Raw genomic sequence first — 115343 nt, 5'->3', positions numbered from 1 at the left:
ACTTTGCGCACCATGACATTGCACTAACGCATAATCTGGACTCACTCTATAATGTGTAATATTTCGCAAAGTACCATTAGTTGGTCTTGTAACTTCCCAACCTTCTACTTCTTCTGTTGTGTTTGTTTTAATAGGTGTAAATGTCATGGCTGAATAAGTGGTATTATTATCTTTAATCACCATATCCTGAATAAGAAAATTCTTAACCATTTTAGCGATAATAACACGTTGCTTATCTCCTATTTTTTGATCATATAAATCAACCGTAAAAGTACCTCCATCAGCTCTTAAACTAACATTTTCAATGAATTTATCACTTAAAACTTCTCTTCCTTTACTGTTTAATTCAATATGAAAAAATGTAAAAACAATACCAGTATCAATTTTAGGCCTAATAATAGTTCCTGACTCTATTATTACATGCACATTAGATTTCATTAGAATATTATTAAAACAATAAATTCCCTTTGGAATATAAACAATCCCTCCACCTTGTGCCTCTACAAAATCAATAGCTGCATTTACATTATCTGCCTGTTGAATTTCGGCATTATCATCAACTAAATTAAAATCATCCTTTGCATTTACTTTTAAACCATTTAAATCTATAGTTTCTGTGTATTGAGCATTTACCGTTTCGAAAAACAAAAACAGCATTAATACAAGTAATCTAAGAAAATGAATTGTTTTAATAAACATAGAAATTAGTATTGAATATTAGTTACTTCTAAAATGAATAAGCTTTGGCTTCATAATCTTTTACAACAACACCTTTATCTGAAATGAATTCATCTCCAGGGTGAGCTTTCTTCCATAATTTTTTCTCTGTACCCCAATTTTCTTCTCTCTTATCAGCACGTGTAATAATTGGCTTATCATTATGATGTGGAAATCCTTCCATTTTAATATTCTTTCCTATATTAATTGAATACGTAGTTGGCCCATAATGTACAGCTGTCACAGATGGCCCTTCATAAAACTTCCCATCAGAAAATACTTTTAAATATTCGAAATAATCCGATACTTTCGGAAACTCTAATAATGTAGGTCCTTTAACTTGGGCCGATTTTCCGTAAATAGCAAGAATATTATCAATTGAAGAATCTTTATGGAAATAACCAGGTGTTTGGTCTGGTGCATCTTTTTTCACACCACCATCACCAATAGTTACAGCAAATGTTGAGCCAATAGAAACTACTCCGTCAACTTTAATAATTCCATTTTTTGCTGAATGTGGTCCTAACATTACAGCACATCTTCCGTTTTTATTGATAATATTTTTAGCTGTTAAATCATAAACACCAACATTCTTATTATTAGCACCTACTTCTAATCTAAAAGAGACACCACCTTCAGCATATAAATTTTCAAAATGAACCGATTGTGCACCATGACACTGCACTAAACCATAACCAGGACTTGCGTTATAATGAGATATATTTTTTATTGTTCCTTTTGTAGGTCGAGATACTTCCCAATCTTTTACATCTTTTACTTTTTCATTAGAAGGGGCTAAAGTTATACCACAATAAACAGAATAATTATCTTTCACAATCATATCCTGAATTAGAAAGTTTTTAACCATTTTAGCAATTATTGCGCGTTGTCTGTCTTTATATTTAAGTGTATGATAATCTACAATAAAAGCTCCTCCGTTTCCACGAACACTAACATTCTCTATAAAAGACTTGGCATCGTTTTTTTCTGTTTTTTTGTCTACTGAAAAATTAAAAACAACGCCTGATGTAGGTTTAATAACTGTACCTTCTTCAATTAATAGATGTACATTAGATTTTAAATATATGCCTGAAAAACTATAAACTCCTTTTGAAATTTTAATAATACCGCCTCCTCTATTACTTACATCCTCAATAGCTTTATTTAATTTTTCGCTTTGATCACTCTTCGCGTTATCATCTTTTAGATTGTAATCTTTATTTAAATACTTTGTAAACCCTTTTTGGTTCATCACTTCTTTGTATTGCGCATTAACTGAAGTTACAGTTAATAACAACAAAACAGAAAAACTTAAAATTTTAACTATTTTTGAAATCATAATTTCACTATTTATAGATTCTTATTTTTTTTTAAAATTATATGCCTCAGCTTTATAATCATTAGCAAGAACACCTTTGTCTGATAAAAATTCTTTGCTAGTGTGCGCATCTTCCCAAGTTTTCTTTTCAGCTGACCAATTTATATTTCTAATATCTTCATGATGCATAATTGGTTTATCATTATTATAAGGAAAACCTTCCATTGTTACATTTTTAATTTTTAAACTAAAAGTTGTAGGGTAATATTCCACTGCGCCTATTGAAGGTCCTTCAAAAAACTTATAATCAGAAAATATTTTAAAAGAATCAAAATAAGCTTCAGCATTTGGATAACTTGGTATAGCCATACCTTTTACTTGTGCATTTGTACCATAAATAGCACGAACATTGGTAATTGAGGAATCATTATGAAAATATCCAGGAGTTTGATCTGGTGCATTTTTTTTAACATGGCTTTTTCCAACTTTTACAGCGAAAGTAGAACTTATTGAAGTTACGTTTTTAATAGTTACAATTCCATTTTTAGCAGAATGTGGCCCCATCATTAAGGCACATCGTCCATTTTTATTAATAATATTTTCAGCAGTTAAATCGTAAACACCTACATTTTTATTATCTGCACCTACTTCTAATCTAAGAGATACACCACCTTCAGCATATAAATTTTCAAAATGTATATTTTGCGCTCCGTGACACTGTACTAACCCATAACCTGGACTTGCCTGGTAATGTGAAATATTACGTAGTGTTCCATTTGTTGCACGAGAAACTTCCCAACCTTTAACATCTTTCTTTTTTTCTCCTGAAGGTGCCAAAGTAATTCCACAAAAAACAGTATAATTATCTTTTACAATCATATCCTGAATTAGGAAATTTTTCACCATTGAAGCAACAATTACTCGCTGTCTATCTCTACTTTTCAGATTATGATAATCAACTGTAAACGCTCCATTAATTCCTCTAATGCTTACATTTTCTATATAATCCGTACCGCCCTTTTCTGAATCTAGTTTAAAAAATACACCCGTTATAATATCTTTTTTTTGTATAACTTCTCCCTTAGTATTAACTATTTCCCTAGTCTGTCCTTTAGGTCCTCTTGGTATTTGAGCTCCCATTTGAGAATCCCTACCTAATTTTAAAATCGTTCCTGCCTCAATTAATAAATGAACATTAGATTTTAATACAATTTCAGAAATATCATAAATTCCCTTTGGGATATAAATATTACCTCCATTTTTTCTACTAGAAATCTCATCAATTGCTTTTTGCAACTTATAGCCTTGTGGGGTTGCAGCATTATCATTTTTTAGACCGTAATCCTTTTTTAAATCTACCTGAATCCCTTTAGGGTTCATAGTTTCAACATATTGAGCATTTGCTGTTAAAAAGAACAGAAAAAACATTGGCAAACCAATTAACTTTGAAATTTTTGAAATCATTTTTATTTTTTTTAGTGAAATTTTAATTCATTTATTTTGTTCTTTAGGAATTGAGTTAAACAATTTAACTCTAACTATAAACAATACGCTAAATTAGTTTCACATTGTACTAAATCTGTCTTTAATGGACTTTTGTATGTTTCCGTAAGTCCTAACTAAGATTGTTTTTTGACAGTATAACTTATTTCCAATTAATTTAAAATCACCAATTCAAATGGCTATTGTTTTCTCTACATTTTACTTCTTAAAACAACAACACCATAAGGTCTCACTTTAGCACTTACCTTGGTCTTATATTTCCCTATATCCTGTTGTCTCCATACATCTCGCATTATTTTTGTTCCTTTTAAGCCTAAAGTCTCCCAATCTAAAGTAGCAACGCTAGCATCTTTATTGAAATTAAAAATACCTATTGCTTTTTCTCCATCTGCTAGTTCTTTAACCAATACTTCAATACCATCCTTTGCATACACACACTTAGCAGGTAAAGCCAATTTATCTTGATTAATATCCAATATTTCAACATTTGTAAGCAGACCTTCCTCAAAATCACTTAAACTTCCCAAGTCTGTACTTAATAATAGTGGTCCACCCCATAAAGCAAAAGAAGACATATGGTGGTATAATTGATCAGCTGTTAAACTTTCTTTACTGCCATACTTTTGTAAACCTACCATCAAGAAATCTGGATCAGGAATATGTCCGGGACTACCTTCAAAACCTTTCTCCAACCATTTATTATGATTATCCCAATTTTCTCTCAGATTAAGATGATTTCCATCTCCATCCCATCGAGCTCGAATATCTCCCCCTGTTCGGAATACCTGTACGTAATCTTTGCAACGAATTGCTTCATAAATAGGACAAGAGTTTGAAATAGCAAATACAATATCTCTACCACTGTTTTTAAGTGCTATGGCCATGTTCATGATACTAGTTGAATCATTTGGATTCCAATCGTATTTCATGTAGTCAAATTCCCAAGCAGCCCATTGAGCAGCATCATTTTTATCAAATTTGTATTTCCCTAACAAAGAAGCACGTCCTTCTATTTTTGCTTGTTTAAAAGCTAAACGCATAGACGGATCCCATTTTCCTTCTTTATTATTACTGCTTCCTCCAATATATCCTGCATAAGAAGTAACCCAAGGAGTTGAATAAATACCTGCTTTTAGACCTAATGCATGAATGTCATCAACCATTTTTTTAATGTCTGGAAATTTAACCGAATCTGGCATAATCGCATTGTATTCACCACCACGAACAGCTCCTTGCCAACAGTCATCAATATTTACATAGCTGTATCCATAATTATTTAAACCACGGTCCAAAAGATTCTTTACATTGTCCATTACTTTCTCTTGTGAAAGCGTCTTTTTAGTAGCAATCCAGCTACTCCAACCTAATGGAGGCGTTAAACAAATTTCATTACCTACTTTAATTTCAAAATTCTTAACATCCTTACCTTTATCATTTTCTGCCAAAAATTTAACCTTATAATTTTGGTGAGATTTGTTCTTTATTGTTCCGGTAATAATACCTTTATTATCCATACTTAAACCCTCTGGAAGTCCTTCAACAGTAATTCTAATCGGTTTAATTCCGCTAACTGGAACAGCATATATAAAAGGATTACCTGAACGAACACCAAATACATCTGGACCATTAATTCTAGGTATTTCTGAAACTTCTGGAGTTAAAATATAGAAGCCATCTTCACAAACTGGATCATATATTTTGTTGTCGTTTAAACAAGATGAAACGCCTATAAATACGGCCATCATAAAACATATTTTGACACTACTAATTCTCATAATTATTTAATTTTTTTTATTGTATTTTGAAGTCATTTCACAAACAATAATCTTATTATCCATTTAATCAATGCAAAAAACATTCATTACAATAGTAGAATGTTTAAAACATAGACCAAATATGTTTCTTTACCGTCTAAAAAATATGTTTCTCCGTACGTTTCTTGTATCTATAAGTACATTTTCTATGTAAACAAAGATTTAACGCTAATCCATTTGATTTGAAAGATAATTATTCTAGCTAATTGGGTTTGTTTATGAGGAATTTCAAAAGATTAAAACACTATTGCCTTATTAAGAAATAAAAAAATCAACATTAAATAAATTTGTTCAAAGACATCACAGCAATATCTTTTCTAATTTATCAATTATTTTTGAATTTTGGCATACCCAAAAATTAATTCGCCAGTCTTTTTTTTACCGATTAACTTTGCTTTATAATCATGCTTATTTATACCAGTATTTTTGACTTCAAAAATTACAATTAAATCATTACCTTCTTTTTTATAACCAACAGAAATGGCTCCTCTCCCTCTATTAACTTCGAAAGAAGCACCAAACCTTAACGAGGTTAAATCGATATCAATTAAAGGGTCAAATCCATTCTCTGCTAAAATTTTCACGAGTATTCTTTCTGCTCCTTTTTTAAATTCAACTTTATTTAAAATTTCTAATTTTTTTTGAACTAAAAGCGGTAATACAATATTTTTTGAACTGTGATTATCATTTGCTAAATCAAAACTTTTTAAAGTATCAATTGCGGCAAAATTTATATGTGTTGCTCTACCGTATTTATCTTGTCTAATCTTTGGTCTTTCTAGTTTCCACCAATTTCCAAGAGTTCCACCTACTCGTTGCAATATAGTTGGATCAAATGCAATTCCTTCTTCATATGTCCAATTATGAATACCATCTTCTGAAGTAAGATGATATGCCTTTCTTCCAAAAGCATCATTCATTATTAAATTATACTGAACTTCATCTTTCCAAATTACGGGGTCTTCTTCATGAGAACCATTTTTTCTAAAAAAAGCAGGTGCTACGTTTTTAATTTCTACAAAATGCTCATCTCCCTTTCCTCCTTCAAATAGATGACCTTCTTTATTCATCATTAAAACTGTTCCATCTGTTCTTACAACATAAGTTCTGTTAGAAGAATTTAATTCTTTATCAACAAATTCAAAAGTAGTTTCAATTAATGCCCAAGGCCCTTCTAATTTGGGAGCTTTATACGCTTTGTAACCCATAACACCTATTATGTAACTACCATTTTTTAATCTATAAATTTCCGAATTGTGACCTTTTCCTATAACATCAACAACCTTAAAAGGTCCCATAAGATTATCACTCACAGCATGTACAACTTCTGAATCCCACCATATATTATGACCACTTTTTCCATTTCGCTTAGAAATATCTTCTCGCCAACGAGCAACAAACAAATGCTCTTTTCCATCATCTCCATGAATAATATTCCCTCCCCAATATGAATAATCAGGATCTTCAATTCCATTAGATACATTTCTTGGAATCACATTTTTTGCACCCCAAACATTTGAACTAATGTTTTCATTTTCTATAGTTTTAAATCTATCAATAAATGAGGCTCCATAAATTAATGAATCCTTTTTTATTACTTGAGCAGAAGAAATCAATCCAACAAGTAGAAGAGATAAAAAAAGTAATTTTCTATTCATAATTTTCAAGACTTTTCTTGTGATATTTGTTTATCAATATAATTACCATCAGGATATATAATTGTAGTTTTTACATCTTCCCCAAACATATGCTTGTTCTTCAGACATTAGATTGCGATAGCAACCTAATGTTCTAAAGTTATGTTCATCTGTATGAATAATTATTAAATTGGGCTTCAAATTTAAAAGAAGCAATTATTAAAGTTAATACTTAAATTTTTTTCTTTTAATAATTATTGTTTTCATATTATTTCTTAACTATTTCTAAATAATAAGCTCCACATATTATGTTTCCATTTTTATCTAAGAAATCTCCTCTTAATTTTGTTGAACCTTTATCAAATTCAACTTCAAAAGAGATTGATTTATTTGTAGAATTAATGTTTTTAACCTCTTCACCTTTATTTGAATTTAACTTTATTGAAGTTATTGGAAGTGCTACTCCTGCAGGTAACACACCACCATTTGGAACAACAGATTTCCAATTCACATAATCTTCAGCTAAAGGCACTTTTGTCACTCCAATTTGTTTTGAAAATTCACTAAAATATGGTGGACAACCAGCAGTGATTTCAGTATCCAATTCTTTTGGCCATCTTCTAAATGTTAATTCATAGTTACCTTTTTCTTCAACAAATACATTCCAAGAACCATTCATTGGTTTTCCTACTCTAACATCTACTTGCTGAGATGGATTTCCATCCTCTTCAATTTTAAGCCAGTCGAAAGACGTTAATTCTATATTTTTAAACCCTTTATAACCAATTCTAATTTTACTGCTTTTTTGAAGTGAAGGTTCTACAGATGTTCTCCAATTAGCATAATATGCTTGCATTTCTCTTAAAACTTTTGGATTTCCTTCAGCAATATTCTTTTTTTGCCCTGGATCTTTTTCAACATTAAAAAGTTTATCTCCATCAATTAATCTCCATTTATTCCAAAGCACACTATAACCATTCAACCCTTCTCTTTTAGTTGAAAATTGAACTACTGACATTCGTTTTGACATGTCTTGTTTTTCTCCTTTAATTAAATTTGAAAGACTTACACCATCAAATTTCTGCTCCCAAGGCATTTTTAACTCACAAAGATCAATAAGTGTTGGTAACATATCTTGAACTACAGTTAAATCATTAATATCTCTATCTGTTGAAGGAATCCCATCTGGCCAACGCAGAAAACAAGGAACTCGGTGACCTCCATCATAAACTGAACATTTTTTCCCTTTCATACCTGCATTGTATTCTGGTGTACCACAAGTTCCTCCATTATCACTTAAATAAAGAACAATGGTATTATCTTTTATATTCATCTTTTCTAAAGCAGTATCTAGTAATCCCAAATTTTCATCAAAATTGGCAATCATTGCATAAAACTGAGCCACTATTGGAGCTAAATGTTTGTATGGTTCCAAATACTTTGCTGGAGCATATTGTGGTGTATGCATAGCACTTGTTGGTATATATACAAAAAATGGCTCGTTGTCATTCACAGCCTTTTCAATAAAATTTATAGATTCAGAAAACCAAACATCTGTATTGTAACCTTTTGTTTTAGTTGGTTTTCCATTTTTAACGTATACATCATCAAAACAGTCATTATTCCAATGACTTGGAGTTTGCCAAACAGAAGCACCTGGAAATGTAAATGTTTCATCAAAACCACGATCACTTGAACGATATGGGTAAAAATCTCCTAAATGCCATTTTCCAAAATGACCTGTTTTATAACCGTTAGCTTTAAAAAAATCTGACATTAAATGAATTTCATTTTCATTTCCTTCAGTATCTGGAAATGATGTAAAAATATTAGTTTTCCCAAAACCATAATTATAGGCTCCATTTCTAACTGCATCAATTCCAGTCATTAATTGAGATCTTGAAGGCGTACAAATAGCTGATGTGTGAAAATCTGTAAACCTAATTGACTCTTTTGCTAGTTTATCTAAGTTAGGTGTTTTTAAATGTGGATTTCCAAGAAAAGCAATATCTCCATAACCTTGATCGTCAGAAACCAATACAATTACATTTGGTTGAGTTTTCTTGTTACAACTAATTACTAAAAAAGCGATTAAACAAATTGCGAATACTTTTTTTAAATTTATATTTTTCATTACTCTTTTATATTTTTTATATAGGTATAATATGCAGCTGTTGTAGTTTTATCATCTAACAAGAACCACGTTTGTATTTTTTGAACTCCTTTTATTAATTCTACTTCAAATTTAATTTCTGAATCTTCTTTGTGTACTATTTTTATAGCATCAAAATCTGCAACTTTTAATCTAGCTTTTTGTGCTTTTATTGCTAAGGCGGGCTGCTTATCTCGTTTCATAACATGTGTTGATGGATCCATAGGCATATAATCTAAATCTGCTGAACGAATAGATTTATCTAGTTCATTTGGCCAACGCCGTAAAGTTATTAAGTACTTCCCAGGAACCTCAACATCTATATAAGTATAACCATTTGTATGTAAAGCTTGTCTTATCATTTTTTGAGAATACAATACACTATTATCTTCAACCATTAAATTTTGAGACGTAATTTTAACCTCTTTTTGTTTTGAAGGATTGATAACAAACGGACAGTATTCGTCAGATTTTTTACTTACTTTTTTCCACCATTTTTCATATTCTCGGCTCAATTCTTTAACAACTTTTGGATATTTAGAAGCTAGATTTGTTCTTTGACCAATATCCTTTTTAATATCATACAGTTCTAGCGCTTTATCTAAATCTCCATTCAATCTCCAATTATTCTGCATTACAGAATATTCTTTATATTTAATCAAATTTCCTTCTCTTGTTGGTGCTCCAAATCTAGATTGGTTATGAACAACTACTGTTCTATTATTTAAATATTTAGAATTTTTATTTTGAATAGCTTCCTTTAAAGAAACTCCATCAAATCGTTTTTTTTCTTTATATTTTAAATCACATAAGTCTATAAAAGTTGGTAACAAATCTATATGAGAAGTAACTCCATTAATATCTTTACCTCCTATTAAACCTCCATCAGGCCAATACATAAAACAAAAAGCTTTATGACCTCCTTCATAATGAGAACCTTTACGGCCACGCATACCAGCATTAAAACCTGATTTTGCCCAACCATCATGATTCGGTTTTCCTTTAATTGCATTACTTACTCCACCAGCAGTACCGTTGTCATTAAAAACAACTACAATAGTTTTTCTATCTAATGAAAGTTCTTTTAGTTTCCTTCTCAATTTCCCTACATTCTCATCTACACAACTTATAGAACCATAAAAAGCTTGTCTTTGGTCATATGGCTTTCTGTAGCTTTCTGGCACATGAGCATAGCTGTGAGGAGCATTGGTTGGTAAGTAAACAAAAAATGGTTGATCTTTGTTTTTCTCAACAAAATCTATTGTTTCGTTAAACCATACATCTGTACAATAACCTTCAACCTTATCAGGTTTTCCATTTCTAAAATAAATATCATCATAGTAATTATTATCCCAATAATCTGGTGCCTCTCCAATAATACCTCCACCATGAATAAGGGATTCATCAAAACCTCTATCCATAGGTCTAAATGGGTAATTATCTCCTAAATGCCATTTTCCAAATACTCCTGTTTTATAGCCATTTTGTTGAAATACATCTGCCATTGTAACCTCATCACGTCTTAAATGATGACGGCTAGAATACGTTAACCACACGCCTACTTTTGCTGAATACCTTCCCGTCATAATTGCAGCTCTTGTTGGTGCGCAAGTTGGGTCTACATGAAAATCTGTTAATCTCACTCCTTCTTCACCTAACTTATCCATTTCAGGTGTTTTAATCCAAGGATTTTTGTGACTAGACAAATCTCCATAACCTTGATCATCTGTTAAGATTACAATTACATTTGGTTTCTTTTTTGTTTGTGCAACAGATAAGAACCCTATTAGGAAAAATATTGATATTATTATATTAATTTTTTTCATCTATTTATAATTTTCTTTTTTCTCTCTCTTTCAAGTATTTTGCCTCAGCCTTATCTAAATCCTTAAAACTCTGTAAATTCATTGACGGCTCAACATTTGGTGTATTATTACATTTATACTTTTTTTCTTTAACTAATATCGCTTTAGGTTGAAATTCAAATCCTTCTTGGGTAATATTAATAAATTGAACTTCAGGATTTTTATTAATAGAAGCTACTATTGAAGGTCCATTGTAGCTCATTAAATCTGGATTTACTTTTACCGAAATCAACGGATGTAATTCACAAGGTAGAATCTTGAAATTTTTATGCTTTAATTGTGCTTTTATTCCAAATACTGCGTGTACATTTTTTACAATAGACGTTCCTGAAAAACCTCCTGGAGTATGTCCTTTTTTCTTTTCTGTTGAAGTAGTAAATCCAGTTCCCATTGATGCTGCAAATGTAGAACTCATGGCCATAACTCCATCAATATTAACATAACCATTTTGTCTTGTATGAGCCCCCATTAAAACACCTCCATGTCCATTCTTGATAGATATATTTCTTCCATAAATACTATCTAAATTCATTGTTTGAGGGGCATCAACTAAAAAGCTTGAACCCGTTTCCAATCTAAGTGTAACCCCACCTTCACCTGAAAGATCTTTAAATAAAATATGAATACCTGCATGAGCTTGAATTAAACCATAACCATAATGCCCTCCCGTTGTATGACCATTTTTTATTACCCCGTTCACAGGTCTAAAAAATTGACCATTATGCTTAGATATATTAAATAACATACTAGATAATACTGAATAATTATCCTTTATATTGAAGTCTGAAACCAAAAAATTTTTCACATTTTGACAACTAACAAAAGCTATTTTATTTCTATAACTACCTGCAGTCATATCTACTAAATATTTCTTTCCATTAGTACTCCTTATACTAACATTTTTAATAGTTTCTAATGCTAATTTTCCTTTTGCGGCAAGTCCTAAATGAAAAATTGTTCCTGAACCCGTTGTGGGTTTTATAATGGCTTTTGGACTTATTTCAATATGAACATTAGACTTAAGTTTAATATTCGTTAACATAAAAACTCCTTTTGGAATTATTATTTTTCCTCCATTTTTTTGCTTAGACATATCATCAATTGCTTTTTGCAATTTTTCAGAATCGTCCTTTCCATCATTAGGTTTAGCTTTATAATCTTTAACTAAGTCAACCGTTTTAGACACTAAATGATTTGTTTCTTTATAAAAATCACTTTCTTTCTGTCCAAAACACAATGTGGAAACAAGTCCAACAACTACTAATATTTTCTTCATTTTATTTATTACTTTAATTTGGAGTTAAACTTATATGTTTTTCCTTTTTTAGTTTTAAATTCTATTTGCTTACCATTATACATTAATTTACAAATCTCACCATTCAATGATTTTATAACAATCTCTTCAACTTTAGAATTAGACCAATTTATATCAACTTCAAAACCACCACGAGCTCTTAAACCTTTAACATTACCACTAGGCAAATCTTTTGGTAAAGCTGGTAGAATATGAATAAAACCAGCGTGACTTTGCACTAACATTTCTGCTATTGCTGAAGTAACACCAAAATTCACATCTGTTTCAAACATTTTTCTTGCTCTTCCTCTTTCACCAACAGCAAATAAATTATCCCAAGAACTTTTACTTAAAATATCAGATAAATGTTTATAGGTTTTTTCACCATCTAACAATCTTGCGTATGAACATGTAACCCAAGCCGCTATTCCTTGGTATTCAGGTGAAATCGCAGACCCGTTTTCTACACGAACATCTAATGATTTACGTGCGGCTTCAAATAATTTAGGTGTTTTGTTTTGTGTAATTTGATTTCCAGGACACAACCCCCATAAATGAGAAATATGTCTATGCCCTTTATTTTGTTCTTTAAACTCTTCAGACCATTCCAATAATCTTCCATCACTACCAATCTTCATCGGTGTTATTCTCGCACGTAATTTTTCTAATTGTGATCTAAAATCTGTATCAATATTTAATACTTTACTAGCCTCAATTGTATTGCTAAACAAATCATACATTAATTGGTTATCCATTGTTGGGGCCATTGATAATGAAACGGTTTTTCCATTAGGAGTGATAAATCTATTTTCTGGAGATGTTGAAGGTCCAGAAACCATATATCCTGTTTTAGGATGTTCAACTAAATAGTCTAAAAAGAATTCTGAAGCTTCCTTCATTATTGGGTAACTCTTGTTTTTTAAATATTCTTTGTCTTTTCCAAACAGATAATGTTCCCATAAATGCTGACAACTCCAAGCTGGAGCCATTGGCCACATTCCATAAGGAGGATTTCCTACTGCAGCTGTAAACCACCAAGCATCGGTTGCGTGATGCGCTACAAATCCTCTTGCTCCGTAAGTTGTTTTTGCTGTAACTCTTCCTCTAGGTCTTAAATTATCAACCATATCAATAAACGGTTCTTGACATTCGCCCAAATTGGTCATTTCTGCCAGCCAATAATTCATTTGAATATTAATATTTATATGATAATCGGCATTGTAAGCAGGTTCTAAACCACTTACCCATTTACCCCATAAATTAATTGCCATAGAACCTGGACGAGAACTACTCATTAACAAGTATCGTCCATATTGAAAGTACAGCGCTACTAAATTTGGATCTTTCTCCCCATTTTTAAAAGCAAGTAATCTTTTATCTGTTGGCAGTAAACTGTTTTCTGTTTCTTTAAAATTAAGTTCAACTCTATCAAATAAACTTTTATAATCAGCTACATGACTTTCTCTTAATTTTTGAAAACTTTTATTTTTAATTTTCTCTATTTTTTTTACACAAGCTTCAAAAGGTTTTTCACCTCTATAATCTGTGTCAGCAACTAAACGTAACGTAACACTATCTGCATTATCTATTCGAATACCTTGTTTTGATTGACTTATTTTACCGTTTTGAGACGAAACTTGTAAATGAGATTCAAACTCAACACCAGACCATCCGGACCTTACGGCAGGAAAAGCAACTCCTCTTAATGCTAAATGATCGTTTGAGATTCTCTTTATTTCACTTCCTTTACGAGTTAATTTTGTTTCCAAAGAAAGTGCTCCAGGCTTACTTGATGTTAATTTTACAATTATAGATTGATCTACAAAACTTGAAAATATTTCGCGAGTGTACTTCACTCCATTTTTTATATAACTAACCTTTACAATTCCTTCTTCAAGGTTTAACTCCCTTCTATAATCTGTAACTTCATCTGATACTTTTGATTTATCAAAAATTAACTCTAAATCACCTAAAGTTTGATAGGTGTGCATACCGAAACCTAATCTAAGACCTAACAATTTTTCTTTTGTTAATTGTTCGGCTTCAAAATATTTACCATCAAACATTAACTGCCTAATCTCTGATAAATATTTTGCTCCATTTGGTTTATCTCTGGGCGTTGGAGCACCTGTCCAAACACTTTCTTCGTTTAACTGAATTATTTCATGGTTAATTTTTCCTTGTACCATTCCCATTAATCTTCCATTACCAATTGGTAGTCCACCTGTCCATTCTTCCGCAGGGGCATCATACCAAAGTTTTAAATTTTGACTAAAACTTATGTTTGTAGTACAAATTAGTAATAGAATTATTATTGTTTTTTTAACAACTTTTATTTTCATAATTGTATGTGCTAGTGTTTTTTATAACTTTTTAAAGGATCTGAATTAGCTTCCGTTTTAGGCAGTGATTCCTTCATTTTTTCTATTATTTTTTTATATTGAATTTGCCCTGCTAAATTCACAAAGTTTTTAGGATCCTTTTTCTGATTGTATAATTCTTCAGATCCATCTTGGTAACGTATGTATCTCCAATTGTCAGATCTTACTGCATGATTATTTTTTCTTTGCGTAGTAACAATAGAACGATTAGTTTTTAATGTTGGTTTTTTTAATAAAGGAACCAAGCTTTCACCATCTAAATTATCGTTTAATGGAATTCCACACAATTCATTTAGCGTAGGATAAATATCTAGTAAACTAACAGCTTCACAACTTTTTTCCCCTTTTTTGAATTTACCTGGAGCAGCTAAAATTAAAGGAACTCGCGTAGTTTGTTCCCAAAGCGCAAATTTTTCCCAATGTTCTTTTTGACCTAAATGATATCCGTGATCAGACCATAAAATAATTACAGTGTTTTTTGCAAGAGGCCCATTGTTTAGAGCTTTTAATAATCGCCCTACCATATCATCTGCAAAACTTACAGATGCACTATAAGCTTGAACTGCTTCTTTCCATTTATTGTTATCTTTTATCCATTTATGCCAAGCTGTGTTTGCCATTTTTTTACCTGCTAGTGGTAAATCTCCTAAATCATTTTCAACAATTTCTGGTAGCTCAACTTTATCAATTGGGTGCATGTCGTAATATTTTTTTGGTGTCCACCAAGGAATATGAGGTCGATAAATACCTACTGCCAAAAACAATGGTTTATCATGCGATTTAGAAAGTTGCTGTTCTGCCCAAGAAACTACTTTAGCATCTGCCATTTCTTCTGTTGGAATATCTAACTTCGCCCAATCAAAATATCCATTATACATTTTTCCATTTGTATTTACAGGAAATTTATCAGGCTTTACTTCTAAAGGCATTTGACGCATTTTTGATGGAAAATACGAATCCCATGGTTTAGCATCTATCAAACCTGTATGTTTATCAGCACTTAACGAAGAAGCATGATATAATTTACCTCCGCCTAAGGTTTCATAACCATTGTTTTTAAAATGCTGAGGAAGTGTAGTTCTCTTCTTTAAAAATTTATTTTCTCGCCAATCTTGTTGGTTCGTATATACTCCTGTTGTAGTTGGAGCCAAACCAGTCATTACACTTACTCTAGATGGGTTGCATGCTGGAGCTGCACAATGGGCATTTGTAAAAAGAACCCCTTCTTTTGTTAACTTATTTATGTTAGGTGTTGAAACTGAAATTTCTCCATCCATTCCATCAATACAACTATTCAAATCATCAATAGCGATGAACAAAACGTTCATTTTTTGATGCTGAGAATTAACACTTAATGAAATAAAAAGGATTAAACTTATTAAAATGTGTTTTATCATAATTTACTCTATATTTATTTTATAGAATTTGACTCGTCTTCAATTATTTAGTTATCTTCAACTTGTAACTATGAAAAACAGCATCAAATTCTTCTAGCAAGGTATAAACCTTTACACTTTTTTAAGTTTCTAAGAATCCAACAAATGTTCTTCTAGGTATTTTATTGATTAATAATAACCATACAAAATATATACCTTTTACTTATAAAATATAACACACTAAACAAAATCATTAAGCCTGATAATGGCCAATTGCTAACTTATATATTTTTAAAGAAAATTATATAAATTATGAAAAAAGCGTTTTCCTACTATAGTTTTAATAGGTTTAAGAATTCTTTAAAAAAAAAACTTAAATGGGTAAAGGGCTCCAATTCGGAATTCCTTGAGTTGCTTTTTGATTTTTAAAACGTGTTACTAATGGTGGCTCAATACCGTCATACTCTCTGTCTTCATTAATCATTAATGGTAACGTTTCATCCCACCAAATAGAATAAGCCTTTTCCATGTTTTCAAAAACTTTAGGATAATCTTTAACAACATTAACCTTTTCTTTCGGGTCATTTTCTATATCATACAATTTACCTTGAACCAATCTCCATTTTTGAGAACGTACACCCCACCTACCTTCTTTAACTGGTTTTTCCCCTTTTTCCCAACGGCCCGAATTGATAAATAACAACCTATCATCTTGCCACATAACTTCTGGATTCTTTAAAATTGGCAACAAAGATCTTCCATCTAAGTTTTGAATCTTATTAGGAATCGTAACACCAGCCAAATCACAAAAAGTTTTATATAAATCTATATGTGCTGTAAGTGCTTTCACATCTTTATTTTCTTGTAATTTACCCTTCCAGTACCAAAAACAAGGAACGTGAGTGCCTCCTTCTCCTGGAGATCCTTTTCCTGTTTTAAAGTTATTATTCCATGGTGATTTTTCTTTACCATCCTTCACTTGTGCTCCATTATCTGTGGTAAAAATAATTAACGTATTCTCTAAAGCTCCCCACAATTCAAGTTTAGCCATCAATCGTCCAAAATTATCATCAATATTTTCAATCATTCCAAAACGATTTATAATTGGTTTTGCTAAATCTGGAAACTTATTTTTAAGTTCTTTAACCTTTTCGTCAGGTGCTATTAATGGTGAATGTGGTGTATTGGTAGACAAATAAGTAAAAAATGGTTTCTTTTCTTGAATGTTTTTTTTCATCCATCCTAAAGCTGCATCAAAAAACAAATCTGTACAATATCCTTTTGTTTGAACAATTGTTTTATTGTGCAATAAAACATTATCAAAATACCTGTTTTTAGAAGATGAATTTGGTGGAAAATCAGCACAACTACCAGGATATAATTGCCCAATACCTCCTGCACCATGTGTTAATGTTTCACTAAAACCTCTATTTCCAGGCAAATATTCTTCAATATCTCCTAAATGCCATTTTCCAAAAATTCCAGTTTCATAACCGGCTGTTCTTAGTAATTGAGGAAATGTTGTTGTAGATAACGCCATTAATTCACGCTCATGAATAGTATGAGTTACACCGTTTTTAAATTCATGACGACCACTCATTATTGCCGCTCTTGTAGGTGCACAAGTTGGACTTACATGAAACTCTTTAAGGCGAAGTGCTTTTTTTGCAAATGCATCAATATAAGGTGTTTTAACATACGGATGCCCCAAATAAGATAAATTTGACCCTTGATCATCGGTCATAACTAATATAATATTAGGCTTACTACCTTCTAAGTTTTGAGCTTTACTTCCTAAAAAACTTAATAAAAATATAGAAATTATTGATATTTCTTTCATATTGAAATAAAATTTATTCTTCATTTTCTACTAATTCTTTCATGTATTTGTCAAAAGCAACTCCATCAAAAGGAACAACAACAATTTTACTTCCATGATTATCATCTCCTCTATCTTTTCCTTTATGCACATCTATCACTGAAAACAAAAAATGTGTTGGATGTCCATTTTCAACATAAACTGTCATACGCTGTACCATAGCCCATTCATTTACAACCCCATTTGTATATTTAAATATTCCTGCATCTTTTTTAAAAGCTACACCTCTATTTTTCCAATTATGAATACCGTCAGGTGATGTGAAATGATAAGAAGTATCTACACCATGATGATTTACAATCATATGATACATACCTGCACTATACCAAATTGTTGGGTCTTCCATTTTTTCTTGTGGAACTCCCTCCATACCCTTATAAATCTTATCTGCCATAATTTTATAGGGCCCAAGAATACCAGATTCACTAATCATTGGAGCTGCAAATCTTGGAATCAATAAATATTTCCCATCATTACATAACATAATTTGTACGTTAGACATATGACCTACAACTCCTGCTTTTACAGCTCCTTTGTTGTTTGTATCATAGCGTGCTAAACCTGGATCAAAACCGTTTGCATCTGTTTTTATTTCTCCCAATAATTTAAACGGTCCTTCTGGCTTGTCTGCTATAAAAATTTCTCCACGAGTAACTTCACTTATTACCACTGCATATTTTCCATCATGTGTTCTTAAAGCAACAACATTATGCGCCAAACCATCTTTCCAGTCTGGAAAAATTAATCCTTGATCTTTATATGGGCCCATTACATTTTCACTTACTGCATGAACTGCCTTTGTATGAATATGCCACCCTTTACTATGTGAAGCAGCCTGAGTCCATCTACTTGCATACATATGATATAAGCCTGAATCATCTTTAACAATACTTCCGTCCCAATAACACCATTTTTTTAGTTTAGTATCCTCCAAACCATTCATAGTATCTCTTGGTAAAACATTTGACTCTCCCCATGTCCCTTTTGAAACTAATGCTCCTTGTGGTTTCATTGGTAAGAAAAAATCAATAGCTTCTTTATTCTTTTCAAAATTATTATTTATTTGTTTTTTTACTTCTTCCTTGCAGCTAATCATCAACAAAAGCAATAAAACTACAGTACTTATTTTTTTAATTGAACTTATCTTCATTTCTATAATTATTTTAATAATTCATAAAAAAACGTATCGTAATTATAAAACATGTTTAAAAAAACAGACACCCTTTATTTTCTTCTTTTTGATTCAATGAAGAAACTTAAATTATCAGTACATTCTGTCTTTCTAAGTAAAGAATATGTAACTCAGGGTGTGCATTACTCTTTATTCGACAAAACATATCTATCTTACCTTGATATTCTATATATCAAATAGAGAATTACTAAATTTTCTTTTTGAAAGTCTACTTCACATTTGTAAAACTAGAATTACAATTGGTTTCCCATTTTGTAAAATCACTAGTCATATAGTTTACTTTCTCTGGCTTTTTATTAGCCCCGCTAATTGTTTCTGTTCAGTCTACTTTCATATAATAGATTTTAGTAAGAAACATTCATCTTTTTAAAATTTTTATTTCAACAATTTAAACTCAGTCTCAATTACATCATTTGAATTTCCTCCAACAAACACTTTAAAATCTCCAGGCTCAGCAACAAAATTCATATCTATATTATGAAATCTTAAATCATCACTTGTCAATTTAAAAGTAATTATTTTCTCTTCTCCTGATTTTAACATCACTTTTTCAAAGCCTTTTAATTCTTTTACTGGACGTGTTACACTACCAAATAAATCTCTTACATACAACTGAACCACTTCTGCTCCATCATATTTCCCAATATTTTTAAGTGTAACTGAAATTTCTAATTCTTCATTAAAATTCACTTCTTTTTTGTTTACTACTAAATTTGAATATTCAAAATTGGTATAACTAAGTCCGTAACCAAAAGGATACAATGGTTTATTAGGAACGTCTAAATACTTTGTTTGCCATTTAAAATCATCTTTTCTAATTGGACGTCCTGTGTTTTTGTAGTTGTAGTAAATTGGACATTGACCAACAACTATTGGAAATGACGCTGGCAATTTTCCTGAAGGATTGTATTCTCCAAAAATAACTTCAGCTAAGGCATTACCTCCCTCAGTACCTGGGAACCATGCTTCTAAAACTGAAGGCATATTATCTGCTATCCATTTCATAGTAATTGGTCTACCGTTAAAAAGAATAGTAGTAACATTTTTATTAGCCTTTAAAATTTCTTTAGCCAACTCTATTTGTATGCTTGGTATTCCAATACTAGCAGCCTTACTTCTATTTCCCCCAGTTTCAGAAGCACTTTCACCTATGGCAAGAATTACAACATCTGCTTGTTTTGCAAGTTCTACAGCTTTATTAAAATTACTTTTATCACTTCCTGTTTTTTCACAACCTTTCTCGTACAATACTCTTGTAGTTGATGAAACTGCATTTTGAATACCAGCTAATAGAGTAATTACATCTTTAGTATCACCTTTAGCTCTCCAAGATCCATTCATATCACCTGCAGAATCTGCAAGCGGTCCAATAACAGCAATAGTTTTAGTTTTTTTATTTAGTGGAAGTATATTATTCTCATTTTTTAATAAAACAAAAGATTTACGAGCAGATTCTCTTGCTATTGCTCTGTGTTCTTTGGTTAGAATTCTATTTATTTCTCTTTTATTATTACAATATTTATAAGGATCATCAAACAGACCCAATCTAAATTTCACTCTTAAAATTCTTCTTACTGAAGCATTTACTTTATCTTCTTTTACATCTCCCGCTTTTACTGCTTTTACTAATTCCGTTTAATATGCTTGAGAACTCATATCCATATCACAACCTGTATTTGCCCCTAGAATTGTAGCTGCATATTCATTTTCAGCAAAACCATGTTTTATCATTTCAGTAACAGCTCCGTGATCAGAAACTACAAAACCATCAAATCCCCATTCTTTACGTAGTACCTGATCTAATAAAAATTTATTTCCAGTTGCTGGCACACCTGATATTTCGTTAAAAGCAGTCATAAAAGTTTGTGCTCCTGCATCTAAAGCAGCTTTAAACGGTGGTAAATATATATCTCTTAACGTACGTTCAGACATATCAACAGTATTATAATCTCTTGCACCTTCTGCAGCTCCATAAGCAGCAAAATGTTTTACACAAGCTGCAATAGTATTGTCTGCAGATAAATTATCTCCTTGTAAACCTCTAACTCTAGCTGCTGCAATTTTAGAACCTAAAAATGTATCTTCTCCTGAACCTTCTGTTATTCTTCCCCAACGAGGATCTCTAGCAATGTCTACCATAGGAGCAAATGTCCAATGTTGACCAGCTGCTGCTGCCTTTATAGCTGTTATTATGGATCCTTTTTTTATCACTTCTAAATCCCAAGATGCAGCTTCTCCAAGTGGAATAGGTAATATTGTTTTCCAACCATGTATTACATCAAACCCAAAAATTAAAGGAATACCTAGGCGTGTTTCTTCAACAGCCATACGCTGTATATCTCTAGTATAATCAACACCTACAGCATTTAAAAGGGAACCTAACATTCCTGATTTTAATTGTTTTTCAAAATCTGAGTTATAGGTTTGTGGACCAGTAATGGCACTTTTACCATTAATCTGTATCATTTGTCCAACTTTTTCTTCTAAAGTCATAAGATTCATTACTGAATCTATTCGCTGTTCAATATTTTTATCTTGTGCTTTCGCTTGTAATAAACACATAATCAAGCATATAAATAGAATTTCTTTTTTCATTTTTAATATTTATTTTATTTCTCTTATCCTAAAAAGGATAATTTTAATTATTTAATAATCACAGTTTCACTATCTGCATAGCCTATACGTGATGCTTTAATGTGAAGATATTTCCCTTTTTCTTTCGCTAATTCTTTCTGATATACATTCCAATGATCTAATTCCTTTATATTCTCGTTTGAATTACTATATCGATACACAATGTCAGCACCTTCGGTTACAACATTAACCTGGTATTTTCCTCCTACCTTTTTTATCACAGGTTTTTTTGTTATTGGTTGCTTAAAATCTGGCCATTGCATTTTTATTAAAGTTGCCTCAGGAATACTTCCTTTATCTTTTACTTCTTCTTGCCATCTTGCAAGTTCAGCGAGCATGCTTTCAATCTTATTCTTGTATTTTGGATCACTGGCTATGTTATTCACTTGCTCCGGATCCTCATTTACATCATAAAATTCAATTTCAACTTTTTTAGGGTTGAACCATTGCATTTGTATCTTGTTTAACTTTCCTGCATCTCTAAGTTCCAACATCTTTTGCATCATTGGTAATCCTCTTCTATATTCTAAATCCAAATAAGAAGCTTGATTTAAATAATAATTAAACACCAACATATGTTCTTTATCTCGGATACATCTAATTCTATCATAATCCTCATCAAAGCGATCTGCAGAACCAAAAACATAATCTCTATTTACTTGTTTTTGTTTACCCAAAAATGCTTGACCTTGCATATATTCAGGCACTTTGATATCAGCTAACGATAATATTGTTGGTGCTATATCAACTCCAGATATCAGTTCATCTGTTCGACCATTGTTTTTATTTTTAGGTAACTTAACCATAAAAGGTATTTTTAAACCTGAATCGTAAATAGCTCTCTTTCCTCTTGGTAATGGTCCTCCGTGATCACTATAAAACAAAATATATGTATTGTCATACTCTCCTGAGTCTTCTAGTTCTTGTATAATTTTTCCAGCTTCTGAATCCATCATCTCAATATTAGAATAATTACGAGCCATATCTGTACGTACAATATCATTATCTGGCCAATAGGAATGTAGTGGAACTTTTTTAGGGTTTACTCTAAGTGAATCTTTAGCCAACAACCATATTCTAGACTCATGTGTAACTACCAAATTAAATACAGAACAAAAAGGTTGATTTTTATCTCTATTTTTAAAATGTGCTGTTTCTCCATTTTCATCCCAAGATGATAGAGGTGCTGCAAATTGATAATCTGTTTTTTTATTATTTGTACAGAAATATCCTTCTTTACGCAATAAAGTGGTAAAACATTTAACTTCTGGAGGAGCAACAACCGAATATGTACCAAAAGGAATCCCTTCTTGATCTATACGTTTACGCTTAGGACTTCTTTTGTACGTTCTATTCCCCCAACCTTGAACATCTCCTCCAGTTCTCATATTATGAGTTCCAATACTAACAGGATACATACCAGTTATTATTGATGATCTACTTGGAGCGCAAACACCAACGGTTGCAAACGCATTATCAAATACCAAACTTTTTTCAGCTAACTTATCTAGATTGGGAGTATGAGCAGTTTTATCTCCGTAAAAACTAAGATACGGACTGATATCCTCACAACTGATAATTAAAAAATTAGGCTGCTTTTTTTTCTGGGCCATTAAGCTTAACGAAAGCAAAAGAGCATATAAGGCAAATTTTAATTTCATTTCTTTTTCTTTGAATTAGGTTTATATGTATCACTATAAACCTGAAGCTTATGACTTAAAGAATCTATTAAATTTGAATATCTTGGATTTTTGGCAAGGTTGGTGATTTCTTCAGGATCATTTTCATGATTGTAAAGTTCTCTTCCTGCTTTACCTTTATTCCTCTCTGTATAACGCCACTTTTCATTTCGAATAGAATAACCTTGAGCATCTACATTATAATGAACTTGAGTAATGGCATAATCTTTCCATTTTGCTTTAGGATTTTCTAATAAAAGACGTAAGCTCTTCCCTTCCAAATCTTTTGAAATTGAAAAACCAGAATAATCTACAAGAGTTGGATATAAATCAATCAGCTCTACAGGTTTATTACAACTCACTCCTTCCGGACCTTTTGGAACCTTTACAAATAAAGGAACTCTAGCTGAACGTTCAAATGCTTTTCGTTTATACCAAAGTCCTTTTTCACCAAGAAAGTAACCGTGATCCGACCAAAATACAACAATAGTATTTTCCATTAAATTGTTTTCTTCCAAGGTATCTAACAAGCGTCCTATTTGTGCATCTACAAATGAAATTGAGGCATAATAAGCAAGTTTACACTGTTTTGCTTCTTCAACAGTTACACCGTCAAAATAATAAGGCCAAGCTTTTGTATCTCGCATAGTTGCCATTTCAGGAACATCTTCTAAAGCCGCTTTAGCTTTTTTAAGATCTTGCATTTCAATTTTATCAATATCATATAAATCAAAATATTTTTTTGGTGCTACATAAGGGCAATGTGGATTGAAAAAACCTGCTGCAATAAAAAATGGTTCTTCTTTATGTGCTTCTATCATTTCAATAGCCTTGCTTGCTACCATTCCATCCGTATGTTCTTCATCTTCACTTTCGGGATTCCACCAAGCCATTGAGATTCCTAATTGACGATTTCCAGCTTTTGTATTATTTCCGTAACTAATTATTTCATCTTCTCTAATTTTATCAATTCCTGCTGGATTAAATCTCTCCGTCCAAGTACGTTCATCATCATGTCCATTAGTTCCTATATCTTTCGGATTACCATAATGATAAATTTTACCTACTCTCCCTGAGTAATAGCCTGCTTCTTTAAAAAATTGACCAAGGGTAACAACATCAGGTTTTCTTCTGCGGAGTTTATCACTCAGCGTAAAACTGCCAATGGTATTAGGTCGCATTCCCGTCATTAAACTAGCTCTACTTGGCCCACATAAAGGTTGCTGACAATATGCATTATTAAATTGCATACTCATTTTAGCCAAGCGTTCTAGGTTGGGTGTTTTAACTTGTGAAACACCGTAAGGACTGATATCACAGTTTAAATCATCCGCAGCAATAAATAAAATATTTGGTTGTTGGGCTTGTAATTGAGAAACAATTAATAGCAAAAGAATGAGTTGTACCAAGTATATTTTTTGGTATGTAAAATTATTTAAAAGATTATTCATAATTGTTTTTTAATAGATACTTAATATATTATTATTTTACTTCAAACTCGCGAATACTTTGAACCTCTTCTCCTTTATACATTATTTCTGTAACCAAAGAATAACTTCCTGGTTCAACATCAAATTCAATTGGAAACGATACACTAATTTTCCCTAGCTCATCTATAGAAACTTGTTTTGAAATTTCGCTAATGATTTTGACATCTTTTTTCAACATTAGTCTAAGTTTTCCTTCCCAATCTGAGTACGTATCATTAATCATTATGATTTCAATGTTTTCTTTTGAATTCTTTTTTACTGTAGGCTCCCAAAAGTCAATAAATGGTAAAATAGGTGAAAAAGCATCCTTCGTGTATTTCTCAAAAGTAGGTTCAAAAATTAAGTTCTTAATATCAATAAAATTATCACTAGTTTCTCCTTTAGGTTCATTTGGACGAGAATATCCTAATGCACAAAAATGCATAATTCCAGCACATTTACGATGTGCTCTCCAATACTCCGTTTTCATACTAAAATGCCGCGCGTAAATATAATAAAGCTCTTGGGCTGTCTTTTTTCCAAAGGCTTTTGGGTATAAGTGTTCTGTTAAACGTGTTGGTGTACCATTTCTGTTTATCCATAGCCATGCATATTCATTTATAATATATGGATTAGGGTATTTCTCACCCGACATTTTTGGAGAAATTTCGCTTGGGCCATTATCTGGAATTCTTACGGTATCGAGGGCGAACTGCAACAAATTTTTAGGCAATTCTGCATTCTTTTTATGAAATTTATTATACAAATAAGGGTGTACTTCTTGAACATCGTTTTTATGCATTGGAGTTGACCAACCATTGTCCCATGGACGATTGGATAAATCAAGGTGCCGTACTTTATTAATTGCGTTCCCAGTATGTTCAGTTCGAGTTTCATTTTGAGCATCCCATATAACTACACAGGGATGATTCCAACGATCTTTCATCCACTGTTCATATTCAAGATGAAGTTGGGTAAGATCTCTTCCCAATTTATTTATCTGGTTCCATTTCCCATACCATATTGGAAACTCATCTTGAATAAGGAAACCTTCCTCATCAGCAATTTCATACCAAATTTCGGGAGGAAACCCAATACAGTAACGAATGGAATTCCAATGCATGGTTTTAAATTTCTGATGTAAATTTCGTACCCAATCTTTATTCCAAGGAAGTTCTTTTCTATCAGGATCTTCGAAAAAACGAAATATACAAGTGTTGGTACCTCTCAAATAATAAGGTTTGCCATTTAAATAAGCTAGGCCTGTTTTTGAATCGAGTCTAAAACTACGCATTCCAAATCGAGTTGAAAGTTTATCTGAATTCGTTTCCAATTCTAGTGTATATAAAAAAGGATTTTCAGGAGACCAAAGTTTACAATTAGGAATTTTCACTTTAAAATCGTGAGAACTTGTTTCTCCAGATATTACTTCTTTACCTGATTTGTATTCTAACACCCTATATTTTAGGGTTGAATTTTCAGCTTCAGACTTTAGCTTTGCAACTACTCTAACTTCATTATTTTCAATATTGGGTACAATTTGTACGTTTTCAATAAATTCTTTTCCAGAAAGAATTAATTCAACATTATCATAAATCCCAGGAATGTAACGTTTCTTTTCAAAATCGTGTCCATCAGCAACATTTGCAGGCAAATTATCGTAAGTACTAATTCTAACCAACAATTCATTCTTTCCCTTGTTTTTCAAATAGGGTTTTATGTTAAATAAAGCTGGCGTAAAATTATAGCCTTGTTCACCGACAAAATTTCCATTTAGAAAAACTTTCATGGTGTATTTTGCTTTGTAAAGTTTTATTAAAGCCACGTCTGGAACATCTTCATCAATTTGAAATTCCTTTTTATACCAAAAATAACGTTTATAGGATGTTGGGTATCCAATACTGTCAAAGGCTTTGGGTGTGGCTAAATCAATCAATCCAGGGACAGGTACATTTTTAAAGAAACTCTCTGGTATTTCATCTGACAAATTAGATTCTTCAATTTGCCAGATTCCATTTAAAGAAATTACTTTTCGCTTTTCGTTTTTATCAATGTTTTTACAACTAGCAAAAATTAAAACGCTTAGTATAATTAATTTACTTATTTTCATCTTCAAATTATTTTTCCCCTTTGCTATCTTCTTTTCCCTTATTCGTTTTGCTTCAAAACCTTTCACAAATAGTTAGTCTTTAGTTTGAATACTTCCCCACCAAGTTGGGTCTGGTTCCCAGTCTTCCGCATAAGCATCACTACGAATCTTCTCTATTTTACTCATCCAACTAGCCATGTTATTTTTAATAAATTCTTGTTCTACTTCTTCATTATGTAAAGGGTCTGGTTTGGCATAGTTAGCCCCAACTTCATCTAACCAACTAATCAGCGTTTGAGCCATTTGTTTCCCTCTGCTCTTCTCCATTGCAATAAGGTTATTATCTTCATGGATATCTTGAGTCAAATTATACAACTCATTGTGTCCATCTTCCCAATAGTGAATTAATTTCCAATCTCCTTTTCTCATAATTGATACTGGACGACCTCCTTGATTTCCATAATGCGGATAGTGCCAATATAAAGGTCTTTCATTGAGTGTTTCTCCTTTTAAAACAGCTGCAAAACTTTCCCCATCAATATGTGCTTCTGGATGCAATGGTAAACCTGCTAAATCTAAAAGTGTAGGATAAAAATCACTACCAGCTACCGGAGTATTATTTCGTTGTCCTTTAAAGTTCATCCAAGGCACATTAACAATATATGGAATACGAATACCGCCTTCCCATTGATATCCTTTCCCTCCTTTTAAAGGTAAACAATTAGAAGAAAAATCATCGCCAGAAGTTACTCCTCCATTATCAGAAGTAAACACAACAATAGTATTCTCATCCAATCCATTTTCTTTTAAAGCTTTTAAAACCTCACCAACAGCATCATCCATGGTTTCGATTAATCCTGCATAAATAGGGTTGTCCTGATGCAAACGCATTGGTAATAAATCACCTTCTTCAAAGCCCTTTTCTGCAATTCCCATTTTCTCAGCTTTGTCTCTATATTTAGCCCATTTGTCCTTTACACATTGAATTCGGCTATGTACGGCATAAAAAGATAAATAAGCTAGAAACGGTTTGTTTTTATTCTCTTTCATAAAGTTGATCGTTTCATTTGCCAATCGCATAGAAAGATTTTCACCAGGTTCTCCATCTTCAAGAGTAGGGTTTCTATAAGGTGAGAAATAACGTCGTCTTGGAGAGCCTCTCTCCCAGCCGCCTTTATTAATATCAAATCCATGGTCTTCAGGATATGATCCCAATTCGCCTAAATGCCATTTACCAGCAAAGAAAGTTTTATATCCCTCTTGCCTAAAAGCTTCAGGAAGCGTAAGCACTTTGTCAGGTAACTGGTGATTATATTCAGCAGGCAGTAATTTGCTATAACGTTTATTAGCGCGCCATTCTTCTCCTGATGGCGATCCTATCCAATCGGTTATCCCATGACGTGCGGTAAATTGTCCGGTCAGAATAGTAGCTCGAGAAGGACTACAAACTTGGCAACCTGCGTAACCATCAGTAAATACCATTCCAGCTTTTGCTATTTTATCAATGTTTGGTGTTTCATAATATTCGCTACCCATACAGCTTAAATCCGAATAACCTAAATCATCAGCAAGTATGAAAAGGATATTAGGTTTATTAATTTTCTTTTCTTGTTCAGAATTACAAGCCATTAGACTAAACAAAAACATTATTAATAAAAGATTCTTCATGTTATATTATTTATGATTCAATGGAAATTCAATATACTTTGCTAAAAGCGTATCTAACTCTTCAGCTTTTTCAGAATACTTGTTAATGATATTATTCTTTTCCTCTGGGTCTAATTTTAAATCGTACATTTCATAAGAGCCTCCTTTCATTTTAGTGTATTTCATATCACCTAATCTTAGTGCCAAGTTATAACCTCTATTATCCTGTTCAAGAATCATATCCGTTCCTTTATCTTCTTTTCCGATAAAGGTTTTCCAATACGCTCGACTATCAGCAGCCTCATTCTTAGGTATATCGATATTAAGAAATTCTCCAAAAGAAGCCATAAAATCAACTTGACTTACCAAAGCATCAGACACCTTAGTATCTATTTGTGAAGGCCAATGAACAATAAAAGGCACTCTTGTTCCTCCTTCTTCAATTCCATATTTTCCACCACTGTAAATTCCAGCAGGTTTATGACCTCCTTCAATAGAACCATCTTGGTATCCATCAATAATTACAGGTCCATTATCACTAGTAAAAATAACCATCGTATTTTCATCGATGTTTTGTTTTTTAAGCATAGTCATCACTTCTCCTACAAACCAATCCAATTGAACTACATTATCACCTCGCATTCCTAAAGTTGTAGTTCCCTGAAATCTTGGATGTGGCATTCGTGGTGCATGAATATCGCAGCTTGTAAGAAATAAAAAGAAAGGCTTTTCCTTATTTTTTTCGACAAACTTTGTAGCTTTCTCCAATATTACTTTAGGCATATTATAATCATCCCACATGGCTTCTTTTCCGCCCTTCATATAACCAATTCTACCCACGCCATTTATTACAGAACCACTATGTTGATCATCTCCATTGTATAAGGTAATTGCCTCTGGATTTAATTTTGCTTCTGGATATTTAGTCCCTGGAACAGAATCTGGGATTCGTTTACCTCTTTTGGTAACAGTAATTGGATCTTGAGCGTTATGATTATAAACTTTACGGTTTTCAACATACACAAATGGAGACCTATCATTAGTTGCTGGAACTAAAAAATTGTAATCAAAACCTATATCCAAAGGACCTGGACTTATTTCTTTATTCCAGTCTACATTTCCATCACCCAGTCCCAAATGCCATTTCCCTACTACAGCAGTACTGTAGCCAGCTTTCTTGAATAATTTAGGCAGTGTAAACTTTTTAGTATCAATAGCCAATTTTCCATTTATCCCTTGAATACCAATATCCTTTCGAAACCCCATGTCACCAGTTAATAAAGAGTAACGTGATGGGCTACATGTTGAAGCAGCACAATGACCATCAGTAAATCGGATTCCTTCTTCAGCCAATTTATCAATGTTAGGTGTTTTAATTAGTTTAGCTCCGTAAGCTCCAATATCACCATACCCAACATCGTCTGTATAAATTATTATTACGTTTGGTTTTTCTTGCTCTTCTTTTGAGGGAGATTTACAAGATAAAACACAGAATATTCCTAGAAACAGAATTATTATTGATTTTTTCATTTACTAGTATTATATAATTTTTTAAACAGTTTTTAATTTTATCAAAAAAAATCAATTTTAGCCCCAAGTTAAGCCCCTAATTTATTGATAACTGAATTTAACACTAAAGAACCGTAAAATAGCCGCTAATTAACGGTTACTTCCGTAGTTGTAACACTATATAACAAAGAGATTAAACTAAAATAAAACAAATCTGAAAAACCAAAACAACAACGCTGTTTTTTGCTATATTTGTTTCGAAATGAATAAACTCAATAAACAAAAAATAGCCTACAACTTAGATAAAATTTGCAAAAGCGACCAATTCATAAATTCAGGTAGAAATATTCGTTTGTTGAATTTTCTAGTTGAAAAAGCTTTGGATGACTCTTTTGTGAAAGAACAAGTAATAGGTTTTGAACTATTTGAAAAAGATTATAATCCTGATGAAAGAAATAGTAAGGTCAGAGTTTATATGTATAAACTTCGTCAAAAACTAGAAGAGTATTATAAAAATGATGGTAAATTTGATGAACTAAAATTTGAAATAAAAAAAGGGCAGTATAATTTGAATTTTGTTGAAGAACAAATTTCAACTAAAACTAAACTATCTTGGTGGAAAATAGCAACACCTATTGTTATAGCATTAATTATTGCTGCTATTTACTTAAATCCTTTTGAAGAAAAAGATAATATTTGGACTTCCTTTTTTAACTCTTCTAATGAAACAATATGCTTTATTTCCGATCAATTTATAGTATCAAAAAAAGAAGGTGATAATATTTTATTTACATACATATTAAACGTTGATGATAAATCGGAATTAAATGAATACCAAAACCAAGTAAAGGATACAAGTTATAATCCTGCAACCTTTTCCTATATTACTAAAATGGCTCCCGTTGCAATTCATTCTCTTACTAAACTGTTTCTTAAAAATGACACTGACTTTTCTGTTGAACTAGAAAGTGATTTTAAATACGATGATTTAAAGAAAAAGAACCTAATATTTATTGGTCAATATAATTGCCTTCATCAATCTAAAAATCTTTTTTTGGATAACAGCAAAGTTTTTAAAACCAATAAAGGTAGTTTTCAATATTACACTAAAAATGATACGATTAACTACTTCAACAAAGTGCTTACAGATAAAGCTCTTGAATATGCTATGGTTTCTTATAGAAAAATGGATAATGGTAATAATGTATTATTTTTCTCCTCTAACCATGATATCGGCGTAATAGCAACTGTGCGTAATTTCACCAATGAAGTATGGCTTAAAAAGTTTAATCATGAATTTGTTAAAAATGGAGAATCTTTTAATGCTTTATTTGAAGTTACAGGTTACAAAAGAACAGAATTAGAATCTAAATTAATTCAGATAGAAGTATTGGAATAAAAATTTAATTATTTTCTATTAGTAACATTTGAATATCCTTTACTCTCCGGTAAAAAAATTTATTAATCTATACATTTAATAAATTAAAGCACATAAAATGAGACTTTTAAATTCGTCATCCCAATATTTATATACAACCTTATTCCCTAATCCTAAATACAATTATAGTTAACATTAAATAACGGTAAGATGCACATATTGAGTTTTAATAATAAACGTCTTTAAAACAAAATTATGTTTTAAAGACGTTTATCTAAATATAACTTCAGGTATAATGACAGAAACATAACCTTAACATCATTATACTATAAATAGTGACCCAATGAAACTATAATTTTGGCTTTATTCCGTTTTTGTTTTTATTTAAACACCTATACTTTTAACTATTTACAAGATTATTTTTTAATCTCAAATCATCCTGAATATAATTATTTCTTCTTCTTTTTATTCTTGTTTTTTGTAAAAGAAATTACCGGCTCATAAAATTCATCGGTTGCACTTCTTAAAACATAAGGTTCCCATATGGCACGAGCTTTTTCCCATTCTTCTAAGGTTCTTGTTGGATACCACGCTGGCCAACCATATTTATTAAAATCATACTTATCTTGATTTAAAATAACCCATTCTCCTACAGTAGCCGTAGGACATAAATCAGGAAATATGCCAAGTGCACGAAACTCATCAGATACCCCTTTATCATTAATCACATTTTCTCTCCAATTGTTTAATTCAGAAAGTAAATTTAATTTAATATCTGCATATTCTGAATTGTTGGCTACATTGTTTATTTCAAAAGGATCTTTAGATAAATCAAATAATTCAAATTCGGGTTTTGTAGGCGCAAAAAAAGCAGCTTGAACTGGATTTAATTTTCCCTTCAAATTTAAAATATTCATTTCAGCCAATACAGGATACGCTGACTCTTTATATTGATTTAACTGACACCAAGGACGTTCAGGCATTAAATTATGAATTAACTTAAATTCTTTTGAACGTATTGCACGAATTGCATCATGTGTTTCATCCATTTTATCTCTGGCAGCAAATACATATTTTCGATTTTTAACATCTTTACTAAAAAGGCTTTTCCCATGCAAAGCAACGTTAGGAGTTACACCAGCAGCTTCAAGTATTGTAGCACATATATCTATAGACATTACCATATTATTATTTACTTGATTAGGTTTTACCTTACCTGGGTATTTCATAATCATTGGAATATGAATACCTCCATCATATAAAAATTGTTTCCCTCTAATATGACAGCGACCGTGATCTCCTATAAAAAACACAATAGTATTATCTGCCAAACCATCATCTTCTAGTTTTTGTAAAAGTTCTCCAATTTGTCTATCTACCAATTGCATTTGTTCTAAACCGTTTGCCCAGTCACGTCTTATAAATTCATTATCTACATAATAAGGAGGTATCTCTACATCCTTTATATCGATTGGATTTTCTGGATCACGACGCCAAGAACGATGTGTTCCTCCAAAAGTAACTCTAGCAAAAAAAGGTTGACCTTTTTCTCTATTTCTCCAACCTATTTTACCATCTTTTGTATAATCAGAAGTGTCTGTAAAAAGCTCACCTCTAGTATTTGGAATAAAATTACAATCTGTTTTCCAACTCATTATAGATGTATAATAACCTGCTTCTTTTAATAAATGTGGAATTGGTTTAATACCAAATGGTAATGGCTTTTTATCATGGGAGCGGTGTTGATTAGCTCCAATATAGTTCTGATAAAAACCAGTCATCATAGCAGAACGAGAAGTAGAACAAACTGGTGATGTTGTGAATGCGTTTTCATAACGAATACCTTCCGACGCTAATTTATCTACATTGGGAGTAGAAATTCCCTTTGTTCCATAACATGATAAATCTGGACTCCAATCTTCAATTGTAATCCATAAAATATTGGGGCGACTATCTTTTAAGTTACTCTCTTCCTTCTTTTTATTATGTGCACATGAAACAAACAAACACGCTATTATCAATCTTAAAAACCAAATATTTTTCATTTTAACATCTTTAAATTTATATAATTCACCCGCAACTTATGCGGTTTTAATTTACTAATAACGTTTACCGTTTTATTTCTTTATTTACTTTTATTTCCAATTTTGACATCTTCAACTCTGCAGACTCAGCTAACAATTCAAGTTTACCTGATTCCCCATTTTTTGTTCTAATAATAACCAATGCTAACCCGTTAAATACTTTTCGTTTATTAGACTGAAACGGTTCCAAGTCTGTTGAATCTCCATTACCTATTGCTATTATTTCTCCTGGACCTTTTAATGTGAATTTCACTAAATTATGGGTTCTAGGAACGGTAACTCCATTAGAATCCGTTACACGAACAGTAACAAAACACAAATCTTTACCATCAGCAATAATATTTGAACGATCAGCTTTAAGTTCTATTTTTTCAACTTTACCTGTTGTTTTAATAGTTTCTTCAGCCCATTTATTTCCATTTTTATAGGAAACTACTTTTAAGTTACCAGGTTTATAAACTACATCATTCCAACCTAATCGGTATTCATATTTTCCTTTTTTCTTACGCCCTAGAGATTCTCCGTTTAAGAAAAGCTCAGCTTCATCACCTGAAGTATACACATGCACTGGAGTTACTTTTCCTATTCTATCCTCCCAATTCCAATGTGGTAAAATATGTGCCATTGGTAATTCTGGTTTCCACCTGGATTGATATAAATAATAGCGGTCTTTAGGAAACCCACATAAATCTACAATACCAAAATATGAGCTACGCGGAGGAATTTGTTTCCCTAATTTTGCCATCTCTGCTTTTACACGTTCTCTTTGAGTTACATCTGTATAATTTAGAAGGTTTGTTTTGTCTTTATTAAAAGGTGTAGGTTCTCCTATATAATCAAAACCAGTCCAAACAAACTCTCCAATCACAAAAGGATTCATATCCTGAGCTTTAAATTCTACATCGGCTGGATAACCATTAGGAGAAGCATATAACCCATAATCACTTACTTGAAAATAACCTCCTACTCCTTCTCTTTGAACTTCAGAAACCGGGAAAAAATATTCTCCTCTTGAGCTAATACTCGATGTTGTCTCACTTGCATATAAAGGCATATTTGGAAATTTTTCACGAATTTGTCCGTATAGTTCAGGCTTATAGTTTACTCCCATAACCTCTGCTTTTGCACCAAAACCATTTAAAGCAGCTGTAGCATTACTGCAACCAAAAGAAACAGGTCTTGTAGGATCTTCATCTTTTATAACACCTGCTAACATGGTAACCATAGGATTACTATCAAAGTGACGCTCTTCACGAACCTCATTACCCGTACTCCACATAATAACAGATGGATGATTACGATCTCTTTTTACCATTGCTTGTAAGTCTCGCTGGTGCCAAGCTCCAAAATGATTAGAATAGTCATTTTGCGTTTTCTCGTGTCTCCAAGAATCAAAAGCTTCAACTTGTACCAACATTCCCATTTTATCACATAAATCTAAATACTCTGGTGCTGGTGGGTTATGTGAAGTTCTAATAGCATTACAACCAAAAGATTGTAGAATTTCAATTTGCCTTTCCATCGCACGAGTATTAACAGCCATTCCCAAAGGTCCCAAATCGGAATGCATACAAACACCATTCAGCTTCGTTTTTTTGCCATTTAAGAAGAAACCTTCTGCAGTGTATTTTATACTACGAACTCCAAAAGTATTGACTACCTCATCTTTTTGTACTCCATCTTTGAAAACCTTAGAAGTAACTTTATACATATTTGGAGAATCTAAAGACCAAAGCCTTGGATTGTTTAGCGTAATTTTGGCATACCTTCCAGTGGCTCTAGCTACAATTTGAGTTGAATTTATTTTCGAAATTTCATGTTTTACTTCAATATCAGTATCTAGATTCTTAATCTGAGTTTCTATTTTTACTGTAGCCTCATTATTAGTTACTTCAGACGTAGAAACAAAAACTCCCCAATGATCAATGTGAATAGGGTTTACTCTTACCAAACGCACATTTCGATAGATTCCTCCTCCAGGATACCAACGTGAAGATTCATTTTTATTATTAAGGCGCACTGCTATCTTATTTCCCTCTCCTACTTTTAGCTGGTGTGTAATTTCAAATCTAAACGAAGAATATCCATAAGGCCATTCTCCAACATAACATCCATTAAGCCAAACTGTAGTTCCCGACATTGCCCCATCAAACTCAATAAAAACACGCTTTCCTTTGTCTGAATTTGGTGATTGAAATGATTTTCGATACCAACCAATACCTGGCCAAGGTAATTTACCAGTACGATTAGGAAGGTCTTTTCTAAAAGGTCCTTCTATTCCCCAGTCATGCGGTAAATTTAATTTACGCCAATCCGAATCATCAAAATTTGTTTCAAAAATGCCTTCTAATTCTTCTTTTTCAGAACCATCAGGCATTTCACCAAATCTTGCAAATTTCCAGTTTTGATTAAATGGAATTACATCTCTTGTATTCGAAGTCTGAGCACAAACCTGAAAACCTATTAAGATTAGTAGAATTAGTATTTTCTTCATTCTTTTAGTTATCCGTTTTTTTCAAACTAATCGTTTTATTATTTATTATTGGTTTTGCCCAAATACTAATACTGAAAATATAAGCAAGTGCAACAAAAACAAATAACATTCCTGTTTTTAATGAAGTAAAATCGCTTATAAAACCAATTAGTAACTGAACTACAGCTCCCCCCATAATACCTGTCATCAATATTCCTGCAAATGATCCGTGATGTTTACTTACTGAGTTTAAAGCAAGAGAAATAATTATTGGATACATTACAGATAAAAAGAAACCACTCATTTGAAAAGCATACAATGATATATTTGCTGTTCCATAAAGGGCAATAGCAAAACTTATAATAGCCAAACTTGTAAATAACCTTAAAACTAGTTTACTGTCTAATATTTTAAGTAATATAAGTCCTAAAATACCTCCAACAGTCATTAGTCCCCAAAAATTACCTACAGCATCTGCTCCAATAGTTTTGTAATCTACCCCATGATAAACTTGTAAAAATTTAGACATCCAATAAGAAATTCCCTGTTCTGCTCCTACATAGGCGAATATTCCAAAGAAATATAAAATTACGAGTCGGTTTTTAAACAAATCAATATAACTTTCTTTAGAGCCAACTTTTTCATCATCATTTAATTTTACTTTAGGAAAGCTTATTGCAACAATTACAAATATCATCAGTAAGCTAGCTATTGTAAATATCCAATAAATTGAAACCCATGACATGTCAATAGGTACAAATTTTGAAATAGTGCTTATAAACCATCCTTTTGTCTCCTCTGCACTATCAATATTTGTTACTAACCAAGAATAAACTTGCGGACTCACAAAAGATGCTGCCCCAAAAATTAATTGTGCTAAAACAGAAGTAAAAGCATAATTTTCTTCACCACCAGAAACTCTCAATAAGGGATTAATTACAACTTGTAATACAGCCATTCCAGTACCAATTGTAAATAATGTAATAATGAATATGTTAAAAGTAGGGAAAATCGCAAATATAACAGACCCTAACAGAGCTAGTAAAAATGCAAAAACCATCATTTTTTTTTCACCATATTTTTCTAACATAAAACCTGCTGGGATAGACATTACTCCATAGGCTATAAAAAATGAAAATGGTAAAAAACCAGCCATTGTTTCACTTAAGCTAAAACTTTGAGATACACTTGGATTTAATGCCCCTAGTATATTTGTTAGAAAAGAGATAACAAAAAACGTTACAAGAATTAATATTATAATACCATTATTTCGTTTCATAATTTATTTTTTTAATGAATTAGTTAACTCATTTTTTCTAGTTCTTTTTTAATCTATTTTAACAATATCTACATAATAAGCACCACACAATATATTCCCTTTGATATCTAAAAAGTCTCCCTGTAATTTTAAAGGACCTTTTGATAAATCCATGACAAAACGAACTGACTTATCTTCTGAAGAAATATTTTTAATCTGACTTTTTTCATTAGCAATAAAGTTGATTTTAGAAATTGGAAGTGCCTTCCCTTCTGGATGAATACCATTTGGGCAAATAGACCGCCAATTGTGATACTTTCCATTCTCCGGAATTTTTGTTGCACCAATTTGCTTAGCAAACTCTGTAAAATGTGCAGGAAGCCCTGAGTTAATAGCTACATCAACCTCTTTTGGCCATCTTCTAAAAGTAAGTTCATATGTACCATTTTCTACTACATTTATATTCCATGAACCGTGCATTTCCATTCCCAAGCGAATATCAATTTGTTGGGATGGATCACCTTTCCCTTCTAATTCTAACCAATCGAAACTAGTTAATTCAATTGATTCAAATGCTGGATAGCCTATATCAATTTGAGAGTTTTTAGCCAATGAAGGTTCTACTGATGTACGCCAAGAAACATAATAGTCTTGCATCTTTTTCAAAACTTCAGGGTACTTCTTTGCTACATTGTTTTTTTGTCCAGGGTCATTTTCAAAATTATAAAGTTTCATACCATCAACTAAACGCCACTTATTCCATAATACACTATAACCATTTAGTCCAACTCTTTTTGTTGAAAATTGAACTACAGACATCCGGCCTGATAAATCCAGGCTTTCGTCTTTAATTAAATTTGAGAGATTTACACCATCAAAATTTTGTTTCCAAGGCATTTTTAAATCGCAAAGATCTATAAGTGTTGGCAACACATCTTGAACAACTGTCAAATCAGTTATATCTCTATTTGTAGATTTTATTCCATTTGGCCAACGCATGAAAAAAGGAACACGATGTCCACCATCATATACCGAGCATTTTTTACCTTTCATACCTGCATTATAGTGTTGTACGCCCAATGTACCTCCATTGTCACTCATATAGAGTAGAATGGTATTATCCTTAATTTTTAAATTATCTAAAACACTATCTAGTCTTCCCAAATTCTCATCAAAATTCGCAATCATACCAAAAAACTGAGCTACTAGTGGTGGAAAATCCTTGTAGGGTTCCATATATTTTGCTGGAACATATTGTGGTGTGTGCATTGCGCTTGTTGGTAAATACACAAAGAAAGGTTCATCATCTTTTACTGATTTTTCAATAAAATTTATGCTTTCAGAAAACCATACATCTGTACAATAACCTTCTGTTTTTTCAGGCTTTCCATTTCTCAAATAAACATCATCAAAACAATCGTTATTCCATTGGTTTGGTGTTTGCCATACTGCAGCACCTGGAAATGTAAAAGTTTCATCAAACCCTCTATCCATTGAACGGAATGGGTAAAAATCACCTAAATGCCATTTTCCAAAATGCCCCGTTCTATAACCATTGGCTTTAAAAAATTCAGGCATTAAATGAATTTCATGTTCATTACCTTCAATGTCCGGATAAGAATGAAAAATATTATTCTTTCCAAAACCATAATTATAAGCCCCATTACGCACCGCATCAACACCTGTCAACAACTGAGAACGTGAAGGAGTACAAATAGACGATACATGAAAATCGGTAAACCTAATTGACTGTTCTGCTAGTTTATCTAAGTTAGGTGTTTTTAAAGATGGATTTCCAAGAAAAGCAATATCACCATAACCTTGGTCATCGGAAACTAACACAATAACATTTGGTTTTGATTTCTTTATTTGTTTTGTTTTATCAACACAACTTATTAGAATCATTACCAACAGACTCAATAAAATTAATTTATTAAAATATATATTTTTCATTATTTGTTTTTAATTTCACAAAATTAATAAGCAAATTTTCTAAATTCCCAACAATCAAATTCTCTAGGGAAAGTTTAATATTTTACTTTATCAATTTAAATTCAGATTCAATGACATCATTTGAATTACCTCCAACAAATACTTTGAAATCACCCTTTTCAGCAACATAATCCATATCTATATTATGGAAACGTAAATCATCACTCGTCAACTTAAATGTTACCACTTTTTCCTCACCAGCTTTAAGCATTACTTTCTCAAAACCTTTTAATTCTTTAACGGGACGAGTCACACTTCCAAATAAATCTCTTACATACAACTGAACTATCTCTGCTCCATCGTATTTACCAGTATTTTTAAGAGTAACTGAAACTTCCAACTCTTCTTTAAAGTGAACTTCTTTTTTGTTTACCAATAAGTTAGAATATTCAAAACTCGTGTAACTAAGTCCGTAACCAAAAGGATACAATGGTTTATTTGGAACATCTAAATATTTTGTTTGCCATTTAAAACCTTCACGAATAGGACGTCCTGTGTTTTTATAATTGTAGTAAATTGGACATTGACCAACAACAATAGGAAAAGAAGCAGGCAATTTCCCAGAAGGATTATAATCACCAAAAATAACATCCGCAACACCATTACCTCCTTGTGTTCCCGGGTACCAAGCTTCTAAAATTGATGGCATATTATCTGCTAGCCATTTCATTGTAATAGGTCTTCCGTTAAAAAGAATAGTTGCTACATTTTTATTTACTTTTAAAATTTCTTTTGCTAATTCAATCTGAATTTCAGGAATACCAATGTTAGACTTACTGCGGTTTTCTCCAGTTTGATCTCCATTTTCACCAATAGCAAGAATTACAACATCTGCTTTTTTTGCCATTTCTAAAGCCTCTTGAAAAACAGTCTTATCATCACTTTTTTTACCACATCCTGTATGATAAAGAATTTCTGTTTTTGACGAAACTGCATTTTTTATACCTGCTAATAAACTAACTACATCGTTATTATTAGCTTGACCTCTCCAAGATCCATTCATATCTCTTGCGGCATTGGCAAGTGGGCCAATAACAGCAATTATTTTCGTTTTTTTACTTATAGGAAGAATGTTATTTTCATTTTTTAATAAAACACAAGATTTACTTGCTGCAGCTCGGACAATAGCCAAATGCTCTTTTGTAAGCATGCTATTTTTCTCTCTTTCTTTATTACAGTACAAGTATGGATCATCCATTAAACCCATTCTGAATTTTATTCTTAGAATTCTACGTACCGATGTATTTACTTTAGCTATAGGAACATCTCCTGCTTGCACTGCGTCTTTTAAATGTGTAAAATAAGCTTGAGATTGCATATCCATATCACATCCTGCAGTTGCAGAAAGCACAGAAGCATCATATTGATTTTCAACAATACCATGATTAATCATTTCATTAAGAGCACTGTGATCTGAAACAACAAACCCATCAAATCCCCATTCTTTACGAAGCACTTGATCTAATAAGAATTTATTTCCTGCAGTTGGAACACCAGACAACTCATGTAAAGAAGTCATAAAAGTTTGTACACCTGCATCTACAGCCGCTTTAAAAGGTGGTAAATAAATATCCCGTAAAGTACGCTCCGACATATCAGCCGTGTTATAATCTCGTCCTCCTTCTGCCGCTCCATAACCAGCAAAATGTTTTGCACAAGCTGCAATAGTATTGGTTGCAGACAAGTCATCTCCTTGAAAACCATGTACTCTTGCTGCTGCAATTTTAGAACCCAAATATGGATCTTCTCCAGCTCCTTCTACAATTCTACCCCATCTAGGATCACGAGCAATATCTACCATGGGTGCAAAAGTCCAATGTTGACCTGCTGCAGCTGCTTCTGTTGCTGCTACTCTTGCTCCATTTTCTACAACTTCCATATCCCATGAAGCAGACTCTGCAATAGGTACCGGTGAAGTTGTTCTCCATCCATGAATTACATCAAAACCAAAAAGTAAAGGAATTCCTAAACGGGTCTCCTCAACTGCAATTCTTTGCAAATCTCGAGTATAATCTACCCCAACTGCATTTAGAAATGAACCTACCATACCAGACTTAATCTGCTCCTCGTAATCAACGTCATACATTTGTGGCCCCGTAATAACAAATTTACCATTGACTTGTATCATTTGTCCTACTTTCTCCTCCAAAGTCATTAAACTCATTACAGAGTCGATTCTTTGTTCAATGCCCTTTATTTGTGCATTTGCTATACTAACAATAAAGAATGTTAATAGTAAGATTGCGTTTCTCATTTTTGTTATTTTAGATTAATTATATACTTCTTTTTTATTTTTAATTAATTCAGCTTATCATTCTATGGTCCAATCATGTAATCATTAGTTATAACCCAAAGACCCACAAATGCTGTCCCATACACATCTTTTTTTACTAGTTTATAACTTTCCAGATTCCCTGTTTTCATTTCCTACCTCCAAACCTACATTAAGGTCTCCAAGTTCTTTACGAGCTTTCTCTACAACTTCCATTAGTTCTTTTGCTTTTTCTGGATGATATTCTATTACATTATATCTTTCCCCTGGATCGCGCATCATATTATAAAGCTCTGGTTTTTCAACAGATATTTTTTTTCTGGGACCACCTTTCCCATCATTCCCTGTTTTTCTTTGATAACTTTTATACTCATGTGGCAACACTAATTTCCAGTTTCCTTTACGCACTCCATTTAAATTATTCTTTCCATGATAATAAAGAATTGTATTACGAGGTTCGGCGGAAAAATCACCTTTCCAAAGCTGTGAGATATCTATTCCATCAATTTTATTCTCTGATAATTTACCATCAGTAATAGCCGCAAATGTAGGAAGCAAATCAATAGCACAAGCCAATTTATCTGTAACTGTTCCTTTAGGTGTATAATCTGGCCAACGCACAATAAATGGTACTCTTTGTCCACCTTCCCAACTTGTAGTTTTACCTTCCCTAAGTCCACCAGCAGAGCCTGCATGATTCCCAAAACTCAACCATGGACCGTTATCAGTTGTAAAAATAAATATAGTATTATCTGCAATGCCATTCTTTTTTAAAGCTTTATCTATTTCTCCAACCGACCAATCTATCTCCATCATAACATCACCATAGAGCCCTTGATCACTTTTCCCCCTAAACTTATCAGACACCCCTAATGGAACATGTCCCATACTATGAGGTACATAAAGAAAAAATGGATTGTCTGAATTATCATTTATAAAATCCACCGCTTTTTCGGTGTATAGTGTCGTCAATTTGTCTTGATCTTTTAAGCCTTTTATATAACCAATCGTTTTATTTCCATCAATTAAAGGAAGGTCTGGATAATTCCCTTTTCTATGATCGGCTGAAACTCTTTTTCCTGTTGCATTGTCATATGGCCACATATCATTAGAATAAGGAAGCCCTACAAACTCATCAAACCCATGTTGTAATGGCAAAAAAGCTTTCTGCCAACCTAAGTGCCATTTACCAAAAATTGCTGTTTTATAATCTTGTTGTTTGAACATTTCTGACATTGTAAGTTCATCTGAATTCAAACCAATTTTATCCTGAGGAAATAGAGCTCCCACAATCCCAATCCTATTAGGATAACAACCTGTTAAAATTCCTGCACGTGAAGCACTGCAAACAGGTTGAGCGGCATAGAAATTCGTAAACCTTGTACCTTCAGCTGCCAATTGATCTATATTTGGTGTTTCAAAACCTGTAGCACCATAAACCCCAACATCTCCATAGCCTTCGTCATCAACAAATATTAAGACTACATTAGGCCTTTTAGCACTATGTTTTTGTGCCATTATAAAATTCACAAACAAAAGTGAAAGTAAAGTGAATGCAACTATTTTTTTCATTTATATAATATTTAATTTAAAGGTTTATCACTAGTGCTAATACCTTCTTTTATCTTTAATATCAACTATTCAAGATATTATTTATAGTTCCCTATTAATAATTTGGTTCTAGAGTTTTTGGACCATAACCATTATTCCAATCATTTTCCAATACTTTATACATAAGTGTTTTTAATTCTTCAAACTTTCCTTTATTTTCTAGAATTAGATTATTCTCCTCACGATAATCTTCAGGTAAATAATACAATTGAAAAATATCTTTCTTAAGGTAATAACGAAGCTTCCAACCTTCTTTAGTTACTAATGCAGGTCCCATTTTTGAAGCCGTAATTGTATAATCACGTACGTTGCTTTTTTTACCAAGTACCGTATTTAAATATGAAACACCATCTTTACCTTCCACTTGTTTTCCGCTAGTAATTTCAGAAATAGTGTTTAGCAAATCGAAATTGGCAACCATTTGATTAGAACTACTTCCTGGCTGAATTTTCCCTTTCCAATACCAAATAAGCGGAACACGAGTACCACCTTCCCAATTTGCACGCTTAAAGCCTGCCATACCATCATTACCATCAAATACATCGTTACTAGTCCTACTATAAAATTTTGTTTTAATATTATCATATACTTCACCCGTATATACGTTCTTCTTCTCACTACCTCTACCTTCAGTTTGATAATATACTGAATGACCATTATCTCCTGTAAAAATTATTATCGTATTATCCAGGATATCCATTTCCTCTAATTTAGAAACAATACTCCCCACATTGGTATCGAGCATTTTTACCATTGAGGCATATTCTTTCTCTAATTCAGTAAGATTTGAATTATTCTTAAAATCTTTATGTACTTCAGGAATAGCGATTGGTCCGTGTGGTAATTGAGTTGGAAAGTGAATAAAAAATGGCTTATTGGTTTTTTTAGGATTGTTATTATCTAGGTATCTCAAAAGCTTATCCATTATAATATTCTCGGAATACACTTTTTTACCTTCCATGTTCCATCTTATCTTGTAATTTTCTGGAGATTCTGCCACCGGTGTTTTTGCACAATCAACATGCGTATTTCCGGGTATATTTACCTTCTCTCCATTTTCGAATAAGAAAGGTGGATAAAAACCATGACAGCGACGGTGATCGTAATATCCAAAATGATAATCCCATCCATGTCTTTTAATTCTTTCAGGTGTAGTAGCAAAACCCCATTCTAGCTTACCAAATTCAGCCGTAGCATAACCAGCATCTTTTGCTACTTGCCCCAAGAAAATATCATCTGGTTTTGCTGGAATAGCAAGTGCATGAACTTTATCTTTAATCTCTTGCATGTTAAGTCCATTGTCCAACTTCATATAAATACCACCTCTAACAATGTTAAATTTATTTGTTCTACAATCGTGCATTCCTGTTAACAAACTCGCACGGGCCGGGGCACAATAATGAGAGCCATAAACATTCTCAAAGCGTATACCCTCATCAGCTAAACGATCGATATTTGGTGTTGTAATAATTTTTTGTCCATAGGCTCCCAATAATCCACGCCCTAAATCATCAGCATAGATTAAAATTATATTCGGTTTTTGAGTTTCTGCCTTTTGCTGCCCTATACAAGTACTAAAAAATAGAGCTGAACTAATCGACAGAATTAATGTTATATGTCTCATATTAATATGTTTTTAAATTTAAAATAAACGTCCTCTTCAAAGTTATAAACACTTCAGTTTTCACGATACCATAAGTAGATTATCTGATTCAATATCCTTGAAATATCGATAAGTACCAACCTTAAGATCATGTGTAGCGGCATCATCACATACAATAATACCTTTTTCGTGCATTTGAAGAGCACTAACTGTCCACATGTGTGTAACTCCTCCTTCTATTGCTTGATATAATGCTTGTGATTTATTTGCCCCGTTTACAAGAATCATAACTTCTTTTGAATCGAGTACTGTTCCCACTCCCACTGTAAGTGCTGTTTTTGGAACTTTATTTACATCGTTATCAAAAAATCTAGAATTTGCAAGAATTGTATCTTTGGTAAGTGTTTTTAAACGTGTTCTAGAAGAAAGTGAAGATCCAGGTTCGTTAAACGCAATATGACCATCAGGACCTATACCTCCAACAAATAAATCAATTCCTCCACAAGCCATAATCTTTTCTTCAAACTGTTCACACTCTACTTTTGGATCTTCTGTTAAACCGTCCAAAATATTTGTATTCTCTGGTTTAATATCCACGTGGTTAAAGAAATTTTCCCACATAAAAGTATAATAACTTTGTGGGTGTCCTTTGGGTAAGCCTACATACTCATCCATATTAAATGTTATCACATTTTCAAATGTAACTTCCCCTCTTTTATTCAATTCAATTAAAGCCTTGTACATTCCAATTGGAGAAGACCCCGTAGGTAAACCTAAAACAAAAGGTTTTTCCGCTGTCGGTTTATTATTGTTAATACATTCAGCCACATACTTTGCTGCCCATAATGATAATTTATCGTAATCTGGTTGTATAATAAGCCTCATAATATCCTTTACTTTAATTGTTAATATATTTGATGACGCTACTACTCATCATATCTATACTTTTTACTTCAAACTATCTTTAATAAGCATTGCTGCACCAAGAACACCTGCATTCTCAAGTTCTGAAACCACTATTATCACTTTTTCTACGGATTTAGGAAAACCAAAATCACTTAAACCGTCATACATATTCTGTTGAAAAAACGGATAGGCATTACTAACTGAACCTCCAAGTACAATAATTTCTGGATCGTAAGTGTATATAACCGATTTAATTAGAGAACTCATATTGTCTCCAAATTCATGAAACATATTTAAAGCTTTTGGATCACCTTCTTTGGCTAATTTGTATAATTCTATAGCGCTGATTTTTTGAATCTCTTTAAAATACATGCCACTACAGTATTGCTCATAGTCTGAATCTTTAAAAGGAACCATACCTATTTCTCCTGCTCCACAATTGTTTCCATTATACAACTTGTTATTAATAACTAATCCAGCACCAACACCGGTTCCTAATGTTATACCTACAATATTTTTATAATCCTTAGCCTTACCAAAGTACTTTTCACCTAAAGCAAAACAATTGGCATCATTATTAACAACTACGGGTACATTAAAAACTTTTTCTAGCTCATCTTTTAAATAAACTTCTTTCCATGATGGAATATTGACTGTATCATAAACAATTCCTTTTTCCGGATCAACAACTGAAGGAACTCCAATACCAATACCTTTAATAGCTTCATCAAAATTTTCTTTAATCAATGAAATAATTTGGTTTAAGACTGATTTTTCATAACTCTTATTTACTAAAGAAGTTGATTTTAGTTTTGTAAGTTCTCCATTATAAACTACTCCGCAACGAACATTTGTACCTCCCAAATCAACACCAATTGTTTTATACATTGTATAATTCTTTTAAAATTTTAATATAGGTATTGTATTATTTCAACACCTAGTTTTAAGTCTATACTACAGATGTAAAAATAAGATTGATAACCATAGTTACTGTACCATAATTCGTAATTGAATCCTCATTATGCGTTCTTTTATAAATAAATCAAATAGCCTAAAATGAAATTAATATTCTCTATGAATCTTTCTGAATTCAGAAGGTGTTGTTCCTTTAATTTTTTTAAAGTACCTAGAAAGATTTTTACTATCACCAAATCCTGTTTCCACAGCAATATTGAATATACTATTGTCTGTTTCTAATAATTTTTTACAAATATGTTCAAGCTTTGATAGTTGAATCTCTTGATATATGGTGCGTTTTAACGCTTTAACAAATCTTTTTTCTATTGCTCTTCTAGATAGGGAAACAATTTTAAGAACATCATTTACTCCAATAATTTCGTTCCTATTATTACGAATATATCTAAGTGCTTTTGCCACTTCAATATCCTGCATTGCTAAAATGTTTGTTGAGTGACGCGACACTATATGCGTTGGTTCAACAATAATATCTTTTATTTCACTTTCATCCCCATCCATAAGTTTAGATAACAGTGCGCCAGATTCATAACCTCCTTTTACAACATCCATAGCAATGCTAGACAAAGATGGATCAGACATTTCACAAACTGTTTGATCATTATCGTTCCCTAAAACAGCTAACTCTTCTGGAATATTTATTCCTGCAACTTTAGCTGCCTGAATTACATTATTGCCTTGATTATCATCACATGCAAAAAGAGCTGTTGGTTTTTTCAAGGTCAATAACCAATTTGATAACGGTGACTGCTTGTAGTACCATAAATCACGAGAAATTGAAGAGCCTTCTTCAAATACAGAAACAGTATGCCCATTTTTTTTTACACCGTCTTTAAAACCTTCTAATCTTTCTCTAGACCATACTCTATCATCAAAGCCATAAAAAGCAAAATTCTCAAAACCTTTCGATAAAAAGTGTTCAGCAGCCATTTGTCCTGCCTCCTTGTATTTTCCAGTAATATTGGGAATTGATTCAAACCGTTCTTTAAAATCCTGTGCAATAATTGGAATTCCTGTATCAATTAATTGATGAATATCATCAGAATTATTTAGCTGAGCAATAATTCCATCTGCATTCCATTCTTTTGCCCATTCAATAATTCCATTTACCCCAAACTTTTCACGATAAGAGAGCGGCATACGACAAAATATCCAAGGACCATTTAGGTTTGAATATTTCGCAATACCTTTAAGTAAGTCTCTTCCGTATGATTCCGAGAAATCAATAAGTAAAATAACTTTTTTAGTATTCTCCATTTACAATCTAATTTGGTGATTAAAAATAGTAATAATTACTATTATATTAACTTAATACTAAAGACTTTCTTAAAATCAAATTCAACATATTTTTTACAAATTATTTACTCCCATTCTGTTCCTTGTATAATTTGTTATAATGAGCAATTCGATCTTTCCATTCTAAAGTTTCAAGAGGAAGTACATTATTTTCTTTTGCCCAAGTATTCCATTTAGCTTCAAGTTCCAAAACTTTTTCAGGGTAAACTTTAGAAATATCATTGGTTTCATATGGATCTTTTTTCAAGTTTATAAGTTCCCAAGGAATTGAATCATGAGGTTTAACCAATTTATAGTTTCCAGATATTACAGCACAACTAGTTTGATGCTCAAAAAACAAGTCTCGTTTCACCATTTCTTTATTTTCTAATGCTGGTATAAGACTAATACCATTAGGTTTTGAAATTGTTTTTCCATTGAATTTAGTTGGGTATTCAACACCAGCTAAATCCAAACATGTAGGTAAAAGATCGCTTATATGACTAATTTCATTAGTAACTCCTCCATTATTTTGTTGAAACTTAGGCGCCTTAATAATTAACGGAGAGCTTGTACCACCTTCATAAGTATAACACTTAAAAAAACGATATGGAGTGTTATTAAGATCTGCTCGTAAATATGCCATTTTAGATTGACGTGAATTTCCTCCATTGTCACTTAAAAACATGAAAACAGTGTTTTCATACATTCCTTTTTTCTTCAATGCTTCAACTACTTCACCAACTCCATCATCAACAATTTCAATCATTGCAGCATAGGTCGCTAACTCATCAATCCAAACATTTTGTTTTTCCTCAGGTAACTCTCCCCAACTTGGGCGTTCATTATTAAATTCATCATAAATATGTTTTGGTAAATCCATTCCTTGAGGAATCAATCCCATTTTCTCCAAACTTTCATATCTTTTTGTTCTCAAAACATCATAACCAACCTTGTAACGCTCTCTACATAATTCAACTCTGTCTTTTGGTGATTCTAATGGAACATGTGGCGCATAATGCATTAAATGTAAATACATTGGCTTCTCTTTATCATGTTTTTGAACAAATTTAACAGCGTGTTTGGTAATTTCATTCGTATAATAAAAATCCTTCGGAAATTCAGTTATATGAGTTTCATTTCGCATTAACCCTTTTACTTTATAATAACCACCACCTCCTGAAAGTCCTCCATAGGCTTCATCAAAACCACGATCTCTAGGCCAACTTCCATTTGGTTTTGGATTCTTTTTATTCAAGTAATTATCATTAACCGTTACATGCCATTTTCCTGAAATATAAGTTCCATAGCCGTTATCTTTTAAAATTTCAGCAACAGTTGGTACTTCATTACTTAATTGTCCGCGATACCCTGGGCGATGTTCATCAACAGCTGTCATCCAACCCAATCCTGCACTATGAGAATAGCGACCTGTAAGTAAAGTTGCTCTACTAGGACAACAACGACCTGTATTTTTAAACTGGCTAAAACGAATTCCTTCATTAGCCAAAGCATCAATGTTTGGTGTATTTATTTCACTTCCATAACAACTAATATCCGAAAACCCCATATCATCGCACATAATAACAACAATGTTTGGTTTAGGTTCTTCGTTAATAATTTTCTTAGATTCAGAATTACATCCAAAAATTACAAACCCAATTAAATAGCATAAAATATATTCAAATTTATTACCACGAAAATTCAAATTGTTTTGCAATACATTTTTACTTTCCATAAAGCATATTTTTAAGTTTTTCTGAATTTATTTCTGTTGAAGGATTAAAGTCTTTTGAATTCATATAATCTAAAATTGATTGATACAACGCATTTCCTTCTATAGTTTTTTCAATTTCAGATAAATTAATAGCACTTACCAAAACCTTTCCTTTTCCAACTTTAAATTCAAATAGTGTCCCCAATTTATGCGACCTCCACATGTTATCAATAGTTTGTACAATTGGTTTATAATTTTTAGGTGCATTATCTAATATTATTGGTCTTGAATTTTTTACTGCAGAAAACCATTGCCAATTACTATGAAATTCAGTAGGAAACCCTTTTAGAGAAGGATGATCATTATCTATTAATAATCCCAAAGTTCCTGGAGATGGTTCTACTCCACGGTTAACTGCTATTTTATAAAACATTCGGTACGACCAAAATTCTGTCATAAATAAACCACCAACACTATTATCTTTAATATCGTTATGGTTTGGAATTAGAAATACTCGCCCACCATTTTCTAATGTTTCTATTGTTTTTGCATCGAAGTTTTTTGAAACTGTAATACCAATAGGAGATTCAATTATTTCTTTGGAAGGATATATCCAAAGTGGATACGATTTTATAATTTCTGTTCCATTTAATTTTAGTTCCAACGTTGTTTGCTGTGCGTGTTTTATTTTTGGAAGCGTAACCTTTATTTGCCCCACTTCGGAAATTTCACCTTGCGTTGCTTCAGTTAAAAACTCACCTTCGGAAATTCCTTTTATAGCCCAACTAAGTGTTCCTTTCTTATCTTCATTTGAATAATTGGAAATCTTAATATCTGCTATAAAATTTTCTTCGGAAGCCAATGTATATTCATCAAATTCGGCAAGTAAAGTAACTGGCGCACAAAACTCTCTCCATTTTTCAGAAGAAATTGTTCCTTTAGATTCCATAAAAGCATTTAAAGGTCCAACTAAAGCAGTTCCTTGACCTGGAAAATCTTGTAAATCGAGTAATTGAAAACCTCCAAATCCTGGAGTTCTAATGCCCGATTCCATATCTTCACAATACAAGATTGAAGCCCAACGTCCGGCAGCTTTAAAAAATTCAGGCCATTGATTATACATTCCCTTTTCTTTCAATAATTTTTGCCCAATCTCTAAATTCCATGGTTTTGTAATACCTGTATATTTTTCAATCTCATTATAATCTGGATAATACGAATACTGTCCTGTTTCATGTCCAATAACTGGCACATTAGTTGTTTCAAGTGCCTTTGTGAAATTGTAACGTGTAGAAGGTTTAAGATGATTTACTATTCCTCCATCAAACTGATCGGCTCTACTGTAAGAAATACGAGTATTGTTATCGTAGTTTTCCCAAATTTTAGTTGACGTTCGTACTGTTGTAAAATAATCATCTCGAATACCTTTTTTTGGATCTCTAAAGTTATTATTTGAACCTTGCGAATACAATCTTCTATTATTATCATAGGTGCGAAAGCCATCCACCAAACGTTCCATTACAGTCACATTTCCTTTTAATTCATTTCCAATTCCAAACATTACAAACGATGCATAGTTACCGTAATTATCTAATATATGTTCTGCTGCTTTATGAAAAAACTTCTCAGCTTCAGTTTGAATACTTGAATCGTATTTTTTTCCTTTATTCGTTTTCTCCGACCCAAAAGCAACAGCATTTATATCTTTAAATGAAACACCTCTTTCCTGAGCATCCAATTCTCCCCAACTTGGCAATTCTGGTTGCATATAAATCCCAACTAAATCTGCAGCCGCAAGTGCAGCTTCAGGTGGACACCAAGTATGAAAACGATAATGATTAATTCCATATTCCTTAGCTATGTTTAAAACACGTACCCACTCTTTCACATCCATAGGAGCATAACCAGTTAGCGGAAAAACACAAGCATCGTGCTTACCTCGTAAAAAGGTAGTATTTCCATTAATTACAAACTGAGAACCGTTTTGAGTAAAAGTTCGCATTCCAAAAGAACGTCCCAATTGCTGAGTTTCACCATTTTCTAATTCTAAAATAATTTTAGCACGGTATAGAGCTGGATTGAACTCATCCCATAACAACATATCTTCGCCTAATTCTACAACTGCTTTTATTTTTTTTGAAGTACCTTCAATTTGAAAATCAATAGAAACTGACTTCGCTAAATGTTTATTTTCAGAATTAAAACTTGAAGTTTCAATTTTAATATGTCCTTTTTGTATTCCTACTAAATGATTGTCAATAGTAAATTCTAACTCAGCTTGTTTACTCTTAACCTTAGGAAAAACTCGAACCTTACTCACAAAAACCTGAGGTGTAGCTTCCAACTGAAACTTACCCAACACTCCATTCCAATTGGTTTGTGTAGCTTCTTCGTTCATATGTGATCGACCTGCAGGATGCGCACTCACAATATTGTCTACAGCTACAATCAATTCATGTGCACCTGGTTCCACATCTTTTATATAATAAACCTGAGCTGTAGATAGGTATGGATTTGTTCCTAATAACATTCCGTCTAACCAAACTGCAGTTTTACGTGTACGCTCCATACGCAGAGTAACATATTTACCTTTCCATTCCTTAGGTATATTTATAGTTCGCTTGTAATATGCAGTTCCTTCAAAATGATATTCTACTGAAAGATTCTTCCAAACCTCACGATCGTTATTAATAATTCCTTTTTTATTTTCAGCTAATGAACCTGGTAAATTAACAACATCATTAAAAGTTAAATGATGTATCGTTTGTTCTTTTAAAATTGATTCTTCTGAATATAAAGCTAATTCCCATTCTCCAGAAAGTGAAATTATTTCTTGTGAATTTGTATTCAGAACTTCTATTTTCTTTTGTTCTAATTTTTCTGAATTAGAACAACTTAGAAGTAAACAAAGTGTAGAAATTAAATAAATTGAATGTTTCATTTAAATACTCATATTTTAAAAATTTATTAAAAAAACCAATACTCTTTAAACTGTTAGTTTATTTTTTCAGGATTTACAAATTTTGGCATTCCTCCATTCTTAAAATCTGCATCACATTTTTCAAGTAATATCTTCTTTAATTCTTCTACTTTTTCAGGATTTTGTTCATTCAATACATTTTCCTCTCTATAATCATCTGGTAAATAATACAATTGAAAAATATTTTCTCTCAAAAGAGATCTTAATTTCCATCCGTTCTTAGTAACAATTGCTGGTCCAAATTTTGAAGCATAAACAGTATAATCATGCACTGACTTTTCTCCTCCAAAAAGAGTATTCAAATATGATTTACTATCTTTTCCTAGAACAGTTTTCCCATTAGTTATTTCTGAAATTGTATTTAAAAGATCATAATTCGCAACAAGTTCATTACTTACACTACCCGCTTTTATTTTCCCTTTCCAATACCAGAATAAAGGAACACGAACACCGCCTTCCCAATTAGAACGTTTTAATCCTGCCATTCCATCATTTCCATCAAAAATATCTCCATTTACTTCACTGTAAAATTTAGTGCTAATATCATTAAATTTACCTCCCGTTAAAGTTGCTCTACCATGTTCCGTTTTGCCTTTTTGACGTGTATATATCTCATGTCCATTATCACCAGTAAAAATAATTATGGTATTGTCTAAAATATCTAATTCTTCCAGCTTCTTATATATTTGACCAACACTATTGTCCAATATTTTTACCATTGTTGCATACTCTTTTTCAAACTCTGTTAAATTTGGATTATTCTTTAACTCAGCGTCAACTTTAGACACAGCAATGGGACCATGTGGCAATTGTGTAGGATAATAAATAAAAAAAGGTTTGTTTGTTTTCTTAGGATTATTACTTTCTATAAAGCTTAGTGCTTTTTCAACAAAAAGATCTTCAGAATACACCTTTTTACCATCCATATTCCAACGTGCTTTATAATTCTCTTCTGATTCAGATTCGAAAGTTACAGCACAATCAATATGAGTATTCCCAGGTATTTCGACTAAATTTCCATTTTCAAACAAGAACGGAGGATAAAATCCGTGACAACGTTTATGATCATAAAATCCATAATGGTAATCCCAACCATGACTCTTAACTCTCTCTGGAGTTGTAGCAAATCCCCATTCTAGCTTTCCTATTTCAGCAGTAACATATCCTGCTTTTTGAGCTACAGTTCCTAAAAACACTTCTCCCTCTTTAGCTGGTTTTGAAACCTTATGTATTTTTTCAGAAATTTCTTTCAGGTTAATCTCATTAGCAGGCTTAATGTAAATACCTCCTTTTGTAAGAGACCATTGTTGTTGCTGAGCATCATGCATCCCCGATATTAAACTTGCACGAGCTGGAGCACAAAACATACAGCCATAAACATTGTTAAAACGCATACCTTCGCTTGCCAATTTATCTATGTTAGGTGTAGTTAAATACTTTTGACCATAAGTGCCCAACATTCCCCTACCTAAATCATCAGCATAAATGAGAATAATATTTGGTTTGTTACCCGTTTTAATTAACTTTTCTTGCTCTTTACAAGCTGAAAAAGCAATTAATATTACAATTATTAAATATTGATATAATTTTGACATATAATTATTTATTTATGATTTTATTCAAGTTTTTTATATTTAAAGTTACTAAACTTAACCCTTCCATTACCTGTTGCATACAAACCTAATTTTAAACTTAAAAACCCTCCAAATGCATTGTGATTAAATGAAGAAACTAGTGCTGAATGATCTGTTTTTATCCAATCTTTCCCATTTAAACTATAATAAAAATCTACAGTTCCTTCTTTATTTATAAGTTTAATTGAAATCTTATCTGCTTTTTTAAAGCTATCTACTGGACGTTGCCATCCTTTATTTGAGTAATATATTTTAGATTGATCTGCTCCAGAAGAAACAAATCCTTTTTCGTTATAGAACAATGTTAATCCTCCTATTGTTCCTTCTTCTGTTTCAACATCCACTTGTGCTGAATAAGAATGATGCAAAGGCATACATAATAAAGGAAAAGCTTCACCAGTAGTTTCTCCCATTCCTTTTAAAACAAGTTTATTATCTACTAAACTATATCGCTCAGGATTGTTATTTTTATAAAACTGCCATTGAAATTTAAGTTTATTGCTCGAAAAATTATCTGATAAATCATATTTTATTGCTTTAGATTTTGCTTTAGGACGCAAAATTGGCATTTCAGTCCTTATTCCTTCTGGCGTTTTAAACCAACCATCTTTAGTCCATTCAATAGGTTGTAATAATACTTGACGTCCCATTTGGTAAAATCCGTTTTCATATCCGTGAAAAACTAGCCACCACTTGTTATTAGTATCTTTAAATGGAGTTCCATGTCCTTTTGACCACCATTTTTCAGATTTATTTTCAGTTCTAACAATTGGATTATAAGGTGAATTTTCCCAAGGACCAAAAGGGGTTTTGGAACGAGCAGAAACAACCATATGGCTTGTTGCCGGGCCTGCAGTTCCTCCTTGTGCAACTGTCATATAATAGTAATCACCACGTTTCATAAGTTTAGGACCTTCTAAACCAAAAGTTTCAACAGACCATTCTTTTGGGAATTTCCACCCTTCATATGATTTTTTTACTTCGCCAACAATTGATAAACCATCATCAGCTAACTGAACATAATGTCCTTGACTTAAATGAATATAACGTTTACCTTCATCATCTACAATATGACCTGGATCAATATGTCTTACTTTTAAATCAATAGGTTCACTCCAAGGTCCTTCTATTGAATTTGCCCAAACAACCCAATTGGTTTTATTTGCAGGAAAATAAACATAATACTTATCATTGTACTTAATCAAATCTGGAGCCCATACAGAACCTACATTTTTAGTAATTGCGTGTGAAACCGGATTCCAATTTATTAAATCTTTTGAATGCCAAATAGGTAAACCTGGATAGTAATCAAACGATGAAAATGTTATATAATAATCATCTTCTTCAACTAAAATACTAGGGTCTGGATTATCTCCTATAAAAATTGGATTTTGAAATTTATTAGTATCAACTTTCTGAAACTGTGCATTCGTTTTTATAAAAACAAAACATAAAAGCAATAATAGTTTAACTGATTTCATAATACTTTGGAATATTTATAAGGGTACTTTTTTATTATAAAAGACAAATTAAGTATTCTATTTAATCTAAATAATTAAAAAGGCTAAAGAACCGTAAAGTAACCGCAAATTAACGGTTACTTTTCAAAGTCAACACTCTAACTAACAGACGCTATAATTTAAAACAAAAGCTTCTTGAATTAAATAATCTCAACACTAATTATTATACAAATACTCTCTAATTGAATCCTTCTCCTAAATTTAGAATCGTATGTTCACGTTGAATACCAACAGCAAGTTCTGTTACGTCCTTTTTATCAATTCCTGATATCACCATTCGAAATTCTCTAGTCTTTTCATTACGACCAAGCACTAACATAAAATCACCTACTTCAACAGTCTCTTTCGCTTTTACATTATAGTTTACTTCAGCTAACTTTTTACTTCCATCAAAAAGAGATATTACACCTTCGGAATCTACTTTACTGCCCAACATAATACTTCCATTACAAATAGAGCCTGACACAAAATTCACACTAATCTCATCTCTACTTATTCGCTTCAAGTTAGACACATCAATTCGACTTGCATTAGCAATCAAATAATGGCCTAATGGTTGCCATTTTATATCCATATTACTAATCTTAAATCCATTACAGTTTGGGTTTGGTGCTTTGATTGGTAGATCAATGGTAATAGTTTTGTCTTTATTGATTTTATAATTTACAACACCATATCCAAAGAGTTCAATAGTAGCATTTTTTTTGACTTCTTCAACTGATACTGATTTCAACGTAAGCTTGCCGTTTTTAGGCCAGTCCATTGCAAAAGCAAAAAGTTTCTTTTCATCTTTACTTTGTGTATACCTGATATCTTGTGTAGTAAAATTAGATCCCTGATGTGCTAATGAGTTAGCTGCTCCTTGATGCCCTGTTATTGTTTTAGTAATACCTTCTCCATAAGTAAACCAAGGGCGAGTTTCAAAAATCCCTTCACCACATATATCATTGAATGCTCCCAAAGCTTTCAATCCACTCATAAATTCAGGTGGAATTTCCCCCGTGTGATTTGGTCCAACATTCAATAACATACAACCATTCTTTGCAACTATATCTACAAACATATCCACTACGATGTCATCACTTTGCATTTTTGGATTTGGATAATAAAACCAAGCACTTGGAGATGTATCAGATAACCAAGGATAAGATGTTAATCTTGGCATATTTCCACGTTCAAGATCTAAAGTTCCATAATATAATGGATCATCTCTACGAGACTTATGAGCAACCGTTGGTTGTTTTTGACCATATGCATGAGCTTTGTTATAAAAATTAGCAAACATTTGATTCTGAATATCAGAATCCATCCAACCTAAGCCAAAGTCAAACCAGAGAAGATCTGGTTCATATTTATCAACAAATTCGGCCACAACATCTCGCCAATGTTCTTGATAATCACGTGGAATTTTTTTCCAATCATTATCTCCCTGCCATTTATATTTAACCCATTTAAACCCTTCTTCATTTATATATGTTTCAGAAATTCGTTCACGTTTATTTCCATAAAATTCTGGAGCTTCTTTACCATCAAAATCCCAAGCGCCTTCATAGTAACGGTGAGTAAATCCATGATGAAAGGTTCCTATAAATTTAATCCCTCTTTTTCGCAATGCTGTTGCCATTTCACCACAAACATCTCGTTTAGGTCCCATTTTAGATGAATTATAAGGGTTAATTTCACTATCCCACATATAAAACCCATCATGATGTGTAGATACCGTACCAGCAAACCGGGCACCAGCCATTTGGAAAAGATCAGCCCATTCCTCAGGATCAAAGTTCTTGGCAGTAAATTGTGGAATAATATCTTTAAATCCAGTCTTTTCTGTTCCTCCCCAATATTTTTTGTGATACTCAAAACCTTTGGAACCGGGTAAATACATTTGCATACCATACCAACCAAGTTCACCTGTATTTAATTTGTCTTCGAATTTAAGAGCTTCAGTAACTGGTCCCCAATGCGTATAAATTCCCAACTTAGCATCACGAAACCACTCAGGTGCTTCATAGTTAGCTTTTAAACTTTTAACAGTTGGTAATATTTGAGATTGTGCATTTAGCTTCATGAAAACGAAACATAAAAACAATAATAGTTTACTTGATTTCATAATGTTATTCTATTTTATCTTGTCTAAATTTTACAAACAGAAAACAAAGTAATCATTAGAATTGATATTATTGAATTCAAAATAATAAAGAACCGTAAAGTAACCGCGAATTAACGGTTAATTATCAACCTCAACACTCTAACTAATAAACGCTATACTTTAAAACAAAAGCTTCTTGAATTAAATAATAAAACCACTTTATCAGAAAAAAGATAAAGTGGTTTTACTAAATAAGATTTACCTGTTACCTAAAATATTAGTTATTCTATTTTTTTTTATTAGATTTTGATTTATTCCTTAATTTACATCCTCTTGCATCAATTTTATTCACATCCAAAATTACAGGTTCCCAAGCTTCAACCGGTTTAAAACTAACATCGTTATAATCTGCTCCTGAATGGCTTTTCTCTATACTCTTAAAACGGTTTAACAATTGTTTTATTTCTGTAATTCTAATCTTATTATTCAATTATCTAATAATAAAGTAACTCAACACACCTTAAAATGTTTCGACAATTCCACCGAAAGTTTCTCTAAGTTCTTATTTTACTTAATATTATAAAAAACTCTTTGAGCTCCTATTGTTTTTATTTTTGATTTATTAGGTTTACTTGAAAATCTTTATAAAAAGATTCAAAAAACATTGATTTTTTTATATCAACTAAATAATTATCACAATGAATAAACGTTATTTTTTTAAAAAATGTATTATAATTTTTCTACTAATCTTCAATATTCTAAGTTGTAGTTCAGATAGTGAAATAATTCCATATGAAGAAAACACTTTAGTAAAAGAGGTAGATACAAATACTCCATTTAATCTAGAAGATATTTCAGCAGTAAATGAAAATGATTTTTACATTGATAAAATTAATGAAGTAAGTAAAGTTGTAAATTTGGTTGATGACTATAATGTAGATGAAACTGATACTAAAGATGATAGTGATTTACTTCAAAAAGCTATTGATGATATAACTTTATTGCCAAAAGGAGGGAAAATAATTATTCCAGAAGGAACTTATTATTTTAATCAAATTGTAATGAAGTCTAATGTACATATTGTTATTGATAATGGGACCATATTAAGATTAACTAATGATACAAATAGGAATTTTATGTTCCTTTGTGGAGAAAGTGGTGATCGTATAGAAAATTTTAGTGTAAGAGCTAAAACAGGTAGATTTACTATTGATATCAATAAAGCACCATTAAATGAAAAAGCTTTGGCATTTTTTGTGAAAAATGCTCAAAATTTCATGTTTTCCGATATGAATGTGTTAGATAATATTACTAGACTTGCTGCATTAGTCTTTACTACTGTAATACACAATGGAAATCACGTAATTCCTAAAAATGGAATCGTAAAAAATTCAGATATTAGAGAATCACATGTTGGATACGGATTAGTACAAGTTAATGCTGGTAAAAATATGCTTTTTAAAGACCTTACAGGAGAAGGAGGTGTTGTTGTTAGATTGGAAAGTGGAAGCAAAGATGTAATACCCCTTAGAGAAGAAGGATCAATTCATAATATGGTTGTTAGAAATATATTTGGCGAAAACTGTAACGCTGCAGTAATGATATCTCCTCATTCAATTAAAAATGGCGAAGTTGATGTAGATGGAGCTAAAAGTAACAGTTGTATACATACTGTTCGAATAGATAGAGGTGATGATCGAAATAATGAAGAAGGAGTTGCAGGATATTTTAGTGGTGATTGTCTTGTTAAAAACGTACATGCTACATATGGAGAAACTACGCCCCTCAAACTAGGACATTTTAGATGGATACCTTGTGAAATGAGAGATTTAATTGGGTATACAGCAAATAGAGATAGTGACAAAAATTTTAATGGCCCATCAGCAGCCGCACTCAGGTATTCAGCATATCCAGAAAATGGAGGAAGTATGGATAAAGGTTATTTTAATGTAGAAATACCTAAAAAAACTATAACTCAAGAAGGTTTTAATGAACAATATCAACCTAAAAAAATTCAATGGGAATCCGATGCTGATTTAACTTGTAAAACGAAAAGAACATAATAGTATAAAATACTAGAGTTATTAATTGGTAACAATAACTTATCATAGACTATTAAACTAACACTCTCAATTATAAAAACAAAAAACTCAGGATTAAATTCAATCCTGAGTTTTTTGTTTAAACTTTTATGCTGCTTTTGATATTCCTACTATTTCTTCTTCTTTTTATTTTTTGATTTACCCTTCAACTTTCCTCCTCTTTTAGGGTCAATTTTATTTATGTCTAATATTACAGATTCCCATTTTTCAACAGGTTTAAAAGTTGAATCATTGTAATCTGCTCCTGATTGACTTTTTTCTATGCTTTCAAAAGTTTGTAGCAATTCCTCTTCCATTTCCTTTGCTCTTTTAGGCATTGATTTAGCAATATTATTTTCTTCTGACCTATCCTTTGAAACGTCATAAAGTTCCCTTGCTGGAAATAATAATTTATAACCATCTTTTACTATAGATGTTGTTCCTCCTGAATATCTAAAAACAACTGATTTAGATCTTTTGTTTTCCTTTCCTTTAAGAATTGGTAAAATATTTTGGCCATCAATAGGTCTGTTATCTGGCATATCATAATTCACTATATTCTGAATAGTGGGAAGATAATCTAATGTAGACATCACAGTACTAGACTCCGTATTTTCTCTAATAATACCTGGCCAAACAGCAAAAGCAGGTACTCTCACACCACCTTCATATAACGATCTCTTTCTACCTCTTAATCCATTAGTTGTTCCTGCGGTTCTTCCTGAAGCCTTTCCGCCTTCTGGTCCATTATCAGAGCAAAAGAATATTATAGTATTATCTAATTGATTTGTTTTTTTTAAGGTTTCAACAATACGTCCAACTTGTTCATCTAATTCAGTAATACACCCATAAAAATGGGCTGCTTCATTATATCCTTCATACATTTTTAGATATTCTGGCCCAGCTTCAACATTTTGATGAGGAGCGTGAAACCAAACAACCGATAAAAATGGTTTTTTATTATCTACAGCCTTTTCAATAAAAGGAACTACTCTATCAACAACAACTCTTGCAGCACCTCCCATTAAGCTTTCATTTCCTTCTCCTTTTAGAGCAATTCCATTTTCATAAAACGGATTATTTTTAGCTCTAACACCTATTCCCGGATTCCACGTTGTTACCGCAGATTCTGTTACAAAAGAAGTATCATAATCTCTTAACCAAGGTGGCGCAAAATTCAATACTGGTTTTCTAGATGCTCCTTTGGAAGATTCTGTTTTACTTAATGTTCCTAAATGCCATTTTCCAAAATGACCTGTAGTATAACCTTTTTCTTTAAGCATTTTAGCTATTGTAATTTCTTGCTTAGGAAGATGACCTCTATTTGCGCTAAACACTCCCATACGGTCATGATGTCTTCCTGTAAGTAGTGTTGCTCTAGTTGGTGAACAGACCGAATTTCCTGAATAAAAATGATTTAATATCATTCCTTTTTTTGAAAGTGCATCTAGATTTGGTGTCTTTATTATTTTATTCCCATTAAAACCGGTATCTCCATAACCCATATCATCAGCCATCATTAAAATAATGTTTGGTTTTTTAGATTGAGATTGCAAATTTCCTAAGAAAAAAACACAGATTACAAACAGAAATATAGAGCTAAGCTTATTGTGATTTAATTTATTCATTTTACTTATAAAAATTTAATTGAATCTATTTTTTTACTTTTTTAACTTTTTTCTTTCTAATAGATTGGAAATCCTTATCCAAAGACTTTTTCTCATTCCAATTTACATTTTGATCAAATAAAAGAGGAAAATGTTCATACTCGTGGCCTTCTATTAATCTTTCTTTCATTGTCTTTAGTTCAACACTATAATAACTTTTCATTCGATTTAATACATCTGAATTTTTATTTATTACATTATGCATTTCAAAAGAATCATTTTTTAAATTAAATAATTCCTCCGTAGGCTTCATTCCTTGGCTTGCTGAATTCCAAAACACATATTTCCAATCTTTAGTAACAATGGCCATTGAATGTGCTTCTGGAACTCCCCAAAAATTAAACAACGGTAAAGATTCTCTCACTTCTGAATTAGGTTTTTTTAGCAATGGAATTAAACTTTTACCATCCATTTCTTCAGAAACTGGTAATCCCGAAAAATCTAGAATTGTAGCTGCCATATCTACATTAGATGTTAATGCATCACTAACTTTATTATTGTATTTTTTTGGTAAACGCGGATCGTAAATAATTAAAGGAGATTTTGACCCCTCTTCATAAGGTAAAACTTTACCTGCAAAACCATGGGCACCGCAATTATAACCATTATCTGAGGTGAAAATAATAATTGTGTTTTTATCTAATCCTTCTTCTTTTAGTCCATCCATTATCATACCAACTGCAGCATCAACTCCAGATATTAAAGCATAATAATCACGTGCAGATTGATCAAAATCTGTTATCCAATAGCGATATTGAAGTGCTGCTCTAGAAGTATGCGCTTGAGCGGATAAATGCTCTCCATTTTTAACACCAAAATTAATTGGTTTTGTAAATGTTTTAATAGATTCATAACGTTTTAAATCAATTGGATCTGGTGTTGTAGGTCTGTGTGGAGCTTTAAAACTAACACTTAAACAGAAAGGCTTTCCTGATGCTTTTGCATTTTTCATAAAATCTTGAGCCCAAGCTCCATTAGCTCTAGTAGCATGTGGATACTTCACAGCATACTTAACCAACGGCTTATTATTTGCAGTTATATAAGACGTTTGACCTGGTCCACCGGCAAACTCATCGAAATCTTTTTCAATATCATCAAATTTTTCACCTTCAATAACAAATCCCACTTTACCTACAAAGCCTGTATAATAACCTTCTTTTCTTAATTTAGCGGTATAGGACTCATTAAATAATTTACGCTCCAAATCACCATGTCCAAAATTCGTTCCATGTCTATATTCATATAACCCCGTCATAACACAAGCTCTACTAGCCATACATATGGAAGTTGTATTGTAATGATTGGTAAAACGAATTCCTTTATCTGCCAATTTATCTAAATTAGGCGTAATAATATCCTTATTTCCATAGGCACCTAGCGTATTTATTGTTTGGTCATCGGAAAAAAGAAAAATAATATTTGGTCTTTCTTGAGCATTTACTGAAGATAATTTTATCAAACAGCAAATGACTAACAATCCTATTTTTTTCATTTTTTATGCTTTTTTAATACTTTGTTTTTTCATTAGTTCTTTTATTCTAGCTTTTAATTCTTCCGGTGATTCAATTTCATAATCATCATTAACTACACCTTTATCAGTCATCCACTTTTCTCCTGTATGAGATTTTGTCCAAGCTTTTTTTGTATCATGTCTATTCTCAACTTCCTTCTCTACTACAGATGGATTAAATGGAAAACCAGAATGTGTTACGTTACTAATAGAAACACTATAAGCTTTTGGCTGTTCTGAAATCACTCCTAAAGATGGACCTGAAAAAAACTTTTCATCAGACCACATTTTAAGTTTCTCTAAATACTTTGGATCTTTATATAACCCCAAACTTGTTCCTTTAAGTTGCGCTGACTCTCCATAAATTGCATGAATATTTTTCACTGAAGATTTAGAATCAAACCAACCAGGAGTTTGATCTGGAGCATTTTTCTTTACATGGCCATCTCCCATAGAAAATGCTTTTACACATCCAATTGCTAAAATACCATCAACTGTAACAATCCCATTTTTTGCAGAATGTGGTCCCATCATAACTGCTACTTTACCATCTTCGCAAATAACGTTTTTTGCAGACATATCAAACACGCCTACGTTTTTATTATTTGCTCCAACTTCTAATCTAAAACCAACACCTCCATAGGTATAAATATTTTCAAAATGCACTGTTTGTCCTCCATGACATTGAATAGCTCCATAACCTGGACTACCTCTAAAATGACGGTAATTTCTAATTAAACCATCTGTTGGACGAGAAACCTCCCAATCTGAAACATCTTCTTTTGAACTTGACGGCCCAAAACTTGTTCCACAATACACTGTATAATTATCTTTAATATCTACATTTTCAATTAAGAAATTCTTTACCATTTTAACCATAAAAGCTCTTTGTTTATCTTGGCTTTTAAGTTGGTGATAATCTATAACAAATGGACCTCCAACACCTCTTACACTAACGTTTTCAATATACTCAGAACTATTTTTATCGTCTGTATCAAACTTAAAAAACACACCTTTTTCTTCTGTTGCAGCTTTTACCTTTTCACCATTTTTAGTGCCTTTTTTATCTTTCTTAGTTCCTTTTTCCCTTTTTGCTTTTTTATCCTTTTTAGATCCTTTTTCCTTTAATGAATATTTAGATTTTTTATTCTTTTTTAGACCCTTTTCTAACTCTAAATTCTTTTTATCTTTTTTTAATCCTTTAGCGCCAATTGAAACTTTATTAGACTTAAGTACAGTACCCTTTTCTATTAAAATATGAACATTAGATTTTAAGGTAACACCCTCAATATTATAAACTCCTTTAGGTATATAAATACTTCCTCCATCTTTTTTATTTGTAACCTGATCTATTGCTTTTTGCAAAATATATCCTTGTGGCTTGACTGCATTATCATTTACCAAACCATAATCTTTTTTAAGATCTACTTGGAATCCATTAGGATTCATTTTTTCTACATATTGTGCTTTTACTGAAAATATATTCAGCACAAATAGAAAAACAATTAATTTTGAAAAATTCAATCTATTTTTCAATTCTATTTTTCTTTCCATTGTTTTTAATATTATCTTGTTTAGGCTAATTAAAGACAAACACTTTTAATTGTTTATTCTATTATTAATTCATCAATACTTAATCCTGTTACATCTTTAGGAATGACCTTTATATAATTTGCACCAGCATTTAAATCAATCTTTGTTTCATAAACCTTCCATTCGGATCTATATTTTTGGCTCGATTTCAATTCTACTTCTTGAACAACATCATTTATAGAGATTAAAACTTTCTGAATAGTGGTTATTCTATTTGATCCACTATATTTTAGTTTTAGTGTAAATTGCCCATCACTTCTATCGTTTTCATAATACCATTCTACAAAACCTGTACCATTACTATCTGGTCCAAATTCAAGAAATCCATTTCCATTAAAGTTTTTACCACTAGAACTAACAACTCCAATTTTGTATTTGGTATCTTCAGCTTGATCACCTCCCATTTCTGAAGGTTCAACAACCGTATCCCAATAAAAACCTACTTTGTTAGAAAATTCTTCTTCCATAACAAAAACTTCATCACCATTTAATAATACCAATGCTTTTACGGTTGTCCCTAATTGAACATTAAAAGGTTTTGAATACAATTTTGAAGATTTTGTAGGTATACTTCCATCAATGGTATAATACACATCCACCTTTTTATTATAAATATCGTTTCCTCTTAAGTTTATAAACTCTGTATCAATGCTAACTTTATTAGAACTAATCAATTTTTTCTCTCCAAGAATAGAAGCCGTAAATAAATTAATAGATCCTTCAGCTTTTGTCGCTTCTATATAGGCTCTAGTTAAACCAAAAAATCCAATTCTACTCTTTGCTTCAAAATATTTTTCTTTATCGAGCGGACTTCCATTGTCTAATGCCCTAACTTTTCCAGCTCCTAATACATGAAAATAAGTTCTATTTTCTCCATATGGATACATTTCTCCCTTATTATCGGTTGCTGTTACACGAACCTGAACAATATCATTTTTCTTATTCATCAATGGTTTTCCATCAATAGATAGTTTAATTTTTGAAGGAGGGTTAGAAGTTCTAATAATTTTCTGAGTCACTTCAACACCGTCCTTATAAGCAATTGCTTTTAATTCTCCCGGTTTCCAAGGCACCATCCAATCACATTGCATTTCATCATGATTTTTACCTGGTTGTTGTTTCCCTAAAGACTTTCCATTAAAAAACAATTCAACCTCGTCACAATTTGAATAAACCCAAACTGGAATTTCTGTACCCAATTTTATTGTTGGATGTGTCCAATGAGGTAAAATATGAACCATTGGCTTGGTAGTCCATTGACTTTGGTATAAATAAAATAAATCTTTCTCAAAGTTTGCCATATCTATTGCGCCCCCTGAAAATGATTTGAATGGCCATCCTCCGTGATATTTTACTTCACCTAAATAATCATAGCCTGTCCAGCGAAATGAACCAGCAAAATTAGGAATATCACGAAGCTTTTGAATATTATGTCTTACGGTTAAACCAATAACAGAATTATCATAACTAGATCTTAATGTTTGTCTAGAATTTGTTCGCTCTGTTCCGTTAGTCCAATCATAAGTAAAAACTTCTTCTTTGGCTAAATCTGGGTAAAAATACAAATCGTTCTTACCTGATTTCCCTCTAAGTCCGTCTCTATACCACATATTGGTTCTGTAAAAACCTCTTGTGTGCCATGTATGCACATTCTCAGTTCCAATAAATGCTCTGTCCTTTTCTAAAGTTTCAAAAAATCCTTTTTTCTCACTTCCACCATTTTCTCCAAATACATCCATATCGTTAGGCCCAGCATGACCAGAAGTAACCAAACGTGTATTGTCATATTTATGACAAGTTTCCACTAATCTTTTTCCGTAATCACCTTTAGATTCATTTCCAACACTATAAATTACTACTGATGGATGGTTTCTATCTCTCTTTACCAAAGAAATTAAATCGCGCTCCCACCAGTCTTCAAAATCGTGAGCACCATAATCATGTTCAGCTTTTTTATGCCAACCATCAAAAAACTCATCCATCACCATCATTCCCATTTCGTCACACATTTCATAAAAACGTGGCGTTTGGGCATTATGAGCGGTACGGATAGCATTAACTCCCATATCTTTCAATTGCTTAATACGAAAACGTAAAATTTTATCTGGAACTGCAGCTCCTAGCGCCCCCGCAGATTGATGATTACAAATTCCTTGTAATTTTGTATTAACTCCATTTAACCACATCCCCGTTTCTGGAACCCATTTAACTTCACGAACACCAAAACGTGTTTCAACCTTGTCCAACAAAGTATTTCCAGAAACAATTTTCGTTTCTAAAGTGTATAAATATGGTGATTCTGGACTCCATAATTTAGAATCTGTTAACATCATTTTTTGAGGTTCTGAGGTTTTCTTTTCACCTCCTTTTATAACGGATAAATTAGATTTTTTAGAAGCGACTATTATTCCATTTTTATCTAAAACAGTAGAAATTAATTCTACTTTCGAATTCTTATTCGTTTGATTCACTATCTCCACATCAACTAAAACATTTGCGCCTTCTGTTCTCACAAATACACCATCTTGAGGAATGTGAATTCTATTTTTAATTTCTAAATGAGTATCTGCATAAATACCACTCCCTGTATACCATCTTGCAGCAGACTGCAGTGAATTATCTACTTTAACTACAAATGTTATTTTACCTGAATCATTTATAATATTTGAAACATCATAAGAAAATGATACCCAACCATAAGGTCTATGTCCTAACTTAGCACCATTGGCCCAAACTGTACTATTTCTAAAAACACCATCAAATGAAATGGCAACACTTTTATTTTTCCAATTTTCAGGCACCTCTATTGTTTTTCTGTACCAACCAATTCCTCCTGGAAGATACCCGCAAAACACACCAGACGGATTGTTTTTATCATACTCACCCTCAATACTCCAATCATGAGGTAAATCTAACACCCTCCATTTTGCATCGTTATAATCTTTTAAGGATGCATCTTCTTCAATATCTAATGCAAATTTCCAATTCTCATTAAAATTTATTTTCTCTTGTCCGAAAAACAAAAAAGAGCTCAATAGCAATAAACATGTTATATATACCTTCATAAAAATCTATTTAATCTTAAAATATTACCCTATTTCTTATATTCAATATCAACAAATCTCATTGATCCAGCCGGCACTGTTAAATTAATTTTGTTGTTTTTGATTGTGATTTTCTCCCCACTTAATATATCAGTAGCTTTTAATGGAACCATAGATTGGAAAGAAACAACTACTTCTCTTTGTTGTGGATCAATATAACCTGGATCAATTAAAATTAAACGAGCATGAGTTTCATCCAATTTTATTAAACTCCAAGAAGCTCCTTTTACTAATAATGGTAATTTTTCAGCACCTTTTTTAACTGCTGCTTGCATTGTTTTACCAAAATCTTTAGCTGCAATAGGTTTATCATTCACATACCCAACTTTCATATCACTTATGCAGTAAGAATCTCCCCTCTTTTTAAGTTTCGATTCCATTTCTGAAGGAACAACAGGAACCATTCCATTTGGCATTTCAGGTATAAAATGTAACCATCTATAGTTAACGCCTAAAGATATTTTTGAATAATCATAATCAGGAACTGTAGTTCCACACCATGTTACTGAATTTACAGCCACAACAGCATTTATATCTTCTTCTTTATAATTACCTAAGTTATGCCCATCATCTGCAGTATGTACAATATCCTCGTTTATATCTTTTATCAAATGCCAAGAACCTATAGATAATATATCTTCTTTTTCTACAATAGGTAAAACTCCTGATTTCATTAAAGAAAATAAGACATTCATTCCTGGTTCTTCCAAGTATCTAATATTAAATAGAATTCCATATCTAGCTCCATAAGAAATCATACTTGCTCCATTTCTCAAATAAGGTGAAACAGATCTTTGTCCGCCAGGAGAATAAGGTCTCCAACTTGTTGGGTTATCATCTACCAAACGAATAGCCCAATCATCTACATAGCCACCTGCAAACATTCCTACTCTCCCACTAAAATTTAAATCTTGCAAACGGTTATTTGTATCTTCTGCTGAAGGCACTAAAATATCATTGTACTTTTCCGAGAAAAACACTTTTTTCCAAGTTTCATTATGTGAGGTTGCCGCCCAAAACATACTTTTATAACGGAAATAGATTTTAGCTTTGTTTCCGTTATTTCTAATAGCAGTTGCCATACGAGGTAAATATTCATCAATCCAATAATGTACTCGTGGATCTAATGGATTTGCAATTTCAGCATATATAAATCCGTGACACATATTTGGAGCTACTTCTAAAATTTTCTCTAAAGTTTCTATTTGAAGGTAGAAAGGATCCATACCGTGACCCGCCCAAATTACAAATGGTTCGTTATCAGCTTCTGATTTTCTAGCAATATCCACAACGTCCTCACGAGATAATTCATATTTCTGGCGCTTATCTAATTTTAAAGCATCTTTACCAATTGCTTTTACCAAATTACTACGATCAGTACTTTCACTTAATGTAAACTGACGAATATAATTAACAGAACCACCTTTTAACTTTTTCACTTCTTCATTGGGTCTCATACCCGTAATCATGTTAAAACTCTTAGTAGATTTTTTCTGATATTTTGGCAACTTAAAATTTAGAACTTGCTTATATAACTCATCAATATTCTCTTCTACTTTTGCTATACGCCCTTGAAATTTATGATCCGTATTCCACCATTCCTTTTTAGATAAAGGATAGAAATATAAACCATTACCACCACCAACCTGACCGCAACCAATAAGATTGTTTGAAACACTAACAAAATCAGCATAAATAATTTTACGATGCGCTTCACCAGTTCTACTTAATATGTTCCCTTCTAAATCAAGTCTATAAATTAGTCCTCCATATTGAAGTACAATCTCATCTTTATAAGGAAGAAGAGTTGTTCCAATAGCATGTACATAACGTTGTTTATCTTTTTTAGAGCCTTTAAACTCAGCAATTCTATTAAAATCCCCATCTATCCCAACCATTTTGGGAGCTCCTTCCCCTCCAAACATTACAATATCATCACGTCCATCTTTATTAATATCTGCTATAGATACATCGTGTAACATAAAACGATTTCCTCCTTCAGGAATAACTCTATCAATTGTTGTAGATTTTAATACTTCGTTAAATTGTTCTGGTTGAATAAAACCAAAAAACTCTGATCTGTATTTATCGTGTTTTAGAGTATAAACAAATAGTATTTCTTTTCCTTCTTCAATAAAATCACCTGCTTCAATTTTTCTAATCGAGCCTCCTATTGGTCTATCATTTACAAGTTTACCTATGGTGTTAATTTCATATAGACGATAATCATTTCCTCCTGCAAAAATTCTTAAATCAACTCCCTTACCTATAACAGCTACCTCATTAAAACGAACTTTATGACCTGGATTAAATTTCCATAATAGCGTTCCATCACTTTTCCAAGCGTATATATGTCCATCTCCACTTGCTGCTAATAAATCATCATTTCCATCATTATCAATATCTACAGCTTCAATTTCGAACATTACTGCAGGATCCTGAGAGTTATTTCGCCATAATTTATCTCCATTTGTTTTATAGCAAGAAATTGCACCGTCAACTTCTGAAATATATAGAACATCATTTCCACTTATTGTAGCAGTTACAACATTACGAATTCCATTTCCTTCAGTATTAAAATTTTGTGCGCTTAGCCTTGTAAAAAGGACACAAGTCAAAAAGAATAGTATAATTTTATTCATCTAAGTTTATTTTAGTAAAAACACAAATACAACACATTAATCAAGTGTATTTCTTTTCCAATCAGATAATCCATTTTTCAATATATCTTTCTCATCTGTATTTTTTGGAGCCCAATTTGGTATTCCTTTTTCAGCTTTTTGCTGAGTATAAAGTTTTTCAAGTGGAGCTTGTGGATCTGTCCAAACATTATTTTGATTGATCATATATGGAATCATAGTGTCATACCATTCAAAATGAGATTTTGTTAAACCCTCAACTACAAAAGGATACTCTGAAGCTACATCATTTTGCTCATATGGATCATTTTTAAGATCATATAACTCTTTCCCAACAAGTCTCCAACGATCAGTTCTTACCGACCACATTTTATTAGCAGAATCTTTTGGATTCTTAGCTATATTTCCTCTTTGTGTTTGAATTATTCTTGGTTTCCATTCACTATTAGGATTTTCAAGTAGTGGTAATAAACTTCTTCCTTCTAATTTTTGTTTAACTTTAGAGTTATCGGCTCCAACTAATTCACAAAAAGTTTTATACAAATCAATATGAGCAGTTAAAGCTTCAATATCTACATCTTCTTTAATTTTACCTTTCCAATACCAAAATATAGGAACATGCACACCTCCTTCAAACGGTGTACCTTTACCTGTTTTATGGCCTTGAATAAAATTACTATCTGAACCTGGAGCTCCATTGTCTGATGTAAAAATTACAATTGTATTATCTAACATGTCCCATCTTTCTAATTTTTCCATCATAACACCGAAATTGTCATCAATATTTTCAATCATTGCCAACCTAGGTTCTGCTTTTTTCATTCCTCGTTTTAACATTCTGTCTAAATTCTCTTTTGGAGCAATTAAAGGTGAATGTGGTGCGTTGGTAGAAATATAAGCGAAAAACGGTTTTTCCTTTTCCTTTTGCTCTTTTATCCAAGCCAAACCAGCATTAAAGAAAATATCTGTACAATATCCCTCAGTCTGAACTATTGTATTATTATGTAACAATACAGGATTAAAATACTTGGCGTTTTTCTTCTCACCTTGATTTGGTGGGAAATCTGCATAACTAGTAATCTTAACACCTCTTTCTCTTTGTCCTATTCCTCCTGCACCGTGCATTAAAACTTCTGAAAACCCCCTGTTTTGAGGTAAATACTCATTAATATCACCTAAATGCCATTTACCAAATAATCCTGTTTCATACCCTTGTTTTTGTAATAACTCTGGAAATGTTGTAATATCTAAAGCCATACGTTCGCACTCATTATGAGTTGCTGTAACTGCAGCTCTAAATTCATGAGCACCACTCATTAAAGCGGCTCTTGAAGGCGCACAATTTGGACTCATATAAAAGTTTGAAAACCTTGTTGATTTTTTAGCAAATGCATCAATATAAGGGGTTTTCACTACGGGATGACCTAAAGAGCCTAATACCAAACCTTGGTCATCTGTCATTACTAAAACTATATTTGGTTTTGAGTTTGCTAAAGATTGGGCATTAACGGTAGTTAATTTAAAAAGAATAGCTACCAATAACATTGCATATTTTACTTTCATCATTTTATTAAATTTTAATTTCTTATTTATCATTTATTAAGTATGGTTGAACTTCTACCCACCAGTCTTCAAATTTCCCTGATAGCTTTTTAACTAATTCAGGTTTCTCCTTTGCTAAATCATTCTCTGCTAGGGGATCTTTATCCACATCAAATAGGTTCCATTGCTTTAAAGGAGTTGTTGTTGCTCTATGAAAACCATTAGATCCTCCTTCTTTTTTAGCTTTATAAAAAGCTTTACATTCTCCTTCACAAGCTTCGTTACCGCAAACTTCTGTTCTAATTAATCTATAATTTTTCCACAAAACACTTGCTCCAATATATTTATGTTTTTCAAGTTCTCCATTTGGCCAACGTCCTAAGTGTCTAATAGACACTCTATCTGGAAAATCTGCATTAACATCTTTTAATAAGGGAAGTAAAGATTTACCTTCCACTTTATAACTATCTGGGATTGGAGACTCTGCTAATTCAGCAATAGTCGGCATCACATCTGTATGCCCGCACAACTTATCTACATCTCCTGGTGTAAAATGTTTTGGCCAACGCCATAAAGACATTGCTCTTGTTCCTCCCATCCACACAGTTGCTTTTTTACCTCGCATTCCGGCATTATATGTAGTAACATGAGTACCTCCATTATCGTTCATATAAATAACCAACGTATTATCATCAATACCGAGCTCTTTTAACTTTTTCATTAGTTTACCAACATTCCAATCAATATTAGATTCGGCAGCCCAATATTTACCTGAACCATGACCTTTATATTGTTCTATAAATTCTTTTGGAGCATCTATTGGACCATGTGGTGAATATGTTGGAATGTAACAGAAAAAAGGTGTTTCTTTTTTCTCACTAATCCATTTTGTTGCTTCATTAAAAAAGATATCTGTTCTAAAACCTTTATAATTATGCTCTACACCATTTAACATTAAATTTGGATCCCAATGGTTTTTAGGTGGGTTTTTAGCCCCTTCAATTGTCAACGCAACATCAAACCCTCTTTTTTCAGCTCTGTAGGCTCCTGTTTTACCCAAGTGCCATTTGCCAAAAAGTCCTGTAGAATAACCTGCATTTTTTAAATGTGTGGCCAACGTAGTTGATTCTAGACTTAATTTTTCTCTACCCCAACCCGCTACTGTATGTGTTACTCCTGACTTGAACTCATGTTTCCCTGTCATTAAAGCAGCTCGTGTTGGCGCACATGTTGGACTTACATGAAACTTTGTAAAACGTACACTTTGATCATAAAATTTATCTAAGTTTGGTGTTTTTAAAATAGGATGCCCATGACGACCCAAATCTCCATACCCCTGATCATCCGATAAAATGATAATAACATTTGGTTTTTTATTTACTTTTACTTTTTCATTTTTACACGAAATCAATGTAATTGATAAAAGACATGTTATAATAACAGCTATTAATTTCATAATAATTTTTCAGGTTTTAAGTCTGTTTATTTATTCCAATATTATTTGCTCTCTTGTAAATGTTTCTGCCTTTTGACTTGGAGTATCTATTTGAATAATTACTTGGTTTTTACTTGCATCTTTAAACCAAGTTCTATCATTCATTCTTGTCATTTTAACAATTGTTTTTTCGTAAGGTTTAAGAACTGGTATTTTTCCTTGAATTACTTCAACATTTCCTGTTTTACCAACTATAACTTTAATTGAAGTTTCTTTAGAGCTCACTTGTCCAAAATTCTGAACCTCAACTTCTACTTGCGCTCCATTTTTTATTCTTGAAAATTTAGCTGGCATTGCTGATAATAATGGTTCCAAATAGTTAACATTTGGCAATCTACTATAACCAAATACAAAGTCTCCCTTTTTATCTTTACCTATTAATTTTCCAGCAAAATGCTCTTTTGTAAATTTATTATTAGCTCCATCAAAAATTAAAATCAAGTCATTTCCCATTTTTTTTGATTGAATTAATGAGCAGCCTCTTCCGAAATTAACTTCTTCAGACACTCCAAATTTTAATGATGATAAATCTAAATCCGTTTGAGGATTAAAACCTTCTTCTGCCTTAATTTTAACCATAATTTCATTAGTTCTCATATTTAATTCTTTGGCATTCAATACAGAAAGTAATTTGCCTTTTTTTAAAGGGAAAAATACCACTTTAGAACTATGGTTGTCATTTTCTAAATCTTCCTTTTTGGTTGTATCAATAGCTGCAAAATTTACACTTATAGCTCTACCATACTTATCTTGAGAAAGTCTAATTACTTCATATTTATTCCATTTATTAACAATACCATCTTCTGTAATTCCAATCCCGGGTTCATAGGCTGTTCCATCATCTAATTTCCAATGCAATCCATCTTTTGAACGCATATGATATGCCATTCTACCTTGCCAATCATTCATTATTAAATGATATTGAATATTTGTTCTCCAAATAACAGGATCTTCAAAACGCCCTTCTATTCTTGGATAAACACGCTTCTCTGTTAATATTTTATATGGTGAATATCCTGTTTTACTTACCGCTATAAATCCATGGCGAGTTAATCCAAAAAAGGAACCATCTTCACGCATAACAAAACCCATAAAACCTTTTTCATTACATAACCTTTCACGATTATCTTTTATTAATGGATACTCTTCCCAATATTTTGAAAGCCCTCTTATTTCCTTTAAAGAACTTAACCCTTTTTTTGAGCTTTCAACAAAAAACTTACCACTTGACTTGATAAAATATCTACCATCTTTTAGTTGCATTAAATTAGGATTATGTCCTGGAAAAAGTGTTCTAGTAACTTTATAAGGACCTAATAGATTTGTGCTTACTGCATGAACTACATCAGACAGTGGCCAATATTTATGACCTCCTTTAGCACTTTCTAACCATCTACAACCAATCATATGGTATTTACCATCTTTTCCTAAAAGAGAATTTCCTCCCCAATAACTATAATCTTCATCTTCTAAACCATTATCAGTATATCTTGGTAAAACTTCTTTATTTCCCCAAGTATTGTAAATTAATTTACCCTGAACAGGCATTGGTTGAAAACGATCCATAAATTGCCCTCCAGGAACTAAATCTTTCCACTCTTCTGGACGATCACGTTCCACAACCATTGGTCTTGAAGTAAAAGATTGTAATTCAACTCCTTTTTGTACTATTGGCTTATTTTGCGCTTGAGTTACCATTGGTAAAACGCTCATAACAATAATTATTAAATTAATTAAGAAGGTTTTTTTATTCATTTTAATCTTTTTAATTATGTCTATTTAAAGTCTACTTGAACCTTTTCAATAACAATATTTGCATTTTCAAAATCAAGAGTTTCTGTTTTATATTCAAAACAAAAACCATATCCTTCAGGTAAACCTGTTAAAACAAGTTTTGCTGGAACAGTATCTACTATTCTTGAAAAACCTTGTTTTAAAGAATAAGATTCTTTTATCTCTTGCCAATCAGTCCATTCGTCAATTTTTCCATTCCCAGATATATCAACACCTACACGAGTTTTTACACCTGGCACCCAAGGACCTGGACTTACAAAATCTACTTTGCCTTGTTGTTGTAATAAATAAAATTGCCCTTCAGCAAATCCAATAGTTGGGTCTGGATGTCCATTTCCCATTTCTCCAATAAAACTAAACTGTTTATTTATATCTCCACTTGTGAAACACCCAATTTTTATACGTTCCCCTACTGGATGATAATCACAAAATAAATAATATTGCCCTCCAACTTTAATTGCTGTCCAATCTCCATATGCTTTTTGTTCAGGTTCATGTATTTCATATTTCTTTACCTCTTTAACAATGCTGCCATGAATATATTCTCCATACTTACCAGTCGGTTTTGTACGATGATCAACTACCGGAGATAAAATTTTAAAATCATGAATTCCATCTGGGCTTACTGCATGACCGCCAAGTGGAGAATCCCAAGAATGTGTTTGAGCATTAATTGGATCCCAATTTTCGTATATCAAGTGAAATGAATTGTCTTCATCTCTAAATATTGCACAATCTGAACCATGAGAAGGATCATTAAATACCATTCCCATATCTTTTCCCATTTTCCCATCTGTTAAATCATTATCTATAATAAGATGTGGATCTTCATCATTAGGATGATCATAATATATATAAAACGCTCCATTTTTATATTCTGCTGTTGTAACCCAACGCTCTCTATAACCACTAACAGGACCATAATGTTTCCATGATTTCATATCTGTACTGTGCCATGCATGATAACCTAATTCATCATCGGAATGAGTTAAACGGGTTACATCAACTCGTTTAGGGTGAGTATCATATTTTCTAGCTAACAACCAATAATCATTTTCTTTTATTGGAATTAAAACAATGGCATCTAGAGTTCCTTCTGGCCCCACATTTGGAACTTCTTTCCAGTTATCCCAATTGGAAGATTGTTTAAATGTAATTGACTGTGCTTTTTTCTTTGTTTTGTAACTGTGAATTTTACTAGTAAACGTACTTTTCTTTACGCTTGATTTTGCCTGCCCATTAAGCAATTCAACACCTTGGGTATTAGCTGTTATTTCCAGCCAATCTGCTTGTTTATCAACTATCCAATTTTGAGCATTTATTGAAATGGAAGTTCCAATAAAAAAAATAACTATTAAAATTCTCATTATAATTTTGATTTAATCTGTTTTTAAATTTTTCCCTTATTTTTTAGCTCCAGGAATCCCTTTTTGCTGACCTTCATTTATTGGACGTGTAAATGCCTTATAATTTGGCCAAGTTGGACCTTCTTTTTGAATGCCTTTGAATGTTTCAATCATTCGATCACGTAACAAAACAAAAGTGGCGTGTTCCTTTTCTTTTAAATCAACTTCTTGTTTTATATCCTTTTCTAAATCATATAACTCAAAACTACTAAGGTTTGCTCGTTTAATCCATTCTTGTAAATTTTCTCCTTCCTTTAATGGATCAAAATATCCAACCAATGAATATTTACCTAATCGCATTGCCATATTTGGAGCATGTGTATAACATATATTCCAACTCAATGGTTTTTCACGATTAAATGGATATCCTTTTAAAACTGGTAAAATATTTATCCCGTCTAATGTAACATTAGGTTTTTCAGCTTCAACTATATTACAAATAGTTGGCATAAAATCTACTGAAGAAACTAACTCATCCGAAACTACTCCTGAAGCTATAACTTCAGGCCAACGCATTAACCCTGCAACTCTATGTCCTCCTTCATATAAAAAACGTTTCATACCGCGCAATTCACCTGGTGTACCCCACGATCTATCTCTTTCAGAATTTTTATGTGTAACTGGGTGTTCGCTACCATTATCACTTGTAAAAATCACAAGTGTATTTTCTCTCACCTCTAATTCATCTAATTTTTGCATTAACCTTCCAAAAGCTTCATCCAACTGAGTTACTGTACCATAGTAATAACGAGCTAATTCCGACGCATTTTCGTCTATATAAGAAGGGCGTAGAACTCTACCATATTTTATAGATTTTTCTAAATAACGAACCCTTTCATTATCATATAAATCCATATATTTTTTAGGTGGGCTTAATGGTGTATGTGGCTCTCTAATACTAACCTCTAAAAAGAAAGGTTTCTTTTTATCTCTATTTTCTAACATTTCAATAGAATAATCCACCACTTTAACGCAAGACCCTCCATCTTCTAGCTTCACATTTCCCTTATTACTAACAAATTTATCCTTATCTCTTATAATCCATTTATCAAAACCTTGGTCTCCTGGGGTTGGTTGACCTAAATTTATATCACTCATATGCCATTTACCAGAAAAAAAAGTTTGATAATTTTTCTTCTTTAAAACTTCGGCAATAGTAACTTCGCTGTTTCTCATATGAGTATTCTTACCAGCTAGTCTCCAAATCCCTACTCTATAGGGATTTCTACCTGTTAGTAAAGCAGCTCTAGATGGTGAACAAATTGATGATCCTGAGTGAAGATCTGTAAATTTCATTCCCTCTGAAGCAAACTTATCTATATTAGGAGTAATCATAAAAGGATGACCATAACAACTTAAATCTCCATACCCTAAATCATCAACTAAGAACACAACAATATTTGGTTTAGATGTGTCATTCTGTCCATAACTTTTATTTGCAGTACAAACTAGAAAAACCGTTATAACAATTGTTTTGAAGAAATTCATTTTTAAAAATCTTTTAAATTTTATTTGTTTATAGTTGTATTAAATACAACTGGCTTTAAAGTTCGAGATAGTATTTTTATAACTACTGGATATTGTTTTCCTTTTACTAAATCTTTATCTAGTTTTAGTACTAATTCCTCCTTACCATAAGCTTTTAAAGCTGGTAATTGAATCTCTCCCCAAGCTTCCTCTACTCCATTTTCACCATAACCATATATTGTTAAAAATGTTGATTTAGATGCTATTTGCCCATGATTTTCAACTACAACAGTAAATTTTCCATTTTTAAATATTGGTTTTCTTGCTGATAGAATTGGTTCTATAAAATTAACCCAAGGCAAACGTGTATACCCAAAAAGCATTTCTCCTTTTTTGTTTTTCCCTAACATTTTTGGAGCAAATTCATCTTCACCTATACAATGATTTTTAGCTTCGAATATTACAATAAGATCTTTCCCATCTTTTTTAACTTTTAATACTTTTGCACCCCTTCCATAATTTACTTCCGAAGAAGCTCCAAAACGAAGAGTTTCAATATCAATCTCAGCTTCAGGATTAAAATTTTCTTCACCTTTAATTCTTACTTTTATTTCTTTTGTTTTTACATTGAAAGGTAATTTGTTCTCAATTGATAATAACATGCCAGGATTTAGAGGTAACCCTATATTTTTTGAACTATGATTGTCATTAGACAAATCTTCATGTTTATTAGCATCAATTACCGCAAAATTGGCTTGTATTGCTCTACCATATTTATCTTGAAGAATTCTAATACGTTCGTATTTATACCAATCTTCTTTTGTTCCATCTTTATGCACAGCCACACCTGTTGCGTATGCTCTACCATCTTCTATAATCCAATTTATTCCATCTTTTGAACGTAAATAAAATGCCGTACGTCCAATCCAATCATTTACAATAGCATTGTATTGAATATTATCTTTCCAAATAACTGGATCTTCATATTTACCTGCCACCATTGGATAAATAGATTTTGTGGTTATCAACTCAAACGGACTTGTACCTGTTTTACTAATCCACATAGAACCTTGACGACTTAACATTAAAACTGAACCGTCTTCTCGTTTAGTAAAACTTAAATTATGAAACCAATTACCGCCACCTAATCGTAATTCACGATCTCTACTATCCATTGTAAAAGTGTGCTTTTCCCAAGGGCCATTTAAATTATCTGAAATTAAATAATTACAATGTTTATCAACTTCATGTCCTGTAACATGGTAAATAACATACTTTCCATTCTTTAATTGAAAAATTTCAGTATTATGACCTTCTCCTAAATCTTGAATTACTTTAAATGGACCTATAGAATTATTGGCTGTTGCATGATACATCATAGAATAATCTTTATATCCCATATGACCATTGGGGTTGTTTTCGTCCCATCCACAAAGGAAAAAATGATATTTCCCTTCTGCTTCTTTTATTATATTTCCACCCCAATATGAAATTTTATCATCTTCAATTCCATTATCTACAAAACGTGGAATTACTCCCTTATCTCCCCAAACATTTTTTGATAATTTACCATTTGGCATTGGTAAAATCCGGTCCATAAAGTTTCCTCCTGGAATTAAGTTTTCCCATTCAGCAGGAAGTGGACGATATTCAATTTGTGCACTTATTTCACTTACTAGAAATAATACTAAAGCAATTGTAAATAGTTGTTTTTTCATTTTTATTTAATGTTAATTAATTCCAAGAACCTCCAGATTCCATCAATAATATTTCTTTAAGATCTTGTACTTTATTAGGGTATTTAGCAGAAAGTTCTTTCATTTCTTGATAATCTTCTGGAAGAAAATACAATTGAAATACATCTTTTTTAAGATGATAGCGTAATTTCCAACCATCACTAGTTACCAATGCCGGCCCCAATTTTGAATTGGTAACTATATAAGGATGAACTTCACTTTTCCCTCCAAATAAAGTTTTAGCATAAGAAATTCCATCTTTTTCTTTTAATTCTTCTTCACCTGCAATTTCTGCCAAAGTATTTAAGAAATCGTAATTTGCTACTCGTTGCTCAGAAACTACACCTTCTTTAATTTTTCCTTTCCAATACCAAATTAATGGCACTCTTGTACCACCTTCCCAATTAGATCGTTTTAAACCAGACATTCCATCATTACCATCAAAAACATCATTACTTAAATTACTAAGAAACTTTGTTTTTATATTATCATATTTTTTACCTGTAGTTAAATCAACTTCTTTATTTGTTCTATTTTCTTGTTGCGCATACACCTCATGCCCATTATCTGAAGCGAAAACAATGATTGTATTTTCAAGCAATTTTAAAGAATCTAATCTTTCCATAATTCTACCAACATCTGTATCTAACATTTTAACCATTGAGGCATATTCTTTTTCCATTTCTGTTAACCGCTCATCATATTTAAAATCTTCATGAATTTCTGGAATTGCAATTGGTCCGTGAGGGAGCTGTGTAGGGAAAAACATAAAAAATGGTTTTTCTACTTTTGTATCGCTATAATTATCTATATAACCTAATAGCTTTTCCATTATAATATCTTCTGAATAAAAAGATTTACCCGTCATATCCCATCTATCTTTATATCCTTCCTCTGATTCTACATTATTAGTTTTTGCACAATCTATATGTGTGTTACCTGGTATGTCTATTTTATTACCATTTTCGAATAAAAATGGGGGATAAAAACCATGACAACGCTGATGATCATAATAACCAAAATGATAATCCCATCCGTGACGCTCTATACGTTCTGGTGTTGTTGCAAATCCCCATTCTAATTTTCCAAATTCAGCAGTTGTATAACCTGCCTTTTGTGCTACTTGCCCAAGAAAAACTTCTTTTGGTTTTGCGGGCATTGCCATTTTATGAATTGAATCTTTTATTTCTTCAAAAGTCATTCCATTGTCCAGATTTTGGTAAATTCCACCTTTGGTAATTTTCCATTGATTTGGTCGAACATCATGCATACCAGTTAATAAACTTGCGCGTGCTGGTGCACAAAAGTGACAACCGTAGGCGTTTTTAAAACTAACTCCTTCATTTGCTAACATATCTATATTAGGAGTTTTTATAATTTTCTGACCATAAGTTCCTAATAGTCCTCTACCAAGATCATCTGCATAAATTAAAATTATATTTGGTTTTTTTATTTCGTTCCGAGATTTGCAACTTAAAAGGTTAAGACAAACCATTGAAGTTAGAATAATTGTTAAATATTTCATGATATTATAGACTCGTTAATTAATGCTTTAATTCAATGCTAGGTAAACTTGTAAGCTAAATTAACTTTAGACCGTTAAAAAAATGTCTCTATAAGTAAAGTAGATGTTCACTAGGGTACTTAATTGGTGGAAAAAGACTATAATGCCTACAAATAACTGAAAACATTAGAAATATAAAAATTATAATAAACAGATTGAAAAAAATGAATTTAACATCCTATTTACCGAAAAATTAAAATTTATATTTTAGAAAATAATTAAAATAGGATTATTACCCTTTTTGTTCATCTACTTGATTAGCATATTTACTAGGGCTCACTTTATATTTCTCTTTAAACTTTGTAGAAAAATGTGTTCTACTTTTAAATCCAGTCATTAAAAATACTTGTGTAACAGATAATTTTTCTTGAGCTAAAAACTCACTGGCTCTTTTTAAACGGTAATTAATTATTAATTCAAAAGGAGTTTGATTTGTAAGTGTATTTACCTTTTGATAAAAAGCTGATTTACTCAAACATAAATCAGATGCTAAGTTCTTTAAATCGAAATTTTGATTGTCTAAATTATCATCAATAATACTGTAAAATTTTTCTAAAAAGGCATTATCATTCCTGCTATTTTTATTGTCTCTAGTTAGCGGAATTCCAATTTGAAACCTTTCTCGTAATTGCTTTCTATTATTTAAAAGGGCTTCAATTGTTGTTATTAATTGCTCTAGATTAAAAGGCTTTTCTATGTAAGCATCTGCCCCGTCTCTAATACCTTGTAAATGATCTGTTAAATTAGTTAGTGCTGTTAATAATACAATTGGAATATGACTTGTTTTTAAATCTGATTTTATCTGAATACATAAATCTAAGCCATTTAATTCTGGCATTTGAACATCGCTAATTACTAAATCTGGCCACTCATCATCAAAAGCATCAAGGCATTCTTTTCCATTTCTAAAACTTTTAACCTTAAAATATTGAGATAGAAAACGCGTAATATAATTTCTCATTTCATCATTATCCTCTGCATAAAAAATTAAAGAATCTGCAAAATCTCCAGTCGCTTCAATTTTAGACCATTCCTCATTATTCTGAATATTTTTTACCGATATTTCTTTCTCCTTTGGCAAAACTATTTCATTTTTTAATACTATATCTTCTGGTTTATGTTCTTTAACAATTGGTAATTTAACTATGAATTTGGAACCTTTTCCTAATTCACTTTCAACGTTTATATAACCATAGTGCATTTCAACAAGTCTTTTAGAAAATGCTAAACCAATTCCAGACCCACCAATATGTTTCTCATCCTGCAAATGAGACTGATAAAACCTTTCAAATACATGTTCTACATCAACCTTATCAATTCCTCTTCCAGTATCTTCAAATGAAATAATTAAATTTTTATCGTCACTTCTATAAACAACTTTAATTTGATCAGATTCGCTAGTATACTTAAATGCATTATTTAACAGATTATTAAATATTTTTTCTAGTTTGTTTTTATCTGCAGAAACAATAATTGGTGTTTCTTCACCTAATAATTTCAAATCCTTTTTATCGCTATAAGCAGCAAACATAAAATCATTTACTACTTCATTTATGAAAGCATTAAACTCAAATCTAGAATAACTCATTTTCAACATATTTGCGTCTGATCTTCTAAAGTCTTGTACTTGTTCTATTAATTCTTGAATTTTTTTAGATTGTCGTGAAACCATACTTAGTTTTTCTCCTAAATCTGGATTTCCCTTGTAGCGTTCATACAAATTGTTAATAGGGTTTGCTATTAACGTTAACGGTGTTTTAATTTCGTGAGAAATATTTGCAAAAAACCGAAGCTTGGCTTCATTTACTTCATGTACTTTGTCTTTTTCCAATTGCTCAATTTCAATCTTATGATTTAAAAGGTGAATTTTTAAAATAATTCGGTTAATGGCATAAACTAAAAAAACAATAAATATAAAATAAAGTGCATAAGCCCAAGGTGTTTTCCATATTGGAGGATGGATAACAATTTTAATATTTCTTGGTTCACCCCATTCTCCTAATGAATTGGATGCCGATACATTTAGTACATAATTTCCAGGTTGAAGACCACTATAAGTAATAGTATTTTGATTTGATGGTACTTCAACCCAAGATTTATTAATTGGATGGAGCTTGTATTTTATTAAATGATTTTCAGGATTGGAGTAATGTAAACTTATTAAATCTAAAGAAAATACATTTTCATTGTATTTTAAATTAATCTCATTTAATTGACTTAAAGACTTCTTTAATAAAACCCTATTGTTAATTGTATCATTAACATTTACAGTTTTATCAAATATTTTTAAGCTTTCAAATTCAATTCTTGGAACCTCCTCCTTATCTAATATATTTTTAGGATTAAAATAGAACATACCTCTTTCTCCTGTAAATACTAAATCTCCATTTTTCATTTTTTTAGCTCCATAATAAAAATCTAGAAATGGTAAACCATCAGACTTTCCGTATTTAGTAATTTTCAATGTTTTAGTGTTTATCTTGTTCAAACCAACATTAGTAGCAGCCCAAAGATTTGATTCATTATCGCTTAAAACACTTTTTACAACATTATTACTCAATCCATTTTCTTCACTAAATGGAATAAACTTCGGGTTAGATTGGCTATCCTCTACCTTACATATCCCACCTCCTTCTGTTCCAATCCATAATTCATTATTTGGTAAGCGTAAAATAGAACTTACAAATACACTTGGCAATGCAAAATCATGTTTATTATTAGGAGTATATTGCTCAATTATTAAATTTTCAATTCCAGTATTTTTCTGATTCTTCACTCTAAATAAACCTTTATGGTCTGTTCCAACCCAAATAAAATTATAAATAGGGTCTGGGTAAATACATCTTACACCTGTAATTCTTGTGTTTTTTAATGAAAAATTTTTATGTAGTGATTCAATTTTAGTAATTTCATCATTAGAATCTAATCTGATTCGATAAATATTAGTCATTGAGCCTACCCATATGTATCGCTCATTACCATTTTCTTCTTCAACAATTGTGCGAAGTTTTATTATACCAGATGATTTTCTTGAATTATATATTTGAATTTTCTCTCTTTTAGTTGCTCCTTTTGTAATTCTAAAAAAGCCTTTTTCATCATCATTTATCCAAAAATCACCTTTAGAATCAGGAAATACAAAATCCGCTCCCTCTATTAAACTTGAAGGTAAATTCTCTTGTTTTATTTTTTTTAAATCATATGTAACAACACCTTTTAAACCTCTGGAAACAGTGATTTTTGAATCATCAACTTGTTGAACGTTATACACTTTACTTTCATGTTCACCTAAGTTAAAACTAACAAATGCGTTCTCTTTTGTATTAAATTTATATACACCTGAATTAAAAGTTGCGTACCAACAACTATTCTTTGAAGAACAAAAAAGATTACTACTTCTTAATAAGTTAGTATTATCTTTAAAAGCTTGAATTTTAAATTCCCCTCCCTCAAAAAGGGATTTTGTTTCTTTAATATATCTAACTCCTGCCCTTTGTGTTCCCAACCATAAACTCCCAAATTTATCGAGGCTTGCCCCTATAAATTTATAATTATTTAAATATGATTGTTGTTTCTTTAATGACAATAACTTTTCAAATTGGTCATAATTTACCAAACAAACACCTCTATTTAAAGTTACTATCAAATTCTTATCATCAAGTAACACAATATCAGTACAAGAATTAATCTCTTTTTTTAAATGATGTTTAAACTTTCTGGTTTTTAAATTGAAATCAATCAGCCCAATATTTGAAGCCAATAACACATGTGATTCTTTTAGTTTTATGGCATCAGAAATAATAATTCCGAATCTATCTATATCTCCTTTAACCTTGTATTCTCCTAAAAACTTATAATCATCTGTAAAAATCTGAATTCCTTTATTTTCAGATACACACAAAATTAACTTCTCCTCTTTACAAATTAATATCTTCTTTACAATTCTTTGTCTATATGATTCTAGTAAAGAGCCTTTGACAATCTTTTTTAATTTTACAAACTTATGTGTTTCGCTTTTGTATATAGAAATCCCTCTTTCCGTTCCAATCCATATATTTCCATTTGTATCTTCTGCTAGTGATCTAACACGATTACTATTTAAAATCTCTTTTTTTGTAGTGTTTTTGAAAGTAAGTAACTTATATCCATCATACCTATTAATACCCGAAAAAGAACCAAACCATAAAAAACCTTTAGAATCTTCCATAATAGAAGTAACACCATTATGTGATAATCCATCAGAGATGGAGAGCTTCTTATAATTTTGAAAAATATTATCCTGAGCCATTAAATTACTGCAGCATAATACAAAAAACATTATTCGAAAAAATTTCAACATCATACGTCGAATATATAATTATGATAAATAAATGATACTTGTATTTTTAATATACTATTACAAAGAATTTAGAAAAATATAAGTCTGTATTTCGATTTAAATATACTATTAAAACAATTAATAAATTTATTGATTTCAAATTTACTAAAGTATCTCTAAAAAACTTTTAAATATAAAATAATGCTTTAAATAAATAATAAAGAAAGCTACCTAAATTAATCTAGATAGCTTTCATAAAACTCAATCAAACTTTAATATGTTCTTTTATGTTCTGGGTGCCAATGGAATAAGTTTTAATTCATCAAAATACATTTCTTGAGTTCCTGTAACTCCAGGATTTTCAGTATCTCTAATTATAAGCGTCCACGTTCCTTCAATTGCATCTGTTGTAATTGTCTGTCCTATTTCCACCCATTTCCCTCTAGGTAAATCTTCAATATTCCATGTAAATTCCTGTGACGGTTTATTAATTTTTGTTGCAAATCCTTTCATTGTATTTCCTTCAGCTAAAAATAATTTATAAGAAACATAATAAGTTCCTGCTGCAATTCCATTTGGTTTTGAAAAATCAGATGCAGCTAAAGTAACCTCATTAAATACTCCTGCCATGTTTGTATATTTCATTGAAGCAATTCCTTTTGAAAATTTATCTTCTGTTCTATCAAAATAAATTGGGTCGTTATTAGTATTACCACACCAATATCCATTTGTACCTGCTCGCTTTTCAGCTTTATTACCGGTATAAGGAATTTCAAATCCAACATAATCATCAACTAATACACTATATCCTAAATCTATAACCGTATTTAGAGGATCAAAACCTTGTAAAACCCTCGCATCAACAGATGTAATTTTGTCTCCAGAATATGAAACTTTAACTTCATCAGTATTATATACAGGCTCTGCTAATGTTAATTCAATAATTGTAGCATCAGCACTATTTATACTTACAACATCAACTGGAATATCGGCTTCATAACCAGCTGCTATATTTGTAACATGTACCGTAAAATCAGATTTTGCTCCTACAACTGAAGCAACTTCTCCTGTAACAGCAAAAGAAATAACTTTATTAACATCCATACTAATTCCACCATTAAGTACAAATGGCTTTGTAGATGGATTTACTTTAATATTTACTGGAAGGTATTTTAATATAGATTTTTTTGGATATTTTCTAACTGATTCTAATGACACATTAAATTCACCCAATTTATTAAATAAAACACCTATTGTATCTTTTGAAGATTTATCAGGACTTCCATTTTCAAATTTCCAAAGACTACTAGTTGGTCTTCCGGTTGTTGATGCATCAACAAACACTAACTGATCTCCTGCTTCAACATCAATCACAGGCCAAGATTCTTTATCTTCTAATGAAGGATTATCAGATTCGACCATTGAAAATACTTCTACGTCATTATATAAAATTTTTGCGGCTGGATTAGGATCTTCAAAAACATCTACCGTAAATGTTTTATCAACAACCCAAGCTCCAATACCATCTGAATATACCGCTTCTGAAACAGAATCTTTAAATGTATTGTATAAGTTAACATTAAATAATCCCGGTTCATCAAAATATACATTCACTAATTTCTCATTTGAAACTCCCCCATTCCCAATAATAAATTTATCGTAAACAGAATCTAATTGAGTAAATTCTTTACTCAATAATTTAGTTTCTTCTGGTGTTGTCCATTTATGAGATAAAGCATTTCTAGATACATCATAAAATGCTATGTAATCATTAATATTAACAACCTTGTCTACGGAGTCATTAAATTTTGTTGTAATTGTCCAAAAACTTGAATAATCATTACTTGGAATTTCATAGTCATCTTTATCATCACAACTAATACCTATAATAAATATCAATAATATTGCTTTTAATAATATTTTTTTCATTTTTAATAATTTTAGTTAGACACTTGGCCGTTATTCAATGTTTCTGCAGATGGAAGCGGTAAAAACGCATGTAAATCTGGATTAAAGAATTCTGCAGCTTGAATATATTCCATATCAATTGTAGTAAAATTTACTGGATCTGGATTTTCCCCTTTTAATAATAAAGATCCTGAAGCTGTTTTTGGATTCCCGTCAATATCTGTATACTCATAATCAGTTAAATAAAATTGAGTATTTGCCAATTCTTGATATCTAGCTTTACCTATACCCCATCTTTGCATATCAATATTTCTTGTTGAAAAACCTTCAATAGACGATTCTAGTGGTTTTTCAATGTACATAATTCTATCCATCAACGTTTCTGCAGTATAAACAACACCATCAAAATCGTGATTTGAGCCGTCCTCTAAACCAATTAATCTTAATCCCCATCTTGCTCTTACTTCATTTATTAGGTCTATTGCACCTTCAACATCTCCTGTTTTAACTAAACATTCGGCTTGCATAATATACACATGACCTAAACGATTTAAAATAAAGTTTTTAGATGATTTCCAACCTGTTTCTGCCAAATCGTTTTCACTTGCTGCAATATCATGATTAGAAAAGTGTTTAAAATAAGAAAACTTAAGTCCAAAAGATGCTGCTATAGGTACAGAAGGTGATAAATAGTATGGAGTATCTTCATCATTTACCAAAGCAATCATTGCTGAAGCTCTTAATGATACTTTTCTAAACCTTACACCACCTGTTCCATTATCTACATAATTACGTGGATCTTGAGCATCTAATTCTTCCGATGAATAAGCATGCGTTAACCATGCTGAAGGAACACTGTGCTTTGCTGATCCTCCTCCTTTATTAGATGGTGCTGAATAACGAGCCAATCTTGTAAAAAAACTTTCTTCATCCCAAGTTCCATCTTCAGTTTGTAACAATCCATAATTAATTTCAAAAATAGATTCTGAATTAAAATCTCCTGCCGAAGTAAATAATATATCTGTATTTTGAACAAGTGAATATCCATAATCAGAATTATTTAATACATCATTAAAGTATTCTTTTGCCATTGTATAATCTCCTTCATATAAATAGCTTGTACCCAAAATTGTTGCCGCAGTACCACCATCTACTCTAGATTTTTCTGCAAATTGAGCAGGAAGATTTTGATAAGCATACTCTAAATCTGCTCTATAAAATGCTCTAACTTCATCGGCTGATGAAAGAGGTTTTTGAAATTCCTCAGTATTTCCTGGTATTTTATCTCTAATAATTATACTTCCTTTATTAAATACTGATGCCGCATAAAAATGTCCTAGACCTCTAAAAAACCTTGCTTGTCCCATTTGGTTTGTCCATTCTTCTTGAGCTTTAAATTCCTCATTTAAAGCTTCTAGCCCATTAATAACCTGATTAGCTCTCCAAATCAATTGGTAAATTGCGGTCCATCGCTTACTTATATCGCTAGTAGTGGAATTAAATAGTTGTTTATAATACACATTGTTTGTTGGCTTATTACGTAGGTTAGGAAAAGCCATATCTGATCTTAATGCTTCTGAAATAGCTTCAAACATAAACTCATTTAACATAGCACTATAAACCGCATTTAATCCCGTATTTGTTTCATCTAAATTAGACCAAAAAACATCTTCAGATATTTCATTTGGATTAGATTCTGATAAATAATCGTCACATGATTGGGTCATTGTAATTACACCAATCAATACAATAATTTTTAATATTAATTTTTTCATGATTTCTAGTTTTAATTAAAACGAAAGTTTTACTCCCAATGAATACAGTGCTGAAATAGGATATCTATCTAAATCAATACCTCTTTTTGCTACATTACCTCCAATTTCAGGTTCAAATCCGTCATAACCTGTAATAGTTAGAGCATTTTGAGCTGAACCATAAATTTTAAAATCGTTTACACCTAATTTAGAACAAGTTTCTTTTGGTAAATTATAGGCAAGAGTTACAAGCTTCAATCTTAAATAATCTCCATTCTCAAGCCATAAATCTGTAGCTCCTAATTGGTTTATATCTGATTTAATTTTCCAAAAAGCTATATTAGAATCTGGATTCTCTGGTGTCCACATATTAACCTGATCTTTATGTCTTCCTCGATTATATGCTTCTCTTTTTTGAGCATTAATAATTTCGGACCCTAAAGAAGCGTACCAATTCATAGAAAAATCCCAATTAGTATATTTCCAATTAAAATTAAATCCCATTTCATATTCAGGAAGTCCACTACCAGAGTATACTCTATCATCATCATCAATATCGCCATCATTATTAGTATCTACAAATCTCAAATCTCCTAAAGTAGCAACAGATCTTGAAGGGTACTGATGATACTCATCAAGTTCTTCTTGTGTTTTTATAATTCCGTCTGTTTTATATAAGTAAAATGCTCCTGCTTCTAGTCCTTCTTCTAAAACAGTTACCGGTATTCCTCCAACATTTGAACTTGAATTAAAAATTCTCTTAGTGTCTCCTTCCATTTTAGTTACAATGTTTTCATTTGTTGAAAATGTAAGACCTACATTAAATTTACTTTTACCAATACTTTCACGAATACGGGCAGAAAGCTCTAACCCAGAGTTCTCCATATTTCCAACATTAAGAGTTAAAGTATTATCATAATATGCTCCTGCAGATCCAGGAAGTCTTACAGGAAACAACATATCTTCTTTTTTAGTTATGTAGTAATCTGCAGAAAGTGTTAGTTTATTACTAAACAACCCTAAATCAACACCTACATTTGTTGAAATAGAAGTTTCCCATTTTACATCTTCGTTAGAATAAGATTTTACAATAGATCCAAATGATTGTTGTTGATCTGTTGGATCGAAAATATAATCTACAGATTGTGACAATGTACTCGCAAACTCATAATCACTAAAACTATCGTTACCTACTTTACCATAACTGGCTCTTACTCTAAAATTATTAACAACAGATTTCATAGAATCCCAAAAATCCTCATCAGAAACATTCCATCCTCCAGAAATAGTTGGAAACAATCCCCATCTGTAATCTTTACCAAATCTTGAAGAACCATCATATCTTGCTAAAACTGATAATAAATACTTTCGTTGGAAATTATATTGAATTCTACCTAACGTACCAACTGTATTCTTTGTATAATTTATTCCGCTAGTTCCACTAAAAGATTGCGGGTTGATAGTTGCTCCATTAATAACTTTAATGCTGTTGTTGGCAACACCTTGTCTTGAAGCTTCAAATGATTCTTTGTATGCTTCTTCAACAGATAATGAACCTGTTACATTTATATTATGATCTCCAAAACTTTTATTATAATTTAAAATAGCATCCCAACTTAATTTAGTTGTTCTAATAGCCTCCGCCGAAACTCCATTTAGTGTTGGGTCATCTGTTGATGAATTGTCATTAACATCAACTAATGTAGTTTTTGGCCTGAAAACATTATTAATTTCAGTAGCAACTGCTCCTCCAAGCCTTGATGTTAACAATAAATCATCTCCAAACTTTCTAGAAACACTTAAACTTGTATTAATACGATCTTTACTACTATAGTTTTGCCCTCTAATGGATTGCAATAACTTATTTAAAGGAGTGTTTACCCCTCCACTTCCATCGGTATAAGCAATATCTGAATCTAAATCTACTTTTGGAAATAATGGAGAATAGTATGCTGCATTTTGAAACAAAGAGGTTGATGTCTTTTTTATTTTTTCTGAAGTAAAACCTACACTACCATCAAACTTCCAGTTTTTAGTTTTGTATGTAGTAGAGAAACGCCCATTATATCTTCTAAATCCTGAATTAATAATTTGTCCTTCCTGATCTAAATACCCCATAACGGCATTATATGAGAAGTCTTTTGTTCCTCCTGTTAGGTTAAGGTCATATCTTTGAGTTGCAGCATTTTCAACAACTACATAATCAGTAAATGTATTATCGTTATTTAACCAAGCCTCTTGGCTAATATTAGGAATAAAACCGTTAAAATAAAACTTCTGAACATTATCAAAATAAAGCTGTTCATCTGTATTCATTAAAGGAAGCCCCTTTTGCATACGCTGAATACCATAAGATGAAGTTAAAGTAACTCTAGCGGATCCATCTTTTCCTCTTTTAGTTGTAATTAAAATTACACCTGCAGCGCCTCTAGCTCCATAAACTGCCGTAGACCCAGCATCTTTTAGTACATCTATTGTTTCTATTTCATTTGAACTTATTCCGGGGTTACCAACCTGCGGAATTCCATCTACAACATATAAAGGTTCATTACTACCTGCCAAAGAAGTAATACCTCTAATTTGAATACTAGATTCTTCACCTGGTTGTCCTGAAGATGAAACTATATTTACACCTGCAATTTGCCCTTGCATTGCCGAAGCAATATCAGCGGTAACAAAATCTTCTATTTCTTTAGCCTTTACTTGAGCAACTGCTCCCGTTATCTCTTTTTTAGTTATGGTACCATACCCTATTACTACAACTTCTTCCAAACTTTCAAAATTTGAAATAAGTTTAACATTATAAGTTGAACCGGTTACTTTAATAGTTTGATCGGTCATACCTAAGTAACTAAATACAAGATAATCCCCAACTTTGGCCGAAATGGTGTAGTTTCCATCAAAATCTGTTGCTACTCCATTACTTGTATTCTTAACAATAACTGAAACACCTGGAATTGGCATTCCATCTTCAGAGCCTGTAACAACTCCTTTAACCGTCATTTCTTGTGCTTGCAAATTAGTTGTAAAACACAATAAAAATAATAAACATGGTAGGAGTGAATTTCCCCATGTTTTTTGCGCCTTTAATACATTTTTTAAATTCATTTAATTTGGTTTAGTTTACATTTTATTAGTAATTAAGCATTCATAGATTTGGTTTTATGAATGTTATCCTTCACACTTTAAGTGTATGTTTTTCAATTTTTGTTGTTGATAGTCATCGTTATTTGGTTATATTATTTTTTATTTAAATTTTAAATTTGGAACTGCCCCATCAGATTGAAGCTTAATCTTAGCTTTTCCGTTATAAATGTTTTTTTGAAAAATTATATGTTTTGAAGTATTTACTTTAATCGCTGGATTTTCTTCATTCAACATTGGAAATGTTCCTGAGTTCTTAATATTATTTCCAGAAAATATTAAACCATCCGTATTGGTAATTTGCATTATTAAATTATCAAATTGATTGAAAGTATTATTCGTTATTTCAATATTCTTAAAAGCTATATTCTCATTATTATCATCTGTTGCAAAACGAATAACACCTTTATTTCCTCCTCCATGCAGACAATCCTGAAATACATTATTTCTAATAATAACATTTGCTGCATTACCAGATTCAAACCAATGTCCACTTTCAACCGGAATTAGTATGGCTTCCATTTCTGTATTGAAAAAATTATCTTCTATTATTGTTTTTACAGGATTGGAAATTAATAACCCTCTTGCTCTATTACTTCCTATTTTACAATTCTTAACCAATAGATCTGGATATGCATCTAAGTTTTCAATTAAATCTCCTTCTTTTAAATTTTTAGGCAAGTTTTCATTAAAACTTATTATTTGATATCTACTACTTATATACTCCGTATTTTTAATTGTTAATTTACTATAAGGAAAAAATGAATCTTCTAATCTTACAAGTCCAATTGTATCGTTAGTTTGCCCAATTACAAAACCTTTTTGTTGATGGTGCATCATTCTAACACCTATTTTATTATTCCCTAAAATGTCAATTACTTTTTGGTAGGTTCCATGTACATTCATTGCATCATCTAATTGATTATTAAATGTGCTATTTTTTAAAACTAATTTACCTCTACAACCAACAAAATGAGTAGCATCTGCAGTTGTAGATACCATACGACCTTGAGATGGTGTTATATTAAAACTATCTAAAATAATATCTGAAGAGTTTTCTGCAATAATTCCCATACCGCCTGCGTGGTGAATATTTACATTTTTACCATTAAAACCATTTGTATGTGTAACTCTAAAGGCTGGAGCAACTCTGTTAAAACCTTGCTCGCCTTTCATACTTAAAATTAAACCTACTGGAGGCATTTTCTTTTTATGTCCAAAAACACGTACTAAACCCGGTTTTAATTCTTTAACAACTAAATTAGTTTCAAATCCTATATATTTAAATTCTGGAGCTCTTAAATCGAACTCGTACTTATATTTAATTTTATCTAAATTATTTTTTACAGAATTGCGTTTTTTAGTAGAAACTGCTGTATATGCGCTGGTATTATAAGCTATGGCTTTTCGTTTAGGATCGAATAAAATATTTTGCCCAAATGTATGCTCGTAGTATTCTTTAATAAAGTAAAGTTGATTATTTCTAATCTCATAAGGGTATGTATTAGATATTTGCATATCAAAAGTTTTATCTTTTGAATTGTTAGCTACAATTAATCCTTCACTATGAAATGATTCATTCCAATCTATAGTTACATTCTTTACCGTAATATTATCACTGTTTTTTACTAGAAAAGGAATTATTACACCGTGAAAAATAAAAGTTGAGCCTTGCCCATCAATCGTTAAATTTTTAAACCCATCTATAGGAAAAGCTGACACTACCATTAAATCACAATGATTAGAAATATATTCAAAACTTTCGTATCCTTTATCTGGATAAAAATGATATGTTCCTTTTTCAAATTTGATTTCCGAAGAAATATTTTTATCTACTTTTAATAGTTTACTTAATACAGCAGGGGTTGCATCTTTTGCAATATTTAAACCAAAAGAAATTTGATTTTGGAACAAAGGAAACTCTTTGCAATTTGTAGCAAAGCAGAGATTAGATATTAGCAGTATTAGAAATATTATTTTTAAACCTTTATTATTGAACATTATCAAATAGAATTATTGCTATTAATTTTATCCAAAGTTTCAATAATTAACAAATTATTATGTTTTTATCAGATTTAATAATGTTCGTCTGAGTACTTAAATCCCTTTATTCAGAAGCTTATACACAAAATTGTAGAATGTTTGAGTATATCCTGTATAGATTTATTAGAATCCTTATTTTACTAATTAATATTTTAAGATATTCCTTTTATAAAATGGTTACTTGCTTAAATAAAAAAACCTTAAGACTAATTAATCTTAAGGTTTTTTTGTTAAAAGAAACAATTTATATCTGAACACTTAAGAGCCCAAACTTAAATTGAAGTTATTTATTCTTATTTACTTTTTTTTGAGCTTCTTTATATAAACCCATTACTCTTTTTAATCCAATTTCTTCACCTGCTTGCATTCTTTTATAATCATTAGGCAACTCTTTCTTCAGCCATTCTAAAACAATAGCGCTTCTAGGTATAGTTGGAAAATATTCTGTTCCTACAGGTTTCATTTCTTCATCAAATTCAATTGTTTTTTTACGAAATTTTTCTAAAACCGATGTATACTTTGAATTGCTTGCTAGATTGTATAATTCATATGGATCTTCTTTTAAATTATAAAGTTCCTCCTTAGGTTTATTAGGTTCAAAAAACGGCTTTTGTTCTTTTGTTAATTTTCCTTCTTTATAAAGTGTTCTCATTACATGAACAGCTGGTCTATAAAACTCTAAATACGCTTGATGAGCATCATAAGGTATTTCGGGTTTATCATTTCTAATATAAGACCAATCTTCAGAAATTAAGGCTCTAGATTTCTCTTCAATTTCATCCCACAAATCTCTAGCCCCATACACATATTCTCTATTAAAATTATCATTAAAAATAGGCTGCCCTGTCATATACTCAGGAATTTCAACTCCTGCAAATTCTAATATTGAAGCAGTAATATCCGTAGAGCTTACAATATCTTTTCTAATTTCACCTCCTTTAAATTGTTTTGGATAATGAATTATAAATGGAATTCTTAAACCTGGATCGTGTAAATATCCTTTACCTCTAATATTACAACGGCCATTATCTCCAATAAAAATAACAATGGTATTCTCTGCCATTCCTTTATCTTCTAACTCCTTAAAAATCATACCAACTTCACCATCAATAAACTCAATTTGATCTAAGTATTTTGCCCAGTCTAATCTAATTGCTGGATGATCAGCCATATAAGGTGGTAAAGTAACGGTTTCAGGATCTACAGGATGTTTTGATTTCTCTCTAACCTCACTCCACCAATTTCCTCTATGCGTTGCTTTTAACTGAATTTGAGCAAAAAATGGTTCATCTTCTTTGGTATACTCATTTGTCTTATCAAATAATCCAAATTTTGTAACTCCATCCCACTCTCCAAGCTGTTCTGTTTTAAAATTCACATCAATCTTTTGACCATAGGTATATACTTTTTCATGACCTAAAACACAAGTGTACCCAGCTTCTCTTAATAAAGCTGTAAAAGGTTTAAATTTTTTATTTAAAGGAACATCACGGTTACTTCTATGATTATGCGAGTTTGTTTTTACCTGATGCGTACCAACCATCATTGCTGAACGACTTGGTGAACAAATAGAATTTGTTACAAAAGCGTTTTCAAATTGAATACCTTCAGCAGCCATTTTATTTAAATATGGTGTCTTTACATTTGGCATTCCATAGCACTCTAAATCTGTACTAATATCCTCAGCCATTAACCAAATAATATTTGGTTTCTTCACTTCTACATTCTCCTTTTTAACAACCTCTTTATTCTTGCAAGAAACAAGTGCTACAATTGAAAAACAAATAAGTATATATCTTTTTACAAAGTTCATGTTTTTTATTTTATATGTTATAATCATTTTTTAAAACTAGCTAAACAACATTTAATCTTAGTAGTTTTTAACTTAGATATCCAATATAGAGTTTGGAGGTAATGGAACTTTATTTACGCTGCGCCACTCTACTAATTCTTTTAATAACTCAGCTGTTAATTCTTTCTTTTGGTCTGCTAAATTTGTACTTTCTTTTGGGTCTTTTTCTAAATCATACAATTCTAATTTTCCATCTGCTAAAAACTGAATAAGCTTATAATTATTTTTTCTAATTACAGAACATGTTCCATGTGATATTACACTTGCCAAATGCCAAAACAAAGGTCTATCTTTAAAAGAATCTGTATCATTTTTAAAAATATCTGTTAAAGAATTCCCATCTAAAACTCCATTATAGCTAGTACCCGAAACATCCATCATTGTTGGAAAAATATCCATACAAGAAACACCAACATTACTCCTTCTTGGTTCTACTTTACCTGGCCAATTTATTAACATAGGAACTTTAATTCCTCCTTCATAAACATCTCTTTTGGCTCCTCTCAATAAATTATTTCTACTTTGACCACCATTGTAACCATTATCTGAAGTTACAATTATCATTGTGTTTTCTCTTAGGTTGTTTTCATCTAAATACTTTACAATTCTTTGAATATTATCATCTACAGATTCAACCATAGTTGCATAAGCAGTATACTCTTTCTTTTTCTTAGGATTATTTGAAACTCCTTGACCAGTAACGGTATCTTGCTTTTTGAAGTATTTATCATACAACTCATCGCTTCTAGAGCGAATAGGCTTATGCACAGCATAGTAATCTAAATTTATTAAAAAAGGCTCGTCTTTATGTATATCCATAAATTCAATTGCTTCATCTGTCAATCTATCTGTTAACCAATTATCTGTTGGTTTTTGTTCAATAAATGGATTTTCAAACGGAGCCCAATATCCTCCTCTTTCACTATGATAACCACCAGCTTCTAACGCAGGATCACCTCTAAATGTTCCTCCAACATTTTTAATAAACCCACGACCTTCAGGATAATATTGCTGAATTTCAGGAGTTTTATGCTCTTTTACCCAGCTAAAATCACCTGGATCTGGTTGCGCTAATTTATGATCTATTGGCCAAGTGCTATTTAATTCTTCCTTTGGGTATGGCCCTACAATATGCCATTTTCCAATATGTATAGATTTGTATCCGTTTTTTGCAAGCGGTTCTGAATAAATAGGAAATTGTTTTCCAACAGTCCAACGAGAAAAAATATTTTCTTGAGCCGTTCCTTTTTCTAAAACTGGCACTCCATAAACTCCTGTTCTAAACGATTGTTGACCTGTAAAAATTGCTGTTCTTGATGGTGAACAAGTAGGATACATATAGGCATTATCTAGCACCAAACTTTCCTTTGCCAAAGCATCTAAATTTGGTGTTTCAAAATATTTTGAACCATTAAAACCAACATCTGCATAACCCATATCATCCACTAAAATGAATACTATATTTGTTTTTTTAGATGATTTTTCTAACACTTCACTTTCTGTTTTCTCTTTAGTTTTACAGGAAACAAAAACAATAAAGCTTAGTAAAATAACTGTTATACTACTTCTAAATGTTCTTTTTGTTAAGTTCATTCTATTAATTATTTTTAAAATTTAAACTGTTAGTATTCTAAACTAACTTTCGTTAACAAATATATTTTTAATACTATTAGTTACTGTCTGTATTAGTTTATTCTATGTACTTATAAGTATACTTTCTTCACTATTTGTATTAAATAATGAGAACTAACCTCTCTAAATGAAATGAATCTAATAACAACCACATACTTATTAAAAAACTACTATACTTCTATATTTTTAGTTATTAAATATTGTTAATCAACTTTAGGTTTTAATTTTAAAGACATCTGTCTTCTGTCCTTCTCTAATCTAGAAGAGGATTCTATTAAATATTTCAGAGAAAAAACGGTATCCACAAAAAAAGGAAATTTGGTGTCGGATTCGACACTATTCAGACATTAAAATTAAAAAAAATGAAAACTGGAAATTACACATGCTTACTTTGTGTAAAAGAATTTGAACCAACTAAAAGAGGCACACAAAAGTTTTGTAGTAGAAAATGTGGTCAAAAACACAATTATCATAAAAATAAAAAAAAGAAAATTAAGCTCAAATCCAAAAAAAACATTTTAAGAAATCAGAACATAAAAATTCAATAGAACCTACAAAAATTGATAACGTCAGTTCTGCTGGAGTGGCAAACAATATTATAGGTAATGCACTCACAGAGGTCCTTAAATATGGAGTGAAAAAAATAAATGAAACACCAGATAACATACCTGCTACAAAACAAGATATTAATGATCTAAAACATTTAATAGACAAAAGATACTTCTTAATTAAAAACATGCCACTTAGAAATGACGGCTCACTCCCCCATTAAGATATGACATCTCGTTCTGTAGTATATATATTGGATCCAAATTTTGTAAATCCTTCCGTTTTCATACCTTAAAATCCTATTGATAGGATTAAATTTCACATATTTACGTTGCTATAAATAATTATCAGAAACAGAGAAATACACTATCCCTAAAGTATCATAAAAGAAAGAATCTGATAAATATCACAGCCATAAACCAATTGAATATTTATATTTGTATGTGGATATTAAATAAGTATCATTATTCACACACAAAAAGTAAAAATTTAAAAAATCATACAAAGTATTTTTATCCCGTAAATTTAACGGGTATAAAAACACTTTGAATGATTATATAACGAGTTAGCTAAAATAATGACGAAATATTTTTACATATTGATAATTTCAACGATTTTAATTACTTCCTGCTCTACGACACGAAACATTGAAAGTGAAGTTTGGGATGAGAAATTTCAATTATGCAAGGATTTAGAATTATCAGAAAGTATTAATAATTCATTTTACCCAATTCCAGAGAGTAAAATTGATTCTGTAAAAAATATCTATTCACTATTTGAAAACTTTTTATTAGATGAGAAAATTCTTAACGAAATAACCAAAAAAGGATATAAAGATTTATTGCAAAAATCTTTTGATAAAAAGATAACCTCAAAAAAAATATTTGAGTTTTCAGAATTTATGAGATTTGATACTTCAATGATTTTTATGACATTTTCGAATAAAGGATGTTTTGCTAACACAGAATACAGATATAATCAATTGTCAAAAGAGAAAAAAGGATGGCAATATGAGTTTTGCGTAATATTAGACAAGTATGAGGCAGATGGAGGATTCAATAAAAAGGGATTAGAAATTTTGAATAAATCGATTGATAAAATACCGAATAGAAAGTTTAACAAAGAGGTTTATAGACGATACTTTTTGGATTTAGTTTATGCAGTAGGACAACAAAACTGATAATTACTTTAGCTAACACCTCATAAAATTTATGCTTACATCTAAACTAAATAACGAACCGACAAACATTCAACAAACGATTTGCTACCACCGAAAAATCTCCGATTTCTCAGTCGCACAAATCTTATAAAATACCGTTGTAAACAATGCCGAAAAGCAGTACGCATTTGAAAAATCATAGATAGAAAATCGGAATTATGGAAATATCAGAGAGCGAAAAAAAAGAACTTGACAAATTGAAAATTGGAAAATTAGTTAAGAATACAATATCTATAATTTTGGAAAAGGATTTAATTTCTGAAAATGAAATTCAAAATTTACTGAAAAAAGATTACTCTAAATTTACTTTTAACGTAATCTTCCCTATTCTAAAAAAAGTGGACAAAAAAATATCTCTGAAAGAAAACGGATTGATAAATGGAAATCCGAGATATTATGCAAAACCGATTGAAAACCGAGAAACTGAATATCTTCTGACAAATGAATGGAAAGAATATAATAGAGAGGATTTTATGAATTGGTTAAAAAGAAAAGTATCTGATTTATAAGCACAATTGTAAACAATGCTGAAAAACCACTCTTGCGGAAATGAATATTGATGAATTGACAAAAAATATCAGAAAAATATCATCTGAAAAAAATGTTCAAGAATTAGCGGAATTTATCCAAAAATGGAAAACTAACGAACAAAATGCTCTTGAATTAAAAGAAAATGTTGAACGGTATCTTGGAAATGCGTGGATTGACAAAAAAGCGGATTTTGAAAAAGTTTACGGAATATGGTCGGAATTTAGAGACTCTGCAATTAACGGAATTGGAGGAATGACAATGAACGAAAGACTTTATTTATTCGGACTTTTTGATTTATATGAAAAAGCAACAAATAATGCGAAAAAAGAAAAATTTTACACGAAATTAATGGCGGAAAAATAAAAGCACAGTTTACAACAAAGTACTGTGGTAAAAAACAAGTAAAAATTGATTAATTTTTCACTAAAGTACTTCTATAGGTGTCATCGTATATAAAAAATAGAGGCTTTAAGACTTAGGCCTTAAACGAAAGATAATAATAAAACAAAGGTCAGTTATAAATCGAAAAGGTAGTACTTAAAAATTCACAACTTTTCATATTCAAAACCGTTATGACTTATAAAAAAAACACCGAAAACCAATCAAAATATATTAGAAAAAATTTTGAACTACCCAAAATATGCACATACTAAAAATTATTCACGGATATCCTACAAGTTACAATGCAGGTTCAGAAGTATATAGCCAATCAATTTGTAACGAATTATCAAAAACTCATAAAATTTCAGTTTTCACAAGAGAAGAAAATCCTTATAGTAAAGATTTCGAAATAAGACACAAAAACGAACATCAAAATCTCGATTTCTATTTTGTAAATAATCCACAAGGAAAAGATGGATATAAACACAAGAAAATTGATGAGAATTTTGCCAATTTAATAAAATCAATAAATCCTGATGTTGCTCACATAGGACATTTAAACCACTTATCTACAGGTTTAATTGATGAACTCAATAAACAAAGAATACCAATAATATTTACTCTACACGATTTCTGGTTAATGTGTCCAAGAGGTCAATTTTTAACTCGTAGTATTGGACTTGAAAACAATAATCAATTATGTTCTAAACAAGAAGATAGCAAATGCGCCACAAGTTGTTACAAAGTATATTTTAGTGGAAATTCATTTGACGAAAATCAAGATATTGCAAGTTGGAGTAAATGGGTTCACAATAGAATGATTGAGACAAAATCAATAATTAATAAAGTTGATTTATTTATTGCTCCATCAAAATACTTATTAAATAGGTTTGTATATGAATTTTCTGTTCCAAAAGACAAAATTACTTATCTTGATTATGGTTTTCCAACTGAATATTTAACTCCAACTGAAAAAACAAAAGAAACATCAAATTTTACTTTTGGTTATATTGGAACTCATATTCCAGCAAAAGGAATTAATCAATTAATAGAGGCGTTTAATGAAATAGAAGAAACTGCAACACTCCGAATTTATGGTCGAGTAAACGGACAAAGTACGAAAGCATTAAAACAACTTGCTCAGAAATCTAAAAACAAAATTGAATTTGTTGGCGAATACATCAATAAAAACTTAGCAAATGAAGTTTTAGCAAAAGTAGATTGTATTGTAGTTCCATCTATTTGGACAGAAAACTCCCCTCTTGTAATTCACGAATCTCAATCTTGTAAAGTACCTGTAATAACAGCAAATATTGGAGGAATGAAAGAATATGTTGAGCATAAAGTTAATGGACTTTTATTTGAGCATAGAAATACCAAATCCTTAATTAAACAAATGAGGTTTGCTATCGCAAACCCCAATTTGTTAAAACAATTTGGAGAAAAAGGTTATCTTTTTTCTAAAGACGGTAGCGTTCCTAACATTCAAGAACATTGTAAAGAATTAGAAACAATGTATAGTAGTTTCATTAAACCGAAACTTTGGAGAATTACAATTGATACAAACCCAGAAGATTGTAACTTGAAATGTATAATGTGTGAAGAACACAGTCCATACAGTGATTTTATTCCAAATCTGTACCAGAAAACAGGTGTAAAACGCAGAAGAATGAAATTTGAAACGGTTGAAGATATATTTGAACAAGCCGAAAAATTGGGTGTTACAGAAATTATTCCTTCAACTATGGATGAACCTTTACTTTACAAAAAGTTTGACCAAATATTTGAATTAGCACAACAAAAAAACATCAAAATAAATTTAACAACAAACGGAACATTTCCCAAGAAAACTGTAACAGAATGGGCTAAATTAATAGTCCCAAATACTACAGATGTAAAAATAAGTTGGAATGGTGCAACCGAACAAACAACAAAAAAAATAATGTTAGGGATTGATTTCAATAAATCAATCTCAAATGTAAAAGAGTTTATAAAATATAGAAACGAATATCAAAAGGAAACAGGTTATTTTTGTCGAGTAACATTTCAGCTTACTTTTATGCAGAATAATATGCACGAATTAGCTGATATTATAAAATTAGCAATTTCTTTAGGGGTTGATAGAGTAAAAGGACATCAGCTTTGGGCTCATTTTGAAGAAATAAAAAAGCTATCAATGAAAGATAGTAATGAAAGTGTTCAACAATGGAATAAGTATGTTAGACAAGCTCTTAAAGTTCAAAAAGAATTTAAAAAACCAAATGGAGAGCAAATTATTTTAGAAAACATTATACCAATTAATGAAAAAGCAATTAATGCTATTCCTATAGAATATGAATGTCCTTTTCTTGAAAAAGAACTTTGGATACCTCCAACAGGCGTTATTTCTCCTTGTTGTGCTCCAGACAATTTACGAAAATCATTGGGTGATTTCGGAAACATTGAAACAAAAACAATTAAAGAGGTTATAAAAAGTCCTATTTATACAAATCTTGTAAAAAATTATAAATCGAATGCACTTTGTAAAACTTGCAATATGAGAAAACCTATATGATAGATTTTTCAAACTTAGTTATTCGCTGGACTTTCGGAGAAACAAAAGAAAGACCAACTTCCTTACAAGCATTTGATATGCTTGAATGTAGTTTGCTATTTGCTTTAAAATTATTTCCAAATGCAGAAATGCATATAGTATACAATTCCTTATCAAATTCTAATTCTTTAGAAAAATTAAAACGAATAACTCTAAATAAAGCAACTTTATTAGAGGGGAAAAACGAATGGGGTAATGAAATGAAAAATTCATTTTGGAAGTATATCCCTTTACGTATCAATTCACAAAAATATGAATTAGTCTTGGATTCTGACATTGTCTTTTGGAAAGTACCTAAAGCTATTATTAAATGGCTCAAATCGGATGGATTATTATTGAACTCTGACTGGAATGGACGAAATTATGGGAACTACGACCAATCAATCCCAAAAGAATATGAATTAAATGCTGGAATAATTGGTTATCCACCTCAATTTAGTGTTACACTTCCTGAAGTAGACTTATTATCAGAAAGATTTATAGCTGAACAAGGATTTATTGTTAATGAATTTACTAATTCAAATAGAGAACTATTTATTTTACCAAAAAGTGATGTTTTCCAGTCTAACACTATTGAATTCATAAATAAAAAAAAAGAAAATATTATAACAGAGTATTGTGTAGGTCATTTTTGTGGTTGCAATTATTGTCATTATCCACATTGGGACAAGTACTATAAAAATGATGTTTGGAATCATTATCATAAAAATATAGAAAAAATAAAAAATTTTAGGGATGTATCAAAATACAATCCAAAATTAAAAAAAGGAATTATTTATCGTAGTTCAGCTTTGTGTTTATATAAAAATGAATCGAGTTTAGAAAGTCATTTACAATCTAAAAATATTGAAACAATAGTTGATTTACGAGCAGATAGAGAATTAAAGGAGATTTTTTACAACAAAAAACAGCAAGATAAATATAAAATTATTCACGCTCCTTTTGACCCTTGGAAGCAAAGTGTTGAATTTCAGAATATACATAACACAGGAACAAATACAGAAATTGCTTACCATTTTTTCTCAAATGAATGTAAAGCATCAATAAAATTAGTAATTGAAGCAGTTATTAACTCAATTGGCGCAATTAACATTCATTGTCACGCAGGAAAAGATAGAACAGGCATAATAATTACCTTATTTCATTTGTTATCTGGAGCGAATAAAGAAACTATTTTATTAGACTATTTAGCAAGTAAAATGGATACTAAAGAAAATTATATTCAAATACTACTTGATGCAGTTTATGAAAAAGGAGGAATAATTGAATACTTTAAATCTTGCGAAATATCTAATGAACAAATAGAGTTCTTAAAATCAAAAATAGTTTGCTAAATGAAATATACTGAAATCAAAATATCAAAAGATGGAACACATTTCACTTACAATGAAGAGCCCGTTTTTAACAAGAAATTTTTAGAAGTATTAAAGTTTCATTCAGAGGGTTTTGCTCCTGTTTATGATGAATCAGGTTGGTATCATATCGATATACAAGGAAAAGAGCTTTACAAAGAACGCTATGATAGAACTTTTGGATATTATTGCGAAAGAGCAAGTGTTGTTTTAAATAATAAATGGGTTCATCTTAATACAAAAGGAGAAAAAGTATATTCAACTTCTTATTCTTGGATAGGAAACTATCAAGAAAAGATTTGTTCTGTTCGTGATATAAAAAACAACTATTTTCACATCAATTTATCAGGAAAAAGAATCTACACAGAAAATTATTTATATGCAGGAGATTATAAAGATGGAATTGCTTGCGTAAAGACTAAAAATGGTTTTAGACACATCAATGAAAAAGGTCAATTAATAAATAGTAAGATATTTCTCGATTTGGGTGTTTTTCACAAAAAATACGCAACAGCTAAAGACAAAAACGGGTGGTTTCATATTAACAAAAATGGAGATGAACTATATAAAGAAAGATATTTAATGATCGAACCATTTTATAATGGATTCTCTCTCGTTGAAACATATGAAAACAAGAAACAAATCATTGACGAAAAAGGAATATTAACGACAGTAATTGAATAAAAAAGCAAGCCCAAACAATGTACTTTCCTGAAATAGGTTGATTAAAATTAGACAACTTATTACAATTTGACTCGTCCTGAATAAAGGCTACATAATTTTAAACATTAAAGGATTCATACATCATTGAGCTAGAGGAATACAATATTACAGCAATTTATACACCAATATTCTTTAAAGAAAATAGATTAACATTTGTATGACTGAAGAAAATCATTGTTATGAAAATGCAATGGCAAAACGTGTAAATGAAATATTAAAAGATGTGTTTTATCTTGATCAAACCTTTATGAACGTGGCGCACGCTATAAGAGCAGCAAAAAATGCAATTAAATTATACAACGAAATAAGATTACACTTATCTTTAGACTTTAAAACACCAAATATGGTATATAAATTAACAGCGTAAAATCAATTTTAACCTGTAGCCATATTTCAGGACAAGACAGAAAAATAATATGAGTAATCGAAATGAATTTCTAGAATCATTTGAAGGTCGAAGGTATCAGTATCGGAATCAAATGGGGAAAAACTCAATTTTCATTTCATATAAGGTAGGGAAATACCAGACTAAAAGAAGTAAGAGCCTTATAGAAAACATTAAATTTCAAAAATTTGTGCTTTCTGAACTAACAAGTATAAAGAAAAATTGTTTCAGAGCAAATGTTGCTATTGAATTTTCTTTTAAAATAAATCAAAGTAACTCGCCCGCTATTCAATCTTTACTTAAACATTATATTGACTTAATTCAAAAACCACAAAAAGAAATAGCTACTAGGCGAAAGTACTTATTAATAAAAGATGATTCTCAAATCAAAGCATTATCGGCCCATTATTGGAAATCAAATAAAAATGAGGAACAGGAACTTACTATATCCATAAGACCATTTAGAGATTTTATTTCTAATTTAGAATTTGCTAGGGATTTAGAATTTGGAAAATTTTCTAATAGAAAAATATATTCATTCTCAGAGGATAATGAGTATGAAGAAAGTCAAAGAAGGTTGAATGATTTAGACTATTACAAACCTGTTAAAATTGAAGGTCTGAAAATTGAAATTGACGGAACGAAAATAGATTATGACGAATTCCAAAACCAATTATTTGAGGAGGAAAAAGGTCAACAGTTTTTAAAATTAAACTCTAAATCATCAGCTAGTTCTATTCTAACATTAATTACCGATCAACCAGAAACGGTGAAAAATAATTCAATTCTTTCTAATCTTTCTAAGACCCTAACTAAAATTGAAAGAGTAACAACTCTAAATGGTCGATATAATATAAATTTCGGAAGCGTTCCTGTTTCTCAAGGTGAAAGCAAGCTTTTTAAAGATAGGATTAACACAAAATTGAAAGAATGGAAAGTTCTAAATGGGAAACTACTACCTAAAAACCCCGCTCTAGCTTTAAAATTTTTTTATGAAAAACCAAGTAAAGTCGATCACGATTTAGATAATTTATTGAAGTATGTATTACCTCATTTTAATGAATTAATAAATAAGGACAGATATTTTAAAGATGTTACTTCAATAGAAATTTATCAAATAAATACTATTTCAATAAATAAAGATTCTGGGAATTTATATCTAAGATTTGAAGATTTGGGAAACAATAATATGTTTCACATTACAGAAAATTTATTAGAAAAGTATGAATAAAAAAACGGGCTACAACAAAGTACTGTGGTAAAAAACAAGTAAAAATTGATTAATTTTTCACTAAAGTACTTCTATAGGTGTCATGGTATATTAATCCTGATTTAGCGATTGCAAAAGCTTGTTACAAACTGCAATTTTACGCTTAAATTTGAACTAGTACAAGCGGCAAACATTCAACTAACGATTTGCAACGGCAGAAAAATCTCTGATTTTCCAGTCGTACAAATCTTATAAAATACCGTTGTAGTTAATTTGATATCCAATTAAAATATAAATTATTTGAAAAACACCATTTATAAATATCGAGGGATTTTTGACAAAACTTTTGAGCGAGATATAAATTCAATTTTAGAAAACAACTTTTGGTCTGCGAATCCAATAGAATTTAATGATGTTTTTGAAACTGTAATAGATAATCGACCTGTAATAAAGTTAATTGAGTTTATTGCTAGATGGTTTGGGATAAACTCAGAAAAAGATATTGATTTTTTAAATAAAAATACAGACAAAGTAATGTCAATTGATAATAGAAATGGAATGTATTCATTATCAAAGAATAGTATAGATGAATTACTTTGGGCTCATTATGCAAATCAACATAATGGGTACTGCATAGAATATGACTTGAATATACTTTTAAATAGTATTAAGGAAATAGAACATTATTCTTCCGTCACATATTCTAAAACCCCATTAGTAATCAATTGGAAAGATTTTTTCAGTTCTAATTCTAAGAGATTAAACAAAATGGGGTTTAATAAGTCAAAAAGATGGGAATACGAACAGGAATATAGATTAATAACAAATACGATAGGTAAAATAAATTACTCGCCTTTAGCCATTAAATCTATTTATTTTGGACTTAGAATATGCTCCGATAAGAAACAGGAAATAATAAATTCACTTAAAAGTAAAAACATTAAATTTTATCAAATTGAGAAAATACCAAAAACATATAAATTAAAAGCAACCTTAATTTAATATAATACTACTTACAACAATAGATATCGTTGCATAAGTCAATAAACCTAAAAAAACACTACTCAAAAACTCCTTTTTAAGGTTTATTAATTTTTAAGAAGTAACTAAGAGATTAATTCATTGCTAGTAATAGCCAACTTACAGAAATCCTCGCGGATATTGAACTGCCCTACTTTTCTTATACTAGAACGGCCATTGACAATAATTTCTAGAAAAGCCAAATTCAATAGTGAAATCTAATAATAACTTTAGATATATATTTTTGCTTCAATAATTTTAATAAATTTCAATTGTAAGTTTTTATGATTCTAAAATACATAAACATAAGTTCCCTATAAGTTAGCAACAAAGTTATGAATTGGATATGTCAGTACAATCTGGTTAGTACTCTTTTGTTACGTCTGATTTTCTTACGAAAAATCTTCGTACAAAAATTCGCAATACCCTTATACATAACCGTTACAAAAAGTAGATAAAAAAATATTGCACATTAACTAATTAAATCTTTTACAAAAAAAACGTGGAAAAAAACAAAGAAGTAGAAATAACCAAAGATTTTGACTTTATGAAAGTAGTGAATTTTGTGTCACCATCTTTCGAATCAGTTGAAAAAGACGTAGCTGAACTGAGAAAAGGAAAACCAAATAAATCAAAAAAAGAGCTTTCAAAAATCTATACAAATAGAATTAGAAATAAGTATACATCAATTGGAATTGTAAGTGCTTTACCGAGTACCATCCCTGGTCTTGGAACTGGTATTCAAATAGCAATAGAAACTGGAACAATTTCTGGCGATTTAATTTTAATGTTGAGATGGATGGCTTCAACTTGCTACGGTGTTGCGTTAATTAATGATAAAGACATTCGTTCTGATTTTAATCAGGAATTCGTAAAAATTTTAGGATTATGGTGCGGGGCTATTGAAGCATCTAAATTAGCAACAGAGAAAATTGCTACAAAGGTTGCAGTAACAACTTTTAATAGAAAAGTTAGCGGTAAAACTTTAGCGAAAATAAATCAAAGAGTTGGAACTACTATTTTCACAAAATACGGTGCAAAAAGAGGAGGAATTGCTTTAGGTAGATTAATACCATTGGGAGTTGGTGCAGCCGTGGGAGGAACATTTAACTATTTCACGATGACAAAATTTAAAGGTTCAGCTATAAAATATTTTGAATCTGACGAATCTATAGAATACACACTAAAAAATAAGAAATAATATGGGATTATTTGATGATTTGATTAAAAGAACTAACACTATGATAGATGAAGTTGAACATTCAGAAGATAGAAGTCAAGAAATGTACGAAAGATTTTTAGTAAATAGAAATGATTTAGAAGAAGCTATTGTTAGTGCTCATGGAAAAAATGGTCAAATTTTATCAAATCTTTTAAATTTATTGATTCGAAAAGCGGATGAAAACGATATGGAAAATTGGTAGTTGAAATCTAAATTCAAGCAAAATGTGCTTATTCGGATGAGTTCTACTTTTTACAACAATTACAATCGTTACCAAAAACAATAAAAACTAAAAAAAATGGAATCAAATTTTGCAGGAATATTAGGTGTCATTTTATTTATCTTAGGGGGAATACTAGGGTTCGCACATCAACCTGAAATATCTTTTATATGTATTGGCTTATCATTTTACTTATTTTGGGTATCATCCAGAGCTACTAAGTAAAAAAATTACGTGGTAAATTTCTATTTTTGATGAGGTTATTTTATTGAGTTGGTTATAAAAACTTCAAATATTCAGCTAACAATTTGCTACCTCCGAAGATTCTCTGATTTCCAGTCGCACAAATCATATAAAAACTCATGGTAAACAATTTAAAACAATACATATTAAAAATTCAAAAAAATAATTATGAAAAAATTTATTTATTCAATTTCTCTTTTAAGTGCTTTAATTTTAACATTTAGTTGTAGTGATGATTCAGTTTCAGAGGACTTTGACAAAGCTAATGGAAATGTTCAAAAAAAATTAATAAGTTCTGTAGCTATTATTTCAGCTCAAGACCCTCAAGAAAATAGAGTAATTTCAATGTTGTATTCTTCAGATGGTTCATTAAACACGATAAATAACGGTGTTGAAACTCGAATATTTATCTATGGCAATAATGACGAATTAACTAATATCACTGGAGGAGGTGATAATCTCAATATTTTGGATTTATATGAATCCCCATATGATGCATTTGAAACAGGTGATGTTATAGTTTATGACGATAACGGAAACCCTAAAAAAATTAATTTTTTTGAAGAGGAATATAATATTACTTCAGGTACCTATACCACAAAAATCTATACAGCTGATATTTCGTATGACGATACACATAATCCATTTTTTTATACTTTAGAAGCTGCCGGAATTATCGATGTTTTAGATGGTGTCCGATTAAATTTTGGAATCAACCCACAAGTTCCTGAAATTGCTCAGGCTAGGATGTTATTCCCTGTTAATAACCCATCTCAGATTATTTACAAAAACGAAGAAGGTGAAATTGTTTTCACAATTAACTCCAATTATGTGTATGATAACGAAAATTATCCAACATCAGCTACAGTAACTAAAGTCTCGATAGAACATTCTCAACAACATACTTATTCTGCAATATTTGAATATGTAAATTAAAAACTGCTTGTAACAATGGTAATCGTTGCATAAAGAAATAAAAATTAAAAAATACTACTCAAAAACTCCTTTTTAAGGAGTTTTTGAGTAGTAAGAAATAACTAATCTTTCAATAATTGAAGGTTGCTAAGAGTCTAATTTGAGGTGTAATTAAGATTTTTAATCATGTAAGTAAACGATGTATTTTTTTTTGTATCACTTTTTACAGTTATTGACTAAAAATTAAACAACGTAACCCATTATCTAATAATCAAGAAAATACCCAATTCATCAAATAATATTTTTCATCAACTCTATTAATGAGCAAGAAAAAGGTAACGACGAACCTCTTCCCTTTTTATAATTTTTCAAATTTTTAAAGTTCCAAATCTGATTACCAAAAATATTCATTTCAACCTTTTCAATTTCTATCACTAAATAATTATCAGAGGACGGATTTATATAACCTCTTTTAATTAAATCATCTTTTGAATATACCTTTGGCCCTTTGCTTTTTATTTCCCATAACTCATTTGAGGAGTTTTGACCTTTTCCATGTAAAAGCAAATATTTTGCTGATACCGTTTGTTTATCTAAAATTAAGGAACCGTTTCCTGTCCCCATTCTAAAATTATATAGTTTTTTAGAATTTATCCAGTTATGTTGTTGTTCCGAATTGTAATAACCAACCAAAACAAAGGTTTCATCTGGTATTAATTTTTTATTGTTTAAATATTCTGGTATTGGCTGTTGAAGTTTATTAAGATTATCTGATTTATGAATATCATAACTTTTAGAGGCTAAGTTTTCACGCTGAGTTGCCCTATTTATAAAATGGGCAATAACTTGATCTAGGAACGCTTCCAAATGACTAGTTTCCACATTTGTTTTTGAGGGCTTCACAGAAAACGCTCCAAGACCAGGTAGAATTTCATGAAACCCCATTTTAGTTGTTTGCTCAGTTCCTGGATATAACACATATGCACCACCCGTTCTTCGTATAGCATCTTTATAAGCATGCATTTTTAATAAATCTGCATTTTTATAAATTCCTTTTTTATGCTCTAGCTTTTCTTCTGAAATCTCTTCTTCATTTGTAGTTAAATTATCTCCAACAATTTCCTTAATCTCATTAACTTTGTATTTAGCATCAAAATGAATATGTACTATTTGCTCGGTTTCTTCAGCAACCTTTTCTTTAATTTCTTTAGGCCAAAATGAAAGTGTATAATCTGGGCGCATTGCTGTGGTCCAACTTCCGGAATTTGGATATGTTGATGCTCCCGAAAAACTTCTATTATAATTAAATTTCACATTAAGATCTCTTGAATGAGAGGTAAATACTCCTTGAAGTGCTGTAAATTTACCTTGCTTTAATTGAAGATTTAAGTTTTTAGTTTTTGAATTGAAATTGGTTAATTTCTCGAGGTCTTTTGGTTCTATCTCAAATTTTTTCTTCAATAAATCAAGAAGCGTAAAAAATAGCCAATATTCATATAAAGTAGCAATATCTTTTTTACCTCCACTATAAATATCATCACCACCTTCCCAGATTAATTTAGCCGCCAAATCGAACATTAACCATACTTTTAGCACTTCACGATATCCTTCTTTTCTTTGTAAAATTGGGCTGTTCAATTTTAAGGTGTCGGGTCTAGATATTTGTTTAAATAAACTATGTTGTAAATGGCTTTCCAATATGTAAACGACTGCTCCTGCTTCTTTTTGTAACCTTTCTGTGGCTTTTGGATGTTTTTGAATATCTATACAAAACTTTAAAAAAGTGTTCAATGCATGTTTAATAAACCTATTTTCTGAAGTGTCTACATTTTCCGTTTTTTTATTGGAATTAATTTTACCTGCAACCGTACTAAGCCCTCTTTTAGTTAATGGATGACTAGATCCAACAGGTAATCTATTCGAAGCATTTAATAACTGTTTTACAGCAGTCGCATTAAAACGCTTTATTTTCCTAACATCTACTAACTCTTCTTTTTCCTTCCAAATTGTTGTTGGTGAAGTAATTATTCTGTGAATTGCTTCATCAAAATCATCCGATTGAATAATGGATTTTATGAAAGCAAACCGCTGGTATAATGTTTTGCTATCTGTTTCATAATCTGTTTCAAAAGAATGGCTTACTGGAGCATTTGATTGCAAAATTAAATCGGTACATTTTTCAGTGATACTTTCCAGCATATACCTATAATCTTCACGATAGGTCGCTTTTATTGATTGTACTTCTAATTTTAATTCTCCAATTGGTTTTTCAATACCTTCTTTACATATGTCAAGAGTTAAGGTTCCTACATAAATATTTGGGGCTATTTGCCCTGAATACCTTTTCCTACGATGTGGTTGAACAATTTCACTTCGTTGAAAAAAATAATCTTGATTGCTAAATTCATAATCATAAAAATTTCCTTCTTGGAGTTGATAAGGCGCTTCATTATTTTGAATTGCATCATCTCTATGGAACAAAGTATTATTCTTCCTATCATCAATAAAAAGTTTTAAATCTTTTTCGAGATTCTCTAATGCTATTACAATGGAACTTTTCCCGATCATATTCTATGCTTCAGCGTAACTTGCAAATCCGTTATCTATGGCTCCTTTGTACATTCTGGTTATCTTTTCAAGGGATAATGGATATACAATGTTCTCATTATCGAAGTTTAAATCTGCACTATTTTCAAAAAACTCTTTTTTAACATCTATTTCCTGTACACATAAACCTCCCAAATTCTCTAACACTGGACAGAGTTTTCTTCTAGATCCATGTAGCTTCGGTAATAGCTTTTGCATAATGGCAATGTCTATTCTTTGATTGGTTGTTAATTCCGAATTTACCAATTCTAACTGATGAAATAAGCGATGAATTTCCATTGCTGTTCTGTATCCAAATTCAGCGCCTGTTTTCTTTAGCTGAGTGAAAAATTTAACTAAGGTCCCGTTTAATTCTTGTGAAATCGTGCTATTGGTTTCATTATTTGCCATTTTAATAAAGTCCATAGCCATAGAACTTCCATTGCCAATTAAATTTTTAAAATCAATGTCTTTTGGTGCACTTAAAAAGTTTTCAATTTCATCTTCTTGAACTCTAAACTCAATCACATTTGCTCTATCCAATACTTTAGGACTAAACATATACGTAGTTTCGTCAATATTCACAGTTCCAATAACAAATAAATTTTTTGGCCATCTAAGTTCTGCCGGTACTGTTGATTTAATAGTTCCCTGTTCACTGTGTAATTTGAAATTTTCTTTAGATTCCATAACACTTAAAAAATCTGCAAAATACCGCTCAACATGACTTAAATTCATTTCATCCAAAATCAAAAAATGAGGTTTACTTATGTTATTATTAGCATTAATAATTAACTGCAACGCACCGTTCTCTGGCAATATATACTCTGCACTATTTAATGCGTTTTCATAACCTAATAAGGGTTCTCTATTGGTCCAATCAGCCCCAACAGGAACAACACAATATTGCTTGTCATTTTCACATACCCATTTTGTAAAAGTTTGTGCTAATTTAGTTTTACCAGAACCAGATAAGCCACTCAACAATACAAATGGTTTAGTAATTAGTGAACTTACAAAACGTGTAAGAAGCGTATTTGTGAATAGCAAACCAGATGCTTTTGTGTCTTCAATAAATTTTGATAACTCAAAGTCTTCTTGTTCAATTAAGTTATCAATTTCAGGATTTATTTTAATGGGGTTTTCTTGATTTTTATAAAATGACAATAGCATATCCAACTCATCGTTTAAAATGGTTTCATCAGGGAGCTCATTAATATCATAAACTTTATACACATAAGAACTCCCATACCTATCTGGTTTTCCTAGGTTGTTTTTATAAAAATAATTAGTAATAGTAATTGGCTCATCAATTTTCCATTCCGCTGTTGGATTAGTTGTTTCACTTAATCCATACGCTAATATTAGCTTATCTATACTTTTAAAATAAAGATATACAGGATAAATACCTTCGGTTACCCTATTGGGTTCTTTTAACAATGCTATCCAAGGAATTTTCGCCTGATTACCTGCTCCAAAACTCACCTTAATTTTGAGTTCATCATATGATTTTGGATAATTTTTTGTTTTTAAATTAGTCGTTTTGGCTTGTTCTAAAAATTTATTTATAATTTCAGTAAAATCAAACTTTTTTTCAAATTCTACAAGTCTAGTACCATTTGCCAATTTCCATTCATTTGGACCATTTGCTGCTCTATTCAACACCATAGATGCAGCTGCCGACGGAGAATTAAATATTATATCCTTTTTTAATATATAAAATTCGCTAAATGTGCTATCATTAACATATTCGCTAGTTGAATAAGTAGATATAAGTTCAAAATAGGAATGTGTTAAAAAGCTTGGTTTAGGTTCTTTATAAAGATAAGATCCTTTTATTAACAAATAGCCATTTTCAACTATTTGAAGTTTTGCGGTTAAAAAACCTCCATTTTCATGAACTGCCCCCAAAAAGTTAGACACTATTTGAGAGTATATTTATGGGTAGAAAAGTCAAGTATAGTTACGATTTTAAACTTCGTTGCGTAAAAGAAGTATTGAAAAATCACAAAACAGTAGATGC

At 31.2% G+C, this 115343-nt stretch carries 70 protein-coding genes (1 of these 70 running past the window's edge); 14 read left to right on the top strand and 56 right to left on the bottom strand.

Annotated features, from left to right (window positions below; genetic code table 11):
- From DAD81_RS18555 to DAD81_RS18470, 19 genes are all read right to left on the bottom strand, one after another.
- Window positions 1-699 carry the 5' end (the start) of a T9SS type A sorting domain-containing protein gene (locus DAD81_RS18555; protein WP_111709808.1) on the bottom strand. It extends 1356 nt beyond the left edge of the window, so the window shows 699 of its 2055 coding nt (coding positions 1-699); its start codon is at window positions 697-699; its stop codon lies beyond the left edge, outside the window.
- Window positions 700-727: 28 nt separating this feature from the next.
- Window positions 728-2056, bottom strand: coding sequence for a glycoside hydrolase family protein (locus tag DAD81_RS18550; protein WP_111709807.1), 1329 nt, complete (start codon window positions 2054-2056; stop codon window positions 728-730).
- A gap of 21 nt (window positions 2057-2077) precedes the next feature.
- Window positions 2078-3499: a glycosyl hydrolase family 28-related protein gene (locus DAD81_RS18545; RefSeq protein ID WP_111709806.1), complete on the bottom strand. Its 1422-nt coding sequence runs from the start codon at window positions 3497-3499 to the stop codon at window positions 2078-2080.
- A gap of 230 nt (window positions 3500-3729) precedes the next feature.
- Entirely contained in the window at window positions 3730-5283 is a 1554-nt protein-coding gene (locus DAD81_RS18540) for a glycoside hydrolase family 27 protein (RefSeq protein ID WP_179950078.1), read from the bottom strand.
- 398 nt (window positions 5284-5681) lie between these two features.
- Window positions 5682-7010, bottom strand: coding sequence for a glycoside hydrolase family protein (locus DAD81_RS18535; RefSeq protein WP_111709804.1), 1329 nt, complete (start codon window positions 7008-7010; stop codon window positions 5682-5684).
- A gap of 247 nt (window positions 7011-7257) precedes the next feature.
- On the bottom strand, window positions 7258-9123 hold the full coding sequence (locus DAD81_RS18530; protein ID WP_111709803.1) for an arylsulfatase: 1866 nt from the start codon (window positions 9121-9123) through the stop codon (window positions 7258-7260).
- Entirely contained in the window at window positions 9123-10967 is a 1845-nt protein-coding gene (locus DAD81_RS18525; protein WP_111709802.1) for an arylsulfatase, read from the bottom strand. The genes DAD81_RS18530 and DAD81_RS18525 overlap by 1 nt, the downstream gene beginning before the upstream one ends.
- A gap of 4 nt (window positions 10968-10971) precedes the next feature.
- Window positions 10972-12282, bottom strand: coding sequence for a glycoside hydrolase family protein (locus DAD81_RS18520; protein WP_111709801.1), 1311 nt, complete (start codon window positions 12280-12282; stop codon window positions 10972-10974).
- Window positions 12283-12290: 8 nt separating this feature from the next.
- A complete protein-coding gene (locus DAD81_RS18515; protein WP_111709800.1) occupies window positions 12291-14642 on the bottom strand; it encodes a glycoside hydrolase family 95 protein in 2352 nt (783 codons plus the stop codon).
- 11 nt (window positions 14643-14653) lie between these two features.
- Window positions 14654-16009, bottom strand: coding sequence for a sulfatase (locus DAD81_RS18510; RefSeq protein WP_179950077.1), 1356 nt, complete (start codon window positions 16007-16009; stop codon window positions 14654-14656).
- Between the two features lie 421 nt (window positions 16010-16430).
- A complete protein-coding gene (locus DAD81_RS18505) occupies window positions 16431-17921 on the bottom strand; it encodes an arylsulfatase (protein WP_218939736.1) in 1491 nt (496 codons plus the stop codon).
- Window positions 17911-19086, bottom strand: a complete 1176-nt coding sequence (locus DAD81_RS18500) for a glycoside hydrolase family protein (protein WP_157961184.1) — start codon at window positions 19084-19086, stop codon at window positions 17911-17913. Before DAD81_RS18500 ends, DAD81_RS18505 begins: the two co-directional genes overlap by 11 nt.
- Before the next feature lie 417 nt (window positions 19087-19503).
- A complete protein-coding gene (locus DAD81_RS21200; protein ID WP_317047337.1) occupies window positions 19504-20685 on the bottom strand; it encodes a glycoside hydrolase family 3 C-terminal domain-containing protein in 1182 nt (393 codons plus the stop codon).
- Between the two features lie 78 nt (window positions 20686-20763).
- Window positions 20764-21723 carry a glycoside hydrolase family 3 N-terminal domain-containing protein gene (locus DAD81_RS21195; protein ID WP_317047336.1) on the bottom strand — a complete coding sequence of 320 codons (960 nt, stop codon included), beginning with the start codon at window positions 21721-21723 and terminating at the stop codon, window positions 20764-20766.
- Between the two features lie 47 nt (window positions 21724-21770).
- Window positions 21771-23423, bottom strand: coding sequence for a sulfatase family protein (locus DAD81_RS18490; protein WP_111709797.1), 1653 nt, complete (start codon window positions 23421-23423; stop codon window positions 21771-21773).
- Complete coding sequence (locus DAD81_RS18485; protein ID WP_111709796.1) at window positions 23420-24892, bottom strand: sulfatase; 1473 nt, start codon at window positions 24890-24892, stop codon at window positions 23420-23422. The genes DAD81_RS18490 and DAD81_RS18485 overlap by 4 nt, the downstream gene beginning before the upstream one ends.
- A gap of 31 nt (window positions 24893-24923) precedes the next feature.
- Window positions 24924-27020: a glycoside hydrolase family 2 protein gene (locus DAD81_RS18480; RefSeq protein WP_111709795.1), complete on the bottom strand. Its 2097-nt coding sequence runs from the start codon at window positions 27018-27020 to the stop codon at window positions 24924-24926.
- 72 nt (window positions 27021-27092) lie between these two features.
- Entirely contained in the window at window positions 27093-28667 is a 1575-nt protein-coding gene (locus tag DAD81_RS18475; protein ID WP_111709794.1) for a sulfatase, read from the bottom strand.
- A gap of 6 nt (window positions 28668-28673) precedes the next feature.
- Window positions 28674-30176 (bottom strand): sulfatase family protein, encoded by a 1503-nt coding sequence (locus DAD81_RS18470; protein ID WP_111709793.1) that lies wholly within the window; start codon window positions 30174-30176, stop codon window positions 28674-28676.
- A gap of 241 nt (window positions 30177-30417) precedes the next feature.
- Between DAD81_RS18470 and DAD81_RS18465 the strand changes: the two genes are divergently transcribed.
- On the top strand, window positions 30418-31554 hold the full coding sequence (locus tag DAD81_RS18465) for a helix-turn-helix domain-containing protein (RefSeq protein WP_111709792.1): 1137 nt from the start codon (window positions 30418-30420) through the stop codon (window positions 31552-31554).
- Window positions 31555-31982: 428 nt separating this feature from the next.
- On the opposite strand, the gene DAD81_RS18460 is transcribed toward DAD81_RS18465, so the two are convergent.
- The 16 genes from DAD81_RS18460 to DAD81_RS18385 form a co-directional block, all read right to left on the bottom strand.
- Window positions 31983-33578 (bottom strand): sulfatase family protein, encoded by a 1596-nt coding sequence (locus DAD81_RS18460; protein ID WP_111709791.1) that lies wholly within the window; start codon window positions 33576-33578, stop codon window positions 31983-31985.
- Window positions 33579-33642: 64 nt separating this feature from the next.
- Window positions 33643-36111 (bottom strand): beta-galactosidase GalB, encoded by a 2469-nt coding sequence (galB, locus tag DAD81_RS18455; RefSeq protein ID WP_111709790.1) that lies wholly within the window; start codon window positions 36109-36111, stop codon window positions 33643-33645.
- 4 nt (window positions 36112-36115) lie between these two features.
- Window positions 36116-37369 carry an MFS transporter gene (locus tag DAD81_RS18450; RefSeq protein WP_111709789.1) on the bottom strand — a complete coding sequence of 418 codons (1254 nt, stop codon included), beginning with the start codon at window positions 37367-37369 and terminating at the stop codon, window positions 36116-36118.
- A gap of 48 nt (window positions 37370-37417) precedes the next feature.
- Window positions 37418-39301 carry an arylsulfatase gene (locus tag DAD81_RS18445; protein ID WP_111709788.1) on the bottom strand — a complete coding sequence of 628 codons (1884 nt, stop codon included), beginning with the start codon at window positions 39299-39301 and terminating at the stop codon, window positions 37418-37420.
- Window positions 39302-39383: 82 nt separating this feature from the next.
- Complete coding sequence (gene bglX / locus DAD81_RS18440; RefSeq protein ID WP_111709787.1) at window positions 39384-41594, bottom strand: beta-glucosidase BglX; 2211 nt, start codon at window positions 41592-41594, stop codon at window positions 39384-39386.
- A 141-nt stretch (window positions 41595-41735) separates the two neighbouring features.
- Complete coding sequence (locus DAD81_RS18435; protein WP_179950076.1) at window positions 41736-43184, bottom strand: sulfatase family protein; 1449 nt, start codon at window positions 43182-43184, stop codon at window positions 41736-41738.
- 94 nt (window positions 43185-43278) lie between these two features.
- Window positions 43279-44847, bottom strand: coding sequence for a sulfatase-like hydrolase/transferase (locus DAD81_RS18430; protein ID WP_111709786.1), 1569 nt, complete (start codon window positions 44845-44847; stop codon window positions 43279-43281).
- A gap of 60 nt (window positions 44848-44907) precedes the next feature.
- Window positions 44908-45711, bottom strand: a complete 804-nt coding sequence (gene nagB / locus DAD81_RS18425) for a glucosamine-6-phosphate deaminase (RefSeq protein ID WP_111709785.1) — start codon at window positions 45709-45711, stop codon at window positions 44908-44910.
- A 63-nt stretch (window positions 45712-45774) separates the two neighbouring features.
- Window positions 45775-46620 (bottom strand): ROK family protein, encoded by an 846-nt coding sequence (locus DAD81_RS18420; RefSeq protein ID WP_111709784.1) that lies wholly within the window; start codon window positions 46618-46620, stop codon window positions 45775-45777.
- A gap of 174 nt (window positions 46621-46794) precedes the next feature.
- Window positions 46795-47964 carry an AraC family transcriptional regulator gene (locus DAD81_RS18415; protein ID WP_111709783.1) on the bottom strand — a complete coding sequence of 390 codons (1170 nt, stop codon included), beginning with the start codon at window positions 47962-47964 and terminating at the stop codon, window positions 46795-46797.
- Between the two features lie 100 nt (window positions 47965-48064).
- Window positions 48065-49720, bottom strand: a complete 1656-nt coding sequence (locus DAD81_RS18410; RefSeq protein ID WP_111709782.1) for an arylsulfatase — start codon at window positions 49718-49720, stop codon at window positions 48065-48067.
- Window positions 49710-52640 (bottom strand): sugar-binding domain-containing protein, encoded by a 2931-nt coding sequence (locus DAD81_RS18405; RefSeq protein WP_111709781.1) that lies wholly within the window; start codon window positions 52638-52640, stop codon window positions 49710-49712. Before DAD81_RS18405 ends, DAD81_RS18410 begins: the two co-directional genes overlap by 11 nt.
- A 53-nt stretch (window positions 52641-52693) precedes the next feature.
- Window positions 52694-54274 (bottom strand): sulfatase-like hydrolase/transferase, encoded by a 1581-nt coding sequence (locus tag DAD81_RS18400; RefSeq protein WP_111709780.1) that lies wholly within the window; start codon window positions 54272-54274, stop codon window positions 52694-52696.
- A gap of 20 nt (window positions 54275-54294) precedes the next feature.
- Entirely contained in the window at window positions 54295-55794 is a 1500-nt protein-coding gene (locus DAD81_RS18395; RefSeq protein ID WP_111709779.1) for a family 43 glycosylhydrolase, read from the bottom strand.
- 217 nt (window positions 55795-56011) lie between these two features.
- The gene (locus DAD81_RS18390) at window positions 56012-57943 is read right to left on the bottom strand and encodes an alpha-L-fucosidase (RefSeq protein WP_111709778.1); all 1932 of its coding nucleotides are present in this window, start codon (window positions 57941-57943) and stop codon (window positions 56012-56014) included.
- Between the two features lie 265 nt (window positions 57944-58208).
- Entirely contained in the window at window positions 58209-58412 is a 204-nt protein-coding gene (locus DAD81_RS18385; protein WP_111709777.1) for a hypothetical protein, read from the bottom strand.
- 208 nt (window positions 58413-58620) lie between these two features.
- Between DAD81_RS18385 and DAD81_RS18380 the strand changes: the two genes are divergently transcribed.
- Window positions 58621-59985, top strand: coding sequence for a glycosyl hydrolase family 28-related protein (locus tag DAD81_RS18380; protein WP_111709776.1), 1365 nt, complete (start codon window positions 58621-58623; stop codon window positions 59983-59985).
- A gap of 149 nt (window positions 59986-60134) precedes the next feature.
- Here the strand turns inward: DAD81_RS18380 and DAD81_RS18375 are convergent, their stop codons facing one another.
- The 19 genes from DAD81_RS18375 to DAD81_RS18285 form a co-directional block, all read right to left on the bottom strand.
- Complete coding sequence (locus tag DAD81_RS18375) at window positions 60135-61631, bottom strand: sulfatase family protein (protein WP_111709775.1); 1497 nt, start codon at window positions 61629-61631, stop codon at window positions 60135-60137.
- 25 nt (window positions 61632-61656) lie between these two features.
- Window positions 61657-63162, bottom strand: coding sequence for a sulfatase family protein (locus DAD81_RS18370; RefSeq protein WP_111709774.1), 1506 nt, complete (start codon window positions 63160-63162; stop codon window positions 61657-61659).
- Between the two features lie 3 nt (window positions 63163-63165).
- On the bottom strand, window positions 63166-64734 hold the full coding sequence (locus DAD81_RS18365; RefSeq protein WP_111709773.1) for a hypothetical protein: 1569 nt from the start codon (window positions 64732-64734) through the stop codon (window positions 63166-63168).
- 53 nt (window positions 64735-64787) lie between these two features.
- Window positions 64788-67838: a glycoside hydrolase family 2 TIM barrel-domain containing protein gene (locus tag DAD81_RS18360; RefSeq protein WP_111709772.1), complete on the bottom strand. Its 3051-nt coding sequence runs from the start codon at window positions 67836-67838 to the stop codon at window positions 64788-64790.
- Between the two features lie 29 nt (window positions 67839-67867).
- Window positions 67868-70519, bottom strand: coding sequence for a PQQ-binding-like beta-propeller repeat protein (locus DAD81_RS18355; protein ID WP_111709771.1), 2652 nt, complete (start codon window positions 70517-70519; stop codon window positions 67868-67870).
- Window positions 70520-70555: 36 nt separating this feature from the next.
- Complete coding sequence (locus DAD81_RS18350; RefSeq protein ID WP_218939735.1) at window positions 70556-72082, bottom strand: arylsulfatase; 1527 nt, start codon at window positions 72080-72082, stop codon at window positions 70556-70558.
- 19 nt (window positions 72083-72101) lie between these two features.
- Complete coding sequence (locus tag DAD81_RS18345) at window positions 72102-73514, bottom strand: arylsulfatase (protein WP_111709770.1); 1413 nt, start codon at window positions 73512-73514, stop codon at window positions 72102-72104.
- 30 nt (window positions 73515-73544) lie between these two features.
- On the bottom strand, window positions 73545-75308 hold the full coding sequence (locus DAD81_RS18340) for a glycoside hydrolase family protein (protein WP_111709769.1): 1764 nt from the start codon (window positions 75306-75308) through the stop codon (window positions 73545-73547).
- 20 nt (window positions 75309-75328) lie between these two features.
- The gene (locus DAD81_RS18335) at window positions 75329-76714 is read right to left on the bottom strand and encodes a glycoside hydrolase family protein (RefSeq protein WP_111709768.1); all 1386 of its coding nucleotides are present in this window, start codon (window positions 76712-76714) and stop codon (window positions 75329-75331) included.
- Window positions 76715-76750: 36 nt separating this feature from the next.
- A complete protein-coding gene (locus DAD81_RS18330; protein ID WP_111709767.1) occupies window positions 76751-78241 on the bottom strand; it encodes a sulfatase family protein in 1491 nt (496 codons plus the stop codon).
- Window positions 78242-78261: 20 nt separating this feature from the next.
- Window positions 78262-79938, bottom strand: coding sequence for a glycoside hydrolase family protein (locus tag DAD81_RS18325; RefSeq protein ID WP_111709766.1), 1677 nt, complete (start codon window positions 79936-79938; stop codon window positions 78262-78264).
- A 16-nt stretch (window positions 79939-79954) separates the two neighbouring features.
- Window positions 79955-81481: a sulfatase-like hydrolase/transferase gene (locus DAD81_RS18320; RefSeq protein ID WP_111709765.1), complete on the bottom strand. Its 1527-nt coding sequence runs from the start codon at window positions 81479-81481 to the stop codon at window positions 79955-79957.
- 271 nt (window positions 81482-81752) lie between these two features.
- Window positions 81753-85838: a hybrid sensor histidine kinase/response regulator transcription factor gene (locus DAD81_RS18315; protein ID WP_179950074.1), complete on the bottom strand. Its 4086-nt coding sequence runs from the start codon at window positions 85836-85838 to the stop codon at window positions 81753-81755.
- A 285-nt stretch (window positions 85839-86123) separates the two neighbouring features.
- Window positions 86124-87767, bottom strand: a complete 1644-nt coding sequence (locus DAD81_RS18310) for a SwmB domain-containing protein (protein ID WP_111709763.1) — start codon at window positions 87765-87767, stop codon at window positions 86124-86126.
- A gap of 11 nt (window positions 87768-87778) precedes the next feature.
- Window positions 87779-89521 carry a RagB/SusD family nutrient uptake outer membrane protein gene (locus tag DAD81_RS18305; RefSeq protein WP_111709762.1) on the bottom strand — a complete coding sequence of 581 codons (1743 nt, stop codon included), beginning with the start codon at window positions 89519-89521 and terminating at the stop codon, window positions 87779-87781.
- A gap of 15 nt (window positions 89522-89536) precedes the next feature.
- On the bottom strand, window positions 89537-92608 hold the full coding sequence (locus tag DAD81_RS18300) for a SusC/RagA family TonB-linked outer membrane protein (RefSeq protein WP_111709761.1): 3072 nt from the start codon (window positions 92606-92608) through the stop codon (window positions 89537-89539).
- A 138-nt stretch (window positions 92609-92746) separates the two neighbouring features.
- The gene (locus DAD81_RS18295; RefSeq protein ID WP_218939734.1) at window positions 92747-94558 is read right to left on the bottom strand and encodes an alpha-1,3-galactosidase-related protein; all 1812 of its coding nucleotides are present in this window, start codon (window positions 94556-94558) and stop codon (window positions 92747-92749) included.
- 412 nt (window positions 94559-94970) lie between these two features.
- Window positions 94971-96500 carry a sulfatase family protein gene (locus DAD81_RS18290; RefSeq protein ID WP_111709856.1) on the bottom strand — a complete coding sequence of 510 codons (1530 nt, stop codon included), beginning with the start codon at window positions 96498-96500 and terminating at the stop codon, window positions 94971-94973.
- Between the two features lie 72 nt (window positions 96501-96572).
- On the bottom strand, window positions 96573-98132 hold the full coding sequence (locus tag DAD81_RS18285) for a sulfatase (protein WP_111709759.1): 1560 nt from the start codon (window positions 98130-98132) through the stop codon (window positions 96573-96575).
- Window positions 98133-99297: 1165 nt separating this feature from the next.
- Between DAD81_RS18285 and DAD81_RS18275 the strand changes: the two genes are divergently transcribed.
- From DAD81_RS18275 to DAD81_RS18215, 12 genes are all read left to right on the top strand, one after another.
- Window positions 99298-99900, top strand: a complete 603-nt coding sequence (locus DAD81_RS18275) for a hypothetical protein (RefSeq protein WP_111709757.1) — start codon at window positions 99298-99300, stop codon at window positions 99898-99900.
- Between the two features lie 197 nt (window positions 99901-100097).
- Window positions 100098-100448, top strand: a complete 351-nt coding sequence (locus DAD81_RS18270) for a hypothetical protein (RefSeq protein WP_027127224.1) — start codon at window positions 100098-100100, stop codon at window positions 100446-100448.
- A gap of 55 nt (window positions 100449-100503) precedes the next feature.
- Window positions 100504-100833 carry a hypothetical protein gene (locus DAD81_RS18265; RefSeq protein WP_157961183.1) on the top strand — a complete coding sequence of 110 codons (330 nt, stop codon included), beginning with the start codon at window positions 100504-100506 and terminating at the stop codon, window positions 100831-100833.
- A 277-nt stretch (window positions 100834-101110) separates the two neighbouring features.
- Window positions 101111-103405, top strand: coding sequence for a glycosyltransferase (locus DAD81_RS20915; RefSeq protein WP_218939733.1), 2295 nt, complete (start codon window positions 101111-101113; stop codon window positions 103403-103405).
- The gene (locus DAD81_RS18250; RefSeq protein ID WP_111709755.1) at window positions 103402-104778 is read left to right on the top strand and encodes a tyrosine-protein phosphatase; all 1377 of its coding nucleotides are present in this window, start codon (window positions 103402-103404) and stop codon (window positions 104776-104778) included. The genes DAD81_RS20915 and DAD81_RS18250 overlap by 4 nt, the downstream gene beginning before the upstream one ends.
- A complete protein-coding gene (locus tag DAD81_RS18245) occupies window positions 104779-105480 on the top strand; it encodes a WG repeat-containing protein (protein ID WP_111709754.1) in 702 nt (233 codons plus the stop codon).
- A gap of 196 nt (window positions 105481-105676) precedes the next feature.
- Window positions 105677-105886, top strand: coding sequence for an integrase core domain-containing protein (locus DAD81_RS18240; RefSeq protein WP_111709753.1), 210 nt, complete (start codon window positions 105677-105679; stop codon window positions 105884-105886).
- Between the two features lie 49 nt (window positions 105887-105935).
- The gene (locus DAD81_RS18235; RefSeq protein WP_157961182.1) at window positions 105936-107135 is read left to right on the top strand and encodes a hypothetical protein; all 1200 of its coding nucleotides are present in this window, start codon (window positions 105936-105938) and stop codon (window positions 107133-107135) included.
- A 279-nt stretch (window positions 107136-107414) separates the two neighbouring features.
- A complete protein-coding gene (locus DAD81_RS18230) occupies window positions 107415-108116 on the top strand; it encodes a DUF2971 domain-containing protein (protein WP_111709751.1) in 702 nt (233 codons plus the stop codon).
- A 520-nt stretch (window positions 108117-108636) separates the two neighbouring features.
- Window positions 108637-109335 (top strand): hypothetical protein, encoded by a 699-nt coding sequence (locus DAD81_RS18225; RefSeq protein WP_111709750.1) that lies wholly within the window; start codon window positions 108637-108639, stop codon window positions 109333-109335.
- Window positions 109336-109375: 40 nt separating this feature from the next.
- Complete coding sequence (locus DAD81_RS18220; RefSeq protein ID WP_157961181.1) at window positions 109376-109558, top strand: hypothetical protein; 183 nt, start codon at window positions 109376-109378, stop codon at window positions 109556-109558.
- 429 nt (window positions 109559-109987) lie between these two features.
- Window positions 109988-110755 (top strand): hypothetical protein, encoded by a 768-nt coding sequence (locus DAD81_RS18215; protein ID WP_111709748.1) that lies wholly within the window; start codon window positions 109988-109990, stop codon window positions 110753-110755.
- Between the two features lie 270 nt (window positions 110756-111025).
- Here DAD81_RS18215 and DAD81_RS18210 read toward each other — a convergent pair whose 3' ends face one another.
- Together DAD81_RS18210 and DAD81_RS18205 are read right to left on the bottom strand one after the other, a co-directional pair.
- Entirely contained in the window at window positions 111026-113302 is a 2277-nt protein-coding gene (locus DAD81_RS18210; RefSeq protein ID WP_111709747.1) for a DUF2357 domain-containing protein, read from the bottom strand.
- A gap of 3 nt (window positions 113303-113305) precedes the next feature.
- A complete protein-coding gene (locus DAD81_RS18205) occupies window positions 113306-115231 on the bottom strand; it encodes a DUF4357 domain-containing protein (RefSeq protein ID WP_157961180.1) in 1926 nt (641 codons plus the stop codon).
- Window positions 115232-115343 lie beyond the last annotated feature (112 nt).

The organism is Lutibacter citreus (genome assembly GCF_003260195.1).
Lineage (GTDB): Bacteria > Bacteroidota > Bacteroidia > Flavobacteriales > Flavobacteriaceae > Lutibacter > Lutibacter citreus.
The sequence above is the reverse complement of the archived record's forward strand: the minus strand, read 5'-3'. Positions and strand labels throughout refer to the sequence as shown.

Excerpts from the sequence above, each read along its gene's own strand:
- DAD81_RS18550 (WP_111709807.1), bottom strand. The coding sequence starts at position 2,056 with ATGATTTCAAAAATAGTTAAAATTTTAAGTTTTTCTGTTTTGTTGTTA.
- DAD81_RS18545 (WP_111709806.1), bottom strand. The coding sequence starts at position 3,499 with ATGATTTCAAAAATTTCAAAGTTAATTGGTTTGCCAATGTTTTTTCTG.
- DAD81_RS18540 (WP_179950078.1), bottom strand. The coding sequence starts at position 5,283 with ATGATGGCCGTATTTATAGGCGTTTCATCTTGTTTAAACGACAACAAA.
- DAD81_RS18535 (WP_111709804.1), bottom strand. The coding sequence starts at position 7,010 with ATGAATAGAAAATTACTTTTTTTATCTCTTCTACTTGTTGGATTGATT.
- DAD81_RS18530 (WP_111709803.1), bottom strand. The coding sequence starts at position 9,123 with ATGAAAAATATAAATTTAAAAAAAGTATTCGCAATTTGTTTAATCGCT.
- DAD81_RS18525 (WP_111709802.1), bottom strand. The coding sequence starts at position 10,967 with ATGAAAAAAATTAATATAATAATATCAATATTTTTCCTAATAGGGTTC.
- DAD81_RS18520 (WP_111709801.1), bottom strand. The coding sequence starts at position 12,282 with ATGAAGAAAATATTAGTAGTTGTTGGACTTGTTTCCACATTGTGTTTT.
- DAD81_RS18515 (WP_111709800.1), bottom strand. The coding sequence starts at position 14,642 with ATGAAAATAAAAGTTGTTAAAAAAACAATAATAATTCTATTACTAATT.
- DAD81_RS18510 (WP_179950077.1), bottom strand. The coding sequence starts at position 16,009 with ATGAACGTTTTGTTCATCGCTATTGATGATTTGAATAGTTGTATTGAT.
- DAD81_RS18505 (WP_218939736.1), bottom strand. The coding sequence starts at position 17,921 with ATGAAGAATAAATTTTATTTCAATATGAAAGAAATATCAATAATTTCT.
- DAD81_RS18500 (WP_157961184.1), bottom strand. The coding sequence starts at position 19,086 with ATGAAGATAAGTTCAATTAAAAAAATAAGTACTGTAGTTTTATTGCTT.
- DAD81_RS21195 (WP_317047336.1), bottom strand. The coding sequence starts at position 21,723 with ATGAAAAAAGAAATTCTATTTATATGCTTGATTATGTGTTTATTACAA.
- DAD81_RS18490 (WP_111709797.1), bottom strand. The coding sequence starts at position 23,423 with ATGAAATTAAAATTTGCCTTATATGCTCTTTTGCTTTCGTTAAGCTTA.
- DAD81_RS18485 (WP_111709796.1), bottom strand. The coding sequence starts at position 24,892 with ATGAATAATCTTTTAAATAATTTTACATACCAAAAAATATACTTGGTA.
- DAD81_RS18480 (WP_111709795.1), bottom strand. The coding sequence starts at position 27,020 with ATGAAAATAAGTAAATTAATTATACTAAGCGTTTTAATTTTTGCTAGT.
- DAD81_RS18475 (WP_111709794.1), bottom strand. The coding sequence starts at position 28,667 with ATGAAGAATCTTTTATTAATAATGTTTTTGTTTAGTCTAATGGCTTGT.
- DAD81_RS18470 (WP_111709793.1), bottom strand. The coding sequence starts at position 30,176 with ATGAAAAAATCAATAATAATTCTGTTTCTAGGAATATTCTGTGTTTTA.
- DAD81_RS18465 (WP_111709792.1), top strand. The coding sequence starts at position 30,418 with ATGAATAAACTCAATAAACAAAAAATAGCCTACAACTTAGATAAAATT.
- DAD81_RS18460 (WP_111709791.1), bottom strand. The coding sequence starts at position 33,578 with ATGAAAAATATTTGGTTTTTAAGATTGATAATAGCGTGTTTGTTTGTT.
- galB (WP_111709790.1), bottom strand. The coding sequence starts at position 36,111 with ATGAAGAAAATACTAATTCTACTAATCTTAATAGGTTTTCAGGTTTGT.
- DAD81_RS18450 (WP_111709789.1), bottom strand. The coding sequence starts at position 37,369 with ATGAAACGAAATAATGGTATTATAATATTAATTCTTGTAACGTTTTTT.
- DAD81_RS18445 (WP_111709788.1), bottom strand. The coding sequence starts at position 39,301 with ATGAAAAATATATATTTTAATAAATTAATTTTATTGAGTCTGTTGGTA.
- bglX (WP_111709787.1), bottom strand. The coding sequence starts at position 41,594 with ATGAGAAACGCAATCTTACTATTAACATTCTTTATTGTTAGTATAGCA.
- DAD81_RS18435 (WP_179950076.1), bottom strand. The coding sequence starts at position 43,184 with ATGAAAAAAATAGTTGCATTCACTTTACTTTCACTTTTGTTTGTGAAT.
- DAD81_RS18430 (WP_111709786.1), bottom strand. The coding sequence starts at position 44,847 with ATGAGACATATAACATTAATTCTGTCGATTAGTTCAGCTCTATTTTTT.
- nagB (WP_111709785.1), bottom strand. The coding sequence starts at position 45,711 with ATGAGGCTTATTATACAACCAGATTACGATAAATTATCATTATGGGCA.
- DAD81_RS18420 (WP_111709784.1), bottom strand. The coding sequence starts at position 46,620 with ATGTATAAAACAATTGGTGTTGATTTGGGAGGTACAAATGTTCGTTGC.
- DAD81_RS18415 (WP_111709783.1), bottom strand. The coding sequence starts at position 47,964 with ATGGAGAATACTAAAAAAGTTATTTTACTTATTGATTTCTCGGAATCA.
- DAD81_RS18410 (WP_111709782.1), bottom strand. The coding sequence starts at position 49,720 with ATGGAAAGTAAAAATGTATTGCAAAACAATTTGAATTTTCGTGGTAAT.
- DAD81_RS18405 (WP_111709781.1), bottom strand. The coding sequence starts at position 52,640 with ATGAAACATTCAATTTATTTAATTTCTACACTTTGTTTACTTCTAAGT.
- DAD81_RS18400 (WP_111709780.1), bottom strand. The coding sequence starts at position 54,274 with ATGTCAAAATTATATCAATATTTAATAATTGTAATATTAATTGCTTTT.
- DAD81_RS18395 (WP_111709779.1), bottom strand. The coding sequence starts at position 55,794 with ATGAAATCAGTTAAACTATTATTGCTTTTATGTTTTGTTTTTATAAAA.
- DAD81_RS18390 (WP_111709778.1), bottom strand. The coding sequence starts at position 57,943 with ATGAAATCAAGTAAACTATTATTGTTTTTATGTTTCGTTTTCATGAAG.
- DAD81_RS18380 (WP_111709776.1), top strand. The coding sequence starts at position 58,621 with ATGAATAAACGTTATTTTTTTAAAAAATGTATTATAATTTTTCTACTA.
- DAD81_RS18375 (WP_111709775.1), bottom strand. The coding sequence starts at position 61,631 with ATGAATAAATTAAATCACAATAAGCTTAGCTCTATATTTCTGTTTGTA.
- DAD81_RS18370 (WP_111709774.1), bottom strand. The coding sequence starts at position 63,162 with ATGAAAAAAATAGGATTGTTAGTCATTTGCTGTTTGATAAAATTATCT.
- DAD81_RS18365 (WP_111709773.1), bottom strand. The coding sequence starts at position 64,734 with ATGGAAAGAAAAATAGAATTGAAAAATAGATTGAATTTTTCAAAATTA.
- DAD81_RS18360 (WP_111709772.1), bottom strand. The coding sequence starts at position 67,838 with ATGAAGGTATATATAACATGTTTATTGCTATTGAGCTCTTTTTTGTTT.
- DAD81_RS18355 (WP_111709771.1), bottom strand. The coding sequence starts at position 70,519 with ATGAATAAAATTATACTATTCTTTTTGACTTGTGTCCTTTTTACAAGG.
- DAD81_RS18350 (WP_218939735.1), bottom strand. The coding sequence starts at position 72,082 with ATGATGAAAGTAAAATATGCAATGTTATTGGTAGCTATTCTTTTTAAA.
- DAD81_RS18345 (WP_111709770.1), bottom strand. The coding sequence starts at position 73,514 with ATGAAATTAATAGCTGTTATTATAACATGTCTTTTATCAATTACATTG.
- DAD81_RS18340 (WP_111709769.1), bottom strand. The coding sequence starts at position 75,308 with ATGAATAAAAAAACCTTCTTAATTAATTTAATAATTATTGTTATGAGC.
- DAD81_RS18335 (WP_111709768.1), bottom strand. The coding sequence starts at position 76,714 with ATGAGAATTTTAATAGTTATTTTTTTTATTGGAACTTCCATTTCAATA.
- DAD81_RS18330 (WP_111709767.1), bottom strand. The coding sequence starts at position 78,241 with ATGAATTTCTTCAAAACAATTGTTATAACGGTTTTTCTAGTTTGTACT.
- DAD81_RS18325 (WP_111709766.1), bottom strand. The coding sequence starts at position 79,938 with ATGAAAAAACAACTATTTACAATTGCTTTAGTATTATTTCTAGTAAGT.
- DAD81_RS18320 (WP_111709765.1), bottom strand. The coding sequence starts at position 81,481 with ATGAAATATTTAACAATTATTCTAACTTCAATGGTTTGTCTTAACCTT.
- DAD81_RS18315 (WP_179950074.1), bottom strand. The coding sequence starts at position 85,838 with ATGTTTTTTGTATTATGCTGCAGTAATTTAATGGCTCAGGATAATATT.
- DAD81_RS18310 (WP_111709763.1), bottom strand. The coding sequence starts at position 87,767 with ATGAAAAAAATATTATTAAAAGCAATATTATTGATATTTATTATAGGT.
- DAD81_RS18305 (WP_111709762.1), bottom strand. The coding sequence starts at position 89,521 with ATGAAAAAATTAATATTAAAAATTATTGTATTGATTGGTGTAATTACA.
- DAD81_RS18300 (WP_111709761.1), bottom strand. The coding sequence starts at position 92,608 with ATGAATTTAAAAAATGTATTAAAGGCGCAAAAAACATGGGGAAATTCA.
- DAD81_RS18290 (WP_111709856.1), bottom strand. The coding sequence starts at position 96,500 with ATGAACTTTGTAAAAAGATATATACTTATTTGTTTTTCAATTGTAGCA.
- DAD81_RS18285 (WP_111709759.1), bottom strand. The coding sequence starts at position 98,132 with ATGAACTTAACAAAAAGAACATTTAGAAGTAGTATAACAGTTATTTTA.
- DAD81_RS18275 (WP_111709757.1), top strand. The coding sequence starts at position 99,298 with ATGACGAAATATTTTTACATATTGATAATTTCAACGATTTTAATTACT.
- DAD81_RS18270 (WP_027127224.1), top strand. The coding sequence starts at position 100,098 with ATGGAAATATCAGAGAGCGAAAAAAAAGAACTTGACAAATTGAAAATT.
- DAD81_RS20915 (WP_218939733.1), top strand. The coding sequence starts at position 101,111 with ATGCACATACTAAAAATTATTCACGGATATCCTACAAGTTACAATGCA.
- DAD81_RS18250 (WP_111709755.1), top strand. The coding sequence starts at position 103,402 with ATGATAGATTTTTCAAACTTAGTTATTCGCTGGACTTTCGGAGAAACA.
- DAD81_RS18245 (WP_111709754.1), top strand. The coding sequence starts at position 104,779 with ATGAAATATACTGAAATCAAAATATCAAAAGATGGAACACATTTCACT.
- DAD81_RS18240 (WP_111709753.1), top strand. The coding sequence starts at position 105,677 with ATGACTGAAGAAAATCATTGTTATGAAAATGCAATGGCAAAACGTGTA.
- DAD81_RS18235 (WP_157961182.1), top strand. The coding sequence starts at position 105,936 with ATGAGTAATCGAAATGAATTTCTAGAATCATTTGAAGGTCGAAGGTAT.
- DAD81_RS18220 (WP_157961181.1), top strand. The coding sequence starts at position 109,376 with ATGATAGATGAAGTTGAACATTCAGAAGATAGAAGTCAAGAAATGTAC.
- DAD81_RS18215 (WP_111709748.1), top strand. The coding sequence starts at position 109,988 with ATGAAAAAATTTATTTATTCAATTTCTCTTTTAAGTGCTTTAATTTTA.
- DAD81_RS18210 (WP_111709747.1), bottom strand. The coding sequence starts at position 113,302 with ATGATCGGGAAAAGTTCCATTGTAATAGCATTAGAGAATCTCGAAAAA.